Origin of the sequence: Mesorhizobium sp. B2-4-12, from assembly GCF_006441575.1 — a bacterium.
In the GTDB taxonomy this organism is placed as follows: domain Bacteria; phylum Pseudomonadota; class Alphaproteobacteria; order Rhizobiales; family Rhizobiaceae; genus Mesorhizobium.
Genome location: NZ_VFVC01000006.1, coordinates 1 through 115,343, shown reverse-complemented (window position 1 = coordinate 115,343; position 115,343 = coordinate 1). Strand labels below are relative to the sequence as shown.

The window sequence follows — 115,343 nt, the reverse complement described above, 5'->3', positions numbered from 1 at the left end:
CATTGGCGATAGTCGGCCACCCGCCCCATCTCGCTGTCGAAGACCGACCAGTTGCCGACGCCGCTGGCGCGCGCGTTCTGCAGCGCAAGGTTGGAGCGGCGCAGGATGAGGACCGGGTCGATGCCATCCTTGGGCATGGCCACGATACCCACCGAAAGGCTCACGGATTGCTGATGGCTGCTGAGTTCATAGGGCTCCATCATCTCGTCGATGAGCCTCTCGAGCATGCTTTCCATCGTTCCCTGGATTTGGTGATCCTGAAGCAGCACGGCGAACTCGCCGGCACCAATGCGCCCGATCACGGTGCGCGCGGGAACGCAGGTTTTCAGCCGCTTGGTGAAGGCGCGTATCAACTCGTCGCCCTGGGTGTAGCCGATCGCGTCGTTGATCTGCTTGAACCGGTCGATGTCGATGTCGATCAGGAACACCGGTTCTCCGGTCCGGCGCGTGGTGCATGCCGCCTCGGCGATCTTGCCGACCATCGCCGGGCGGGCCAGCAACCCGGTCAGCTTGTCGAAATGGGTCTCGTTGAAGACGAAATCCGCCGATTCATCGATGCCGGCGAAGAAAGACATTGCCGCCACCGATGCCGCCAGCGCGCAAAGCGCGGCCGTGATCGCGACCATCATGTCCACCGACATGCCGGCAAACCCGTTGCCGAGACCGTGCTTCAGGCCCCAGATGCCGAGGATGAAACTGCCGATACCCGAACTTGCTATCGTGAGCAGTCGGAACACCGGTGTTCGCTTCGGGTTGCTGACAGCAGGCATTGAAAGGTCCCCAGATTGCGGGACTCTATAGCGGGAGCCTTCTTAAAATGGCTTTCCGCGAATGCATCCAATTTTACCGGAGAGGACTATTTCTTTCCTGGAATGAAGCGATTTCCAAACGTCGGGATACATGTCCCGCAAAGCGGGTGGCCGCAAATCCGCTCCTCAGCCATCCGTCTGCTTCAATTCGTCCAGCGTCGGCATCGAGACGATGTGATAGCCGGAATCGACATAGTGGATTTCGCCGGTGACCCCGGAGGCGAGGTCGGAGAGGAGATAAAGCGCCGACCCGCCGACCTCGTCGATGGTCACGGTACGGCGCAGCGGCGAGTTGCGCTGCTGGTAGGAGAACATGTGGCGGGCGTCCGAAATGCCGGCGCCGGCGAGTGTGCGCACCGGTCCCGCCGAGATGCCGTTCACCCGGATGCCGCGCGGGCCGTAGTCGTTGGCGAGATAACGCACGCTGGCCTCGAGCCCGGCCTTGGCGACGCCCATCACGTTGTAGTTCGGCATGACGCGGACCGAACCGGCATAGGTCAGCGTGATCATCGAGCCGCCATCCTTCATCAGCGGCGCGGCATTGCGGGCCACCTCGGTGAAGGAATAGCAGGAGATCACCATGGTGCGGATGAAATTGTCCCGGCTGGTGTCGGCGTAAAGGCCTTTCAGCTCATTCTTGTCGGAAAAGCCGATAGCATGGACGACGAAGTCCAGCCCGCCCCAGGCCTTGCCAAGCGTCTCGAAAGTTTCGGCGACCGAAGCGCTGTCCTCGACGTCGCAGGGAACGACCAGTGAGGCGCCGAGCTTGTCGGCGAGCGGTTTGACCCGGCGGCCGAAGGCCTCACCCTGGTAGGTGAACGCCAGTTCCGCCCCATGTTCGGACAATTTCCTGGCGATGCCCCAGGCGATCGAATGATCGTTGGCGACCCCCATGACAAGCCCGCGCTTGCCCTTCATCAATCCATCCATGGCCGCCAATCCTTCTACAAAAACCAGGCCTTATGCGGAATAGCGCTGGAAAACGAGCGTTGCGTTGGTGCCACCGAAGCCGAAGGAATTTGACAGGACGGTGTCGATCTTGGCGTCGTCGATGCGCTTGCGCACGATCGGCATGCCCTCGAATTCAGGATCAAGCGTCTCGATATGGGCGCTTTCGCCGATGAAGCCGCCCTGCATCATCAGGATCGAATAGATGGATTCCTGCACGCCGGCCGCGCCCAGCGAATGGCCGGTCAGTGATTTCGTCGAGGTGATGAACGGCATCTTCTCGCCGAACACCTCGCGGATCGCGCCCATTTCCTTGGAATCCCCCACTGGCGTCGAGGTGCCATGGGTGTTGATGTAATCGACCGGCTCGGTAACCGTCGACAGGGCCTGCCGCATGCAGCGGATAGCACCTTCGCCCGAAGGCGCGACCATGTCGTAGCCGTCCGAGGTCGCGCCGTAGCCGACGATCTCGGCGTAGATCTTGGCGCCGCGCGCCTTGGCATGCTCCAGTTCTTCCAGCACCAGCACGCCGGCGCCGCCTGCAATGACGAAGCCGTCGCGATTGGCGTCGTAGGCGCGGGAAGCGGTCGATGCCCGGTCATTGAACTTCGACGACATGGCGCCCATCGCATCGAACAGGTCCGACATTGTCCAGTCGAGATCCTCGTGACCGCCGGCAAAGACCATGTCCTGCTTGCCCCACTGGATCAGCTCATAGCCATTACCGATGCAATGCGCCGAGGTCGAGCAGGCCGACGAGATCGAATAGTTGACGCCATGGATCTTGAACCACGTGGCCAAGGTGGCCGACGCCGTCGACGACATCGCCTTCGGCACCGCGAAGGGGCCGATGCGCTTGGGGCTGCCGTTCTTGAGCGTGGTTTCGGCCGCTTCGACGATGGTGCGGGTGGAGGGGCCGCCCGAGCCCATGACGATGCCGGTGCGCTCATTGGTGATGTCGCTTTCGCTCAAGCCGGCATCCGCGATCGCCTGGTCCATGGCGACATGGTTCCAGGCCGCGCCCTGCGACAGGAAGCGCATCGCGCGGCGATCGATCATGGCGGACGGGTCGAGTGTCGGCGCACCCCAGACCTGGCAGCGGAAGCCATGCTCGGCGAAGGAATCGGAAAAGCTGATCCCGGATCTGGCGTCATGCAGCGAGGTCTGCACCTCGTTGGCGTTGTTGCCGATCGACGACACGATGCCGAGGCCTGTGACTACGACACGTCTCATTCGCAACTCCTTCCAGGGATGCCGGCCAAAGGGCGGGCCAGGGCTGCGGTCAAGCGACCGCCGACTGCTTGGACAAACCGACCTTCAGGTCCGTCGCCGCATATATGGGCTCGCCATCCGCCTTCATCCAGCCATCGGCGATGCCCAGCACGAGCCGGCCGCGCATCACGCGCTTGAAATCCACGCCATACTCGACCTTCTTGACCGATGGCGTGACCATGCCCTTGAACTTTACCTCGCCGGTCGACAGCGCCATTCCCTTGCCGGGTTCGCCGAGCCAGCCGAGATAGAAACCCGTCAATTGCCACAAAGCGTCGAGGCCGAGGCATCCCGGCATGATCGGATTGCCGATGAAATGGCAGGCAAAGAACCACAGGTCCGGCTTGATGTCGAATTCGGCGCGGATGAAGCCCTTGTCGAAGGCGCCGCCGGTTTCGCTGACCTCGGTGATGCGGTCGAACATCAGCATCGGCGGGTAGGGCAACTGGGCATTGCCCTCTCCGAACAGCTCGCCGCGGGCGCAGGCCAGCAATTCTTCGTAGTCGTAGCTGGATTTCGAACCCGCCATCAATCTCGTCCCCATATCGTCCGGGCGATAGCGCGCCCTTGTCGTTGGTGTCCTAACACAATCTGTTTCAGGCCGGAAACCGGCGTTTGCGCTTAACCCGCCAGTCTGCCCGGGTCAATGCGCGCTATTGATCGCATTCGGACGACAGAATATATGTCAACAGGGGTCCGGTTTCGGCAGACATTCATTTTTTTGCCATTCTGGGCGTGCCTTGAGGCGGGACTGTGAGCTTGGAAGACCAGATGGACCGGGGCTGCCGGAAGGAAAATGTCGCTGTGGACAAGCGCGTACGGGAAGCGGGGCTGAGGCCGACGCGCCAACGCATAGCGCTGGCCAACCTGCTTTTTGCCAAGGGCGACCGTCATCTCTCCGCCGAGGAACTGCATGAGGAGGCGCTGGCCGCCGGCGTGCCGGTGTCGCTGGCCACCGTCTACAACGCACTCCACCAGTTCACCCAGGCGGGGCTACTGCGCATCCTCGCCGTCGAAGGTGCCAAGACCTATTTCGATACCAACACCTCCGACCACCATCATTTCTACATCGAAGGCGAAAACCGGATTTTCGACATCGCCAACGGCCCGGTGACGGTCACCAACCTGCCGGACCCGCCCGAGGGTATGGAAATCGCCAATGTCGACATCGTCGTGAGGCTGCGCGCCAAGCGCCAGGAATGACAGGCGAGGGCCAGACCAATCGGCCCGGCCAGAATAATCTGCCTGGGATGAAACCGCTCGACCTGATAGTCCGGCTCGAATGGGCTGTCGTGACCATGGCCGCTGTCGTCTTCTACGGTTCAACAGGGGTTTCCTGGTGGCTCTTCGGATTGCTCATCCTGGCGCCGGACCTGTCGATGTTGGGCTATCTCGGTGGCCCGCGCATCGGTGCCATCGCCTACAACGCCCTGCACATCGTGATCGTACCGGTGCTGCTGTTGCTCGCTGGTCGCCTGGCCGGCAATGCGACGGCAAACGCGGTCGCACTGATCTGGATCGCTCACATCGCCATCGACCGTGCGCTTGGCTATGGCCTCAAGCTGTCAACCGGTTTCCAGAACACCCATCTCGGCCGTATCGGGCGTAAACGCGAGACGCTCAGTCCTTGACCCGCTCGCCTGGATAGGCGCCCCACACTGCGGACTGGGAGAGCCAGCCGGTATGACCGGCGAGCGTCATTTCGCACCACTGGCCGTCGCAGGCCTTGATCGTGCCCATGACGCCCGGCTCGACGATGGCCACCACCCTGGCATCCTTGTCGGGGCTCTTGAGAAGATTGACTTGGGCGCCCTTGCCGCGCTGCCAGGGCGCGATGATGGCGGTGCGTCGGCCTGAGAGCAGCGATTGGTTGATCCAGCCTTCCGAACCGTCCGCATCGCGCACGCGGCGCCACGTATCGAACTCCTGGATGATCTCCATAGGCAGCCCGGCCTTCAGGTACATCCAGTCGACCGAATAGTTGGCACCCGGCCCGACGCGCGAGTTGACGCGGCCGGATTTGAGACTGACGAATCGCGGCAGTGGCAGGCCGCTCGGTCCGAGCGTGACGGCGCTCTGGGCCGGTGCCGCCGCGCTTTGCGCCGTGGCAAGCGGAGAATAAAGGAGAGCGCCGAGAAATGCTGCGCTGAGGGTCAGGCGAAGCGACGCGAAACCAGACACTTTCGTTCCTTTCGGTGCCGGCCCGGCGGCTGCGGCGCCCCTTTTTCTTTGTCTTCGGCGGCACCGCTTGTTACATGGGTAAATCGGCTACCGCGACCGGCTTTCAGTTTCGCCGGTCTTGGTTAAAGAGGTCTCAACGAGGGAAACAATGGTAGGCAAAAAGAAGCCTCTCGTGGTCATCACGCGAAAGCTGCCCGACCCGGTCGAGACCCGCATGCGCGAGTTGTTCGATGCAAGGCTGAATGTCGAGGACAGGCCGATGACGCAGCCGGAGCTGGTTGCCGCGGTCAAGGAAGCCGACGTGCTGGTGCCGACCGTGACCGACCAGATCGACGCGGCGCTGATCGCCCAGGCCGGCGACAACCTCAAGCTGATTGCCAATTTCGGCAATGGCGTCGACAAGATCGACGTGGCGGCGGCGGCCAAGAGGGGCATTACCGTCACCAACACGCCCAATGTGCTCACGGAAGATACCGCTGACATGACCATGGCGCTGATGCTGGCGGTGCCACGCCGGCTCGCGGAAGGCGCCAACGTGCTGACCGGAGACAAGAAATGGGCCGGCTGGTCGCCGACCTGGATGCTTGGCCGGCGCATCTGGGGCAAGCGGCTCGGCATTGTCGGCATGGGCCGCATCGGCACGGCCGTTGCCCGGCGGGCCAAGGCCTTCGGCCTTTCCATCCACTATCACAATCGCCATCGCGTGCTGCCGGCGGTCGAGGACGGGCTGGAGGCGACCTATTGGGAAAGCCTCGACCAGATGCTGGCCCGCATGGACATCATCTCGGTCAACTGTCCGTCGACGCCCGCGACCTTCCACCTCTTGTCGGCGCGGCGACTGGCGTTGCTGCAGCCCACGGCCTATGTCGTCAACACCGCGCGCGGCGACATCATCGATGAAGAAGCGCTGGTCAAGCTGATCCAGGACGGCAAGATCGCCGGCGCCGGCCTCGACGTCTACGAGCACGAGCCGGCCCTGAACGGCAAGCTGCTCAAGCTCGCCGCCAAAGGCAAGGTCGTGCTCTTGCCGCATATGGGCTCGGCGACGCTCGAGGGCCGCATCGACATGGGCGAGAAGGTCATCATCAATATCAGGGCCTTCGTTGACGGGCATCGTCCGCCGGACCGCGTGTTGCCGCTCAGGACCTGACGCCTCGCCGTCCTTCAAGTGAAAGCCGAAGCTTACGAAATGGTTTTGCGCATGGTGATCGAGGTCGGCCTGGCGTAGCCTTCATGCGCCGTCTGTTCGGTCTCGTGGAAGCCGAGGCAGGCGAAGGCGGCATGGTTCGTGATGAGTTCGATCCGTGTCTGAAGTTCCAGCGCCGCCTTGCCGCGGTCGAGCGCAAGATGTTCGACCGCCCGCATCAGTTGCCGGCCAATGCCTTGCCCCTGCCAGTCCGGTGCGACGGCGAGCTTGCCGACATAAAAGTCGTCCTCCCGTTCGAGAGCAAAGATGCAGCCGACGATCCTGCCGTCGTTGAGCGCCACGAAGCCGGTCTCCCGCCGAGCCTTGTCACGCAACGTGTCGACGGTGAGCAAATGGGCCGAGGATGGCGGGTCGATGACGCCGTCCATGGAGGCGAAGGCCTGCATGATCAGGGCAAGCACATCATCCCAGCGGTCGAAATCGGCGGGGATGCGGATGACGGAGAAGGGCACGGTCTGCTTCAAGGTCAGCGCCTGGTGTAGCGGATCGTTTCGAAGCGCGCGGCGAGCGCATCGTAGAGCAGCAGCCGGCCGACCAGCGGCTCGCCGATGCCGGCGATCAGCTTGATCGCCTCCATCGCCTGCAGCGTGCCGACGACGCCGGTCAGCGCGCCGAGCACCCCGGCCTCGGCGCAGGACGGCACCAAGCCCGGCGGGGGGGCTTCGGGAAAGAGGTCGCGGTAGCTCGGGTTCGGCTTGCCATCCTTGCCGTCCTCGAATGGCTTCAGCACCGTCACCGAACCGTCGAAGCGTCCGACAGCGGCATGCACCAGCGGTTTTCTTTCGCTCGCGCAGGCGTCGGCCACCGTATAGCGGGTTTCGAAATTGTCGGAACCGTCGACGACGATGTCATAGCGGGCAACGAGGGCAGGGGCGTTGTCCGCGCTCAGCCGCAATGTGTGCGTCTCGACCGTGGTGTTGGGATTGATGCGGATGATCGCCGCCTTGGCGCTATCGGTTTTCAGCATGCCGACCGTATCGGTGCCGTGGATGACTTGACGCTGCAGATTGGAGAGCGACACGGTGTCGTCGTCGACTATGCCGAGCGTGCCGACGCCAGCCGCCGCAAGATATTCGAGCACCGGCGCCCCCAGCCCGCCCGCGCCGATCACCAGGACACGCGCTTGCTTGAGCTTCTGCTGGCCCGCGCCGCCGACCTCGGGCAGCACGATGTGGCGGGCATAACGTTCGATCTCGTCGGTGGTGAGCGCAGTGGTCATATCAGGACCATATCGTGGCCGAAAAACCTTGTCAGGTCTTCATGCATGTCGCCCAAAGTGTCGAGCGGTTTTGGGGTACCGACATGCATGCGACAAGATCGCGTCGCCCAAAAGTGTCGAGCGGTTTTGGGCTACATGCATGCAATCTAGGCGGTTGGCTTAACCTTGCCGTGGTCGACCGTCAGGAACTGCGCCCTGCCCAGCAGGCTGGAAAACAGAGCCGCATCGGTTCCCGTCATGAAAGCCTGGCAGTTCAATTCCTCCAGGATCGAGAATAGCGCCGCCCGCCGTCCGCCGTCGAGATGCGCGGCGATCTCGTCAAGCAGCAGGATCGGCGTCATGCCGGACATCTCGCCGGTCAGCCTTGCATGCGACAGGACGATGCCGACCAGCAGTGCCTTCTGCTCACCGGTCGAGCAGAGCTCTGCCGGCATCGCCTTGGGCCGGTGCCGGACCACGAGATCCGAACGGTGCGGCCCCTCGAGCGTGCGCCCGGCGGCGCGGTCGCGGTCACGGCTTTCCATGAGTGTCCGCCGGAACCGCTCCTCGACATCGACCGCCGGCGCGCTTGCGATCTCGGCTTCCAGATCGCCCGCGAGGCCGATGTCGGCCTGCGGGAACGGTCCCCTGTCGGGCAGCCTGTCGATCATGGCGGCCAGCAGGCGCACTATCTCGGCGCGCGCCGCGGCGATCGCCACCCCGGTTTCGGCCATCTGGGTCTCGATCGCGTCGAACCAGCGGTCGTCGCGCGAGCCTTCGGTCAGCAGACGATTACGGCCGCGCATCGCCTTCTCGTAGTCGAGGGCGCGCTGGCCGTGACCAGGGTCGATCGCCAGCACCAGCCGGTCGAGAAAGCGCCGGCGATCCGCCGCCGGTCCGGTGAACAGCGCATCCATGGCGGGCGTCAGCCAAACGACGCGCAGCCATTCCAGCATGTCCTCGGCCGACCGCGCGTTGGCGCCGTTGATCCGCACCCGCCTGCCGCCCTCGCTCTCGCCGCCGGAAATGCCGGTGCCGATCTCGATCTGGCCGCCAGGTCCGTCGAGCCGGGCGTGCAGCGCAAAACCGCCGTCGCCGCCCTCGCGCGCGACATCCGCGTAAGGAGCGCGGCGCAGGCCGCGTCCCGGCGTCAGAAAGGAGATGGCTTCGAGAAGGTTGGTCTTGCCGGCGCCGTTGTCACCAGAAAAGACCACAAGGCCGGGGGCGAGATCGATCGCCAGCGCCGCATAATTGCGAAAGTTAGTAAGTATTAGCTTACTTATATGGGTTTGTACCGGCAACCGCTATCCGCCTGTAGAAGTCGCCATCATTCTCGCTGCCGGCTGCGGCGGAGCCGCCTGACGACAGGTGCCGGCTATACGCGCATCGGCATCAGCACGTAGAGCGCGGTCTCGTCGGCCATGTCGTGAATCAGCGTCGGCGAACCGGCGTCGGCCAGCATGAATTTGGCTTCCGTACCGGTCAGCTGTGCGGCGACGTCGAGCAGGTATTTGGCGTTGAAGCCGATCTCGATCGGGTCCGCCGAATAGTCGGCGGCCAGTTCCTCGGTGGCGCTGCCGGAATCCGGGTTGTTGACGGCGAGCGTCACCTGGCCTTCGCTGATCGAAAGCTTCACCGCGCGGCCGCGTTCGGAGGAAATGGTCGAGACGCGATCGACCGCGGCGGCAAAGCTCTGGCGGTCGAGGATCAGCTTCTTGTCGTTGCCGGTCGGAATGACGCGCTGATAATCGGGGAAGGTGCCGTCGATCAGCTTCGAGGTCAGGACCACGCTGCCGATGGTGAAGCGGATCTTGGTGTCCGACAGTTCGGTGGTCACGGCGATATCCGGATCGTCGACCAGCTTCTGCAGCTCACTGACCGTCTTGCGCGGAATGATGATCCCCGGCATGCCCTCGGAACCCGCCGGTGCGTCGATCTCGGCACGGGCCAGGCGGTGGCCGTCTGTGGCCACGGAGCGCAGCTTGAGCTTGCCGCCGACCTCATGTGTGTGCAGGTAGATGCCGTTGAGATAGTAGCGCGTCTCTTCGGTGGAAATGGCGAACTGCGTCTTCTCGATCAGCCCCTTCAGGGCGACCGAGTCGAGCCGGAAGATATGCGAGAAGGAGCCGGCCGAAAGCTCCGGGAAGTCGGATTGCGGCAGGCACTGCAGGCGGAAGCTCGAGCGGCCCGACGTCACCGTCATGGCGTTGCCGTCCTCATCCGTCTTCAGCATCACCTCGGCGCCGTCGGAGAGTTTGCGCACGATGTCATAGAGAAGGTGGGCCGGAACCGTCGTCGCCCCGCCGCGCTCCACCTTGGCCGGCGTCGCTTCCGTCACCTCCAGGTCTAGGTCGGTGGCTTTCATTTCGAGGCTGGCGCCCTCGGCGCTGAGCAGCACGTTGGACAGGATCGGTATTGTGTTGCGCCGTTCGACCACGCGGTGGACGTGGTTGAGCGACTTCAGGAGATTTGACCGTTCCAGGATAACACGCATGACGAAACAGGCTCGCTTGAAAGGATGAGCGGGTCTCCGGCTGGCGGCGCCCCGCGAAACGTCTGAACAGGCTCAGAATCTGCGTAAACTGACAGGAAAAAGCCAGCAAACGCAAGCCCGCGCCACCGGTTCAGGCCGGCTGCACAGGCTTTCTGGGGATAAAGGGCGCGAAGTCCGCCGGCCGATGCGGCGAATCCGGAATCCGGATCGTCTCCCGGCAAGGCCGTGGGCCCATTTCGGGTTCACGGCCGGGCAGGCAAGCCATTGAATTCCAGAACCGTTCTGGCTTGCCTGTCGCGGTACCGGTCAGGCCTGGTCGTTGATCAGGCGCCGCAGCAGTTCTAGTTCCTGTGCCAGCGTGTTGTCGGCGCCAGAAAGGTCTTCGATCTTGCGCACGGCATGCAGCACCGTGGTGTGGTCGCGGCCGCCGAAGCGCCGCCCGATTTCGGGCAAGGAGCGCGGCGTCATCACCTTCGACAGATACATGGCTACCTGCCTGGGCTTGACGATCGTGCGCGTGCGCCGGTTGGACAAAAGTTCCGTCTTCGACACGTTGTAGTGGCGCGCCACGATGCGCTGGATGTCCTCGATGCGAACCCGCTTCGGCTCGCCCGTGCGATAGATGTGGCCGAGGATCTCGTCGATGCGGTCGATGGTGATCTGCGGCTCGAACGACTGGCGAAACAGCAGCTGATTGAACGCACCCTCGAGTTCGCGGCCGCTGCCGGTCACGGTGCGGGCGACGTGATTGAGGATTTCATCGGAAATGTCGAGCGACGCGTCGTCGGTCCTGGCCGTGGCCAGGCGCAGTTTGAGCATGCCGAGGCGCATGGCGAAATCGGGCGCCGACATTTCGAGCGCGACGCCGCCATTGAGGCGCGAACGCACCCGCGGCTCCAGCGATTCCAGCTCCGACGGTGGCCGGTCCGCGGCGACGACGACTTGCTTGGCGCTGTCGAGCAGCATGTTGATCAAGTGGCAGAACTCATGCTGGATCGACTTGCCCTGCAGGAACTGCATGTCGTCGATGATCAGGAGATCGATGTCGCGCAGCTGCTCCTTGAGCGTCAGCGCATTGTTGTCACGGATCGCCGTGGCGAAGCGCCACATGAAATATTCGGCGGTGAGATAGACGACGCGGGACTTGGGATTCTGCTTCAGCGATTCCGCCGCGATGGCCTGCAGGAGGTGCGTCTTGCCGAGCCCGACGGTTGCGTGCAGGAAAAGCGGATTGAAGCGCACCGCGCTCGACTGCGATTCCGCTACGGCCTTGGCGGCCGCGAACGCCACCCGGTTCGACGGTCCTTCGATGAAGGAGCCAAAAGTGTAGCGCGGATCAAGCGGCGACCCCAGCACATTGTGGCGGAACTCGTTCTCGGCCGAAGCGCCCGGCCGCGGCACCGGAGGCCGCTCCACCCTGCCTGGGCTCACGGTGCCGGCGGCCAGCGCTGTCTGCGTCTGCCGCGTCATCTTGCGCGCCGGCGCTAATTCCGGTTCGGCATGGCTGCGCCCCTGGCGGGTGGCCGTGCGGACGACGATCTCGATCTTGAGGACTTCGGGATCCTCCTGCTTCCACAGTTCGGAGATAAGGTCGTGATAATGACCGTTGATCCACGAGCGCAGGAACGCGGTGGGCACCGAGATGCGGACAATGCCCTTGGAAGCCTCCGCGACCTTCATGCGGCCGAACCAGCTCGAATAGACTTCAGCCCCCAGACGCGCCTTCAACTGGGTCTTGACCCGGTCGAACTTCTGTTCCGCGTCGCTGGAGACCACCATCTCGTTTGCTCCGATCAAAGTTCCAGGAAATGGGAGGTCGCCCGTAAGCTCCCTTTCGATGCCGCTCTGCATGATCGAGTTCCTTGCCTTTCTGTACCTGTTTTTCCGCTGGGGATGCGCCTCCTGCATCCTTCGCCAGCGACTGTATCTTCGCTACGAAGCTCCTTGCCGCCGCCGGCAATGAACGTCGCCCATTATCCGGGGAACCGGTGCCGGCCCATGGAAGCCAGTCCGCGTTGGGTATTTCAGGGCAACACAACACCGTCCGGCGAAAGAGCGCCGGCGCGCTGTCTACCTGCCATGTCTAGTTACGCCAGTCCCCTACCGTATCGAAAAAGAGCAAACCAAACCGTCCGCGGACTTGATCCGCGTCGCAAATCCCGCCAATTTAAGCTGGCCCGATTCAGGCTGGGTTAAGGGCTCAGGACCCCGTCCCTTTCGATGGATGGACATTACCGAAATCGCTGTGGATAGGGCAAGGCCACGTCTAACGGATTTTTAAGGAATCTGGTTACCTCGGGCAGGTTCAGGCGCCATGCTGCGGCGGTATGTTTTAACAAAGCCATTGTGATTCAAACCCTTTTCCCGCGAATATGAAAAAGCCGGGCGGGTTTGAAATTTTCTGAAATAATTCGCTTGACAGCCAGTTGTCCTCCCGTCCCCTCGGCGTGCTGTGGACAAGTTGTGGATGACTACCGCTAATTGATTGAAAAATATTGGTTATTTATGCTGACCAGGGATTTTGCAGCCTGCACTTTTCAAGCATGTCGACCATCAGTAGGCATGCATGTGCCGGCAAAGCATTTCGAACCCTGGACTCCGTATTGGACGCCATTTCTCAGTATTCTTTTTAAGTACTTGCCGGCAAACGAAAAAACCCGGCACGATCGGCCGGGTTTTAAAGAAGATCAGCCTGGAAAGTCGATTCAGGCCGACAGCACCTTGAGGCGCTGGGCCAGCCGCGACACCTTGCGGGACGCGGTATTCTTGTGGATCACGCCCTTGGTCGCGGCGCGCATCAATTCCGGCTCGGCGGCCTTGAAAGCGGCCTGGGCGGCTGCCTTGTCGCCGGAGGCGAGTGCCTCCTCGACCTGGCGGATATAGGTGCGAACGCGCGACCGGCGGTTCTTGTTGATCGCCGCGCGGCGGGCGATCTTACGCGTTGCCTTTTTGGCCGAGGATGTGTTGGCCATGATGCCTCTCTTCTAATCTGGTCGGCGCACGCGGCATGCCGCAGGGCGCAAAAAACAAACGGGCAGCCACGGGGCCGCCTCGGTTGGTGCGGCTTATAGTTCAGCTTTTCCGGCGCGTCAACGCTGCCCGGCGTTCTTTTTGGCCGGCGTCACAGGGTTTCGGCCCCGGCCGCCGATGCCCTACCGGTTGGTGAAATTCGGCTTCCGCTTTTCGGCGAAGGCCGCCATGCCTTCCTTCTGGTCTTCGAGCGCGAAAAGCGAGTGGAACAGGCGGCGTTCGAACCGCAATCCCTCGGCAAGCGTCGTTTCATAGGCACGGTTGACAGCTTCCTTCGCCATCATCACCGACGGCAGCGAGAAATCAGCGATTTTGGCAGCCGCCTTGACGGCCGCCTCGACAAGCTCGCCCGCGGGCACGACCCGCGATACCAGGCCCGAGCGCTCGGCTTCCGCCGCATCCATCATCCGCCCGGTCAGGCACATGTCCATGGCCTTCGACTTACCGACGAACCGGGTCAATCGTTGCGACCCGCCCATGCCGGGAATGACGCCGAGCGTGATTTCGGGCTGGCCGAATTTGGCCGTATCGGCGGCGATGATGAAATCGCACATCATCGCGAGTTCGCACCCCCCTCCCAGCGCATAGCCGGCCACCGCCGCGATAATTGGCTTTCGCGCCCGCGTGAATTCTTCCCAGCCAGCGAAGAAGTCCTGGCTGTAAGCGTCCACGTAGGAGATCGCCTGCATCTCCTTGATGTCGGCACCGGCGGCAAAGGCCTTGTCGGAGCCGGTAACAACCATGGCGCCGATCCCGGGATCGGCGCTGAAACCGTTTACGGCTGCGACGAGTTCATTGAGGATTTGGGAATTCAGCGCGTTGAGCGCCTGCGGCCGGTTCAGCGTGATCAGCCCGACCTTGCCGCGCGTCTCGGTGATGATCGTCTCATAGGCCATGGCTGCTTCTCCTCGCTCGACCCCGGTCTAACTCAGCTCTGACACGTCCGGCAATAGAAGGTCGAGCGTCCGCTCTGCACGATGCGCTCGACGTGACCGCCGCAGCCGGGCTTGGGGCAAGGCTCTCCCTCGCGGTCGTAAACGGCGAAGGAGTGCTGGAAATAGCCCAGCGACCCGTCGGCGTGCACATAGTCACGCAGCGATGACCCGCCGGCGGCGATGGCGTCTGATATGACCGAGCGGATCGCCCCGGCGAGACGTTCGCTCTGTTCCTTCGCCTTCTTGCCGGGCTTGGCGATGGTGCCCGCCTCGCGCAGGGGCGACAGGCCGGCACGCCACAGCGCCTCCGAGACATAAATATTGCCAAGCCCCGCGATCAGCCTCTGGTCGAGAAGCGCTGCCTTGAGCGGCGATCTGCGGCCTTTCAGCAGCGAGGCGAGCAGCACGCCGTCCAGCGCATTGCCCGTGGGCTCGACGCCCAGTCCGGCCAGCATGGGATGCGTCTCCGGCAGCCCTTCTGAAAACAACATGAAACCGAAGCGGCGCGGGTCGTTGAAGATCACTCGGGACCGAGTGCCGGCGGCCGATTCGACGTGGAAGACGACATGGTCGTGCACCGTGCTTTTCGAGCGTTCGTGGTGGAACACGCCCGGCATCTCGCGGTCGTCGTCGATCTCAATGCGAAAGGAGCCCGACATGCCGAGATGGCAGATCAGCACCGGACCATCCTGCATATGCATGGTCAGGTACTTCGCCCGGCGGCCGAGCGCGGTAATCGTTCGGCCGGTCAGCCGTTCCGAGAATCGTTCGGGAAACGGAAACCGGAGATCCGGCCGCCGCGCCTCGACCTTGGCCAGATGGGCGCCTTCGAGAACCGGCTGCAGGCCGCGCCGGACCGTCTCGACTTCGGGCAATTCAGGCATGGCCGCCAATCGTCGCGTGGAAAGAAGTGCCGTGGGGGCCGCGCGCCAGTCCGAGATGTTCGGCGACGGTCTCGCCGATATCGGCGAAGGTTGCCCTCAGCCCTATGTCGCCGCCTTTCAGATCCGGCCCGGTGCCGATCACGGGAATGCGTTCGCGCGTGTGGTCGGTGCCCCGCCAGGTCGGATCGTTGCCGTGATCGGCCGTCAGGATGAGAAGGTCGCCTTGCCGCAGCCTTGCGAATGCCTCCGGCAGCCGCAGGTCGAAGGCCTCGAGCGCGGCGGCATAGCCGGCGACATCGCGGCGATGGCCGAACTCGGTGTCGAAATCGACGAAATTGGCGAAGACGAGATCGCCGTCGCCGGCGTCATCCATTGCGCCCAGCGCCTTGTCGAACATGGCCATGTTGCCGGCGGCCTTGCGCACTTCCGAAATCCCGCGATGGGCGAAGATGTCGCCGATCTTGCCGACGGCGATGACGCGGCTTCCCTGCGCCGTCAATCTATCGAGCAGTGTCGGCTCCGGCGGCGGCACGGCGTAGTCGTGACGGTTGTAGGTTCGAGCGAAGGTTGTGGTCGTCTCGCCGACGAACGGCCGTGCGATCACGCGGCCGATCCTCAATGGGTCAACCAGTCGGCGCACCACCTGACAGAATTCATAAAGCCGCTCCAGCCCGAAATGGACTTCATGCGCGGCGACCTGCAGGACCGAATCGATCGACGTGTAGCAGATCGGCTTGCCGGTGCGGATGTGCTCCTCGCCGAACCGCTCGATGATCTCGGTGCCCGGCGCATGGCAGTTGCCGAGAATGCCAGGCACCTTTCCCTCGCGGATCATCGCCTCGGTCAGATCGGCGGGGAAGGCGGGAACGGTATCCGGGAAATAGCCCCAGTCGAAGCGGACCGGCAGGCCCGCGATCTCCCAGTGACCGGAAGGGGTGTCCTTGCCGCTAGAAACCTCTTGCGCCGCGCCATGGAAGGCATTGGCGAGTACATCCGTTCCGAAATGGGCAAAACCCAGTCCTGTCGCCGTCTCGGCCGCCTTGCCAAGCCCGAGAGATGCCATGTTGGGAACAAACAGCGGGCCCTGACGAAGCCCTTCACGATCCGCGCGGCCTTCCGCGCAAGCTTCGGCGATGTGCGCGAGGGTGTTGGCGCCGGCGTCGCCATAGCGCTCGGCGTCGGCCGCGCCGCCAATGCCGAAGGAATCCAGGACGAAGAGGAAAGCGCGCGCCATCGGATCATTGTTGCCAGTGTGGACGACCAGACATAGGGTTCCACGGCGGCATTGGCAAATCGGAAACCGAACGGCAACGGCTTGGCGCGATAATCCGGTGCATGTCGCCCAACAGTGCGCAGCGGTTTTGGGGGAACGATATGGACAGCAAGAGTGCATGTCGCCCAAAAGTGTGCGGCGGTTTTGGGGTGACGACATGCACCGATACGAGAGATGGCACCGATACAAGAGATGAATGTCGCGGCGCTGCGGGCACGGGTCGTCAATCAAACAGAACGCGGGGCAGTCTTGCCATGAAGGCTGCGCTGAGGACCTGGGCTACCCTCATGGTCATGCACGGCATGTTGTGGTGCGGTCATGCGCGGGCCGACTGGCGCGATGATATCGGCACGTTTCGCATCGGAATTGTCGCCGAGCCTAATGGCGGCAACACCGTTCCGGGTCTGGCGCAGTTGACGCAAGCCTTTACCAATGCGTTGGGCATGAAGGTGGAGTTCGTCGTTGCCCGCGACTATGCCTCGCTGATCGAGGCGCAGGCCAATGCCCGGATCGAATACGCCATCTATTCGGCGACCGCCTATGCCACGGCGCAGCAACGCTGCGCATGCGTCGAGCCGCTCGTGGCTCCGGTCGATTCCGACGGTGCGGCGGGCATCCGCTCCGTGTTGCTGACCAGGGATGGCAAGCTGCCTGGCCTGGCTGATATGGAGACCCATCGGATCGTCATGCCGCCGCCTGACAGTGTCGGGGGCTCGTTTTTGCCGCTGGCAGGGCTGGCCGCCGAGCATGTCAAGGTTGCCGAAGATGCACCGTTTCTGATCCACGCGGATTCAGCGTCGGCGGCGGAAATGATACTCGTCGACGGCAAGGCCGACGCCATGTTCGGCTGGGTCAGGGCCGCGGCCGATGGCCAGCCGCAACTATCTGGTGGCACGCGGGCAAGGCTTGAGGCGGCCGGCCTTTCGGCATCCGCTCTCCAGGTCGTGTGGATATCGGCCCTGCTGAGATACGGTCCCCACACCGTGCGCAGCGATCTCGACCCGGAAGCCAAGCGGCGGCTGACCGTGTTCCTCACCAACCTCAAATCGACGACGCCGGATGTCTACGATCTCCTGGAAACGAAGCACTCTGGTGGTTTTTTGACCGTGGCTCCAAAGGATTATGCGACGGCGGAAGCCATCGTGCGGATGGTCTCGCCCGATGGTGGGCAGCGGTAAAAGCCCCAGCGGTTCAGTGTCTGATGGAATCGCTGAGCCGCTCCAAGCCCTTGTTTTTACGCAATTCCGGACGAAAGGCACATGGCGTGATGTCCCTGGAATTGCTCTAGCAGTCGCTGCAAGGGATCGTCAGGCTTCTGCGGGGACGCAGATAGTAAGTCTCGCCCATCGATATGCCGTTGGCGAGGGCGGCTGTCAATCCAAGCTTCTGTTGAGTGTCCGTGGTCCAGCTGATGATCGGCTGGTAGCCCAATGTGCTGTCGACGCGGATCAGGAAGGTGCCGGCCACGTTGAGCGTTGTCGGAACCGTTGCGGCCGAGCCTGCTGCGGCGCCGACGCTGTTGACGCCGTTGGCCACCCTGCGTGACCACGCCACCAGCACTTTGGGCGGCGTGTCGGTGGTGACCTGGATTGCGGTGATGGTGATGTTTGGCGTCGAGCGGTTGTAGGGCTGAATGGTCGACGTGCCGATTTGCATGATGGCGTCGAGATCCGCCTTCACGACGGTCGGCTGTTGCGTGACGAGATCGGCCACCATGCTGCCGATACGGCTGACCTTCTTGCTGGTCTCGATAGCCTGCGAAGCCTCCATGGTCATGAAATACAGGATCAGCAGGATAGGCACGATCAGGGCAAACTCGACCGCCGCCACGCCGCGGCGATTGCACCAGAACCCAACCGTCTTGCTCCAGATCCCTGCAGTTTCCAGATGTGCCCCCGCACGCATCATACCATTGCCCTTTTTCTTGTCGGTGCTTCCGAACTCAATTGAACGGCTCGTTCTGCCAGGTCACCGACGCAAAATGCAGCGTCCTGCCGCCACTCAGATTGGCCATCGACTTGGCCATCAGATCGGTCATGACAGGCCATTTGTAGAAGACCCGCAGCATGTTCTTCGATTCCGCCGGCCCCGGGGAGTTCACGAATGTCTGGGAACTGGTGCCTTGCATCAGCACGACATCACCGTTCTGGATCTTGAAGCCAGCCTGGGCCGCGTCGGCGAAAGTCGAATACTGGCGAAGATCTACGAGCAGCTGTTGTGGGCAATCCGTGGAGACGATGATTTCCAGTTTGTTGCAGATCAGGGTCGTCAAATTGTTCCCGGCGACATCGGCCGGCCGCAACTGGCCGGTGCGCAGCTGGCGGGCAACATCGTCGGTGATGTTGGCCATCACCTCCTGCCCGGCGAATGAGATGCAGCTCTCGAGGATGGCGAACACCAGGAGAGCGAAAGGCAATGCAAGCAGCGCGAATTCCAGGGCAGTGCTGCCGCGCCGGTCGCGAACGAAGCGCCTGAAAGGCCGGGCGCGCGCCGTCTTGCGTTGATCCGTCGAACCGATTGCCTTGCCCATACCTGTTCCTGCCATCCTTGGACGGTCGCGACAGGGGTACTAACGCAAACCGATTGAGGTCCGGTTTGAATGATCATTAAAGTCGGCGCGGGCGTCTTAACCGGGCGGTAACCCGGCCGCCGGTCTGCCGCGCAGCCTATTTGCTGACGCTCATTTCAGCCTCGGAGGATTTTTCCGCCTCGCTCTTGTAGGAGCTTTCGCAATAGGGCGTGCAAGACATGGTCTGGACCTCGGCACGTCGATAAATGCGGACAGACGAGGCTGCCTGCCGCACGACGGTAACCTGCGCGTCGACGATCGGGCTACCTTCCTGGTCGAGCACGACGAGATTGGTGACGCCGAAACCCTTGCCTGTGAGCACGATCGTGGAGGCGTCCTGGACGGAGGCATCGGCGATTGCCGGGTTGCCGACGACGACCGTGTCGGCGGGGCGCGACAATTTGACGATCTTGGCCTGGTTCATGGTGACCTCGATACCGGCGCCGGCCCTGGCCGGCGTGATCAAACTCGCGGTCGCAAGGAGCACGGCAATCAGGATTGAAGGTCTCGGCAAGGCCATTATGGCGCTCCACGCAGGCGGACTGTTCAACGGAACATGAACGAGATTGGTGAACCAACGGTTAAGTCGACCGCCGCCGACCGTTGTCGCGGTCGGCATCGCTGCTCGCGTGGCCAGGTCCAGGCGCCGGGCCGCGAGCTTCGCCAAGCCCTTGCCTTCTGCGGCGTTGGCCTGGGAAATGGTGCTTTAGCCGGCGCTTAGTGCGGAGTTAACCACGCACTATGTTCGATCCGGGAAAGGAATCGGTAAGGCTGTTTATTAAGCCGATCGAAAGAGCTTCTCCCTAGATTGGCAGCATCCGATCAACCATCACAGAAGTTGACGGAAGTGCTGTAACACGTGGAGTAGGAGCTCTCGAATGTCTAATCTCATTGCACGTTTCGTGAAGGACGAATCCGGCGCGACCGCTATCGAATATGGTCTGATCGCCGCTCTCATCGCACTCGCCATCATCACCGGCGCTGGCGCGCTCGGCAATGCCATCAACGCCAAGTTCACCTCGATCGGAACCACCCTGAACTCCAGCGGCAGCTGATCGGCTTATTGCTGAACGTTCAGATCGTGTTCTGGACAGGGGCCGCCAAGTGGTGGCCCCTGTTTTGCGTTGCGTGTTCATGTCGCGGCTGACGACGGTCGTGTTTGCATTGCGGGCCTCGTCAATTGCAGGCCTCATCAATTGCAGGCCTCATCAATCGTTAATCGATCCATTCTAGATTGAGCCCCTGGACAATAGGCATAGCGCCGATGCTTGAAGCCCTGATCTTCGTCGTATTTCCGTTCTGCATGCTGTTTGCCGCGATCTCCGACATGCTGTCGATGACGATCGCCAATCGCGTGCCGGTGCTGCTTGTCGTCGTCTTCGCGCTGGTTGCGCCGCTGACGGGCATGGAATGGGCAGCCTTTGGTTGGCATTTCGCCGCCGGGGCCTTGGTTCTGGCCGTGACGTTCGGTTTGTTCGCGATGGGTGGCATGGGTGGAGGAGACGCCAAACTGCTCGCCGCTACGGCCGTGTGGATGGGGCTCAACGTGCATCTCGTTGAATACCTTGTCGTCTCGACATTCATTGGCGGCCTCTTGACGCTCGCCATCCTACTTTACCGGAAGTCGCCGCTGGCGGTATTTACCGGCCGCAATCCATTCCTGCGCCACTTCGCGGAAGAGTCAGCGGGGGTTCCTTATGGGATCGCGCTCGGCCTGGGCGGATTGCTGACCTATCCGGATTCGCCTTTGATGGTGTGGGCGCTGGCAAGGCTGGCCGGCTGAACACGATCTAATTTCCCCATTCCCTACCGCGTTGTCCGACCTGGCTTTGAAGGAAACCGGCCGATACTTGCACGCAAGGCGACGCAATCCATCTAATTTATGTAAACCTTAAATTAATCACGATCGTAAGCATTACATTAACCTTGTTTTGACGATTGCCGCTGCAAAGTCCGGCTTGGCTAGGTTTGCCAAGGCGAGGTTCGGACAAAATGCCAGCATCCCGACTGATTATTCTAAGCGTGGCGGTGGCCGCGGCGGGTGGCGCTGGTTATGTCGCGAAAAACATGGTCGCTGCGCCGCCGCCCCAGATCGTCGTCGAATCCGGTCCCAAGGCCCCTGCCGTACCTCTGCAGGATGTGCTTGTGCTGTCGGGCGATGTCGCGATGGGCAGCGCGCTCGGGAACAATATCACCTGGCAATCCTGGCCGGCTGACGGCATCAACGCCAATTTCATCACCAAGGCCACCGCCCCCGACGCCCTCGAGAAACTGAAAGGGTCGATAGCCCGCGTGACGATGTACGCGGGCGAGCCCGTGCGGCGTTCCAAGCTGATCGGCGAGGGGCAGAGCTTCATGTCGTCGATCCTGCCTTCCGGGATGCGGGCGGTCGCCACGACCATATCGGCTGACACTTCGGCTGGCGGCTTCATCCTTCCAAACGATTTCGTCGACGTGATCATGACCCGCAAAGCGGATGCCAGCAGCGGCAGCACCGGTTTCAACACCGAAACCATCCTCAAGAACATCCGCGTCCTGGCAATCGACCAGACCATCCAGGAGGACGAAGAAGGCAAGAAGACCAGGGTGGGCCAGACCGCCACGCTGGAGCTGACCCCCCGGCAGGCGGAAATCATCACCGTTGCCCAGCAGATGGCCGATCGCCTGACCCTGGCGTTGCGGTCGATCACGGACACCCAGGAGAAGAATCCGGGCGAGGCCGACTATCTCGTTTCTGGCAATGGCCGCAGAGGAACAGTGAGGCTGATCAAGTCGGGTGAAGTTTCCGAAGTAGGGGCAAGGAAATGAGGCTAAGCGGTAAACTCCCGGCAATCATAGCCGCGGCATTCGGCCTGCTGCTCGTCGGAATGAATGTTCAGGGCGTCGTCGAGGCGAAGAGTACGCGGGTATCGGCTACGACGGCCGCCCAGCGCGTGAAGCTTGGCCTCAACAAATCGGTCGTCATCGACCTGCCGAGCGATGCCTATGACATCCTTGTCGCCAACCCGACAGTTGCCGATGCCGTAACCCGGACCGCGAGGCGGATCTACCTGTTCGGCAAGGCGGTCGGCGAGACCAACATCTTCGTCTTCGGTCCGAATGGCGAACAGATCGCCAGCCTGGACCTGGCGGTCGAACGCGACGTCGCCGGGCTGGAGGACTACATCAAGCGCTTCCTTCCGACTTCGGCCATCAAGGTGGAATTGCTGAATGACAACGTCATCTTGACCGGGACGGTCGACACGCCGCTGGACGCCAAACGGGCGGTCGACCTGGCGACGATCTTCGTCTCGGGCGGTGAAGCGACGACAGGACAGTATTCGCAGACCGCGGCCGGCGGCTCGGCCCAGAGCGGTGTCGACATCAACAACCCGGACCAGGAGCGCCGTACCTCGAAGATCGTCAATCTCTTGCAGATCATCGGTGACGACCAGGTCACGCTGAAGGTGACGGTCGCCGAAGTGAGCCGGTCCGTGATGAAGCAGCTCGGCGTCAATATGGTCGGCAGCGGCGGCAGCAACGGCATCAGCTACGGCGCGCTCAGTGATCCTTTCGCTGGTCTCGGCAAGCCGCTATCAAACGCGGGCTTCAATATCAGCACGTCGGGGCTGCAAGCCTATATCAACGCGATGGAGCAGTCCGGGGTCATGAAGACCCTGGCCGAGCCGACCTTGACCGCCGTGTCCGGGGAGAAGGCGACCTTCAAGGTCGGCGGCGAATACAACATGGTGAGCGGGGTCAGCGCCAACGTATCCACCGACAATCAGACCGGTCTGAAGACCTATACCGTCGATAAGATCGAGTATGGCATCGGCCTGGAGTTCCAGCCGGTGGTTCTGTCGCCCGGTCGCATAAGCCTGAAAGTCAGAACCTCGGTTTCCGAACCGACAACCGAGGGGTCCGTATCGTCATCCACGGACAATAGGAGTATCGGCATGAATGCCTTGTCACTGCGCAAGCGTCTTGCGGATACGACCGTTGAACTGCCCTCGGGCGGCTCCATGATGATCGCCGGCCTGGTTCGCGACGACGTCAGGCAAGCCGTCACTGGGTTGCCTGGACTGACAAAGATCCCAGTGCTCGGCGCGCTTTTCCGCAGCAGGGACTTCGTGCGCAACGAGACCGAGCTCGTCATCATCATCACGCCCTATCTGGCACGGCCGGTTGCACGCAACGAGCTCGCCAAGCCGGACGACAATTTCAACGCGGCCAGCGATGGTGCCGCTATGTTCCTTGGCAAGGTCAATCGCGTCTACGGCACCATGCAGACCGACAGGCCCAACGGCCGCTATCACGGCGTTGTCGGCTTCATCTACAAGTGAATGAGGAAGCGGACATGTCTCAGTCAGCGTTGAAGACAACGACCACCAAGACGACGAGCACCAGCCGTTCGCGCCTGCGGGTCCTCCCGTTCCTGGCAGTTGCGGCGACGGCCTTGCTGGCCGGTTGCGCCCAGCGCGACAGCGTCACTGTCGGTGCCATTCCGGATGACTATCGCACCAACCATCCGATCGTCATCGCGGAGAAGAATCAAAAGATCGACCTTCCCGTCGGCGCTGGCGACCGCGGCATGACCGGTTCGCAGCGCGATACGCTTCTGGGTTTCCTCGACGGCTATGACAAGAGTGCCGCACCGACGCTGACGATCCAGATTCCCCGCGGATCGGCCAACGAGGTTGCCGCGACGGCGGCCGGTCGTGATTTCGCCAGGCTCGCGATCGCCAGTGGCGTCAAGCGCAACCGGATCGTCGTGGTCGCCTACCAGGCCGGATCGAGCGAAATATCCGCTCCGGTTCGCGTCGCCTATATCTCGGTAAAAGCCCAGACCGACAAATGCGGACGCTGGCCCGATGACCTGGTCGAGACGTCGGAAAACAAGCACTACGCCGACTTCGGTTGCTCCTACCAGAACAATCTCGCCGCTCAGATGGCCAACCCGGCCGACCTGATTGGTCCGCGCAAGCAGACCACAATCGACGCGGAAAATCGTGGCGCGGTGATCGACGTTTATCGCAACAGGGGCATTTCGGGTGAATTCCTCGGCAATTCGGAAGTGACCTACTGAGCCGCCCTCGGGAAAAAGAAGCCAGCGAAAGAACGGGCCACGGAAAGAGCATGACCATGAGCAACCTTGCCTATGACGCCACCGTGGACGGCGGCGATACCTCGCCGCAGGACATCGCCGCGATGCAGGCGTTGCGGCCGGTTCCGCGCATTTCGATCCAGGCATTCTGCGAGACGGAGGGCGTTGCCAATCCGGTCGAGCGTGCCGGCGAGGATCGCCGCATGGCCAAGGCACATCTCAAGGTCCATATGGGCGGCATTCCCACCGCCATCGAATTCTATCAGTCGGCGCCCACGCCGAACCTGATCCTGCTGGAGTCGCGCAGCGAACCCAAGCAACTGCTGGAACAGCTCGCCCAGCTTTCGGAATACTGCGACCCGACCTCGAAAGTGGTGGTGATCGGTCATTACAACGACGTCGGTCTCTATCGTGAGCTCATCCGGTCCGGCATCTCGGAATATGTCATCGCTCCGGTGTCGATGGCCGATATCGTCAGTGTCGTCTCGTCGATCTTCGTCGATCCGGAGGCCGAGCCGCTCGGCCGCTCGATTGCCTTTGTCGGCGCCAAGGGTGGCGTCGGCTCGTCCACGATCGCCCATAACGTGGCCTGGGCAATGTCTTCGCTGTTCAAATCCGAGGTCGTCGTTGCCGACCTCGACCTCGCCTTCGGCACGGCCAACATCAATTTCGATCAGGATCCGGCACAGGGCATCGCCGAAGCGGTGTTCTCGCCCGAACGCATCGATGAGGTCTATCTGGACAGGCTGCTGACCCAGTGCGCCGAACACCTGTCGCTGCTCGCGGCGCCCTCGACGCTGGAACGCGTCTACGACTTCGACCCCGATGCCTTTGCTCAGCTTGTCGATACCGCGCTCCGCAGCGTGCCGCTCCTGGTGCTGGACGTTCCCCATGTCTGGACGGGCTGGGCCAAGAACACGCTGGTCAAGGCCGACGAGATCGTCATCACGGCGACGCCGGAACTGGCCAATCTGCGCAACACCAAGAACCTGCTCGACATGCTCAAGCGGCTGCGCCCCAACGACCCTCCGCCGAAGCTGATCATCAATCAGGCCGGTGTTCCCAAGCGTCCGGAGATTTCGCCGTCCGATTTCGCCGAGCCGCTCGGCCTCACGCCGATGTCGGTCATCGGCTTCGATCCGGTGCTGTTCGGCAATGCAGCCAACAACGGGCGTATGCTCGGCGAGATGGATGCCAAGAACCAGGTCGTCGCCACCATCAACGAAATTGCCCATGTGCTGACAGGGCGCAGCGAAATCAGGACGAAAAAGAAGGCTGGCCTCGGTAGCCTCCTCGGCAAGCTCTCGCGCAACAAGAAGTGACGCTTTTGGGACCGGTAGTCGATCATGTTTGGTAAAAGAGGCAACGACGACGGCAACCGGTTCAAGCCGGAATTCCGCCAGCCGGCACCGGCGCCGGTCACGCCGGCGGCCGCGGGTTCGGCGGACACGGCGGTGCTTGCCCGGCCCGCGGCGGCGCCTCCGCCGAGCGCCCCTGTCGCGCCGCCGGCCCGCCGGGCGGTCGATGCGCCGCCCATCGCGCCAGAGCAGAAGCGAGGCCCGCGCGAAAAGAGCGAAACCTACTACGACACCAAGAGCCAGGTTTTCTCGGCCCTCATCGACACGATCGACCTGTCGCAGCTCGCCAAGCTCGACCCCGAAAGCGCGCGCGAGGAAATCCGCGACATCGTCAACGACATCATCGCGATCAAGAATTTCGCGATGTCGATCGCCGAGCAGGAGGAACTGCTCGAGGACATCTGCAACGACGTGCTTGGCTATGGGCCGCTCGAGCCGCTGCTCGCCCGCGACGACATCGCCGACATCATGGTCAACGGGTCCAAGAACGTCTACATCGAAGTCAATGGCAAGGTCGAACAGACCAGCATCCGCTTTCGTGACAACCAGCAGCTTCTCAACATCTGCCAGCGCATCGTCAGCCAGGTCGGCCGCCGTGTCGATGAATCCAGCCCGATCTGCGACGCCCGTCTTCCCGACGGCTCCCGCGTCAATGTCATCGCACCGCCGCTCGCCATCGATGGCACCGCGCTCACAATCCGCAAATTCAAGAAAGACAAGCTGACGCTCGATCAACTGGTGAAGTTCGGTGCCATTTCGCCGCAAGGCGCCGAAGTTCTCAAGATCATCGGCCGCGTCCGCTGCAACATCGTCATTTCGGGCGGCACGGGCTCCGGCAAGACGACACTGCTCAACTGCCTGACCAACTACATCGACCGCGAGGAGCGCGTCATCACCTGCGAGGACTCGGCCGAACTGCAACTTCAGCAGCCGCATGTCGTGCGCCTGGAAACCCGTCCGCCCAATCTCGAAGGCGAGGGCGAGGTGACGATGCGCGACCTGGTCAAGAACTGCCTGCGCATGCGGCCGGAGCGCATCATCGTCGGCGAAGTACGCGGACCCGAAGTGTTCGACCTGCTGCAGGCCATGAACACCGGTCATGACGGCTCGATGGGAACGATCCACTCGAACAGCCCACGCGAATGCCTGAACCGTATCGAATCCATGATCGCCATGGGTGGTTATTCGCTGCCGCAGAAAACCGTGCGCGAAATCGTCGTCGGCTCGATCGACGTGATCATCCAGGCGGCGCGTCTGCGCGACGGGTCGCGGCGCATCACCCACATCACCGAAGTGATCGGGATGGAAGGCGACGTCATCATCACCCAGGACATCGTTCTCTACAACATCAAGGGCGAGGACGCCAACGGCAGGCTGCTGGGCGAGCACGTCTCGACCGGCATCGGCCGCCCGCATTTCTGGGATCGGGCGCGATATTACGGCGAGGAGCAGCGTCTCGCCAATGCGCTCGAGGCGATGGAGAAACGTGCTGACTGACGCATCCGCAGGCGTGAAGGTTCTGGTCGATGTTTGGAATTGACGGCACCGTATTGGCGTTTGTCGTGCTCGCCGGCTTCAGCGCCGGCGCGGTCGCCTATGCATTCCTGTTCAAACGGATCAGCAACGAGAAACAGGCCGGCAAGCGGCTGGAAACGATCAAGGCCGCCGAGACCGACCGCTCCGTCGTCAAGGCCACGCGCGACCGCGCGACGGATGCGGCCAAGCGCCGTAAATCCGTGCAGGATTCGCTGAAGGAGCTCGACGAGAAGCAAAAATTCAAGGACAACGCCGTCAAGAAGCCGCCGCTCAAAGTACAGATTCGGCAGGCCGGGATGAAGGTTACGATCGAGCGTTTCTATATCTATTCCGTGATATGCGGCCTCGCGCTGACTATTGTCGCTTTCATGCTTGGAGCGCCGCTGCTGGTCCTGCCCGGTGTGCTGGTGGCTGGTGCGTTCGGCCTGCCGCGTTGGTTCGTCTCGTTTCGCCGTGCGCGCCGGGTCAAGGCATTCCTCAACGAATTTCCGAACGCGCTCGACATCATCGTGCGCGCGGTCAAGTCGGGCCTGCCGCTGAACGATGCCATACGCCTGATCGCCAACGAATCCCCCGAGCCTGTGAAGGCAGAGTTTCGCCGTATCGTCGATTCACAGCAGATGGGCCTGTCGATCCCCGATGCGACCTTGCGCATGCCCGAAACCATGCCATGCGCCGAGGCGGGTTTCTTCGGAATCGTGATCCAGATACAGTCACAGGCCGGCGGCAATCTCTCCGAAGCTCTGGGCAATCTTTCGCGCGTGCTGCGCGATCGCAAGAAGATGAAGGCCAAGGTCCAGGCGCTGTCCATGGAGGCGAAGGCTTCCGCCGCGATCATCGGCGCACTGCCTTTCATCGTCTCCTTTCTCGTCTATCTCTCCAGCCCCAACTACCTGATGCCGCTGTTCACCACCAGCATTGGCAATCTGATCCTCGGCGTTTCCGGCGTCTGGATGTCGATTGGCATCTTCGTGATGCGCAAGATGATGAATTTTGAAGTCTAGGGCCGCGGCATGAGCGAACAAGTCGTCAAGTCACTGACGGATCCCAGCCTTCTGATCGCGCTGCTGGTCGGCATCGCCGTGTTCGCGACCGTGTTTACGCTGCTGCCGGCCTTGGGCGGAAACCAGCTCAAGGCGCGTATGAAATCGGTGGCGCTGGAGCGCGATGAGCTTCGCGCCAAGCAGCGCGCGCGGCTTGCGAGCGAGGCCGATCGCCGCCGCAAGGGCCTGCGCGAGCAACAGTCGATCGGCATGCGCAACATTGTCGACCGGCTCGATTTGCGGCGCGCTTTGGCCGACGAAAGCACCTTGCAGAAGCTCAAGGTTGCCGGCTTTCGTGGGCAGAATCCGCTGACGCGGTTTCTTTTCTTCCGTCTCGTGCTCCCTTTCGTCGGCTTCGCGCTGGCTCTGGTCTACATGTTCATACTCGGGGGATTGCCGGACAAGCCATTGGTCGTCCGGCTGTTCGTCTGCGTGCTCGTTGCCTATGGCGGCTTCTACACACCAGTGCTCTACGTCAACAACCGCGCCACCAAGCGCAAGCAGTCGATCCAGTTGGCGTGGCCTGATGCGCTCGACCTTATGCTGATCTGCGTGGAATCAGGCATGTCGGTGGAAGCAGCGCTACGCAAGGTGGCCGACGAGATCGGCGCGCAGTCGGTGCCGCTGGCGGAAGAGTTCATCCTGACCAACGCCGAGCTTTCCTACCTGCAGGAACGCAAGCAGGCCTACGAGAATCTCGCAAGCCGGACCGGCTTGGAATCGGTCAAGTCTGTGTCGCAGGCGCTCGTCCAGGCCGAGCGCTACGGCACGCCGGTAGCGCACGCGCTGCGCGTGCTTGCGGCTGAAAGCCGCGACATGCGCATGAACGCCGCCGAGAAAAAGGCCGCGGCCTTGCCGCCCAAGCTCACCGTGCCGATGATCCTGTTCTTCCTGCCGGTGCTTTTCGCCATTATTCTTGGCCCTGCCGGCATCCAGGTCAGCCAGCGCGGCATCTTCGGCGATCAGCACAAGTCCAGTAGCCAGTGACGTATCCGCTCGGACAGGACGATGGCCGCGCGGCGTGCAGCGCGGCGATCCTCCTGTCCGGCATGGTTCGGTGATTGGCCGCCGCGTAGTTGAAGCGCACCTTCGCCGCGGGGGGACTTGCGCAAAGTTAAAGAGATTAGGCGGCTCGGCGGTTTTGTTTTAACGCAATTCCGGACGGAAACCGCTGTGCGCTTTCCTGGAATTGCTCAGTTGGTCGCGGCTTTCGCCTTGTCCTGATCCTTGAGCTGGCTCCAGGCATTCTGCTGGGCCAGCATCTGCCTGAGATAGGCGACATTGGCCTGCGCCTGTTCGGGCGAGAGTTCCTGCGAGGCGATCTTCTCGGCTTCGTCGAAACGGCCTTGCAGACCCACGACCAACGCCAGGTTCTGGCGCACACGGCTGTCGGCATTAGGCTGCTGGGCGGCCGAACGCATATAAGTCTCGGCGGTGCGCAGATCCCCTTCCAGCACGTAGGACATGCCGAGATTGGATAGAACCGAGGGTTCGTTCGGCTTGAGTTCGAGGGCCTTGCGGTAAAGCTGGCGCGCTTCGTCCTTCTGGCCGGTCTGATCGAGGATGGCCGCCTCCGCCGACACCAGCTTCCAGTCGGGATATTCGGGCGTCTGTGCGCGACGCACGGCGTCGAGCGCCGCCTCGAACTGACCATTGGCGGCGAGCGCCTTGCCATAGGCGGCGAGCACGTCGCGGTCCTTGGGGTAGGCGATCGCCAACTTGCGCATCACGGCAAGCGACTGGTCGGCATCGCCGTCCATCTGCAGCGCGGCCGCGAAGTTGGTCGCTATACGCTTGTCGTTGGGGTTCCTGGCGTAGGACTGGCCAAGTGCGGCGGTGGCATTATGCAATTCTCCAGCCGACATGGACTCCAGCGGCTTGCCGCTGGTGCGGCTGATGGAGCCAGTCGTGAGCTTGCTGGTTCCGCAACCGGCGACGCCCGCCGCGAGCGCCAGCATGAGGGCGGTGGTGACAAGCCGTTTTGCCCTTGCATTCACTGTGCGGTTGGTCGGCATCGGCACCTAGGCCTCCATTCATACGCGTAGCCATTGCGTGGCCATCTTCCCTCCCGCAGAAATATTCTGTTAACCCTAACGGAGAGTTAAGAACCGCCGACTCGGGGCCTGGGCTCGGCATGGGAGAACATCGAATGCCTGTTGAACTCGTCGAGAAACTGGATGGCGCGTTGCCGGTGCATCTGGTCGCCCGTGATGGCCTGGAAGCCGCGGGCCTTGCGCCATCCGCGATCGCTTGGGCCAGGGCCAATGGATTTTCGGGTGAAGCAGGCAGGACGCTGGCCGTGCCCGGCGAAAACGGCGCGCTTGCCGGCGCCTTGTTCGGTGTTGGCGATGGAGAGGGCGCGCTCGCTCTCGGCGCGCTGTCGAAGACCCTGCCGGAGGGGGACTGGCATTTCGCCTCGGCGCCCGCCGAGCCGGAACTCGCGGCAATCGCGTTGGCGCTCGGCGGTTATGTTTTTACCCGCTACGGCAAGAAACCGGGCAAGGCGCTGCGCTTTGACGTGCCGGCCGGTGCCGATCCGGCTCGCGTGCGCCGCATCGCCGACGGCGTCTTCCTGACGCGCGACCTGGTCAACACGCCGACCAGCGACATGGGACCGGACGATTTGGAGAAGGCGGTGCGGACCCTGGCCGGGACCCACAAGGCCGAAGTCTCCGTCGTCAAGGGCGACGACCTGCTCGCGCGGAATTTCCCGATGATCCATGCGGTCGGCCGTGCCTCGACCGGCGCGCCGCGTCTGATCGACATGACATGGGGGCAACAGGGCGCGCCGAAGGTGACGCTGGTCGGCAAGGGCGTCTGTTTCGACACCGGCGGCCTCGATATCAAGCCGTCCTCCGGCATGCTGCTGATGAAGAAGGACATGGGCGGCGCCGCCAATGTGCTTGGTCTGGCTTCGATGATCATGGCTGCCGGGCTGAACGTGCGGCTGCGCGTGCTGATCCCCGCGGTCGAGAATTCGATCGCCGGCAATGCCTTCAGGCCGGGCGACGTGCTGGCGAGCCGCAAGGGCATCACGGTCGAGATCGGCAACACCGACGCGGAAGGGAGGCTCGTGCTGGGGGACGCGCTGGCGCTGGCCGACGACGAAGAGCCGCAGCTCCTGGTCGACATGGCGACGCTGACTGGAGCCGCCCGTGTCGCGCTCGGCCCCGACCTGCCGCCCTTCTACACGGGTGACGAGGCGCTGGCATCGGAACTCGCTGCGGCGTCGCTCGCGGTCGAGGATCCGTTGTGGCGCATGCCGCTGTGGCAGCCTTACGATGCGAAACTGTCGTCGAAGATCGCCGACATCAACAATGTCACCACCGACGGTTTCGCCGGTTCGATCACGGCGGCACTGTTCCTCAAGCGCTTTGTCGAGAAGACGGCGAACTGGGCGCATTTCGACATCTTCGCCTGGAACCCAGCCGATCGTGCATACGGTCCCGCCGGGGGCGAGGCGCAAGGCATCCGCGCCCTGGAGCAGGTCATCTCGGCACGGTTTGGCTGATTCGGCGGTGGCGGGCAGAGCCGGCAAATTGCTGAAACTGAAACGGAACCGAAACAATTTGCCGTCATGCTGGGCGGATGTCGATTGCGATGCGCCCGAGCCAGGCCTTGCGACTGTGGCAGCAAGTGATGCTGTCGCAGGTGCGCGAAGACGCGCCCGACCTGACCATGCGTCAGACGGCGATCCTGTTCACCATCTATCTCGACCCGCCGCCGCACACGGTGCGCGGGCTCGCCGCTCGCCTCAACGTCACCAAGCCGGTCATCACGCGCGCGCTCGACACGATGGGTGCGCTGAAACTGGTGTCGCGCCATCGCGACGAACTCGACAAGCGCAATGTGCTGATCAAGCGCACGGTCGAGGGCGCGCTCTTTGTCGAGCGCTTCGGCGATGGTATCATCGCCAGGGCCCAGGAACTGCCGATCTGACCATATTGCCGATACAACAGGGTTGCCGATTTTGACCGCTCACGATGCACGCCTTCATGCCTTCCGCTCCGATCTCGCCGATTCAAGGTTGAAAGGAGAGGTCGTTGCCGACCGCTTCGTTGCCGGCCGGCCGGCGCGGATTTCGGTCCCGGTGGCCGATATCCGCAAGGCGCCGCGCCCGGATGCTGGCGTCAACACGCAGGCCCTGTTCGGCGACGATGTGCTGGTTTTTGAGGATGCCGCAGGCTGGGCCTGGATCCAGGCCGAGCGCGACGGCTATGTCGGCTATGTCGCCGACGCTATGCTCGGTGAACGCGACAATGCGCCCACCCATATCGTCTCGGTCCCGCGCACCTTTCTCTATCCCGGGGCTGACCTGCGCTTCCCGATCGCGGGCCAATTGTCGATGGGATCGACGGTGACGGTGACCGGTGCCGCCGAGACGCGTGGCACGCACTATGCCGTCCTGCCCTCCGGCGAGACGATGATCGCGGGACACCTGCGGCCAATCAGCGAAGTCGCCTCCGACTATGTCGCGATTGCCGAGACGTTTATCGGTACCCCTTATCTCTGGGGCGGTGTTTCCGGCTTCGGCATCGACTGTTCGGGCTTGGTGCAACTGGCGATGCGCATGACCGGCAGGGACGTTCTGCGTGATTCCGACATGCAGGCGGCAAGCATCGGCGAGCCGCTCGATCCGGGCCCGGATCATGCCGGATTGCGCCGGGGCGACCTCGTCTTCTGGAAAGGCCATGTCGCCATCATGACCGACGCCGAGACCATGATCCACGCCAATGGCCACACCATGCTGGTCTCGCGCGAAGGATTGAAGGACGCCGTCGCCCGCATCGGCTATCTCTACGGCGGCCCGACAGGGTTTAGGCGGCCGTAGGTTTCCTTCCTTCTCCCCGTCACTATACGGGGAGAAGGTGCCCGAAGGGCGGATGAGGGGCGGCGCGAACCTCGGACCCGTTGGCGCTACCCCTCACCTGCCTGCCGGCATCCTCTCGCCGTAAACGGGGCGAGGGGGCGCTCTCCTCGGAGAGATTTCGCCAATCGCGGACATCTGCGCCATGATCCCTTCCTTGGAAAGGGTGGAACAAAGATCTGTCTTGATCCCCTTTTGTTCCGATTCTGCTTGGCGATCGCGCGCACCCGCGCTACCTCTGGCGTGTGACAGAGCAGCCACGCCTCGCAGACCAGATTGCCGCCATTGCCCTGCCCGAGCCATTCCTAAAATGGTTCGGCGAGAAGGGCTGGTCGCCGCGTGCCCATCAGATCGAATTGTTGGCGAAGGCTCAAGCCGGGCAATCGGTGCTGCTGATCGCGCCGACCGGCGCCGGCAAGACGCTGGCAGGCTTCCTGCCGTCGCTGACCGAACTGGCCGTCAGGCCAAGGCGGAAAGCAGGGCAGGCGCATCGCGGCATCCACACGCTCTACATCTCGCCGCTCAAGGCGCTTGCCGTCGACATCGAGCGCAATCTCGGCAAGCCGGTGGAAGAGATCGGGCTGCCCGTCACTATCGAGACGCGCACCGGCGACACGCCTTCCCACAAGCGCCAGCGGCAGAAACTCGTGCCGCCCGACATCCTGCTCACCACGCCAGAGCAACTGGCGCTGCTGGTCGCGGCTCCCGATGCCAGGCGCTTCTTCGAGGATCTGCGCTATGTCGTGCTCGACGAACTGCATTCGCTGGTGACCTCCAAGCGGGGCCATCTCCTGGCACTCGGCCTGGCGCGGCTGCGCAGCTTTGTTCCTGGCCTGCAGACGATCGGCCTTTCGGCGACGGTCGCCGAACCGGATGAGTTACGGCGCTGGCTGGTCAGCCAGAACCCACCCAGCGAAATGGCCGAATTGATCGTCGTCACCGGCGGTGCGAAGCCCGAAATATCGATCCTCGATTCGGAAGAGCACGTGCCCTGGGCCGGACATTCGGCTCGTTATGCTACGCCGGAAATCTACCGCGAAATCAAGCGCCACAAGACGACCTTGCTATTCGTCAACACGCGCAGCCAAGCGGAGCTGCTGTTTCAGGAATTGTGGCGGGTCAATGAGGATACGTTGCCGATCGCGCTGCATCATGGCTCGCTTGACGTTGCGCAACGCCGGCGCGTGGAAAAGGCCATGGGTGACAACACACTGCGCGCTATCGTCGCCACCTCCACGCTCGACCTGGGTATCGACTGGGGCGACGTCGATCTGGTCGTGCATGTCGGCGCGCCGAAAGGAGCAAGCCGCCTGGCGCAGCGCATCGGCCGCGCCAATCACCGCATGGACGAACCCTCGAAGGCAATCCTCATCCCAGCCAATCGCTTCGAGGTGCTGGAGTGCCGGGCAGCGCTGGACGCCAACTATCTCGGGGCGCAGGACACGCCGCCGCTGGTCAATGGCGGGCTCGATGTGCTGGCACAGCATGTGCTGGGCTGTGCCTGCGGTGCGCCGTTCAGTGCCGATGCGCTGTTCGAGGAGATCCGCACGGCCGCGCCCTATACCAGTCTGGATCGTGAAACCTTCGATCGCGTCGTCGATTTCGTCGCCACCGGCGGCTATGCGCTGAAGAATTACGAGCGGTACGCCCGCATCCGCCTGAACAAGGACGGACTATGGCGGGTCTCCAACCCGCGCGTTGCCCAGCAATACAGGTTGAATGTAGGCACCATCATCGAGGTGCCGGCGCTCAACGTGCGGTATGTTCAGGCCGGCAGCAAGGGCTCGGCGCCGCGTGGCGGTCGGGTCCTGGGCAAGATCGAGGAGGCCTTCCTCGAAACGCTGACCCACGGCGATACTTTCATGTTTGCCGGCAAAGTTCTCCGTTTCGAAGGCATCCGCGAAAGCGAATGTTTCGTGTCGAACGCGCCCGGCAGCGATGCCAAGGTGCCCTATTATGGCGGCGGCAAGTTTCCGCTTTCGACATACCTTGCCGAGCAGGTCCGCATCATGCTGGACGATCCGCAGCGGTGGAAGCAATTACCTGAACAGGTAGCCGACTGGCTGCGGTTACAAGCCGACAAATCGGTGCTGCCCAAACGCGGCGACCTGCTGATCGAGACCTTTCCGCGTGGCAACCGCTATTATCTGGTCGCCTATCCGTTCGAGGGCCGGCTCGCCCACCAGACGCTCGGCATGCTGCTCACCCGTCGCCTCGACCGGGCGGGTGCCAGGCCGCTCGGCTTTGTCGCCACCGACTATGCGTTGGCCATATGGTCGCTGGGCGACATGGGCGCGATGTTCAAGGCCCGCAAACCGTCTCTCGGCGCGCTCTTCGACCAGGACATGCTGGGCGACGATCTGGAGGCCTGGCTCGCCGACAGCTGGCTCCTCAAACGCACCTTCCGCAATTGCGCCCTGATTTCAGGATTGATCGAAAAACGGCATCCGGGCCAGGAGAAGAGCGGTCGGCAGGTCACCGTGTCCACCGACCTGATCTATGACGTGCTACGCAGCCATGAGCCCGACCACATCCTGCTTCAGGCAACGCGCGCCGACGCGGCGGCCGGTTTGCTCAATGTCAGCAGACTTGCGGACATGCTCTCGCGCATCCAGGGTCGAATCATGCATAAGAATCTGGAGCAGATTTCGCCGCTCGCGGTGCCGATCATGCTTGAGATTGGCAAGATGCCGGTGAACGGCGAAGCCGATGAAACGCTTTTGATGGATGCGGCGACACTGGTCGAGGAGGCCATGGGCCCGGGAATGAACGAGGCATGAATTTTTCGCTGGCGCGTGCATCGCTGATTGCCGAGGCCGACCTTGTCGGCATCGCCGGCGAGCGTGCGGTCTGCGATCCGCGCGGCGTGCTCTATTTTCCAGAGCTAAAACTGCTCGCGGTCTCCGACCTGCATCTGGAAAAGGGGTCATCTCTGGCAAGGCGCGGCACGCTGATCCCGCCTTACGACACAGGCGCGACCTTGCTCAGACTGCAGGCCGTCATATCAGACTATCAGCCGTCGATCGTCATCAGCCTGGGCGACTCCTTTCATGACGGCGGCGGCGCTGAGCGCATGCATGCGAGCTTTCGTGAGCGGCTGGAAGCGCTGATGCGAGGTCGCCAATGGTTCTGGGTCGCCGGCAACCATGATCCGGAAGCGCCCGCCGATCTGCCGGGCGAAACGGTGCGGGAATTGGCCATCGGCTCGCTGCTGTTTCGGCATGAGCCGTCGAAGCTGCGGGTCGAAGGCGAGATCGCGGGCCATTTCCACCCTTGCGCCCGCATCGTGCAGCGCGGGCGCTCATTGCGCAGGCGCTGCTTCGCCGGCGATGGCGGCCGCATGATTATGCCCGCCTTCGGCGCCTATACCGGTTCGCTCAACGTGCTCGACCGCGCCTATGCCGGGCTGTTCCGCCTGGAATCGCTGATGGCGTACATGCTTGGCACCGACCGCATCTTCGCTATCTCCGGTTCGATGTTGCGCCCCGGCTGAGCTTAACGTCCGTAGTACAAGGTAACCGTGTGCTTCGCTTCGGCGAAGAACAGCCAACGCTCGACCAGCATGCCGACGAATTGGACGATCGCGGCGAGCACTGATAGCGCCGCGCCGAAAGGCCAGGGCAAGGCGAAGGCGGCGACCAGCAACAGGATGGGCAATGCGAAGGCCAGTGCCTGCGTTATCCGGCGCAGCTTCGCGCTGTGCTTGCGCGCGATGCGAAAGCCCATTTCCTTGAGCAGGTAATTTTCCTCGGTATGCGGCCATTCCAACGTCCGCACCGTGCCGCCGGCAAGCCCCGTCGCGGTGTTGGCGGTGGTCGCGATTTCCAGCCGGTCGTTGTAGCGCCAGGTTGCCAGTTTCCAGATCCAGCCAAGCAGGACGAGCAGCACTGAAAACGCCAGAAGGGTTTTCGAGCCCGGGACAAAGCCTTGCAGCACCGCGTTCAGAAGCACGCTGCCGCTCATCGCCGAGAAGATGAGATAGCCGGGCAAGGTGTAGGGGCTGTGCCACTGGGCGATGGGTTTCAACGAGGCATAGATCATGCCTGTCATACAGACCGTAACGATGGCGCCAATGGCGGCCAGAAGCCCGACGGCCGCCACCCAGCCGTCGAGGCGGCCAAGAATGACCCAGCCGATGCCGAACAGTCCTGCCGGGATGAAGGTGGCCATGGAGGCAACACCTTCACGCGACAGCCAGGAACTGCGCCACTGCGAAAAGGCCCGCCAGGCCCGCTCCGGCCGTCCGAGATGGCCGGTTGAGGACAACAGTCCGACCACGATCAGTCCGAGCGCCAGTCCCAGGCCGACCAAGCCCAGCCAGAAATCGTCCGGGATGAAACCAAGCGACGCCAGCACGCCAAGCAGCGCGAGCAGGCCGTAGCCGGCGCCGGTGGCGGTGGTGAAGAAGACGACGGAGAAGGCGGGATGCATGGTCTGGCGAGGCTAGTTCGAAAGCATGCGGTCGACCCAGCCAAGGAACCCGCCCTCAGCCCGTACCGGCTCCAAGGCCGGAGCGGCCACCGATACAGCGCGCGTTGTGTGGGCGCGCGGCGGCAGGTATCTGTTGGTTGGGCGGTAGCCGAGTTCCGGCATCAGGTCGACACCGCCGCGTTCCCTTACCAACTGCGAAACCGCCGACTGGGGATCGCCGAGATCGCCGAAATGCCGGGCGCTGGTCGGGCAGGCGGCGACGCAGGCCGGCACGCGGTCCTGCTCTGCCAGATTGTCGTTGTAGATGCGGTCGACGCAGAGCGTGCATTTCTTCATCACGCCGACGTCGGTATCGAATTCGCGCGCGCCGTAGGGGCAGGCCCAACTGCACAGTTTGCAGCCGATGCACTTATCCTCGTCGACCAGCACGATGCCGTCCGAGGCCCGCTTGTAGGAGGCCCCGGTCGGGCAGACGGTGACGCAGGCCGGCGTCTCGCAATGCAGGCAGGAGCGTGGGAAGTTCACCGTGCGCCCGCCCATTTCGGTGGTGTGCTCGTAGCTATGCACGCGGTTGAACCAGACGCCGTCGACATGGCCGCCATAGGGGTCGATGTCGGTCAGCGGCGCCATGTGGCCACCGGTGTTCCATTCCTTGCAAGCGGTGACGCAGGCCTGGCAGCCGACGCAGGTGTCCAGATCGATGACAAGGCCGAGCCGTTTGTCCGTATGAGAGGGCAGGCAGGTCATTCGGCGGCTTCTCTCTCGTGGCGGAATTCGGCGCCGAAACGGAGCGTGTCGGGCGAAGGCTCGAAATGCGGCGGCTGGTGAAAACGCTCGAATTGCGGCTCGGTGAAACCGGCTTCCTCCGCCGCGCATTTGGCGATGCGCACGCGCAGATCGAACCAGGCCGCCTGGCCGGTCACCGGATCGGAATTCGAATAGCGTCTGCCACTGGCGTCAGCCGATGTCTGGTCGCCGATGATGTGGTTGAGCAGGAAGCCGCGATTGCTCTCGGCGGCATCGTCCTTAAGCCCCCAGCTGCCGCGCCTTTTGCCGATGGCGTTCCAGGTCCAGACCGTGCTTTCGTTCACCCCGTCGATCAGCTTGATCTGCCCTTTCACCCTGCCATTGATGCTTTCGATCCATACCCAATCGTCGTCGACTAGACCGAGGCTGGCGCCGGTCCGGTAATGCACGAACAGCCGGTTCTGGCTGGTGATCTGCCGCAGCCACGCATTCTGCGAGCCCCAGGAGTGATACATGTGCATGGGCCGCTGCGTCAGCGCGTGCAGCGGATATTTTTCGAGATCGACGACCGCTTCCTCGAACGGCGTATACCAGACCGGCAGCGGGTCCATGTAGGTCTCGATGCGCTGTCGCTCACTCTTCGGGGGCTGCACACGCCCGTGGCCGCGCGCGGCCAGCCGAAAGCGCTGCAGCGGTTCGGAATAGAGCTGGAAGACGATTGGCTCCGCCTCGGTGATGAAACCCATCTGGACCGCGAAGTCGAGATAGGAGCGGTTGGCCATCTTGTAGTAGCGCTGGTCGTCGGCAAAGTCGTGATGCCAGAAGCCGCCATTGTCGATGTAGCGCTGCAATTGGCTCGGATTGGGCTCGCCCTTGCCGATCGAGGTTCCATCCTTGCCGCGCCAGCCGGCCAGCGGGCCGATACCCGGCGTGCGCTCGTGGTTGACGATGTAGTCGGCATAGTCCGCATACTTGGCCGATCCGTCGTCGTTGACGAAACCCGGCAGGGCCAGCCGCGCTCCGAGCTCGATCAGCACCGACTGGAATGGCCGGACGTCGCGGTCCGGCGCGACGACGGGATGGCGGATGGCGTCGCCCGGCCCGTCGGCATGGCTGATCGGCCGGTCGAGCAGGCTGATGCAGTCGTGGCGCTCGAGATAGGTGGTGTCGGGCAGCACGAGGTCGGCGAACGGCACGGTCTCGGAATAATAGGCGTCGGAATAGATTATGAACGGGATCTTGTAGTTACCGGCTCCATCCTGGTCGGTCAGCATGTGAATCGTCTCGACGGTGTTCATCGAGGAATTCCAGGCCATGTTCGACATGTACATCATCAGCGTATCGATCGGGTAGGGATCGCCGGCCCACGCATTGCGGATGACGGTGTGCATCAGGCCGTGCGCGGCCAGCGGCGCGTCCCAGGAATAGGCCTTGTCGATGCGAAGCGGCGTACCCGCTTCGTCGACCAGCAGATCATCGGGCCCGCAGACGAAACCGAGCGGCATGCCGTCGAGCGGCGTCATCGGCTCGACGATCTTGCCAGCGGGCTTCGGGCCCGGCGGCGCCGATTTGGGGTAGGGCGGCTTGAAGCGAAATCCGCCCGGCACATCCACGGTGCCGAGCAGCACCTGCAGCAGGTGGATGGCGCGGCAGGTGTGAAAGCCGTTCGTATGAGCGGAGATGCCGCGCATGGCATGCATGGAAACGGGCCGCCCCTTGATCGTCTGGTGCCGGCGCCCTGCCCAATCAGTCCAGGACACCGGCAGCTCGATCGTCTGCTCGAAGGCGACATGGGCAAGTTCGGCGGCGGTCCGGCGGATCGTATCGGCGGGAATGCCGCAACGCTCCGCGACCGCATCCGGCGCATAGCTCTCATCGAGGTAGCGGTCGGCGATCAACTGGAACACCGGCACGCAGCGGCGGCCGTCGACTTCGAAGCTGCCGGTCAGCGCTGGCTTCGCCTCCGGGTCGATTGCCTTGACGGAGGTTTTCGCCACCCTGTCCCAGGCCAGCGGATTGCCGTCGGCGTCGCGCAAGAACAGTCCGCCATCGGCGGCATCAGTCTCCTGGATGACCAGCATATGCGCATTGGTGTAGCGCAGGAGATAGTCGAGGTCGACGCGCCCGGCTTTCATGAGTTCATGGATCAGCGCGAAGACGAACAGGCCGTCGGTGCCGGGCCGGATGCCGATCCAGTCGTCGGCAATGGCATTGTAGCCGGTCCGGCATGGATTGATCGACACAACCTTGGCGCCGCGCGCCTTGAGCTTGCCGAGGCCGATCTTGATCGGGTTGGAATCATGGTCCTCGGCGACCCCGAACAGCATGAAGTATTTGGTGTTGTCCCAGTCGGGCTCGCCGAACTCCCAGAACGAGCCGCCGATCGAGTAGAGGCCACCAGCCGCCATGTTGACCGAACAGAAACCGCCATGGGCGGCGAAATTCGGCGTGCCGAACTGGCTCGCCCACCAGCCGGTCAAGGATTGCGACTGGTCGCGCCCGGTGAAGAAGGCGAGCTTTTTCGGGTCGGTCCGGCGAATGGCCGAGAGCCGCTCCGTCGCGATCGAAAAGGCCTCTTCCCACTCGATCTCCCGGAACTCGCCCGAGCCCCGTGGCCCGCTCCGTAGCAGCGGCTTCTTCAGCCGGGCCGGGCTGTAGTGCTGCATGATGCCGGAACCGCCCTTGCCGCAGATCACGCCGCGATTGACCGGATGGTCCTTGTTGCCGTTGATGTAGCGGACCTTGTCATCCTTCACGTGCACGTCGATGCCGCAGCGGCAGGCGCACATGTAACAGGTCGTCTTAGCGATGCGGTCGGAAACGCTTGGCGAGGTGTCGACGCCGTCGCCCTCATCGGGTGCTCGCGTGTCGGCAAGCGGCAGTTGCGATGGTGCGGAATTCTGGCCGCGCGGCGGTCCGTGCATCATGGTCCGGCCGTATCCGCACGGTTCGCGGACTTGGCCCGCGTCTTCGGCCCGGGACCGCGCATGTAATGCTCTTCCGGGTGATAGGTATCACCAGCCAGCCGCCGCCGGATGCCACGGGCCCAATGGGCAAGCAGGGATCTGAATCGCCCGATCATTTTATCAGCAGCTATTCGATGGCCAATTTTTTCTAATTTCAGATCAAAAAGTAGAATAAGGCTATCGATCCGTCTAATCAGTTGTTCTTGTAAATTCGATCAATATTGGTTCTTAATGCGTCCATGACCCTGGATCAGTTGCGCATTTTCGTTGCTGTCGCCGAGCGCGGCCACATGACCAAGGCGGCGGAGCTTCTGGGCATCTCACAGTCGGCCGCATCGGCCGCCATCCGCGCGCTTGAGGAGCAGCACGGCGTCCACCTGTTCAACCGCGTTGGCCGCAACATCGAGCTTGCCCAGACCGGCCACCGATTCCTGCCCGAGGCCAAGGCCGTGCTGGAGCGGGCCGCCGCCGCCCGCAACGTGCTGGAACATGTCTCGCAGACGGTCGCCGGCAGTCTCTCGATCGCGGCCAGCCTGACCATCGCCAGCTATTGGCTGCCGCGCCGGCTGGCGTCCTTCCACGAGGCCTACCCCGCGGTGAGGCTGAGCGTCAGCATCGGCAACACAAGGCAGGTCGAGGCCAGCGTGCTCGATGGAGCCGCCGATCTCGGCCTGGTCGAGGGGCGCACCGAGTCCGACATATTGCGCCGCGCCAAGGTCGATACCGATCGGTTGATGCTGGTGGTGGCCAAATCCCATCCCGAGATATCCGAAACCGCGCCGGGACAACCCGATATCAGGGGCTTGCGCTGGATCATCCGCGAAGGCGGTTCGGGCACGCGCGAAGTGCTGGAGGATTTGGCGCGCCGTGACGGGATTTCGCTCGCCGACCTGCAGGTATTCTTGGTGCTGCCCAGCAACGAGGCGGTTCGCCAGGCGGTCGAGGCGGGCGCTGGCGCCACCATCATCTCGGAACTCGTCGTCGGACGCGCCGTCGCCGAAGGCAGTCTGAGAGCCGTGCCGATCGAATTGCCGAAGCGCGACTTCGCCATGATCAGCCATCGCGATCGCCAGGCAAGCCTGGCCCAGATGGCGCTCAAGGCGCATCTCGGCGCGGAAACCGCGGGAAGCAGGTCGGCGTAGACCAATTCAGGAAAGGGCCGTTGCGGCTCCCGTGTGGAATTGCGTGGAAACAAAGACAATTCAGCCGAACTTCCGTTGGGCATCCAAAGCCAGCCCAAGCCCCACCGAGCCGAACATGTCGCCTTCGATGACGGACGCCTGCGGCACCAGCGACAGGATTTCCCGTCTTGCCAGCGGGATCGCGGTCGATCCGCCGGTGAGGAACACCGCGGTGATGTCCGCCGGCTTGACCTGCGCGTCGCGGATGGTCTGGCCGACTGTGTCGGTGACCCGCTCGATCTCCCTGGCGATCGTAGCGTTCAGCCCCTCGCGCGTGATCTCGGCGGCGAACGCGGCGCCCGGCAGCGTCACGGCGACTTCCGCCGATGACCTGCCGGTCAGCTCTATCTTGGCCTTTTCGACCAATGCCGCCAGCGCGTGCCCATAGCGATGCTCGACGATGTGGATGAAGCGGTCGACCAGATCGGCGCGTTCGGCCTCGTAGCGGATCTGGCGCAGATGCGTCATCGCCTTGGCGGTATAAACCAGGTTGATGCGCTGCCATGTGGCGAGATCGATGAAATAGCTTGCCGGGAGATTGCGCTTGCCGTCCTTGGTCGGGGTCAAATAGCCGAGCCTCGGCATCACATGAGCGATGCTGAGCAGTCGATCGAAATCCGTACCACCGATATGGACCCCCCGGCTGGCAAGGATATCCTCCTTGCGGTCCGAAGATCGGGAACGCTCCGGCGAGACGCGGACGATCGAAAAGTCCGACGTGCCGCCGCCCATATCGATGATCAGCGCCAGTTCCTCGCGCGTCACCTTCTGTTCGTAGTCGAGCGCCGCGGCGATCGGCTCGAACTGGAAAGCGATATGCTTGAAGCCTTGCGCGTGGGCAGCAGCTTCGAGCTCGCTCTGCGCCTTCGCATCGGCCTTGGCATCGTCATCGACGAATTGTACCGGCCGGCCGAGCACCACACTCTCGACCGCACCGCCGGCGTCTTCCTCCAGCCTTTTCCTGAGATGACCGATGAACAGGCCGACGATCTCCATGAAGCCGATCGAGCGCGCCTTGATGCGAGTCTTTTCGTGCGCGAGCGAACTGCCGAGCACACTCTTCAGCGAGCGCATCAGCCGGCCTTCGACGCTGTCCGTGTAATTGGCAATGGCCTGCCGGCCAAAGCCGATCCGGCCGTCCTCGAAGTTGAAGAACACGGCGCTCGGCAAGGTGACCTGGCCGTCTTCAAGCGTGACGAGGCGAGGTTGCCCGTTGCGGACCACACCAACGGTGGAGTTCGAAGTGCCGAAGTCGATACCGGCGAATGCTGGTCGCAAAGCAGCCTCCTGTCATTGGCGGCAGGCAGCGGATCGGCGCTCGCGGGAGAAGCGTGCGCTGCGGTTTCGGACGACCGAACCGCTCTGCCGGATTGAATTGTGCGTGCTTGCCCTTCGGGCGGGGACGTGCGGTCTATAGCATGACGCGAGAAAGGGAAACCCCTTTTGGACGTCTCAGTCCTTGCGGAAGATGAGCCTGCCGAGCCAGCCCGTTATCATGGCCAGCGATATCGCGAACACGCCATAGAGGAAGGAATAGTCATGGGCGACGCGAAAGATCGACTGTTCGAAACCGGACTTGCGGATTTCGAGCTGGGCCGAGCTTTCCTTGATGAACAGGCCGCTCTTGAACAGAAAGGCGCGCGCCTTGTGGGTGCCGACCGGAACGTTCGGCGCCAGCCGGACAGTGGCGCGGAACAGGTTCTGCGACAGGAACTGAACGCCCCCGACGTTCTCGCTGTAGAGGCCGGTCGCCGATTTGCGCTCGCGCAAGGCCGCGGTGAATTCCTCGATCGTGGCCGGGCTGTCGCCGGCGTCCACAGGCTGCATGTAGAGATTGGAGGCGCCGAGCGACAGCTGCCTGTAGCTGTTCGGTTCGGTGATGTCCTGCAGGGGTCGCGTGGTCGCCACCGAATAGGAGACCGGCACGTTCTCGAAGGTCTCGGATTCCAGATTGATCCAGACGCCGAGCACCCGGTCCTTGCGGCGTACCACCACCGGCTTGGGTGGCCCTTCAAGCACGACGATGACATCGTAGCGACCCTGGCGCGCCACCAGCGGATCGGGGTTTTCCAGCGAACCGAAGATGGTCAGGTCGGCGCCGGAAAAACCGGCGGTGATGGAGACATTGTCCGTGGAAAGACCGATCTGGATGCTTTCTATCGGCGGCGTCTGTGCCCTCGCCGGCGTGGTTGGCGCAAGCAAGGACAGGAAGATGGCGGTTGCGAGCGTCCCCACCCCCCTCATCAGTTGAGACCCGCGCCGGACAGCGAATAGAGATTGGGCGGCGTGACGAACAGATCGATGGCAAGCCGGATCGCCACGGCCAGCACCAGCAGCGCCAGCAGCGCCCTCAATTGCTCGCCGCGCAGCCGCTGGCCCGCCTTGGCGCCATATTGCGCGCCGGCCACGCCGCCGGCCATCAGCAGAAAGGCAAGCATCACATCGACGGTCTGGTTGGTGGTGGCGTGGACCAGCGTCGTGTAGGCGGAGGTGAAGATGATCTGGAACAGCGAAGTGCCGATAACGACATTGGTCGGCACTTTGAGCAGATAGATCAGCGCCGGCACCATGATGAAGCCACCGCCGACGCCCATGATCGACGACAGGAAGCCGATGGCGGCACCGAGGCCAAGCACCGGGATGACGCTGACGAACAGCTTCGACGCCCTGAAGCGCATCTTCAGCGGCAGGCGGTGGATCCAGTTGTGCTGGCCGGATTTCTTCAGCACCGGCGCCGCGCCACTGCGCGAGGCGCGCAGGGCATTGACGCTTTCGACCAGCATCAGCCCGCCGACAGTGCCGAGCAGCACGACGTAGAGCAGCGAGATGAACAGGTCGAGCTGACCCAGCCGGCGCAGCAAACCGAAGACAAAGATGCCGCCGGTGGAGCCAACGATGCCGCCGGCCAGCAGCACCCCGCCGAGCTTGAAGTCGAGCGTCCCCCGCTTCATGTGCGACAGCGCGCCGGAGAAGGAGGAGGCGATGACCTGGTTGGCGCCGGTGGCGACCGCGATCGCCGGGGGAATGTTGTAGAAGATCAGCAGCGGTGTGATGAGAAAGCCGCCGCCGACGCCGAACATGCCCGACAGGAAGCCCACCGCGGCGCCCATGGCCAGCAGCACGAAGACGTTGACGGAAATTTCCGCAATCGGGAGATAGATGCCCACCCGTCAGTCTCGATCAGTTTGCCTGTCGGCGAATACAGCCGTTGCGGCAGTCTCGCACCGAAAAGCCAATTTTTTCTTGCGCCGAAACGGCGGTGGGGTCAAACCCCGCCACCGCGCCGAAACAAAAAATATCTCAATCAGTTAACAGGCAAATGTGTGGCGGGGGCATCGCGGAAACGACGCTTCTTCCGTTATTTGCGCGCCAGCAGCGCCCTGACCAGTTTTTCATCGACGGCGCCGGTCGCCGGCAACTTGTTATCGGTCTGGAAAGCGATGATAGCGGTCTTGGTCTTGTCGCCCATGACGCCATCGGCGCCGCCGGCATCGTAGCCGTTCTTGTTGAGGATCAGCTGGATGTTCTTGACCGCCTTCTTCATGTCGATGCCGGCGGTCGTCTGCGGCGTGCCCTCCTGCCAGGATTCGGGAATGTCGGCCGAATTGGCCGCCGCGTTGAGTGGCTTGGCCTTCCACAATTCGGTCGCGGCACGGGCGCGCTCCAGCTGCTCGGGCCGCAGCGCATTGGCTATCTCGTCGCGCTTGGTGGCAGCATCCTTGTCGCCGGTCTTGGCGACCAGCGCGAACCATTTGTAGGATTCCTCGAGGTTCTGCTTCATGCCGACGCCCTTGGCGGCGAGGATGCCGAGATTGAACTGGCTGTCCTTGACACCGAGGTCGGCCGCCTCCTGGAACCAGTGCGCGGCCGATTCATTGTCGGTCACGCCATCCGCCGCCATGGCGAACAGCACGGCCAGATTGTGCATGGCGCTGGCGTTGCCCTGCTCGGCGGCGAGCTGATACCAGGTCTTCGACTTCTTGATGTCGCGCGTGACGCCTATGCCCTTCTCGTAGAAATTGCCGATGCGGTATTCGGCCGGCGCGAAGCCCAGTTCAGCCGACTTCTCATACCATTTGGCGGCCGCCGCCATGTCTTCCTTGACGCCGCGCGACTCCGCGTAGCGCGAGCCGATCTCGAACAGCGCCTTGGCGTCGCCGCCAGAGGCGGCATCGCGCAGCGCGGCCGGGCCGGCATCGGCCGGAATGTCGAACCTAGCCATGGCCGCCGCCGGCGCAACGCCTCCGGTGCCGTCCTTGACGGTACTGTCGGTGGTCGCCATTGGCATGGCGGGCGCGGTTGGCGCCGGAGCGGCCGAAGCCATCGCCTCGGAGACGGTGGCGCTCGGGCCGGAAGACGTGGTCGAGGCCGCGGATGCCGCAGTCGGTTCCGCCGCCGGCGCCGTATTCGCCATCGCGTCCGTGTCCGACGGCATGGCGAGCGCGGTCTGCGCGATCATGTCATCCTTGCTTGCCGGAACGGAGGGTTCGGCCTGCCTGATGGGGCGGGCAGGCGCGCTGTCCGTTGCCGCCGGCTGAGTCTTCGGCTGGCTCGCCGTGGCGACGGATGCCGTCTGCACCGGTTGCGCGGTGATGATCGGGGTCGCGTCGTTGCTTGCCACCTGGGCGGGATCCGAGAGAAACGCCTTACCGAGCTGCAGGCCGGCAAGCGCCAGCATGATTGCTGCCGCAGCCATCAGGATCGGCTTGCGCCGCGCCTTGAGCAGGTCGCCGATTCTCAGTGCCTTCACCGGCCCTTTCATGGTCGACTGGCGCTTCAAGGCGTCCGCCTCGGCTGCGGCGGCCTGGGCGGCGCGCCGGGCGGCCGCGATGAAATCCGATTTCGCGGCATCGCTTTCACTGGGCTTTGCCGGTTGCGCCCGCTCGTCGCGCACACGCTTCATGATGGCATTGAGGTCGGGTGCGCCGGAGCCCGGTTCCAGCGGGCGGTTGGCCATTTTCGGGTCGAGCGGTTCGTCGAGATCGACACTCGGGATTTCGGCGCTCGGCGCCGAGCCGGCCAGCGGCGGAACATCCGCCGTCTTCTTGCTCTTGAAGGCGCGTGCAAGCCCGCCGAACAACGATTTGCGGCCAGCCGGCTGATCCTTCTCGGCGATGGTGTCGGAACCGAGTGCGGCCATGGCGGCCGCGGCGGCGGCCTCCGCCGGCGTGCGGGCGCCCGGTCCGCGTGGCAGGCGCGTGTCTGCATGCACCACCGGCTCGCCGGGCAAAGCAGGTTCACCGCGCGATATGGCCGCGCCACGCGCGTCGAGATCGGCCAAGTCACCGCTCAGCGGCAGCGGTTCGTCAATGTTCATCGACGGCGCGTTCACGGCCATCTTGGGCCGCCGTGTGCCTCGCCAGCCACTCGTATCCACCGGCGCGGCATCCAGGAGCTCGCTTACCGCTTCGGACGGTTCGCTGGTTTCCAGCGAACCCAGCCTGTCGACGATCTTCAGCAGCGTATCGTGGATGGCCTCAAATGTCCGCGAATTGCGCTCGTCGGAACGCCGCGTCAGCGTTTCCAGCGTCTTCAGGTCCTGGGCGAGGCCTGAAACGGCCGTCGTGTTGGCGTTCGAACCGGCCAGCGACCGCACCGCATTCTCGGCTGCTTCGCGTGCCGTGCCGAGAATGGAATCGCGGGTTCCCGCCAGCGCCTTCTCGATTTCGTCGAGGCGCGGGCTGATGTCTTCGAATTCTGGCAGAGGCGTGCTGGGCTTGGACAGGTGAGCCGACAGGCCGGCAACCTGCGCCTCCAGACTGCGGATCAGCGCCGGATCGATGCCGGCCACTTGGGCCGCGGATGCGTCCAGCCGGCTTGAAATGTCCTCGAGCCGGCTTTCCAGTCCACGAATCGCCGCTTCGCCGGCAGGATCGGGAACGCGCGTTTCCATGCGCTGGGCGAGCGCGGTGAAGCGGGCGTCGATGGCTTCCATGATGCCGGCGCTGTCGACCTGCGGCATCATGCGCTGGTCGAGCCGATCGGCAACTTCGTCCAGCCGGCGCTCGAGATCGCGAAACAGCATGTTGCCCTGCTCGATGGCGTCACCCTGGCGGCGTTCCATCATGCCGGACAGCACGTCGAAGCGTTGCTCCAGCCCATGGAAGATATAGTCGGCGTCGGGCATGGCCGGCGCCTGGTCGATCTTGTCGGCGATGAGCGTGATCTGTTTGGCCAGCCGTTCCATCGCCTGTTCGGGCAGGTTGGCACGACCGGCCAGTTCGTCGACCCGGTTGGACAGCGTGCTCAGGCGATCCATGACTGCGTTGCCGGGGCGGTCCTGCGCCACTTCCTCGATCTGCCGGGCGAGCGAGTCGATCCGCTTCTCGATGCGCTCGAAAGCTTCATGGTCGACCGAATTGGCCTGTGCCGCGACGGTCGAAGCGACGATGGCACGGGAAATCTCGTCCAGCCGCTCATCGATCATGGCAAGCGTGTCGCCGCTGCGATTGTCCTGCTGGCTGGCGAAGTGATCGACGGCGCCGGCAAGTGTGCGGACCTTTTCCTCCAGCGAGCGTAGCGACAGCGATTCCGGCAAATTGTTGACGGCATCACTGATCTGCTCCAGCCGGTCGGTCAGGCCCGCAAGGGCGGGATCGTCGGAGCGTTTGCGCTGGTCGGCATCGACCCGGTCTTCGAAAGCCGTCCAGCGGCGGTCGAAATCGTCCCAGCGGCGGTCGACCTTCTGCACGCTCTCCTCGCGCGCCAGTGTGTCGAGCGCGGTCTTGACCTGCTCGAGCTCCAGCCGCAGCAGGTTGACGCTTCTGTCGTCGCTCTTTTCCGACAGCGACTTGATGGCACCGGAAAGCCGTTCGAATTCGATGCCGAGTTCGGCGCTGCCCTTGCCCGATGCGCCGGGCCTGGCGTTCGACTGGAAGGCACGGTCGATATCCTTGCGCAGCGCATCGAATTCGCGCTGCAGCCCTGCCGTCATCTGGTGGCGCAGCTCCTCGCGCATGCCGCGCAGTTCGCCGGCGATCTTGCCGACCATCGCGACGCTGTCTTCCTGCCCGCGCACGCGGTCGATGTCGCGCGCGATGGCCTGGTAATTCTGGTCTGGGGCAGGGGCGGGCGCCGGATTCTGCGGGCGCGGTGCCGGCTGCGGATCCTCATACCAACGCTGCTGGCCGGTTGGCTGGGCGGCTGGATAATGGGGGTCGGCGGCGGGATAGCGTGGCTCGGTCGCGGGATAGCGCGGGTCGGCGCCGTGTTGGCGGGAAGCGGGACGCGCCATCACCTCCTCGCGCGTCTGCCCTAGTCGCTGTTCCAGCGTCTCCAGCGAGCGGTTCAGTTGCTCGAGCGTGGTCTGTGGCCTGCGCTGTCTGCCGGCGTTGAGTGTATCGAGGTAGGACCGCTTGCTGTTCATCGGTGCGTCCGTCTTTCAGATTGGCCGGCTTGCGACCAGCTCTCCAAGTCCCTGCCGGAACGAAGGCGACCGCGCTTCCATGCCACGGCGGAAGACTAGCTTCCCGGGGTTTCACCCGCGCTCCGAAAAACCGTGAGAAATTCGATACAGGATAAACACGGGTAGCCGACACGCGCACATTTCGCCCAACGTGGTAAACAACGCGTTAACCAAGCTTAAGAAGTTGGAAGGAAATTGGCTGTCGCTGCCCGCAGTGCGGCATAAAGCACCGATCACAGAACGCCCTTGCGTCATCAGGCGGCTATCGGTATAGAATTGACGTAAACGTAAAGGGCGCCTTGAAGCGTGCTGTTTGCGATTTTGTTTGTCGAAACCACGGCTGGAAGCACGCCCCCGCTTCCAGTCAGGCGACGCATGGTCCGGGACCGCGACGCCAGCAACGGGGAAAGCCAGTGACCATGAAGCTTATCTCGGCCGGCGAGACCGCGGCCAATACCAACAATATACCTGTCGAAGCCGGCGAGGACCTTGCCCGCATCGGTGAGATGGCCAAGAAATACGGCGTGACGCTGCGCACGCTGCGCTTCTACGAAGACAAAGGCCTGCTCAACCCGCAGCGTGACGGTTCGACCCGCCTCTACACGCGCCGCGACAAGGCCCGGCTGAAGCTGATCCTGCTCGGCCGCAAGGTCGGGTTCTCGCTGCGCGACGTCAAGCAGATGATGGACCTCTACGATCCGACCGGTTCCAACACCAAGCAGTTGCGTCTGGCGCTGGACAAGTCGGAGAAGCAACTTGCCCGCCTGCAGAAGCAGCGGGCGCTGATTGACGACGCCATCAACGAACTGAGCGGCTCGATGACGGCGGTGCGCCAGATGCTGGCCGAACGGGCCACGCCGCAGGCGAGCGTCGCCGGCTAAGGCAATTCCAGACACGGTGTGAAGCGGCTTTCCATCCGCTTCCGATTAGTTGATCCTGACGATCAAAGCCGCGTGGCCGTGCCGCGCGGCTTTTTTGTTTTTCTTAGACCGCGCCCTGACCTCCCGAGATGTTGGCCGCTGGCCGGCATCATACCCGTCCCGCCAGGCTCATTGCTTCGCAGAGTGCGGAAATCTTGTCGCAGCGAAAGAATTGACGTTTACGCAAACGTCAATTTTTGCTATCCCCGGCTCCAACACGGGTCCGTATGCTGCCCTGACATGACTTCGGGGCTTCCGGACCAGGTCCGCAGGGTGGAGAAAAAGCATGCCGACATACAGGGCTCCGGTCCAGGATACGCTGTTCGTACTCAACGAAGTGCTGGGCTATCGGCGTTATTCGAACCTTCCCGGATTTTCCGATGCCACGCCCGATGTGCTGGAGGCGATCCTCGCCGAGGGGGCCAAGCTCGCCGAGAACGTCATGCACCCGCTCAACCGTATCGGCGACATGGAAGGCTGCGTTCGTCACGACGACGGCTCGGTGACGACGCCCAAGGGCTTCAAGGAAGCGTTCGACCAGTATCGCGAAGGCGGCTGGATGGGGCTCGCGGCACCGGCCGAGTTTGGCGGCCAGGGGCTCCCCTACGTGGTGCACCAGGCGGTCTCCGAATACATGGTGTCGGCCAACATGGCGCTGATGATGTATCCGGGACTGACGCAGGGCGCGATCGCCGCCATCATCACCCATGGCACTGACGAGCAGAAGGCCAAGTGGTTGCCGAAGCTGGTCGAGGGCGCGTGGACCGGAACCATGAACCTGACCGAGCCGCATTGCGGCACCGATCTTGGTTTGCTGCGCACCAGGGCCGCGCCGAACGGCGACGGCACCTACAAGATCTCTGGTCAGAAGATCTTCATCTCGGCCGGCGAGCACGACATGTCGGACAACATCGTCCATCTGGTGCTGGCCCGCATCGAGGGCGCGCCGGAAGGCGTCAAGGGCATTTCGCTGTTCATCGTGCCGAAGCTCAAGCTCGACGCATCGGGCAATCCGGGCGAACGGAACACGCTCTCCTGCGGCTCGATCGAGAAGAAGATGGGCATCCACGGCAATTCGACCTGCGTCATGAATTATGACGAGGCTGAGGGCACACTGCTCGGCGAGGTGAATGGCGGCCTGAAGGCCATGTTCACCATGATGAACGAGGCACGGCTCGGTGTCGCCCTGCAGGGGCTGTCGATCTCCGAGGTTGCCTACCAGAATGCCGTTTCCTATGCCAAGGACCGATTGCAGGGCCGTTCGCTGTCGGGGCCGAAGGCTCCGGACAAGAAGGCTGACCCGATCATCGTTCACCCCGATATCCGCCGCAGCCTGATGACTATGAAGGCGTTCAACGAGGCCGGCCGCGCGCTGGCGCTGTGGACGGCGATCAAGTCCGACATCGCGCATCGCTCCGCCGACGACAAGGACCGTCAGGCGGCTGACGACTACACCGGCCTGCTGACTCCGGTGGTCAAGGGCGTGCTCACCGACAAGGGCTTCGACCATGCTGTCATGGCGCAGCAGGTGTTCGGCGGCCAGGGCTATATCGAAGAGCACGGCATGAGCCAGTTCGTGCGCGATGCCCGTATCGCCATGATCTACGAAGGCGCCAACGGCATCCAGGCGCTTGACCTCGTCGGCCGCAAGCTCGGCCTGAATGGCGGCCGCGCGGTGCAGGCTTTCTTCAAGGAGGTCGGCGAGTTCTGCGAGGAAAACCGTTCCGACGAAAAGATGGCGCCTTTCACCAAGGCGTTGAAGAAGGGCCTCAACGATCTGCAGGCGGCGACCATGTGGCTGCTGCAGAATGGTATGGCCAAGCCCGACAACGCCGGCGCCGCCTCGACCGACTACATGCATCTTTTCGGCCTTGTGGCGCTGGGCTACATGTGGGCGCAGATGGCCAAGGCAGCGCAGGGCAAGCTCGCGCAAGGCGCCAATGGCGCCGGTGCGTTCTACGACACGAAGCTGGTGACCGCGCGTTTCTTCATGGAACGCGTCATGCCGGAAACGGCGATGCGGCTTGCCCGCATTTCGAGTGGCGCCGATACGCTGATGGCGCTGCCGGCGGAAGCGTTCTAGAAATGCTCGGCGTCCCCCTCCTCCTTGAGGGGAGGGTGGCCCGAAGGGCCGGGAGGGGTCGCCCATGCCGCGCGCCGACCTCAATTCCGCTGATGTACCTTGGGAGGACTATCATCGTATGCCTAACCCTGCGGAAATCCTGAACCTCCCCAAACCCGCCTGGGCGGCGGACGAGGTTGGCATGCTCTACGACATGGCCTCCCGCTTCATGGCGGAGGAGATCGCGCCGCGTTACGACGAGTTCGAGAAGAACGAAATGGTCGACCGCGAAAGCTGGCTGAAGGCCGGTGCGGCCGGCCTGCTCTGCGCCTCGATGCCGGAGGAATATGGCGGCTCGGGCGGCACCTTCGCGCATGAGAGCGCCATCATCGAGGCGATCGGCCATGTCGGCGTCGACGGTTTCGGCATCGGCCTGCACAATTCGATCGTCGCCCCCTACATCCTCCACTACGGCTCGGAAGAGCAGAAAAAGAAATGGCTGCCGAAGCTGGCGACCGGCGAGTTGATCGGCGCCATCGCCATGACCGAGCCCGGCGCCGGCTCCGACCTTCAGGGCGTCAAGACGCGGGCCGAGAAGGACGGCAACCAGTACCGGATCAACGGCTCCAAGACCTTCATCACCAACGGGCAACTGGCCAATTTCATCATCGTCGTCACCAAGACCGATCCGGAAAAGGGCGCCAAGGGCACCTCGCTGATCGTCGTCGAGACCGACGAGGTCGAAGGCTTTCAGCGTGGCCGCAACCTCGACAAGATCGGGCTCAAGGCCAACGACACGTCGGAGCTGTTCTTCAACGACGTGCGCGTGCCGACCTCAAATCTGCTCGGCCATGAAGAAGGGCAGGGCTTCGTTCAGCTGATGCAGCAATTGCCGCAGGAGCGGTTGCAGATCGGCACCGGGGCGATTGCCATGATCGAGCGGGCGCTGGCGCTGACCATCGACTACGTCAAGGAGCGCAAGGCTTTCGGCAAGGCGATCATCGACTTCCAGAACACCCAGTTCAAGTTGGCCGAGCTGAAGACCGAGGCCACGATCGGCCGTATCTTCTACAATGATTGCGTCGCCCGCCACATCAATGGCGGGCTGGATCCGGTGACGGCCTCGATGGCCAAGTACTGGCTCAGCGACCTGCAGGGAAAAGTCGTCGACGAATGCCTTCAATTGTACGGTGGCTATGGCTACATGAATGAATACCCGATCGCCCGCATGTTCCGCGACGCTCGCGTCCAGCGCATCTACGGCGGCACCAACGAGATCATGAAATTGCTGATCGGACGCTCGCTCTGATGCATGTCGCCCAAAAGTGGTCCCGGTTTTGGGAGATCGACATGCATCAGTCCAAAAATGCATGTCGCCCAGAGACATACATCAGTCTGAAGCCGTTCGATAAACCCGAGGAGCAAGAGAATGAGTGACGCTTATGTCTATGACGCCGTGCGCACGCCGCGCGGCAAGGGCAAGAAGGACGGATCGCTGCATGAGGTGCCCGCGGTGCGGCTTGCCGCCAAGACGCTGGAAGCGCTACGCGACCGCAATGGGCTGGACACCGGCACAGTCGACGACATCATCTTCGGCTGCGTCGATCCGGTCGGCGAAGCAGGGTCGGTCATTCCGCGCGCCGCCGCCTTCGAGGCCGGCTACGACACCAAGGCGCCCGGCATGCAGATCTCGCGCTTTTGCGCCTCGGGTCTCGATGCCATCAATTTCGGCGCCGCCAAGATCGCGCAAGGCGCTGACGAGATCGTCATTGCCGGCGGCGTCGAATCGATGTCGCGTGTCGGCATGGGCGCCTCCGGCGGCGCCTGGTTCATGGACCCTTCGGTCGGCCTGCCCGGCTGGTTCGTGCCGCAAGGCATCTCGGCCGACCTGATCGCCACCAAATATGGTTTCAGCAGGGACGACGTCGATGCCTATGCCGTCGAAAGCCAGAAGCGCGCCGCCAAATCCTGGGCGGACGGACGCTTCAAGAACTCGGTCATCCCGATCAAGGATCAGAACGGCCTGACCATCCTCGACCATGACGAGCACATGCGGCCTTCGACCGACATGCAGTCGCTGGCCTCGCTCAATCCGTCCTTCGTCATGCCTGGCGAAATGGGCGGCTTCGATGCGGTCGCCGTGCAGAAGCATCCGGAAGTGGAAGAGGTCAACCATGTCCACCATGCCGGCAATTCGTCCGGCATCGTCGATGGCGCAGCGGCCGTGCTGCTCGGCTCCAAGAAGGCCGGCAAGGCGATGGGCCTCAAGCCGCGCGCCCGCATCCGCACCTTCGCCAATATCGGCTCCGAGCCGGTGCTGATGCTGACCGGTCCGGTCGATGTCACCGAGAAGCTTTTGAAGCGTGCCAAGATGAAGCTGTCGGACATCGACCTGTTCGAGCTCAACGAAGCCTTCGCCTCGGTGGTGCTGCGATACATGCAGGCCTTCGACATCGATCACGACAAGATCAACGTCAATGGCGGCGCCATCGCCATGGGCCATCCGCTCGGCGCTACTGGCGCCATGATCTTCGGCACGGTGCTGGACGAACTCGAGCGCCGTGATCTCAACACCGCGCTGGTGACGCTGTGCATCGGTGCCGGCATGGGCACCGCAACGATCATCGAACGCGTCTGACGGGGAGAGAACAATGAGCTACACCAATTTCATCCTCGACATTGACGCCGACGGCATTGCGCTGGTCACCTGGAACATGCCGGATCGCTCGATGAACGTCTTCACCGAAGAGGTCATGCGCGAGTTGAACGCCATCGTCGATCAGGTGGCGGGCGATGCCGCCATCAAGGGCGCGGTGATCACCTCCGGCAAGGACACCTTCTCCGGCGGCGCCGATATCACCATGCTGCAGAAGATGCTGACGACCTTCGCCGCCGAAAAAGGCAAGGATGTCGAAAAGGCCACCAAGGCGCTGTTCGAGAACGCAGGCTATATGACCGGCCTGTTCCGCAAGCTGGAGACTTCCGGCAAGCCCTGGGTTTCGGCAATCAACGGCACCTGTATGGGCGGCGCTTTCGAGCTTTCGCTCGCTTGCCATGGCCGCGTCGCCGCCGACTCCGACAAGGTGAGGATGGCGCTCCCCGAAGTGAAGATCGGCATCTTCCCCGGCGCCGGCGGCACCCAGCGCGTGCCGCGGCTGACTGATCAGCAGCAGGCATTGCAGATGCTGACCTCCGGCCAGAACCTGTCGCCGCAGAAGGCGAAGTCGATGGGCCTGATCCATGAGATCGCCGAACCGGCCAAGCTGGTCGAGACCGCCAAGGCGATGATCAGGAACGGCCTGAAGCCCGTCGCGCCGTGGGACGAGAAGGGCTTCAGGCTGCCCGGTGGCCAGATCTATTCGCCCGCCGGCTTCAATCTGTGGCCGCCGGCCATCGCCATCCTGCGCCGCGAGACCTATGGCAATTATCCGGCCGCCGCCGCGATCCTGAAATGCGTCTACGAAGGCTTGCTGGTGCCGTTCGATACGGCCTTGCGCATCGAGCAGCGCTATTTCACCGAAATCATGCAGACCAAGGAAGCGGCGGCGATGATCCGCTCGCTGTTTGTCTCTCTGCAGGAACTGAACAAGGGCGCGCGCCGCCCGGCCGGCGTGCCGGAAACCAAGTTCAAGAAGATCGGCATCCTCGGTGCCGGCTTCATGGGCGCCGGCATCGCCTATGTCACCGCCAGGGCCGGCATCCCTGTGGTGCTGCTCGACCGTGACATGGAGTCGGCTGAGAAGGGCAAGGCGCATTCCGACAGTCTGGTTTCGGATCAGGTGAAGAAGGGGCGCGCCAAGCCGGAAGAGAAGGACAAGCTTTTGTCGCTGATCACGCCGACCGCAGACTATGCCGACCTCGCCGGCTGCGACTTGGTGGTCGAGGCGGTGTTCGAGGATTCGGCCGTCAAGAAGAGCGCCACGGAACAGGCGGAAGCGGTGCTGAAATCGTCGGCGATCTTCGCCTCCAACACGTCCACCATCCCGATCACGTCGCTGGCTAAGAACTCCGCACGGCCGAAGAATTTTGTCGGCATCCATTTCTTCTCGCCGGTCGACAAGATGATGCTGGTCGAGATCATCCTGGGCAAAAAGACCGGCGACAAGGCGCTGGCCACCGCGATCGATTTCGTCCGCGCCATCAAGAAGACGCCGATCGTTGTCAATGACACGCGCGGCTTCTACGTCAACCGCTGCGTGTTGCGCTACATGTCGGAAGCCTACAAGATGCTGATCGAAGGCGTGCCCGCGCCGATGATCGAGAATGCGGCGAAAGCCGCCGGCATGCCGGTGGGGCCGCTGGCGCTGACCGACGAGACGGCGATCGACCTTGCCCAGAAGATCATGAAGCAGACCATCAGGGACCTTGGCGACAAGGCTGCCGTCGACCCCAGGCAGATGGCGCTGATCAACATCATGGTCGACGACCACGGCCGCTTCGGCCGCAAGAACGGCAAGGGCTTTTACGATTATCCCGCCAAGCCCGCCAAGAAGAAGCTCTGGCCCGGCCTCAAGGACCTTTATCCGCAGCTTGCGCCCGGGAAGGTCGATTATGAGGAGTTGCAGCAGCGCCTGCTCGTCACCATTGCGCTGGAGGCGGCACGTGTGATGGAAGAGGGCATCGTCACCGATCCGCGCGAGGCCGATGTCGGGTCGATCCTGGCCTTCGGCTTCGCGCCCTACACCGGCGGCGCGCTGTCCTACATTGACGGCATCGGCGCCAAGCGTTTCGTCAAGATCGCCAAGGGTCTGCAGAAGAAGTATGGCGCCGAGTTCAAGGCGCCCAAGCTGCTCATCGACCTGGCCGAGAAGGGCGAGACCTTCTACGAACGCTTCAATCCCTACGCCAAGGGCGACGTCAAGCAAGCCGCCTGACGCGGGAGATGTATGTCTGGGCGCGTATGGCGCGCATGCTGGCCATGGCACGCAGCCGTGGTCCCTATGTGGTAGGCGGTGAAAGCCGGCTGGCCTTTCGCTGCCTGTCGACCGACATCGCGGCGCTCGGTCGCGCCGCGGACCCGCGACCGCCGACGCAGGCGGAACGGATTTTCATGATATCGCATCTCTGCGCGGCCTCGCCACGGCGGCCAATTGATCGCCGCAAGCCAATTTCCACGGCCGGCGGCAAGGTGCGGCGCGCCTGCGCCATCGGTGGACAAACCGGTGTTCGCGGACTAGAAGGAAAAGGCATTTTTTCCTGTCTCGAAGGAGAGCACGACATGCTCTCGCACGACCGCGTCTGGGCCGCCATCGATGCTCTTGCCGAGCGCTATTCGCTTTCGGCCTCGGGCCTGGCAAGGCGCGCCGGGCTCGATTCGACCGCCTTCAACAAATCGAAACGTCTGTCCTCCGACGGCCGGCCGCGTTGGCCTTCGACCGAGTCGCTCGCCAAGATCATCGAGGCGACGGGTGCTTCGCTCGACGAATTCACCGGGCTGATCGAAGGCCGCATCGGTGCCGCGCCCACGCGCAGGCGCTCCGTGCCGTTGCTTGGTTTCGCCCAGGCCGGCGCCGGCGGCTTCTTCGACGATGCCGGCTTTCCAGCGGGGCAGGGCTGGGATCTGGTCGAAGTGCCGGCGCAATCGACCGAAAGCTCCTATGCGCTTCAGGTGCAGGGCGATTCCATGCTGCCGCTCTACCGCAATGGCGACGTCCTCATCGTCGAGCCAGGCGCGGCCACCCGCAAGGGCGATCGCGTCGTCGTCAAGACAACGGCCGGGGAGGTGATGGCCAAGGTGCTCGAACGCCAGACCGTCAAGTCGATTTCATTGGTCTCCCTCAATCCCGATCACCCGGACCGCGACATTCCGATGCGCGATGTCGAATGGGTGGCGCGGATTGTCTGGGCAAGTCAGTAGGCCGGACTGGTGCGGCTCCCCCATCTTGTCCTGGCGGTCCTGATGGTCCCGGTGATGGCGGCGTTGGTCGTTGCCGGCGGCCATAAGCTGAAAGGCGGCGAAAGCGCGGTCACGGTGGATCAGATCGATCCTGATACCGATACGGTCGCACAAGATGACGCTGGGACAGTTCCTGAAGAACCGGCCACCTCCGCCATACCTGCCGCCCAGCCGCCAAAGCCGGCGGTGCATTCGCGGGCGATCGACCCGGAAATTGTCGCGCCGCCGGAACTGCCGACCGGAGAGCTTGAGCGGGTCGAGCCGCGCCAGCCCTTGAGCAAGCTGGCGCTCGCCATGCCGCCCAAGCCGAAGATGCCTGACGACTGGAACGGCACGAAGCTGTTCCAGCCGGTGGCGCCGGCTGCCGGGCTGATCGAGGCGAAAGGCTATTCTGTCGCGGTTTCCGGTATCGATGTGGTCCGGCAGGACGAGACCTGCACCAGCGACGGCAAATCCTGGCCGTGCGGCATCCGTGCCCGCACGGCGTTCCGCGCCTTCCTGCGCGGCCGCGCTGTGGTTTGCATGGTGCCGCCTGAAGGCGGACGCGACCGGGTCGCGGCGGAATGCCGGATCGGCAAGCAGGATGTCGGTCAATGGCTGGTCGAAAACGGCTGGGCGCGCGCCACAAAAGGCGGGCCCTATGTCGATGCCGGCGAAAAGGCGCGCAGCAGGAAGAAGGGTATCTTCGGATCGGCGCCGAACCTTGCCGGCATGCCGGCGGAGCCCGCCGCGTCGGCCTCGGCGCCTCAGGCGCCGGGCTCGATCCTCGAAGAGGACGGTGGCGCCCTCAAACCAGCTGGCCAGCCAACGCCTTCTGAATGAGCGCGCGGGTTTCGGCGACGCCGTAGAGCGCGGCGAACGACCCGAAGCGCGGACCGCGTTCCTGGCCGATGAGTATCTGGTAGATCATCTGGAAGAAGGCACCCGAAACGCCGGGGCCGCCTTCCGGGCTCTGCTTGGAGTGATCCTGATAGCGTTCGATCTTGCGCGCCACGTTGAGCGAGGCGTTCTGGATCGCTTCGCCGCTGGCGTCCGCCGGCAGCGCGCCAAGTGCCGCTTCCAGGGCCTCCAGCGCCTCGCGCTCGACATCGTCGGCGGCGCGAAAAGTCTTCGTCGGCTTCACGAAATCGTCGAAGTAGCGGATCGCATAACCCGTCAGCCTGTCGAGTTCGGGGTGGGTCGCCGGCGTCACGCCCGGCACGTGGCGCGAGATGAAACCCCACAGCACGCTCTTGTTCTGGGCGTTGGAGGCGCTGACCAGGTTGAGCAGCAGCGAGAACGGCACCGGCATGTCGATGGCAGGCGGGTTGCCGTCATGCATGTGCCAGACCGGATTGCCCAGCCGCTCCTTCCAGTCCTGCCGCCGATAGGCGGCTAGGAAGGTGTAATATTCGTCCACCGCTCTCGGAATGACGTCGAAATAGAGCTTCTTCGCCTGCCGCGGCCGCTGGTACATGTAGAGCCCAAGGCTCTCGGTCGGCGCATAGGTCAGCCATTCGTCGATGGTCAGGCCGTTGCCCTTCGACTTCGATATCTTCTGGCCGTTCTCGTCCAGGAACAGTTCATAGACGAAATGCTCCGGCGCCCGTCCGCCCAGTATGTTGCAGATGCGGTCATAGACCACGGCATTGGTCTGGTGGTCCTTGCCGAACATCTCGAAATCAACGCCGAGCGCTGCCCAGCGCATGCCGAAATCCGGCTTCCACTGCAGCTTCACCCTGCCGCCGGTGATCGGCAGCGTGGTTTCGGTGCCTTCATCGTCGAAGGTGATGCTACCGGCCTTGGCGTCGACGTGCTTCATGGGCACGTACAACACGCGGCCGCTCTTCGGTGAAATCGGCAGGAACGGGCTATAGGTCGCCTGCCGCTCCGGCCCGAGCGTCGGCAGCATCACCGCCATGATCTGGTCATAGCGTTCGGCGGCGCGCAGCAGCATCGCGTCGAAGCGGCCGGCCTTGTAGTATTGGGTCGCGCTGGCGAATTCATAGTCGAAGCCGAACGTGTCCAGGAAGCGGCACAGCATCACGTTGTTGTGGTCGGCGAAGCTCGCATAGTCGCCGCCGAATGGATTGGGCACCGAAGACAGTGGCTTGTGCAGGTACGGCTCCAGCGCTGCGCGATCCGGCACGTTGTCGGGTATCTTGCGCATGCCATCCATGTCGTCGGAAAAGCAGAGCAGCTTGGTGGCGACCTTGTCCTGCGTCAGCACGCGGAAGGCATGGCGCACCATCGAGGTGCGCGCCACTTCGCCGAACGTACCGATATGCGGCAGGCCGGACGGGCCATAGCCGGTCTCGAACAGGATCGTTTCGGGAAATTCGGCGCCTTTATAGCGCTCGATGATCTTTTTGGCTTCCTCGAACGGCCACGCCTTGCTCTCGGCGGCCGCCGCCAGCAGTTCGGGATTGAGATCGATGATGTTTGATCCCGCCATGGTCCTGTTTTCCAGTTATTGCCGGCCCAGCAAATTCGAAGAAGACGGGCCGGAGCAAGGGGTTTTCAAATCGGTCTCTAGGCGCGCGTGGCCGGAGCGTCAACGATTGCGGCGCTTTTTCCTTGCGGCCTTTGGCCTCCGTTCCTACCTTCGGAGCCCGTTCAAGGAGCAAAGAATGCCATCGCCGACCCCGCATGAGGCCCTGATCTACCTGATGGTCATCACTTCGGCCTCGGATCGCGACATGACCGACGTCGAACTTGCCAGGATCGGCGATGTCGTCCGCTCATGGCCGGTGTTCCAGGATTTCCAGCAGGACCGGCTGGTTTCCGTTGCCCAGGCTTGTCAGAAATTGTTGCATGAAAAGGATGGCCTGGAGGGCGTGCTGGCCCAAATTGCCGAGGCCCTGCCGGAGCGCCTTCGCGACACGGCTTACGCGGCTGCTTTCGAAGTCGCCGCCGTCGATCTCGAAATGCGCCTGGAAGAGGTGCGGGTGCTGCAGCTGATCCGCCGTGAGCTCGATCTCGATACGCTGACCGTCGCGGCAATCGCGCGGGCAGCCAAGGCAAGGCTGCGAACGCTCACCTGACGGCAAGCATCACGGATCAGAAGAAGCTGACCGGGACCGGATCAGAAAAAGCTGACCGGGAAATAGCGCAGGTAGAATTCGGCGAAGGTGCCTTTCATCGAAATCTCCTGCAGCGCGTAATCGAGCGCTGCCGCCAGCGCCGGATTGTCCACCCGGGTGGCGATGGACATCCCCGTGCCCAGATATTCGGGAGCCAGATAGGGGCCGCCGGCAAAGCGGCAGCAACCGGCTGCGTCCGAACCGCCCAGCCAGAAGGCGAAGCGCATGCCGTCGCCGAAGGCGGCGTCGATCTTGCCCGCCTTGAGATCGTTGTAGAGCTCTTCGGGCTTGTCGAACGGAACGATCTGAACGGTATCGAAATAGTCGCGCAGCATCCGTTCATGCGCCGAGCCTGCAAGCACGCCGACGCGTTTGCTGCGCAGCTTGGCGAAGACCGGTTCCGAGAGCGCCTTGGTCTTCGGCGTGATGAAGCGTGCCGGAAACTGCAGATAGGATCGCGAAAAGGCGTATTTGGATCGCGATTCCGGTGTTGCGGCAATGCCGGCTATGATCGCTTCGCCTTCGCCTTTCTCGAGCGCTCCTTCGAGCTCGCCCCAGGGCAATGCCTGGATCTGGCATTTGTCGACGATGTCGAGTTCCGCGCAGATGGCGCGTGCCAGATCAATGTGGAACCCGGACAGTTTTCCCGCGCCGTCGAGGAAATTGAAGGGTGGAAAATCCGTGGTCGTCAGGAACCGCAGTCGTGGCAGCGACGAAAGGTCAGGCTTGGGCAAACGTTCCTTGGCGTCCCACAACACCGGCACCTGCGGTTCCGCGGCGCGCGCGCCGATACTCCCGACGCCCAACGGCAACGCTGCGATCAGCATCGAAGCCAGGACCGGGGACCTCCATTGGAACGCCACGATAAAACTCCGCCGCACTCTTCTCGCGCCGGTTCTGGTACGAAAATCATGCAGGCACAATGGTTTTTGATTTCAACGCGCCGATTTCGGGATATGATTTGAAGCGTTTGCAAACAGCGGTGGCTGCCCTGGTGGGGGACCGGAGTCGAGAACCACAACCGTAAAGGAGCGCGTTGCAATCCGTGGTCGGTGGCAAAGTGCGGATAAGGCACGGACTATCGACATCAATGCATGAGGCAACATGGGGTTGATGTTGCGATGGGTCAGTTCGATCGGACGCTGGAATACATAGACCAGCTGCAGCACGCCGGAACGGCGGCTGCGGTCTGCGAAAAGCTTTTGGGAATAACCTCGGACTACGGCCTGACAGCGCTGATGGCTGGCACAGTTCCGCAGCCGGGCACGCCGACAGGCCAGCAAAAGCAGCATGTGCTGCTTTGCGACTGGCCCGTCGAATGGCTGGAGCGCTACGTCGCGCGCAACTATGTCGATCACGATCCCGTGGTCAGCCACATGAAGCAGCTGCAGGCGCCGTTCCAGTGGCGGGAAGCGGCCCAGGACATTCGCATCGACAAGAGCAGCGGCGAAGTGATGGGCGATGCCGGAGCTTTCAAGCTGCGCGATGGGCTGGCCTTCCCGCTGATTACACTCGATGGCCAGATCGTCATGGTATCGCTGGGCGGCGAGGCCGTGGAGCTCTCGGCGGCACAGTTCGGCCTGGTGTCGCTGGTCTCGACCTATGCCGTTGGCCGCGCCATGCAACTCCACACGATGGCCGGCAAGACCATCGACCATATCGAATTGACACCGCGCGAGCGCGAATGCCTGCAATGGGCCGCCGTCGGCAAGTCCGAGTGGGAGATTTCGCAAATCCTCGGCATCTCCGAACACACCTCGGAGAAACATCTTCTTAACGCCAAAAGCAAACTCGGTGCCGTCAATAGAGTTCAAGCTGTCGCCGAAGCGATAAGACGCGGCTACATTAGCTAGATCGGCCGTGCCGACCTAGAACTTCCCGCCTACGTGATCGAACTTCCGCCTACGTGATCACGCAATTTTCTCATTGAAGCACGGCCGTATCATCCTTCTGAACACAGGAGACGGCAGATGCTTTTTTGTCTTACAACCCACGAATTGATGGAACGTCCTGACCTTTGGGAGGCCGTCCATCGCCTGCGCTACAAGATATTTGTCGAGGAGATGGGATGGGAGGACCTGAGGCGCCCGGACGGGTTCGAGGTCGACCAATTCGATCATGACGAGGCAGTGCATCAGATCGTCATCAGAGGCAACGAAGTCGCGGGCTATCAGCGGATGTTGCCGACCACGCGGCCGCATCTGCTGACCTCGGTTCTAACAGATCTTTCCGAAGGAACGCCGCCATCGGGTCCCAACATCTGGGAGTTGACCCGTTATGCGGTGGCTCCCGGATTCCGCGATGGCCGTCGCGGCGTATCGACCGTCGGCACCGAATTGATAGCCGGATTCGTCGAATGGGGGCTGAAGCGCGGCACTGACAAGGTGATCATCGAGTTCGAGCCGATGTGGGTCCTGCGCGCGTTGCAACTGCATTTCCTGGCGACGCCGCTGGGTTATCAGCGCACCTATGGCAATCAGCAGGTCGTGGCGACGCTGCTCACCTTCAACGAGCACACGCTGAACGTGGTGCGCTCGCGCCGGAACCACCATGCCCCGGTTCTTGCCAGAGGATATCCTGACATGTTCGGGCAAAGGAGGGCGTCATGAGATCGGAAACGGCCATGGACCTGCACCCGCAACCTGAACTGCGCAACCACACGCTGATCGTCACCGTGTCGTCGAATGACGGCCGGCCCGTGCTCGACAGAAGGGCCTATGAAAGCCTTGCCAGGACGTTCCACGAAGCCGCCGACAATGACGAGGTGCGTGTCGTCGTGCTGCGAGGCCTCGCAGGCTGCTTCTGTCTCGGCGGCGACTTTTCCGAATTTCTCGATGCTACCAAGCATCAGAAGCTGATCGCCGCCGTCACCGACATGTTCCGCACGCTGGCGACGTTTCCCAAGCCCATCCTGGCCTGCGTCGATGGCGATGCCGTGGGCGTCGGCTGCACCATCCTGTTCCATTGCGACATGGTGATCGCCTCGGGCCAAAGCACGTTCCGCGTGCCGTTCGTCGATTTCGGCCTTGTGCCGGACGCGGCGACCAGCATCCTGGCGCCACAGAAGCTCGGCTATGCCGGCGCCTTCCGCTTCTTCTGCCTCGGCGACACGCTTCATGCCGACGACGCCAGGGCGCTTGGTCTCGTCGCCGAGATCGTGCCTGACAGCGTGGAGGAGGCGGCGCTTGGTCGGGCAAGGCAACTCGCCAAGAAGCCGGTTGCCGCCTTGCTGCAAACACGCGGCCTGCTCAAGGGCAACACCAACGCGCTGTGCGATCGCATCGACCAGGAGATATCGCTGTTCCAGCAGGCGCTGCAGGATGACGCCACGCTGCGGCGCCTGCAGCGCATTGCACGGCTCGCGGCCTGATCGATCGCACCCGGAAATTGCGCCGCGCAGACAAATATCCGCGCGGCGCGGAAGCGTCAGTCCTGTTTTCCAAGGAATGACGGTCCTTCACCGATGATCTTCTTGTCTTCCTTGCCGACGACATCGAGATCACGCCCTTCATAGGGCAGCGACAGAAGGATGCGCCGTATTACCGCCAGCCGCGCGCGGCGCTTGTCGTTGGCGCGCACGATGATCCATGGCGCGAATTCCTTGTGGGTCCGCTCGAACATGGTGTCGCGCGCCTTGGTGTAGTCGTCCCATTTGGTGATGCCGGCAATGTCGATCGGCGAGAACTTCCAGTTCTTCAACGGACTATAGCGGCGATCGTGAAAACGCTCGAGCTGCGTTTCCTGACCGATATTCAGCCAGAATTTGAAGAAGTGGATATCGTCATTGACGATCATCCGTTCGAAATGCGGTGTCTCGTCGAGAAATTTCTCGTGTTGTTCGGGCGTGCAGAAACCCATAACCGGCTCGACGCCGGCGCGGTTGTACCAGGAACGGTCGAAGGTGACGAATTCGCCCGATGTCGGGAAGTGGTCGACATAACGCTGGTAGTACCATTGCCCCAGTTCGGTCGGGGTTGGCTTGGTCAGCGCCACATTGCGCGCCGTGCGCGGGTTGAGATACTGGCGCACCACGAAGATCGTGCCGCCTTTGCCGGCAGCGTCACGGCCCTCGAACAGCGCCATCACTCGCTTGCCGGTCGCTTGCAGCCATGCCTGCGCCTTGACCAGTTCGATCTGCAAGTTCTTGAGCGTCTGATCGTACTCCTCGCTTTTCATCTTCTTGTCGTAGGGGTAGCCGCCCGCGGTCAGCTTGTTATCCTCAACCCAGTCCGGAAGCTCGGGATTCTCGATATCGAACTCCCGCTCCTCGCCCCCGATCCTGATTTTCAGCGGACCTGAAGTCGGCGCGGCGGAATCTTCCTTGGCTTTTTTCATCGAGACGAACCCTTTTAACCATCCGGACTCATGCTATTGGGAGCCACCACAGCGCCGTGCATCCCGTTTGGACGCGCAAAAAAACGCTGTAGCACTTTTGATTTTGCACATGATCCTCTCCGAAAATCGATTCCCGATTTTCGGGATCATGCGCGGGAGCGGTCCGGCGGAAGTTTCCGCCACCGCCCGGTGGGAAGGCATGGGGCGCAGGCGTGCGAGCGAATGACTGAGCTGGACGCGGAGCAGAAAGGTGTGATGCGAACCATGGCGATCCGGCTGTGGAACGGCCGCTGGCTGTTTGCGGCCGGTGTCGTCGCGGTTCTGATCGCCTTTGCCTTCGCCGGTCTTTCCGCCTACGTGCTGGTGCCGGCGCTGCTGCTGTTGCTCGCGGCCGCGATCCTGCCGGCCGCAGGCATGCGCCAGTCCGACGACAATGCCGCTGCAATCGAGGCGATCGGCCTGCAGCGCCTGTCAGGCGAATATCTGGCGGCGGCCGTCGCCGACCCGCTGATCATCTTCGACCGTGCCGCCACCATCGTCCACGCCAATGCCGCTGCCTTTGCCGCGTTTGGCGGCATCGCGCCGGGCCTGTCGCTGCCGCTGAAATTCCGGGCGCCGGAAATGCAGGCCCTGCTCGATAGCGTGCTGTCGGGCACGATCGCCTCGGATGTCGTCGACTATACCGAGAAGCTGCCGGTCGAGCGGGCTTACCGGGTCAGCGCGTCCTCGGTCGGGCATGGCACCGACCTCTATGTGCTGGTGTTCAAGGATCAGAGCGAGGCGCGACGCATCGATCGCATGCGCGCCGACTTCATCGCCAATGCCAGCCATGAATTGCGCACCCCGCTCGCCTCGATCGCTGGCTTCATCGAAACGCTGCGCGGACCCGCCCGCAACGATCCGGCGGCGCGCGAGCAATTCCTGCAGATCATGCAGAACCAGACCGGGCGCATGGCGCGCCTGATCGACGACCTTCTGTCGCTGTCGCGGCTGGAGATGAAGCCCTATCTGAAGCCGGGGACCGAAGTCGACCTGCGCCAGACCGTCGACAGCGTCATCGATTCGCTTGGTCCGCTTGCCGGGGAAACCAGCGTCGCCATCGAGCGTGACTTCGCCGCAGGCCCCCTCAATGTGCCGGGTGATCGCGACGAGTTGTTCCAGGTCTTTGAAAACCTTCTGGAAAACGCCTGTAAATATGGCCAGTCGGGCGGCCGCGTGGTGGTGTCGATCGCGCACAGCGATGACGGTGCCGAGCCCGGCATCGACGTGACCATCAGGGATTTTGGCCCCGGCATTCCTGAGGAGCACATTCCGCGCATCACCGAGCGTTTCTATCGCATCGATGTCGAGACGAGCCGGACCCAGAAAGGCACGGGCCTCGGCTTGTCCATCGTCAAGCACATCCTGACGCGTCATAACGCCAGGCTGACGATCAAGTCCGAAGTCGGCAAAGGCGCTGCTTTCTCGGTCCATTTGCCGACGGCCTAAATCGCCCTAGTTTTCCACAAGAGCATTTCTTTTTTCTGTCATCCCGTTAGCGTATCAGCGGGGATTCGAGGAAACGACTCAAAATCAAGACACCGTGGGAAGGCATTTCGTCCATGCAGTCCGTGCACATAATGAGCGCCTATGACGAGGAGCTGAAATATCTGTCGAAGCGTATCGCGGCGATGGGCGGCCATGCCGAGCGCATGGTCGAGCAGGCGGTCGCCGCTCTGGTCAATGCCGATCCGGGATTGGCCCAGAAGGTGATCCGCGACGACGTTGTATTGGACGAAGGGCAACGCGAGATCGACGACAAGGCGATCGTCATCATCGCCAAGCGCCAGCCTATGGCGACGGACCTGCGCGAGATCGTCGGCGCCATCCGCATTTCCGCCGATCTCGAGCGGGTCGGCGACCTCGGCAAGAACGTCGCCAAGCGGGTCGTTGCCGTCACCGATGGCCGCCAGCCGAACAGCCTGTTCCGTGGCCTGGAGGCCCTGGCCAACCTGGCGCTGACCCAGCTCAAGGAAGTTCTCGACGTCTACGCCTCGCGCTCGGTCGACAAGATCGGCTTCGTGCGCGACCGTGACGACCAGATCGACGCCATGTACACGTCGCTGTTTCGTGAATTGCTCACCTACATGATGGAAGATCCGCGCAACATCACGCCCTGCACGCATCTCCTGTTCTGCGCCAAGAACATTGAGCGCATCGGCGACCACGCCACCAACATCGCCGAGACCATCTACTACATCGTGACCGGCGATCAGATGCCGGCCGAACGGCCCAAGGGCGACAAGACGGACAAGATCAGCCTTTCCGCAACGCAGCCGATGAACTGACCGCTCTTCCTCTCGAACGCTTGATCATATTGCGCTAAACTATCCCGAAGTAAGCCTGTTGGTTCCCAATGGAGGCAAGGCTTTCGGGAGGCTGTGATGGAATATGTCCGGGCGTTCAAGCCCGCGCCGCCGACGTCGGGCATCATCGCCTCCAGTGTCTACACCGCTGGGCGCCGTATCGCCGACATCCCGATCGAGGAAGCCGGCGAATGGGCCAGGAAATCCGGACACGTCGTCTGGATCGGGCTGCTCGAACCCGATCGCGACCTCCTGCTGCGCGTCAAGGCGCAATTCCATCTGCATGAACTGGCGATCGAAGATGCCGAGCATCCACACCAGCGGCCGAAGCTTGAGCAATATGGCGACGCGCTGTTCATCGTCGCCCGCACGGCGCAGTTGATCGACGGACGGGTTACCTTCGGCGAAACGCATCTCTTTGTCGGCTCAGGCTACATTGTCAGCGTCAGGCATGGCCCGTCGACGTCCTATGCCGCCGTGCGTCAGCATTGGGAAAGCTGCCCGCACTCGCTGGCCAAGGGTGAGGATTTCGTCCTCTACGCCATACTCGATTTCATCGTCGACAATTACATGCCCGTACTCGAGCAGATCGAGGACGAGGTCGAGGCGATCGAGGACAAGGTCCTTTTGAAGCCGATGACAGGCCCTGACATCGAACGGCTCTACATGCTGCGCCGCGATCTCCTGCGCTTGCGCAATGCCGCGCTGCCGCTGGTCGAGGTCTGCCGTCGGCTGACCAGCTCCGATCTGCCGCAGATCCATTCCGCCATGCACCCGCTGTTCCGCGACGTGACCGACCACATCCGCACCGTCCAGGAAAAGATCGACAGTTTGCGCGAGGTGTTGGCGTTCGCCTTCGAGGCCAGTCTTCTGGTGGGTCAGAGCCAGGAAACGGCGATCTCCAAGAAACTCGCCTCGTGGGCGGCCATCCTGGCCGTGCCGACCGCATTCGCCGGCATCTACGGCATGAACTTCACCGACATGCCGGAACTGAAGATGGAATATGGCTATCCCATCGTTCTCACCGTCATCGCGCTGATCTGCGCGGTTCTCTACTGGCGGTTTCGCAAGAATGGGTGGCTGTGACAGTAGGGTAGTAGGGCAGTAGGGCAGTAGGGCAGTAGGGCAGTAGGGCAGTAGGGCAGTAGGGCAGTAGGCTAAGACAAAGCCTCACGAGCGCAGTTCAAAAACATACTGCCTTACTGCCCTATTCCCCTAATTTACCGACTGCGCCGCCGCTCCGCCGCCGGCTGGAACGCAACGCGGGCGTGGTATTTGCAGTAGGGACCGGTTTCGGCGGCCTCGTTGCCGCAGAAATTGAAATCCTCCGAGAGCGGATCGCCATTCGGCCATTTGCAGGTGCGCTCGGTCAGTTCGACGAGTTGCAGATGCCGTGAGATCGGTATCACGACATTCTCGACCGGGCGGATATAGTGCCGCGCCACCGGTTCGGCGTCGAATTGCGTCTGAAGGGCAGTCGCGCCGATCGATGTCGTGACATGGCGAGCCGCGGTCGCGGCGCGCGCCACTGATTTCTGGATGGTCGAGCCTTGCGTCGCCTTCTTCTGGCGTGCCGGCGTCGCCGTTGCGCGGCCGCGGCCCGACAGCTTCAGCCGATGCACCTTGCCGATGACCGCATTGCGGCTGACCCCTCCAAGCTGCGCAGCAATCTGGCTTGCGCTCAGACCCTCCGACCACAGTTTTCTGAGAAGTTCGACCCGCTCGTCAGTCCAGTTCATGAGACCGCGCTCCTGCTAAGCGTGCGGCAATCAGAATCCATTCCCGACCCAGCACCACTGCTGGGACAGACACCACATATATCTGGTGATTAGGTCCGCCGCACGAAATCTAGTTATTTCTCGACTACAATTACCTTATGCGCTGACTCGGTGACAAGAGTCCCAAGTGCAACACGAATCGGTTTTTTCGGTTTTCCCCAACTTGCCCGGTCGCTTATGAGCCGGCATCTCGTCAGGGGGGGCTTGCCGCGTGCCACTACGCGACGTTTTCGTTGACTTCATGGCCGAAAAACCCGATAAGCCGCAAAGGCCGCCGCTTTGGCGGCTTTTTTGATTTTCCGGTACCGGAGACGCATATAATGAGCGGTTCGGCGCTTTTCGAGACCTTTTCTCGCGCACCCCTGGCTTTCGACCACGGGGAAGGCACCTGGTTGGTTACGGACAAGGGCGAGCGATATCTCGATTTCGCCGGCGGCATCGCGGTCAATTCGCTGGGCCACGGCCACCCGCGTCTGGTCGCCGCCCTCACCGAGCAGGCGGCAAAACTCTGGCACGTCTCCAATCTCTACCAGATACCGGAACAGAGCCGGCTCGGCGAACGCCTGGTTGACGCCACTTTCGCAGACAAGGTGTTCTTCACCAACTCCGGCGCCGAGGCGTTGGAATGCGCTATCAAGACGGCGCGGCGCTACCACTTCGTCAAGGGCCATCCCGAGCGCTTCCGCATCATCACCTTCGAAGGCGCCTTCCATGGCCGCACGCTGGCGACCATCGCGGCGGGCGGTCAATACAAATATCTCGAAGGGTTCGGACCCAAGGTCGAAGGCTTCGACCAGGTCGGCTTCGACGACATCGATGCCGCCGAAAAGGCGATTACGCCTGAGACCGCCGCGATCCTGATCGAGCCGGTGCAAGGCGAGGGCGGCATCCGCCCGGTGCCGGTGCAATCACTGAAGCGGCTGCGTCAGCTTTGCGACCAGCACGGGCTGCTGTTGATCTATGATGAGGTTCAGTGCGGCATTGGCCGCACCGGAAAACTGTTCGCGCATGAATGGTCAGGCGTCACCCCCGATATCATGGCGATCGCCAAGGGCATTGGCGGCGGCTTCCCGATGGGTGCCTGCCTTGCCACCGACGAGGCGGTTGTCGGCATGACCACTGGCGTGCACGGCACGACCTTCGGTGGCAACCCGCTGGCCATGGCGGTCGGCAACGCCGTGCTCGACGTCGTGCTGGAAGACGGCTTCCTCGATGACGTCCAGCGCAAGGCGCTGCTGATGAAGCAGGGACTTGCCGCGGTCGCCGACGAGTTTCCCGAAGTCATCGAAGGCATTAGGGGCACCGGCCTGATGCTCGGCATCAAATGCGCCATGCCCAACACCAAGGTCAACATGGCGCTGCGCGACCAGCATTTGCTGGCGGTTCCGGCCGGCGACAACGTCATCCGCCTGCTGCCGCCGCTTACCGTCACAGACGCCGAGATCCACGACGCGCTCAACCGCATCCGCGCTGGTGCCAAAGGCCTGGCGGATGCCATTGCCGTGGCCGCCGCGAAGTAATCCCGGAACCATTGCTGATGTCAGTTCGCCACTTCACCGACCTTTCCGCCGTTTCCGAAGGCGACCTGCGCTTCATGCTGACGGACGCGGTGGCGCGCAAGGCGCGCCTCAAGGCGGGCGAGCGATCGAAGCCGCTCGAAGGCAAGGTGCTGGCCATGATCTTCGACAAGCCGTCGACGCGCACGCGCGTCTCCTTCGATGTCGGCATGCGCCAGCTTGGAGGCGAGACCATAATGCTGACCGGCACCGAGATGCAGCTCGGCCGTTCCGAGACCATCGCCGACACCGCCAAGGTGCTGTCGCGCTATGTCGATGCCATCATGATCCGCACCACCTCGCATGAGCGGCTGCTGGAGCTGACCGAGAATGCCACTGTTCCGGTGATCAACGGCCTGACCGACGACACCCATCCTTGCCAGCTGATGGCCGATATCATGACCTTCGAGGAGCATCGCGGTCCGGTTGCCGGCAAGACCATCGCCTGGACCGGCGACGGCAACAATGTGCTGCATTCGCTGCTCGAAGCGTCGGCGCGTTTCCGCTTCAACCTGAATGTCGCAGTGCCCGAGGGCAGCGATCCGTTCGAAAGATATGTCGACTGGTCAAAGGCCAATGGCGGCAGGATCAGCTTCGCCCGCTCGGCCGAAGAAGCCGTCGACCAGGCGGATTGTGTGGTCACCGACAGCTGGGTGTCGATGGGCCAGGAGCATCGTGCACGCGGCCACAACGTCTTCCTGCCCTATCAGGTCAATGCGGCGCTGATGGCCAAGGCAAAGCCGGACGCCCTGTTCATGCATTGCCTGCCGGCGCATCGCGGCGAGGAGGTGACCGACGAGGTCATGGACGGGCCGCATTCGGTGGTCTTCGACGAGGCCGAGAACCGGCTTCATGCCCAGAAGGCCGTGCTCGCCTGGTGTCTTGGTGCTTGAAGTGTCTTGGTGCTTGAAGATCCGCGGGGGCGCGATCCCTATCTGCGCCGCATCACGCAAATCAAGCGCGTTTGGACGCATGTGCCCACCGGGGCCGCATGGCCGCGCCCTGGAGCTTTGTCATGTTGGAAACCCATCAAGTGACTGAACATCACCCCAAACTCGGCGAGTTCGGCTACGCTGGCGACGACCATGTCGTGCCTTTCGAGGTCGGTCCGCTCGACGTACGCGGCCGCACGGTGCAACTCGGGCCGATGCTCGACGCCATCCTCGGCCGCCATGACTATCCCGAGCCGGTTGCCCGCCTGCTCGCGGAAGCCTGTGTGCTCACGGTGCTGCTCGGCACCTCGCTCAAATTCGAGGGCAAGTTCATCCTGCAGACCCGCACCGACGGGCCGGTCGACATGCTGGTGGCGGATTTTTCCACACCCTCGGCGCTGCGCGCCTACGCGCGCTTCGATGCGGATCGGCTCGAGGCACTGGTCGCGGCAGGCGAGACGTCCCAGCAGACGCTGCTTGGCAGCGGCGTGCTGGCGCTGACCATCGACCAGGGCGCCCATACGCAACGCTATCAGGGCATCGTCCAGCTCGACGGCGAAACGCTGGAAGACGCGGCACGCACCTATTTCCGCCAGTCGGAACAGATTCCGACCGACATCAGGCTCTCCGTGGCCAAGCTGCTGACGCCCGGCGTCGGCGGCACGCGCGAGCAGTGGCGTGCCGGCGGCATCCTGGCGCAGTTCCTGCCGCAGGCGTCCGAGCGCATGCGCGTCCCGGACCTGCATGGCGGCGATGGCGATCCGCGCGAGGAGATCCATGATCCCACGGACAATTCCTGGCAGGAATTGCTGGCGCTGCTCGGCACCATCGAACCGACGGAACTGATCGATCCCACGATCGGCGCCGAGCGGCTGCTTTACAGGCTGTTCCACGAGCACGGCGTGCGCGTCTTCGGCGGCGTCCCCGTCGCCGACCAGTGCTCATGCTCCAGGGACAAGATCCGCGGCATCCTCGAAGGCTTCTCCGCGCAGGAGATCAGGGACAGCACCGAGGACGGCGGCATCCATGTCGCCTGCGAATTCTGCTCGAAGCAATATGACTTCGACCCGGCGGAATTCGCGGCGGCGAAGTGAAATACCGGTCTTCTCCCCTTTCACGGGGAGAAGGTGCCGGCAGGCGGATGAGGGGCAGCGCAACCTTCGGCAGTGATCGCGCGGATCCACCCAGCGCTTGTATGTTCTCACGAGCTGCCGCCCTCGTTGCCCTGATGGGCATTTCTCCCCGAATAGTGACGCCATCGCAGCGGACCTCGCCAATCGCTGAGGTCTAATTCACGGTCCGCTTTGTCCCCGGCAGGTCGAGCGAGAAGGCGGGGATGGCGATGTCGAACGTCTCGCCGCGTTTGTTGCGCATCGTGTAGTGCCCGACCATGATCCCTGACGGCGTCGAGAGCGGGCAGCCGGACGTGTATTGATAGCTGTCGCCGGGGTTGAGTTCGGGCTGGTCCCCGACAACGCCCGGCCCGCGCACCTCCTCGACCCGGCCCGCTCCGTCGGTGATGTGCCAATAGCGCGACAGAAGCTGCACGAACTCGTCCGACTGGTTGTCGATCGTTATCTGATAGCCCCAGACGTAGCGGTTCTCCGAAGGGTCCGAACGATCCTCGAGATAGAACGGCCTGACCTGCACTTCAATGTTGCGCGTGACGGCGCGGTACATGAGCGGCTCCAAAACAATCCGGTACCTTTCGGCGCTCCCAGCGAGCAGGTCAACGTGCGCGTCTTGTCGCGCGTGACCCTGAAAGGCAGGTGGCGGCAAAGAATGTCATTTAAGTGACACATGACAATGGTGGTGTGCGCGCACGGGCGACTCGGCGCTCTGCCGACCTGTTGAAACGGCCGTCACGCGGGCCGTCCTTTCTGGAGTGACCAGATATCGATGGAACTCACTCTCATAGCCGCCTCGCTCTCGACCGCACTCATCCTTTCAAATGCCGCCAGCATTGCGCTTGCCACCTCACAGCTGAAACGGCGCACCACGATCGCACCGCCAGCCGGCAGATCGCTGCCGGTGTCAATTGTCGTACCATCGCGTGGCGTCGAGCCGTTCACGCACGAGACACTGGAGCGCGCCTTCTCGCTCGACTGGCCGCGCTATGAACTGATCTTCTGCGTCGCCCATGCCGACGATCCGGTGGTCACGCTGATCCGTGCCGCCATGGGGCGCTTTCCCAAAGTGCCAGCCCGCCTGTTGATCGGCGATGATCGGATCAGCGCCAATCCCAAGCTCAACAATTGCGTCAAGGGCTGGGAAGCGGCGCGCCACAACTGGGTCATTCTTGCCGATTCCAACGTGCTGATGCCGAGGGACTACATTCAGCATTTGATGGCGGCATGGCGGCCGGATACCGGCCTTGTCTGCTCGACGCCGATCGGTTCGCGGCCCGATGGCTTCTGGGCTGAGGTCGAATGCGCCTTTCTCAACACGCTGCAGGCGCGCTGGCAATATGCCGGCGAGGCGCTTGGGCTAGGCTTTGCCCAGGGCAAGAGCATGCTGTGGAACAAGCCCATGCTGGATGCCAATGGCGGCATTCGCGCGCTGGCCGCCGAGATCGCCGAGGACGCCGCCGCGACCAAGCTGGTGAACGGGCTTGGCCTGCGCGTCAATCTCGTTGCCGCGCCTTTCGAGCAGCCGCTCGGCCGGCGCACGCTTGGCGAGATCTGGTCGCGCCAGGCCCGCTGGGCTCGCCTGCGCCGCGTCACCTTCCCGCTGTTCTTCGCGCCTGAAATCCTGACTGGTGCCGTGGTGCCGCTGCTGCTTGCGCTGGCCGCGGCGGCAAGCGCCGGCTTCAGCCTGCCGCTCACGGCCATCGCCGTTTTGGCGGCCTTCTACCTTCCGGAATGTGCCCTGGCCTGGTCCAAGGGCTGGTACCTGTCATCGCGCATCGTCGCGGCGATCATGGTGCGCGACCTCATCCTGCCGGCGATGTGGGCACGTGGCTGGCTCGGCGGCGCCGTCGACTGGCGCGGCAATGCGATGACCATCGGCACCAAGGCGACCGAACTGGAGGAGACGCCGTCGCGCGCCTGAAGCCGCGTAGGCAGGCCTTACTTGGCCGTCTGCAACGCCTGCGCGATGTCTTCCAGAAGGTCGTCGGTATCCTCAAGGCCGACCGACAGCCTGAGCGTACCTGGCCCGATGCCGAGTTCGGCGCGGGCCTCGTCCGTCAGGTTCTTGTGGGTGGTCGTCGCCGGATGCGTGATCAGGCTCTTGGCATCGCCGAGATTGTTCGAGATCAGCACGATGTCGAGCGCGTTCTGCAAGGCGAAAGCCGCCTGCTTGCCGCCCTTGACGTCGAGGCAGATCAGCGTCGAGCCGCCCGACATCTGCTTCTTGACGATATCCGCCTGCGGATGGTCGGCGCGGCCGGGATAGATCACGCGGGCGATCTGCGGCTGCTCGGCGAGGAAGTCGGCGATCTTGCCGGCGCTTTCCGTCTGTTGGCGCACGCGCAGCGGCAGCGTCTCCAGGCCCTTCAGCAGCGTCCAGGCATTGAAGGGCGACAGGCTGGGGCCGGTATGGCGGAAATAGTCGTGCAGGTTCTTGTCGATCCACTCCTTGTCCGACAGGATCACGCCGCCCAGACAGCGGCCCTGGCCGTCGATGTGCTTGGTCGCCGAATAAACGACGATGTGGGCGCCGAGCTGCAGCGGCTTCTGCTGCAAAGGCGTGGCGAAGACATTGTCGACGACAAGCCGTGCGCCGATCGAATTGGCAAGTGCGGCGACTGCCGTGATGTCGACCACTTCCAGCGTCGGGTTGGTCGGGCTTTCCAGGAAGAACAGCTTGGTGTTCGGCCTCACCGCCTTTTCCCAGTTGGCGATGTCGGTGCCGTCGACCAGCGTCGCCTCGATGCCGTAGCGCGGCGCCAGCGTCTCGACCACCCAGCGGCAGGACCCGAACAGCGCGCGCGCCGCCACGATGTGGTCACCGGCCTTGACGCTGCACAGGAGCGCCGCCGTTACCGCAGCCATGCCGGATGCCGTGGCGCGGGCATCCTCCGCACCTTCCAGCGCACACATGCGCTTCTCGAACATATCGACGGTCGGATTGGCGTAGCGCGAATAGATGAAGCCCGGTTCCTCGCCCTTGAAACGGGCTTCGGCGGCCTGCGCCGTCTCATAGACATAGCCCTGGGTCAGGTATATCGCCTCGGAGGTCTCGCCGAAGCCGGAACGCAGGGTCCCGCCATGCACGAGGGCTGTCTGAGGCTTCCAGTTGCGCTTCTTGGTGCTCATTGCTTTTGTTCCAGACACAAAAAAACCGGCCGCGAAAGTCGCAACCGGTCCATACGGCCTTGCGGCCCGACGGTCCTTTAGCGACTTGTTTAACGTGGCTGCAAGCCGACCGGCCAAATCACCACGGGATAACGACCCTTTAGACCCGCGCCACGCTTGCGTCAATTGCCGGCTTCATTAAGAGGGTTGTACCAGACCTCGCCCGGCCTTCGAGCGGAGCAAGACTTTGCGGCAGACAGGCATTCTTCCCGATCAGGACATTTCGGCGCTGTTCCAGTCCGGCGCGCTGAAGTCGCCACGCGCGCTCGATGTCGACCAGATCCAGCCGGCGAGCCTTGATCTCAGGCTCGGCGACAAGGCATGGCGGGTGCGGGCTTCCTTTCTGCCCGGTCCAAGCCACAAGGTTTCGGAAAAGCTCGATCGGCTGCAGCTTCACGAGATCAACCTGACCGAGGGCGCGGTGCTGGAAACCGGCTGCGTCTACATCGTGCCGCTGCTCGAAAGCCTGGCATTGCCAGCCGACATTTCTGCATCGGCCAATCCGAAAAGTTCGACCGGGCGGCTGGACATCTTCACCCGTGTCATGACCGACCGGGGGCATGAGTTCGACAAGATCGCCGCCGGCTATACCGGTCCGCTCTATCTGGAAGTCAGCCCGCGCACCTTCCCGATCGTCGTGCGCACCGGCTCGCGCCTGTCGCAGATCCGTTTCCGAACGGGCAATGCGCTGCTCTCGGAAGCCGAACTGCATGAATTGCACCGCGCCGAGATGCTGGTCGCCACCGAACCGCCGAACATTTCGGGCGGGGGCATCGCGCTGTCGATCGACCTCAATGGCGACAGTGACGGGTTGATCGGCTATCGCGGCAAGCATCACACCGGTCTCGTCGATGTCGACAAGCGCGCGGCGCAGGATGTCCTCGATTTCTGGGAGCCGATCCACAAGAGCGGCGCCGGCGAACTGGTGCTCGATCCCGATGAGTTCTACATCCTCGTCAGCCAGGAAGCGGTACATGTGCCGCCGCTCTACGCCGCCGAGATGACGCCGTTCGACCCGCTGGTCGGCGAGTTCCGCGTCCACTATGCCGGCTTCTTCGATCCGGGTTTCGGCCATTCGGCGGCCGGCGGCACCGGCAGCCGGGCGGTGCTCGAAGTGCGCAGCCACGAAGTGCCGTTCATCCTCGACCACGGCCAGATCGTCGGCCGGCTGGTCTACGAGCACATGCTGAAGCGGCCGCAGGCGCTCTACGGCACCGATCTCGGCTCCAACTACCAGGCGCAGGGCCTCAAGCTCTCAAAGCATTTCCGCGCCGCGCGCTGATCCAGGCGAGATTCAGTAGGGATCGACCCCAATCCCGTCAGCTGCGAAACAAATACTCCGTCGCGGCGCCAAGACAGGAATGAAAGTGGCCGATAAACAGCAGTTCGCGTACGGACAAGCGCTTTCGACCCCAAAATCCCTCGGTCTGCTTCTCCTCATCGAGCGGAGAGCTCGCCCCTGAATCCAGAGGGAACAACTGCTTGTCGAGGCATCCGAGGACATGGGCTCTGGCGGAGTCGATACCGCAGGGCCCGGCATTGTCATTCAGCTTGTCAGCGCGAAGCGCGGAGGTCATGCGATCCGCGTTGCGCATCAGAAAGCTGGTTTGTGTCTTCGAGTAACCCGTCGCCAGAAGCCGGTTCGTCATTGCTGAGCGAGCTTCGCGGTAGGATTGTGCGCTGCATTGACCAGCGCTGTAAGTGGCAACGGAAGAGCAGGCGAGGAACAGAGCCACGCCCGCCAACAGATTGCCACGCCGTGTCACGCGCATTTTTTCTCAGCTATCTCAAAGCGCCTTCACGACCACACTCACCGGCTGCTCGATCTCCAGCGGATTGCGCAGCGGCAGTCCGAAATCCCCGGCCTCGATCTCGAACACGTCGCCGGCCTCGGTCCTGATGCCATCGGCGAAGGACAATGTCGCCGTGCCGAACATATGCACATGCACATCGCCCGGCTGGCGGAACGCCGAATATTTGAAATGATGGTGTTCGAGATTGGCGATGGTGTGCGACATGTTGGCTTCGCCCGACAGGAACGGCTTTTCCCACAGCGTCTTGCCGTCGCGCACGATGCGCGATGTGCCGCGGATGTCGGAAGGCAGCTCGCCGATCAGGATCTCCGGCCCGAACGAGGCGTTGCGCAGCTTGGAATGGGCTAGGAAGAGATAGTTCACGCGCTCGGTCACATGGTCGGAAAACTCGTTCGACAGCGTGAAGCCGACGCGGAACGGCGCGCCGTCGTCGCCGATGACATAGATGCCGGCGATCTCGGGTTCTTCGCCGGCGTCCCTGGCGAACGCCGGTGACAGGAGCGCGGCACCCGGCGCCACCGCCATCGTGCCGTTGCCCTTGTAGAACCATTCCGGCTGCACGCCGACCTGGCCCTTCGCCGGTTTGCCGCCTTCCAGGCCCATGCGGAACATCTTCATGGAATCGGTGAGCTGTTCCTCGCCGTCGGTGCTGAGCTTCCTGTGCATGGAATCGCGCGTCGCCGCCGAACCGAGATGCGTCAAGCCGGTGCCGGTCAGATGCAGGTGCGCCGGATCGGGGTGATTGATCGGCGACAACAGCCGCCCCTTCTTGTAGGCGGCGTCGAGATCGACCGTCTCGCCGAGCCCCTTGCGCTCGATCAGGGTGGCGAGGCCGATGCCGGTGCGGGCAGCCTCCATCGCCAGCGAATAGACGCTGCGGGCGCCGTTGATGATCCGGGTCTTGCCGCCGCTGCGGGCAACGACACGGATGGTCTCGGCGTCGTCGAGAATTTGCGAGATCAGCATGATCAGTCCTCTCTCATGTGCCTTGGCATGGCTCCCAGCTGGGCAAACCTTCCCAAGCGCGGCTGGAACGTTGTCCATGCCACGGGTGAAATTCTCCGTTCGGATTGCGCTCGCGGGCCTGTCCCTTGAGGGAACTTCTTCGTGCCAGTCGGTTGCCGGCAGCGCCGCGGTGTGACCCGTATGCCTTCCTGGTGCCCTCAGCCCTTGTTCTTGTTGTAGACGTCGAACACCACGGCACCGAGCAGCACCAGGCCCTTGACGACCTGCTGCCAGTCGACATTCACACCCATGATCGACATGCCGTTGTTCATCACGCCCATGATGAAGCCGCCGACCACCGAACCGATGACCTGACCGACGCCGCCCATCGCCGAAGCGCCGCCGATGAACACGGCGGCGATGACGTCGAGTTCGCTGCCGAGGCCCGCCGCCGGCACCGCCTGTCCAAGGCGCGCCGCGATGATCAGACCGCCAAGCGCCGACAGCACGCCCATGTTGATGAACACGTAGAGGGTCAGCCGCTCGGTGTTGATGCCCGACAGGAGTGCGGCCTTGGGATTGCCGCCCATCGCGTAGATGCGGCGGCCGATCGTCATACGCTTGGTGACGAAGACGAACAGCGCGATCAGCGCCGCCATGACCGTCAGCACGACCGGAAAGCCCTTGTAGGTGGCGAACTGATAGACGAGAAACAGGACAAGCGCACTGATTACCAGCGTCTTGACGGTGAAGAGCGAGAACGGTTCGGCCTGATAGCCGTGCCGCTCACGCGTGCGTCGTGCCTTGAGGCCAAAGAAAATATAAGCCGCCACGCCGATGACCCCGATCACCATCGTCGTCATATGCAGCGTCAGGCCGCTGCCGACGATGGTCTTGCCCGCCGCGTTCACGGTTGGTGCAATCAGCGTCAGCGGACCGATCAGGTCGGGAATGAAGCCGGAACTCAGCTTGTTGAAGCCATCCGGCAGCGGGCCGACCGAGGAGCCACCGCCGAGCAGCGCCTGGCACATGCCGCGGAAGATCAGCATGCCGGCCAGCGTGACGATGAAGCTCGGTATTCGATGGTAGGCGATCCAATAGCCCTGTGCCGCGCCGATGGCACCGCCGATAATCAGGCAGACGATCGACACGACCAGCGGATTGCTGAGCGGGCCCAGGTTCCACGTCACCATCATGTTGGCCGCGAGCGCACCGATGAAGCCGGCGACCGAACCGACGCTGAGGTCGATGTAGCCGGAAACGATGACCAGCAGCATGCCGAGCGCCATCACAATGATGAAGGAATTCTGCTGCACGAGGTTGCTGAGATTCAGCGGCTTGAACAATGTGCCCGACGTGGTGAACTGGAAGAACACCATGATAGCTATCAGCGCCAGCACCAATCCGTAGTCGCGCAGATTGGTGACCAGTGCCGAGACCGCGAAGCGTGGCGTATCCGTCCCGCCATCGGCAGTGGCGGATTGCGGTACGGGAGCGCTCTCTGTGCTCATGATGCTTTTCCTTCTCCCCGAACGATGGCGCGCATGATCTTTTCCTGGCTGGCGTCGCTCGCCGCCATTTCACCGACGATGCGCCCTTCGTTCATCACATAGATTCGGTCGGTGATGCCGAGCAGTTCGGGCATTTCCGACGAGATGACGATGATCGCCTTACCTTCGGCGGCCAGGCGCGCGATGATGGTGTAGATTTCGTATTTGGCGCCGACATCGATGCCGCGCGTCGGCTCATCGAGGATCAGCACTTCCGGGTTGGCGAACAGCCATTTCGACAGCACCACCTTCTGCTGGTTGCCGCCCGAAAGGTTGCCGGTCATCTGGTAGACGCTCGACGCGCGGATATTGGTCTTCTTGCGATAGTCATTGGCGACGTCGAGCTCGCGCAGGTCGTCGATCACGCCGTGGCGCGACACGCCGCCAAGATTGGCGAGCGTGATGTTGTGCTTGATATGGTCGATCAGGTTCAGCCCGTAGGTCTTGCGGTCCTCGGTGACGTAGGCGATGCCTTGCTTCACCGCTTTGCTGACCGAGGAAAGATCGACAGGCTTGCCGTTGAGCAGCACCTCGCCGGTGATGCGGCGGCCATAGGAACGGCCGAACAGGCTCATGGCGAATTCGGTGCGTCCGGCGCCCATCAGCCCGGCAATGCCCACCACTTCGCCTTTGCGCACATCGAGATCGATGCCTTTGATCACCTGGCGGTCGGCATGGATCGGGTGATAGACCGACCAGTCGCGGATCTGCAGCACGACATCGCCGATCCTGGGGTCGCGCGGCGGATAGCGGTCGTCGAGCGAGCGACCCACCATCGAAGTAATGATGCGGTCTTCCGAAATGTCCTTCCTGGCAAGCGTCTCGATGGTGCGCCCGTCGCGGATGATGGTCACCTTGTCGGCGACACGGTTCACCTCGTTGAGCTTGTGCGAAATCAGGATCGAGGTCATGCCTTGCCGCTTGAATTCGAGCAGCAGGTCGAGCAGGGCCTGGCTGTCCTTTTCCGACAGGCTCGCCGTCGGCTCGTCGAGGATCAAGAGCTTCACGTCCTTGCTCAGCGCTTTGGCGATCTCGACCAGTTGCTGCTTGCCGACGCCGATATTGGTGATCAGCGTATTGGGATCTTCCTTGAGGCCGACCTTCTTCAGCAACCCGGTCGTGCGCGCCTCGTTGGCATCCCAGTCGATGATCCCGCGCCTGGCATGTTCATTACCAAGAAATATGTTCTCGGTGATCGACAGCATCGGCACCAGCGCAAGTTCCTGGTGGATGATGACGATACCCTTGTGCTCGCTGTCGTGAATGCCCTTGAAATGGCACTCCTCGCCGCGAAAGATGATCTTGCCATCATAGCTGCCTGAGGGGTAGACGCCCGACAGGACTTTCATCAGCGTCGACTTGCCGGCGCCATTCTCGCCGACCACGGCGTGGATCTCGCCTTCCTCGACACGCAGGTTGACGTTCGACAGCGCCTTCACGCCGGGAAACGTCTTCGTGATGTCCTGCATCTCCAAAATCGTCGAGGCCATGGGCAATAATTCTCCTGCGAGATCCGCAACAATACCGGGGTCGCTGGTGAACGAAAAGGGGCCCTGCGTTGCGCAGGACCCCTCGCTTTGCGACCGGAATTACTTCAGGTCTTCGGCTTTGATGTAGCCGGAGTCGACGACCAGCTTCTGGTAGTTCGACTTGTCGACTTCATGCGGCGTCAAGAGGATCGAGGGCACGACCTTGACGTCGTTGTTGTAGGTCTTGGTATCGAGACCGTCCGGCTTGCCGCCCGACAGCACCTTGTCGACCAGTTCGACGGTCGCCTTGGCGAGGTCGCGCGTATCCTTGAACACGGTCGAATACTGTTCGCCGGCGATGATTGCCTTCACCGAAGCGGTTTCGGCATCCTGGCCGGTCACCACCGGCCACGGCTGGTCGGCTGTGCCGTAACCGACAGCGCGCAGCGAGGCGATGATGCCGCGCGACAGGCCGTCATAGGGCGACAGAACGCCATCGACGCGGGCGCCGCTGGAGTAATTGGCCGAGAGCAGATTGTCCATGCGGGCCTGTGCGGTCGCGGCCAGCCAGCGCAGCGTGCCGACCTTGTCCATGCCCATCTGGCCGGACTTGATCTTGATCGAGCCGTCGTCGATCATCGGCTGAAGGACGGACATCGCGCCATTGTAGAAGAAGAAGGCGTTGTTGTCGTCGGGCGAGCCGCCGAACAGCTCGACATTCCAGGGCTTGGTGTTCGGGAAACGCTCCTTGAGGCCCTTGACCAGCGAATTGGCCTGGATGACGCCGACGCCGAAATTGTCGAAGGTGGTGTAATAATCGACATTGGCCGTCTTCTTGATAAGGCGGTCATAAGCGACGACGACGACGCCTGCGTCATTGGCCTTCTGCAGCGCGGCCGACATGGTCGTACCGTCGATCGAGGCGATGATCAGCGCCTTCGGACCCTTGGTGATCTCGTTTTCAAGCTGGCTGAGCTGGTTGGGGATATCGTCCTGCGCGTATTGCAGGTCGACCGTATAGCCCAGGGCCTCGAGTTGGGACTTGACGGCGTCGCCGTCATTGATCCAGCGCTGCGAGGTCTTGGTGGGCATCAGCACGCCCACGAGGCCCTTGTCGGCTGCGTAGGCGGTGGCCGACATGGCGGCGATGCTGACCGCCAAGGCGGCGACTAACGTCTTGATGATTTTCACTTAACTCTCCCTGGTTGATGGACGCGGCACCCCGGGGGTCGCGGGCCGCGCAATCGTGCAGAAGCGCCAAGGCACTGCTGCCGTCATATCGATCTCCGGTATCCTCCCATGGTCCCGAGACGCTGATTTCAATCGATGCGATTTCCATCGTCGCCGATCGTCGCATTTCGGAACGCACTGACGTTGCGACCCTTTTGCCATAACTGTCAAATGCGATCTTTGATGTTTGCTATATCGTGGTTGGTATGAATTATTGGAACACGGCAGGTCGGCACGAATGCCGGCCGCCAGGAGAGAAAGTGGGGAAGCATGGCGGCGCTGCGAAATCCGGCTGCGGTTTCAAATGGTCACAGTGAAAAGCCGGGCGATGGCGAAACCTTGCTGCGCAGTGGGCTCAGCCTGCGTCACATGCGCATGATCGTCGCACTCGACGATCATGGCCGGGTGAGTGCCGCCGCGCAGGTGATGAACATTTCCCAGCCGGCGGCTTCGCGCATGATCGCCGAGATGGAGGCGGTGCTGGAGGTCAAGCTGTGCGAAAGGCTGCCGCGCGGAATCACGCTGACGCCCTACGGCAAGGCGCTGGCAAGGCGTGCGCGTTCGATCCTGCTGGAGATGCGCGAAGTCGATCGCGAGATCGCCGAGCTCAAGGCGGGCAAGGGCGGTTCGGTGTTCCTGGGTGCCGTGACCGCGCCGGCGATTGAACTCGCGGTCCCGGCGATCCGCGAAATCCGCCGCATCTATCCACGCATCGAGATCACCATGCAGGTGGAAACCTCCAATGTGCTGGCGCGCGAGCTGATTGCCACGCGCCATGATTTCATCATCGCGCGCATTCCTGACGACCTTAACCCGAGACTGTTCGAATCCCGTGTCATCGGCGTCGAGAAAGCTTGCCTGATCGTGCGCCGCGGGCACCCTCTCATCCGGGGCAGCGTGGTGCGGCTGGAAGATACCGCCGCCTATGACTGGGTCTTCCAATCGGGCGGCTCGCCCTTGCGCCAGGCGATGGAGAGCAATTTCCTGAACCGCAACATCGCGCTGCCGGACAGGATCCTCAATACCAGTTCGCTGCTCTTGACGCTGGTCATGGTCGCCCAATCCGACGCCATCGCACCGGTTTCGGTCCAGGTGGCGAAATTCATCCAGAATCCCGACGGGCTGGCCGGTGCCATCGACGTCGTACAGACCGAATTCGACATCGAGGTCAGGCCTTACAGCCTGATCACGGTCAAGAATCGGGTGTTGTCGCCGGCCGCCAAGATGCTGCACGATTTCATCCTGCGCGAAGTGGGGTGAGGGAACAACAATCGCGACCGCGCGTTCAGGCACGATCGGCATGCCCGCTGAAGCCCATTTCGGCGAGGGAATGAGATGCCGATGATCAACTTGGAGGAGGGTTCGATGGAACGTCGGTTGTTTCTTACCGGAATGCTTGGCGCCGCGGGGGTGGTGGCCTTTGCGAGTGTGGCCGGACCCGGCCGCGCGGTTGCCGGTATCCCGCAGGGCAACGGAATTCTCGATGAGTTGGACAAGCCGGATCCGGCTGTCTCCGAAGGGGATGACGAGGCCGGATTGGAGCAGGTCTCGCATCGTCGCTGGCATCGCTACGGCGAATGGCGTCATGATCGCCGCTGGCGCCGCCGCCATGGGCGCCGCCGTGTCTGGCGCAGGGTTTGCCGCCGGACCTGGCGTCACGGCCGGCGCCACGTGCGCTGCTGGCGCGAGCGCGTATGGGCCAGGGTCTGGCTGTAACCGGCTTCTGCCTGACCCAAAGGACCGGCCACGTTGCTGGCCGGTCTCTTCACAACAGATCTTGTGCAGCGTGGCGTCGATCGCCTCAACGTGGCGGATTTCGCACTTATTTTAGCTTAGCCTAAGGTAGAATCGACGGAACGATATCAGCGTCTGGCCGTTGCAGCGCTGTTTAGGTGGAGTTGTAAGCATGCCGAGGGGCGATCAGGAAGAACCATATTCCGCAATGAGGATCATGCGTTTGCAGGCAGCGGGCAATCAGCACGCATGAAAGGCGTGGCGATACTGACGGAGGCCCGTAGCGGCTCCGAATGGCTTGGCAGCCTGGCAAACAGCACGGGATTGTTCGGTAAGTCGGCAGAATGGCTTGATACGGCCAATCTGGGATGCAAGCCGAAATCCTTCGACGAACTCATGTCCGCGGTGATCGATCGCGGCGGGACGGCAAATGGCAGGTTCGCCGTAAAGCTGTTTCCCCGGCACCTTCACTGGTCGCAGGCGAAATATGGAGCCGACTTCCTTGCGGAATGCCTCCGACGCCATGCCATGGGTTTGGTCCTGCTGGAGCGGCGGGACCGCCTTCGCCAAGCGATTTCCTACTGTCGGGCGAAGGCATCAGGCCGTTGGAGAAGCACGGACGGCGCGGATTTGGTTCCGCAATATGACTTCGCCGGTATCTGCCAGGCCTATTTCCTGATCGAACAGAGCTATGCCTTCTGGGAAGCCTACCTGCGCATGGCGGACCTGCCCTACGATCATTTCTTTTACGAAGACCTATTGGACGACCCCCGCCCTTACGTGGCATCGGTGGCCCGGCAATTGTCGATTGAAATGCCGAACCGCGAGTTCAAGACGAATTTGCGGCTGCAACGGGACAATCACACCGAGGACTGGGCAGAGCGATTTCAAAACGACGTCAAATCCCAAGGCCTGCTGGCACATCTCCCCAAAAGGGTGGCGCCGCGAAATATCAACAACCTCGCCCGGTTCCTTCTCAAGAAGCAGATGAGAATTGGCCAAGCCTGACTTGACCAATGTCATGTCGGTCCCATCACGTGGGCGGGGTTCGTCGCTCAGTGCGGTTGGCAACAGCACATAATCGTGATGGCCGCATTGCTCAGCATACCGGACGTCTGGACTGTTGTGATTGCCTAAAGGCAGACGTCACCGCCCGCAATGCATTGTCGGCCCGACGCTCTAGAAGTCATTATGCGACGGGCTGCCTCGCGACACTGTGTAAAACTGGCGCCGCTATTGCCGCGCCAGCACCTGAATGTCTGAAGGTCCGACCTACGATCCTTCAGTACGGCGAATCGGGAAAATAGAATTCTTCCGCGTTGTCCTTGGTGATCAAGGGGCTGTCCAGGATGTAGCGCCCCCGAATCGGCGCCTGCGTCGCGGTGCGCATGGTAGTAAGCTCGATCGCCGGGATGATCAGGGTTGGCGGATAGAAAATGTCGGCGTCGACGGCGCCGCCGCCGTCCTTGACCATCTTGACAACTTTGTTCATGCCGGAACCGCCCAAAACTACGATCTGTTTCGGCCTATTGGCCTGCTTGATTGCCTCCATGGCGCCGAGCGCGGCATCGTCGTCGCCCGCCCACACGCCGTCGATGGCGTCATATTTCTGCAGGAAGTCCTGCATCACCTCGAAACCCTTGTCCGGATTCCAGTTGGCGAACTGCATGTCGAGAATCTGGACCTTCGAGCCCCCCAACTCCTTTTTGAAGGCATCGATGCGGACATTGTCGATCGTGGTTGGAATGCCCCTCATGACGACGATCTTGGCACCATCGGGAAACTTCTTCTTGAAGTAATTCCCCGCGATCACGCCGTATTGCGGGTTGTTGCCGCCGACATAGAGGTCCTCGATGCCTTCCTCCGACAAGCCGCGATCGACGGTCGTTATGAACACGCCTTTGGCCTTGGCCTGCTTCACCGGTTCGGTCAGGGGCTCGGATTCAAACGGCAGGATCACCAGCGCGTCGATGCCTCGCGCGACGAGATCCTCGACGTCGTTGACCTGCTTGGAAGCGTCGTTGGCGGCAGCGACCACGAACTCGATGTCAGGGAAGGCCTTTTTCATCTGTTCGACGGTACGCTTGGTCTGGAAGTTGAGACCGCCGGTCCAGCCATGGGTTGCCGCCGGAATGGAAATGCCGATCGTCTTACCGCCCGCTGCCAAGGAAGTTTTCGGCATGCCTACGGCGCCGAGCGCGAGCGCGATCGCTCCGCCCTTTAGGAAAGTTCTCTTCTCCACGGTGTGCTCCTCTCTAGGATAGCGGGTCAGACCTCTCGGCGACCCTTCTGCAGATAAACGGCGATGATGATGATGACCCCCTGGAACGCGCCGTTGAGATATGGGCTGGCGAGCGCCGTGAGGTTTAGGATGTTGTCGATCAGGCCGAGAATAAGGACCCCCACGATCGACCCCCAAATGCGGCCGAAGCCGCCTTTGAGCGCGGTCCCGCCGATGATCACGGCGGCGATAGCTTCAAGCTCCCACAGGAGACCGGTTGATGGCGTCGCGGCGCCGAGCCGCGGAACATAGATCATCGTGGCCAGGGCAACGCAGACCCCTTGGAACACGTAAGTCAGGATCCGCACGCGGTGGACGCGGATGGCCGAATATCTGGCTACTTCCGGATTTGACCCGATGGCGGTGATGTGGCGGCCAAGCCGGGCGCGGCGCAGGACCAATTCCGCCCCTATCGCTAGAACGATCATCGCGATCAACGGATAGCTTACGCCGGCGACTGAGCCATAGTAGAGTGGTCGCGCGATCCCCTTGAGGCTGCTTGAAAGCGAGATCGAACCACCGTCCGAAAGCCAGGTGATGACGGAGCGGAAAATGCCCATCGTGCCCAAGGTGACGATGAAGGCGTCGATGCCGCCCTTGACAACGAGGACGCCGTTAAGCGAGCCCGCGACCACGCCCAGCGCCAATGCCAGGACTATGCCGATCAGCACGGCCAGCCAACTGTCCCCGAGCGACGAGCCTGCAGCGTTCATGCCCATGATGACTAGGCCAGCGATCAGCGCCGACATTGATCCGACGGAAAGGTCGAGGCCACCAGCGGTGATAACGTAGGTGGCGCCAATGGCGATGATGCCGACGATTGCCGAGCGGGTCAGCAGATTGGATAGGTTGCCGGCAGACAGGAAACTGTCGCTCAGCATGCTGCCGATGAAGGTCAGCGCCAGCAGGGCCATGATAGGTCCCAACGCGCTAAGTCGCTTGGTGGCGCCAAACCACGAACGGTGTGGCATGGCATCGGCGGGGTTGGCGGCGGTGTTCATTTTATGCGGCCTCCTTGGTCAGACCCATAGCGAGGCGAACGATGGTGCCCTCGTTGATGTCGTTGCCGGTCAATTCGCCGGCGACGCTGCCTTTGCGCATCACCAGCACGCGATGCGCCAGACCGATGACTTCCTGCATCTCGGAAGAGATCACCACGCAAGCGGCGCCTTGCGCGGCAAGCCCGGCGATGACCCGGTAGATCTGCTGCTTGGAGCCTATGTCGACGCCGCGGGTCGGTTCGTCGAAGATGACCACATCCGGGCGGCTCGCTAGGGTCTTGGCGATCAGGACCTTCTGCTGGTTGCCGCCGCTGAGCGAGCGCGCGATTGCGTTGGGGGCGCCCCTTCGTATGTCGAACTCGCGAACAGCCTGGTCCAGCCGTCCGCGTTCTTCCGCTCTGTTGATCCAGGCCCGACCTCTTAGCGCACCGACTGTAAGGGAAACGTTCTCATCGAGGCCGGCATCCAGGAGAAGCCCTTTACCCTTGCGATCCTCGGTCAGGTAGGCCAAGCCGGCGGCCCATGCCTCGCGCGCCTTGGGCAGGTGTCCGCTTGCGGCTTTGGCAAAAGCGAAGTTCCGGCATTGCGCGGGTCTCAGGCCGGCGAGCGCTTCAAATGCTTCGGTCCGGCCGGAACCGACCAGTCCGGCAATTCCAAGGATCTCGCCGCGGCGCAGTCGGAAGCTGATTCCACTGACATGAGGCGGGCTTTGCAGATCGTCGACGCTGAGCACGACGTCGCCCGCGGGCATTGCACTCTTTACTGGATAGAGTTGGCTGAGTTCGCGGCCGACCATCAGCGCCGCCATCTCGTCTTCCGTCAGTTCCGACGCCGGTCCAACATGCCGGATGCGCCCGTCCCGAAGAACAGCCACTCTGGAGGCGATCGCCTTCACCTCGTCGAGACGATGAGAAGTGAAGATGATGGAACCTCCGTCCGACACGAATTGCCGCATCCGCCGGAATAGGGCTTCCACTTCGCGAGCGCCCAGCACGGCGGTCGGTTCATCCATGAGCAGAAGTTTCGGGTTCCTCGCGAATGCCTTTGCCACTTCCACCATCTGCCATTCGGTGTTGGGCAGGCCGGAAAGCTTGGCGCGGGGATCGGCTGACGAGCCCAATGCGTCCAGAAGCAGGCGGGAATCTCTGTGTATTTTCGGATAGTCGACGAGAAGGTGGCGACGAGGTTCGCGGCCGATGAAAATATTCTCGCCGACGGTCAGGTCCGGCGCGAGGCAGAACTCTTGGTGGATAAGGACGATCCCAGCATCCTCGGCACTTTGAACGGTCGCGGGGAGGGGACGTCCGCAGATCAAGGCCGTGCCGGCCGTTGGCGGCACATAGCCGCCAACGATGCGCATCAAGGTAGATTTCCCGGCGCCATTCTCGCCCACGAGGGCAAGAATTTCCCCACGATCGACCGACAAGGTGAGATCCTCGAGAACAGGATTCAGCCCATACGTCTTCGCGACGTCGCGCAACTCGACAAACGCCGTCATGAGATTTGACCTTCGGATTGTGATGAAGTCAGACGCCTACGCGCTGCTTCCTGCGAGCTTGAGCCTGTTCCATATGCGCTTCCTGCACCTGCGGCCTGGCGCTAACCTCGGGCACACCCACATCCCACCAGGCATCACCAGGCGTCCAGGTGAAACCATCGGACACCAGCGTGATGACCGTTGTCCGGTCCGTTCCGAGGGCCCAATCGACGGCTTGCGCGAGGTCCGCCAGACTGTCGACGCGCCGAGTGAGCGCGCCCATCGATTCGGCGTGCTTCACAAAATCGACGCTGAACGGCTCCTTCACGCGGCAATCCTTGATCAGGTTGTTGAAGGAGGCAGCGCCCTTGGCATTCTGGAGACGATTGATGACGGCGTAGCCGCCGTTATCGCAGACGATCACCACCATCTTATGGCCCGACAGGACCGTGGAATAAATGTCCGAGTTCATCATCATGTAGGTGCCATCGCCGATCATCACGATCGGCGTTCTCGTCGGGTCGGCCATGGCGGCACCCCAGCCGGCGGCAATCTCGTAGCCCATGCATGAGAAGCCGAATTCGCAGTCGAACGTATTGGGAGCCTTGACGCGCCAGTTCTTCATGACCTCACCCGGCAGTCCGCCCGCAGCCGTGATGACCAGGTCACGCTCGCCTGCGCGCGCATTCACGATGCCGATGACCTGGGCGTAGGTGGGAACGGGCTGATTGGTCGGCTGCTGGTACCCATCCAGCGCTTTGTTCCACTTGGCGAACTCGACGCGGCCCTTCTCGGTCCATTCCCTTGGCGCCTGCCACTCCTCCATCGCCGCCCCCAACTCGTTCAGCGAGGCCAGGGCATCGCCCACCACCGCCAGGGCACGATGCTTGGTCGCGTCCCAACGGGCCGCGTTGATGGAAATGAACTTGGCGTCCTGCGCGAAAGCGCTCCAGGAGCCGGTGGTGAAATCCATCAAGCGCGTGCCGACGGCAACGATCACATCCGCTGACGCGGCAAGCGCGTTGGCCGAAGTCGAGCCAACGATGCCGATCGGGCCGACATAGGCCGGATGATTGTGGCTGACCGTGCCTTTGCCGGCGATCGTCTCACACAACGGAATGCCGTGGATGAGGGCAAGGTCGGCCAACACCTGCTCGGCGCCTGAGTAGCGTGTGCCGCCACCAGAAATGATAAGCGGGCGCTTGGCAGCCTTCAGCAGCTTCACCGCTTCTGCAAGCCGGTCGGCATCAGGCCGTGGCCGCGGGATCGCGTGCACCGTCTCGGCGAAGAATTCCTCTGGGTAGTCCCAAGCCATCTCCTGGACATCCTGCGGCAGTGCGATGAATGCCGGGCCGCAATCAGCCGGATCGAGCATAGTGGCGACTGCCTGGGGGAGGGAGGAGATTATGCCTTCGGGATGAACGATGCGGTCCCAATAGCGGGTTACCGGCCTGAAGGCGTCATTGACGTTAATGGTCGGATTGCCGAAGTGCTCGACCTGCTGCATGACCGGGTCGGGGCGGCGATTGATGAAAGTATCGCCGGAGAGCAGCAGCACCGGCAGACGGTTCGAATGGGCCACCCCGGCGGCGGTGACCATGTTGAGGGCGCCGGGACCGATCGAGGTTGCGGCCACCATAATCTGGCGGCGGCGCTTGGCTTTGGCGAAACCGATTGCCGCGAGTGCCATCGACTGCTCGTTTTGCCCGCGCCATGTTGGCAACCTATCCTGGACCGCTTCCAGCGCTTCCGACAGGCAGGTCACATTGCCGTGCCCGAAGATGGCGAAGACGCCCGGAAAAAGCGGTACCCGCTCTCCGTCGACGATCGTGAACTGATTGCAAAGATAGCGGACCAGGGCTTGCGCCATGGTCAGACGGACCACTGACATTTGACTCCTCCGGGCATCGCGGCAACATCATGCCGAATGATGAATTCAATTCCTATTGCGGAACTGACTTTTTTGCAAGTGGCATTGCAGCAGAATGCAACGACAAATCCGGATCACCGGTTTTCGAGCCGGAATTCTCCGCTGGTAAACCAAGTGCAAAGAAGCCATCATGCAACAAAAATTGCAAGGATGTTGGCCGTGGATGAGAAAGTGAAAGCCCCAAAGGACTACGAGGAACTCATCCGCGTGATCCACGATCGGTATGAGCAGATGAGCAAGTCATACCAGAAGATAGCCGTATATCTCACGCAGAACCCAAATGATGTTGCGGTGCGATCCGTGAACGCGATCGGGGAAAGCAGCGGTGTTCACGCATCGAGCTTCGTGCGCTTTGCCCAGGCGCTAGGCTATGAGGGGTTCAAGGATCTTCAGACCCTTTTCCAGAAGCGATTGTCCACCGCGGCGCCCGGCTTTGAAGCGCGCGTCAAGGCGCTGGAGACGGAACTGGGGGCGCGAACCGACCGCAGCGAGTTCGGCCTGATGCACGATCTGGTCGTTCGTGATATCGCCTCGCTGCAGGAGATGCTCACAGCTATTCCGCCGGCAGATTTGGCCGAAGCCGTCAACCTGCTCGAGAAGGCCGACGTCATCTATCTGATCGGGCAATTGCGCTCGGCGCCAGTGGTCGAACTCCTGCGTTACATACTGACGATGCTGGGCAAGCGATGCACGTTGCTGGACCCTGGCGGCGGGCTCGCCACGCATATGGCTCGCGTGATCCGCCCACAGGATGTGCTTTTCGCGGTATCGTTCCGGTTCTATGCAAACGAGGTCGTGAATGTCGTGGAAGAGGTTGCCAGCAGGGGCGTCCCCATCGTGGCGATTTCGGACAGCACCTTGTCGCCGCTGACCAAGAGCGCACGCGTGCTTTTTGCGGTGCCCGAGCACGAATACACGTTCTCAAGATCGCTTGCGGCCCCGATGTGTCTTGCGCAGGCGCTAACAGTAGCGCTGGCAGCGCGCTTGCAGAACAATGGCGTTGACCCGCGGATCCCGACAGTCACAGAGCAATAGCTCTTCTGTGCCGCGGGCGGTGAGCATCATGCCGAGGGTGGCGATGAAGGGGGAGGAGCGGCGCAGCCTTGTGCTGCTCCGTATTGAAGCGAAAATCGACTGGTTGCGATCTACCATGAAATGTCTATTGACAAACCAATAGATGTTGCAATGATTGTTGCAATACGGTTTTAGGGAGGATTGCGCCAGCCTGCGCAGGGCTCGCGATCCATCGGCCATGCCGAGGATCAGCGCAGCCGGAGGTTGCTCCGCAGGGAGCGGAACGCTCATCCCACCATGCCGGAATCTTGTGACCGTTGCGCTGCCGCGTGGCGTGTCTCGTGCTGCATTCGGGGTGCTCAGATGTATAGCGACTACGGACTTTTCATCGACGGAGCCTGGCACTCAACGGGCGGGGGAGGCTTCACGCCGGTCCTCAGTCCGGTCACCGAACGGGCGCTTGGCGAGGTACCGAACGCGAGTGGGGAGGACACGCGCGCCGCGCTTGAGAGCGCTGATCGCGGATTTCGTTCCTGGAGAGCCAAGTCCGCCTTCGAGCGGGCCGACGCCCTGCATCGGATAGCCGACGAAATGCTGCGCCGCAAGGACGAAGGGGCACGGATGATCTCCAGCGAGACCGGCAAGCCGCTGGCGCAGTCGGAGCGGGAATGGGCTCTCGCGGTCGATCAATTCCGCTGGCATGCCGAGGAGGCGCGTCGCATCTACGGACGTGTCATCGAGAGCCGTGTCCCGGGCGGGCGTTTCGAGGTCCTGCATGAGCCTGTCGGCGTCGCCGCGGCCTTCACGGCCTGGAATTTCCCCGCAGCACTGGTGGCCCGCAAGGTCGCGCCAGCGCTGGCCGCCGGCTGTTCGATCGTGGTGCGCCCCTCGAGCCAGACCCCGGGCACGGCCATGGTCATGATTGACTGCATGCGAGCGGGCCTGTTGCCTGCGGGCGCGGTCAGCCTGCTGGTCGGCCCCACGGAAGCCACCTACACGCCGATCATGGCGTCGAAAGTAGTCCGGAAAGTGTCCCTGACCGGCTCAACGCGGGTCGGTCAGCAGATGATCCGCGATGCCGCCGATACGGTCAAGAAGGTCTCGATGGAACTGGGCGGCAACGCGCCGCTGATCGTCTTCGATGATGCCGATATCGAGACCGCGCTCGGTGTGGCGGTGCCGACCAAATATGCCAACGCCGGCCAGGTCTGCGTTACGCCCGACCGCTTCTTCATCCATGAAAGCCTGCATGACAAATTCGTCGAGGGCTTCGTCTCCCGGGCGAAGTCGCTAAAGCTTGGCGATGGTCTCGACCCCTCGGTGCAGATGGGGCCGCTGATCAACCGCAAGCGGCTCTCAGACATCGAGGCCGTGGTCGCGGAGGCCGAACGGCAAGGTGCCACGGTCGCCGCCGGCGGCCGCCGTGCGGCGGCCTTCAATGCCGGGCATTTCTTCGAGCCCACGGTGCTGACCAATGTCAGCGACGACATGGCGGTCTTCGCCGAGGAGAATTTTGGGCCGGTGGCGGCGATCAGCTCGTTCTCCAGCGACGACGAGGCGCTGCAACGCGCCAACACCTCCGACATGGGGCTTTCGGCCTACGCGTTCACACAAAGCCCGAAGCGTGCACGCCGGGCGGTTGCCGAACTGAAGGCTGGAATGGTCGGCGTCAACAGCTTCGCTCTTGCAGCCTCGGAGGCGCCCTTCGGCGGCACCAATTTTTCGGGCATGGGCAGGGAAGGGGGTATCGAGTCGATCAGGGACTACCTCGACACCAAGCTAGCCCAAGTCGTGTTCTAGGGCTGCCGCCATGATCCCCAACATCCTCAGGAAGCTCTGGGCCGATGGCCGTCCGACCATCAATGGTTGGCTCTCGATAGGCAATTCGTTCACCGCCGAGATCATGGCCGCGCAGGGCTATGACAGCATCGGCATCGACCTGCAGCACGGCGCGCTCGACTACAACGCCATGCTGCCCATGCTGCAGGCCATGCGCGCCTCGGGCGTCACCCCGCTGGTGCGTGTCCCCTGGCTCGAGCCGGGCATCATCATGAAGGCACTGGACGCCGGCGCCTACGGGATCATCTGCCCGATGATCAACACTGCGGAGGAAGCCGCACGATTTGTCTCCTGTGTGCGCTATCCGCCGGTGGGTCAGCGCTCCTTCGGGCCAACCCGCGCCAATTTCGCGGTCGGCGCCAACTATGCGGCGGAAGCCAATGGCGAAATCCTCGCCTTCGCGATGGTCGAGACCGCCGACGCGATGGCTAATCTCGATGCGATCGCGGCCACGCCAGGGCTCGACGGCATCTATGTCGGGCCGGCCGACCTGACCTTCAGCCTGCACGGCGGTCGCCTGCCTCCGGCCTTCGACCGCGAAGAGCCGGAAATGATCGAGGCGTTGCAAACGATTGTGCGGGCATGCCGCAATCATGGCATTCGCGCCGCGCTGCATTGCGGCACTCCGGAATATGCCGGCCGCGCAGTGGGGTGGGGCTTCGACATGACCACCGTCTCCAACGACGTGCGCCTGCTCGCCGGCGCCGCCGACGCCGCCGTGAGGCGGTTCCGGGCGCTGACGGCCGGAGTGTCCGCCAAGAGTGCCGACGCCAGGGGAGGCTACTGATGCCGCATGTGCTTGTCGCAGGCAAACTGCATCCTAGCGGCGTCGCCCTGCTCGATCGGGCTCCGGGTGTAACCTACGACTATGTCGAGGAGGTTTCCGAGCCAAGCTATGCCTCGCTGATCGGCAAGGCCGATGGGCTGGTCATTCGCACCCAGCCGCTGTCGGCTCCGACCATCGACAATGCACGCAACCTCCGCATCGTCTCGCGGCATGGGGTCGGCTACGACTCTGTCGACCTGCCGGCGCTCAACAAACGCGGTATCGCGCTGGCAGTCGTCGGCGATGTCAATTCCGTCTCCGTGGCCGAGCACGCCATCATGCTGCTGCTGGCAGCCGCCAAGCGCACGCTGCGCGCCGATCGGGCCGTTCGCGAAAAAGGCTGGAACTGGCGCAACAAGCTCGAGGCGTCGGAACTAGCGGGCAAGCGGCTGCTCATCATGGGTTACGGCCGGATTGGCCGGCATCTGGCCCGTATGGCCGCTGGCTTTTCCATGGAGGTCGAAGCCTACGATCCTTTTCTTGAGAAGGTTGGCTGGCCGGATGGCCAGGTAAGGTCGGCCGGCGACCTCGACGCGGCGGTCGGTCGTGCCGACGCGATTTCCGTGCACGCGCCCAAGGGTGAGAGGCCGTTGCTCGGCGCTCGTGAATTCGGGCTCATGAAACGCGGCGTCATACTGATCAACACCGCACGCGGCGGCGTGGTCGACGAGTCTGCCCTGATCGAGGCGCTGCGCGGTGGCGCGGTGGCGGCCGCGGGACTAGATGTTTTCGACCACGAGCCCCCTGACCCGGATAATCCGCTGCTGGCTATGGATCAGGTGATCCTGACGCCGCACATCGCCGGTCTCACCGCCGAATGCGGGGAACGCATGGCGGTGTCCTCGGTCAGGAACGTCCTCGATTTCTTCGAAGGCAAGATCGACCCTACGCTCGTCGTCAATGGATCAGAAATCAATGGGAAATGAGAAACCCAAGCTGCGGGTCGGGCTGATCGGGACCGGCTTCATGGGCAAGACCCATTCGTTCGGGTTCGCCGCGGCGGAACGTGTTTTCGATCTGCCCTTCGAGCTCGAGCTTCATACCGTCGCGGACCGCACCGAAGAACTTGCCCGCGCAGCTGCGCGTGGGCTCGGCTTCAAGAACGCTACCGGCGATTGGCGCCGACTTGTCAGCGATCCGGATATCGATCTTGTCGACATCACCGCGCCAAACGCGTTCCACCACGAGATGGCGCTGGCCGCGATCGCCGCCGGCAAGCATGTCTATTGCGAGAAGCCGCTTGCACCGCGCGCAGCAGAGGCCGCCGAGATGGCAAACGCTGCCGTGTCTGCCGGCGTAAGCACACAGGTCGGGTTCAACTATCTATGCAATCCGATGATGGCGCTGGCCCGTGAACTCATCGCATCCGGCGAGCTTGGCGAAATCCGTAGCTATCGCGGGATTCACGCCGAAGACTACATGGGCGACGCGGACGGTCCCTTCACCTTCCGCCTCGACCCGGTAGGTGGCGGTGCGCTGGCCGATCTCGGCAGTCATGCCTTGGCGACCGCCGAGTTCCTGATCGGCCCTATCGAACGCGTTCTTGGCGACGAGGTCACCGTCATCAACAGTCGCCCGGACGCCAAGGGCGGCCGTACCGCCGTCGAGGTCGACGACATCGGCCGCGCATTCTTGCGCTTCGCCAACGGCGCCACGGGCAGCATCGAGGCGAGTTGGGTGGCGACCGGCCGCAAGATGCAGCATGACTTCGAGATCTACGGTTCCAAGGGCGCGTTGACGTTCAGCCAAGAGCGCTTCAACGAGCTTCATTTCTACGTCGCGGCGGATGCTGGCCGTGTCCGTGGTTTCCGTCGGATTGAAGCAGGGCCTGATCATCCGCCCTACGGACTGTTCTGCGTCGCCCCAGGCCATCAACTTGGCTTCAACGATCTCAAGGCGATCGAGATAGCGCTGTTTCTTGAGGCCATCGCGGGCCAGCGCTCCGAGCCGTTCGGCTTCAAGTCCGGGCAGCGCGTTCAGGAACTCGTTGAGGCCGTTCACACGTCGGCGGTTGAGACTCGCTGGGTCTCCACCCTAAAGCATGTCGCGTGAAAGAGGATTCACGCAACCTGCTTCAGGTCTTTGATTTAAAGCATGCCTCCCGAAACCGCTGCACACTTTCGGGAGGCATGCTTTAGCGAGCAACTAAACTCTTGGGTTATCCCGAAGGTAACGGCGCGCTATAAGCCGCGTTGGGACGACCGCCCCGGCACTATTGCAGGCTGACGCGCTAGCTAGCCAGCCGCCATCGACCGGCAAAATCGCGCCGTGCACGTATTCGGAGGCTGGCGAGGCCGTATGCACCCGCTTCGGGCAGGCGGAGAGCGACCCCGCGGCTCCCAGGCCGGAGAGTGTTCCGGCTACGACGCAGACCTTCCATCCACACGGTTCATTGCACGACCTCATATCCGGCGGCGGCCATGACCCTCATCAGTTCAGCATGTCCCTTGATCGCCATCGCTATTGGGGGAGAAACCTTTGGATCCTGCTCGGCTTCGACCACGAACCATCCTTCATAGCCATATCGCGCCAAGCGCTTAACGATCGCCCCGAAGTCGAGGTCGCCGTCGCCAGGCACCGTGAAGGCGCCTTTGACGACGGCGTCGAGGAAGCTTTCCCTGTCGCGATCAATCGCCTTAATCACGTCGAACCTGACATCCTTGGTGTGTACATGGGAGATGCGCGCGCTGTGCCTGTCGATGACGCCCAAGACGTCGCCACCGGCGAAAGCCATGTGCCCAGCGTCAAACAACAGCGGCAGGGCCTCGCCTGAGTGCTTCATCAGGAGATCGACTTCCGCCTCGGACTCGATCGCGGCGGCCATGTGGTGGTGGTAGGCGATAGGCATTCCTTGTTCGGCGCACCATTCGGCAAAGTCGGTCATTTTCGCGCCGTATGTCCGAATGTCCTCCTCGCTCAGCTTTGGCTTGGTTGCCAACGGTTTGGCGCGGTCGCCCTGGATAGAGCGCGCCACCTCGCCATAGACGATGCAAGGAGCGTTCATAACCTTGAACAGCTCCATCTGCGGCGCGATCCGGTCTTTCTCGCGCTCAATATCGCCGTCGAGAAGTGCCCCGGAAAACCAGCCCCCGCATATCGAGATGCCAAACTTATCCAGGATCGGACCGAGCTCAGCGGGGTCGAGCGGGAACCGTCTGCCGGTCTCCATGCCAGTGAAGCCTGCCACAGACGCTTGCCTCAGGCATTCATCGAGACTGACATCGTCGGATAATTCTTCCAGATCGTCGTTCCACCAGGCGATGGGCGCGATTCCGAGCCTTGCTTTCATCTACAACTCCCGAGCACGTTGGACGAGCATTCAGTGTTTGCCGAAATGAGCGAGAGGCCGGCTGTCCATTCTGGACTATCATGGCGCATCATATACGTGCTGCTCCCCTGCAATCGCACAGGGCCTTGAGCATCGTATCAGCAGGTGAACGGGTCTTGCCCCCGTACGTCGCCAATTCTCCCTCCGGCGCTTTCTCCCGTTGGCAACGACAATTCCTATTGACAATTTGGCTGGAGCGCAACAAACATTGCAGGCTTTTGCAACGAAATTTGTTGCGATCGATTTCTGGGAGGAATTGTTGCAACGAATCGCTGTGCTCGGCTGTGGCCGAATTGGAGTGATGCATGCCGCAAACGTTGCGGCGCATTCAGGAGCAAGACTGGCCGGCGTCTACGATGTGAACCTAGACGCGGCCTCTGCCTGCGGCGCCAGGTACGGCGTGCCGGTATTTCAGTCTTCCGACGCCGTGTTTGCAGCGGACGACGTCGATGCCGTGCTGATCGCTACTTCTACCAGCACCCACTCAGATCTGATCGAAGCCGCGGTCAGGGCCGGAAAGCCAATCCTCTGCGAAAAGCCGATAGATCTGGATTTGAAGCGGGTCGAACTCTGCAAGCGCCGCATTGGCGCTAGCGATGTGCCGATCATGCTGGGCTTCGTGCGTCGCTTCGACCCCGGTCACCGGGCCGCGCGCGAGGCGATGCTGGCTGGCGAGATCGGCGACCTGCACCAGGTGATCATCACCTCGCGCGACCCCGGCATGGCATCTTCCGCTTACATCGAAGTCTCCGGCGGCATCTTCCGCGACATGACCATCCACGACTTCGACCTCGCCCGCTACCTCCTGGGCGAGGAGGTGGTTGCGGTCTCGGCCAGTGGATCGCGACTGGTGGATCCTCCGCTGATGGAACGCTGCAACGACTACGACACCATCGCGGCTGTCCTATCCACTGCTTCAGGCAAGCAGGCAATAATCACGAACTCGCGACAGGCAGCCTACGGATACGACCAGCGGGTCGAACTACTTGGCAACAAGGGCATGCTAATTTCGGAAAATCGTCGCAACAACCATATCACCAAGCATGTCCGCGACGCGACGAACGTCTCCGCGCCGCTGCTGAATTTCTTCATCGAGCGCTATTCCGAAGCGTTCAATGCCGAGATCAGCGCCTTTGTAAATTCCATCGAGGCCAAAAAGCCTGTCGAGGTCGGGTTCGAGGATGGGAGGCTCGCGCTCGTCCTGGCCGAGGCCGCGGCAAAATCCGTGACCGAACACCGGGTCGTTGCGGTCAAAGAGATCGGCTGACGAGGACAGGCGAACTGGCCGATCGGGTGATGCGGGGTCACGCGAGGTCTGGGCTGCGGCTCACCGCAGAAAAACGTTCGCGCCATCGAGAGCGCGAAAAGGTCTTCGCCCCCGACAACTAGGTGCCTGTGTGCCTGTCGGTTGCGCAGTTGGACGTCACAGGGGTCCACAACAGGAGTGATTAGGGATGATTGTGATGAATGGATCCGATGAATTCCTTGGCGCGATACAGCTGGATGACTTTCGATCCCAGGTAGAGGTGGCCACAGCCGACTATCCTCGAGCGGCCGAAATCACATCCAACATCCCGATCTACGACGGCCGCGAGGTGGACGAGGGCATCAAGCGGGAATGGGCCAATGTAATTGGAAAGGGGCCTGGTGTTTTCGTCGTCCGCAGTGCGTTCAGGGACCTTTCCGCCGTCGATGCGGCGACCGAGATCTTTCGGGAGATTATCGCGGATGAACGAGCTGCCGGTATCTCGGGCGGCGACCACTTCGCGAAGGCCGGGGCCAACGACCGCATCTGGAACAGCCTGCAAAAGCTGTGCCTGCGCGCTCCTGAAGTCTACGTGCGATACATGGGCAACCCAATTGTCGATCTGGCTTGTCGCGCCTGGCTGGGTCCGGACTACCAGCTGGCAACGCAGGTTAATCAGGTGCGTCCGGGTGGCAAGGCGCAGGCCCCGCACCGTGACTATCATCTGGGCTTTATGACGCCTGACCAGATGGCACTTTACCCGCCGCACATTCACCTCATGGGCCCAACGCTGATCCTCCAAGGCGGGGTAGCTCATGTCGACATGCCTGCTGCAAGCGGCACCACGAAGCTGCTTCCTCACTCGCAAAAGTATCCTCAGGGCTATGTCGCTGCACAGCTTCCAGAATTCCGCGACTATTTCGAAGCGAACTGCGTCCAGCTCCCGATGGCCAAGGGCGATGCGATCTTCTTCAGCCCGGCGCTGTTCCACGCCGCGGGCGAGAACAAAACGACCGATTTCGTTCGAATGGTGAACCTGCTGCAGGTTGCCTCGGCGTTCGCCAAGCATATGGAGAACATCGACCGCCTAGCGATGGTGAAGGCTATTTTCCCATATCTTGGCAGTCTCTCGGCGCAGGAAAGGGCGGGGGTTATCGCGGCAACCGCGGATGCCTACCCTTTTCCCACCAATCTCGACACCACTCCCCCGGTCGGCGGCCTGGCGCCCGAAAGCCAGAAGGCGCTGCTCGCACGGGCCATCGCCGAGGGATGGGACTACCCGCGTTTTGAAGCTGCGGCTGACCAACAAGCGCAAAGACGCCGCGCCTGACCGGCATACCGCGCCTGCTTCCGGCGGTTGCAAACTGGAAGCGCCCCTAAGGGAGGATAGCAAAGTGAAGAAGATCCTGAAATCAATCATGCTTGGCGCGATGATCGCCACGTCGGCGATCTCAATGGCCTATGCGAAAGGCGAGAAAATCGTCTTCATCAGCTTCGCGCCCGACAGCGACACCTGGTGGAATGTGATCAAGAATGCGCTGAAGGAGACCGGCGACGAAATGGGGGTGCAGACCACGTACCAGAACCCTCCGACGGGTGACCTTGCGGATATGGTTCGCCTCATCCAGCAGGCGACCGCCGCGCATGTCGACGGCATGATCGTTGCGTTGGCCGACTACCAGACGCTCAAGGCGCCGCTTGAGGCGGCGATCTCGGCCGGCATCCCAGTTGTCACCGCGAACTCCGGTACGCCCGAGCAGTCAAAGGAACTCGGCGCTCTGATGCATGTGGGGCAGGCGGAATACGATGCCGGGCATGCCGCCGGCGAGCGTGCGAAGGCAACCGGCGCCAAGACATTCCTTTGCGTCAACCACTATATCCAGAACCCATCTTCAGTCGAGCGCTGCCAAGGGTTTGCCGATGGCATGGGCGTGGCGCTGGGTGATCAGATGATAGACTCGGGCATTGATCCCGGCGAGGTGAAGGGCAAGGTAATGGCATACCTGACCAAGCACGCGGACACCGGCGCAATTATCACCTTGGGTCCCAACTCGGCGGCTCCCACGGTCGAGGCGGTGAAGGAGATGGGCATCGCCGGCAAGATTAACTTCGGTACATTCGACCTGTCGCCCGAAATCACTGCCGGCATCAAAGACGGCACCATCAACTACGCCATCGACCAGCAGCCTTACCTCCAAGGAGCCGTTCCCGTCTTCGTCCTGACGAACTTCATCCGATACGGCATCTCGCCTGCCAACTCGGTGAAGTCGGGACCGTCATTCGTGACCAAGGACAATGTGGAGAAGGTCGAGAAACTCGCCGGCGAATATCGCTGAGCACGGTCAGCGAGGGCGTGTGAGCGCCCTCGCTCTCCTTGGATCATCAAATGGGAAGGCAGACATGACCGACGAACGCATCAAGAATGTGTCGCCACTTCGTCAGGCTCTCATCCGGCCTGAACTTGGAGCGATGGTGGGGACAATCCTTGTCCTCGGTTTCTTTCTCGTCATTGCGGGCGGCAGCGGCATGTTCGCGCCGGAGGGTATCTTGAACTGGTCGATCGTTTCGGCGCAGTTCATGATCATTGCCGTTGGCGCCTGCATGCTCATGATCGCAGGCGAATTCGATCTTTCCGTCGGCTCGATGATCGGCTTCTCCGGAATGATACTGGCGCTGCTGATGACGGTCGGCGGTGTACCCTGCTGGGCTGCGATTCTGATAACCTTCGCGTTGTCGATGGCGCTCGGCGCGGTGAATGGCTTGCTGGTCATCAGGACTGGGTTGCCCTCCTTCATTGTCACGCTGGCTTTTCTCTACATCCTGCGCGGAATGACGATCGCCACTACCGTTTTTTACACGCGCAAAACAACCATAGCGGGGCTTGAGCCCTACACGCAGAACGATTGGCTCGCCCCCCTTTTCAGCGGAAAGATCCTCTCGGGTTTTTTCGTCTGGCTCGGCCATGTGGGCTGGCTGAGAACCTTCACGGCCGGCAACAGGGCGGGCCAGCCCGTTGTCGATGGAATACCTATGTTAATCATTTGGGCGATCGCATTGGTTATCTTTGCGCAATGGTTGTTGACGCAAACGCGTTTTGGCAATTGGGTTTTCGCCGCGGGCGGCGACCAGCAGGCGGCACGCAACATGGGCGTGCCAGCCAATCGCGTTAAGCTGCTGATGTTCGTCTTCTCCGCTTTCTGCGCGTGCCTTTTTGCCACGTCGCAGGTGCTTGAATTCAACTCCGCCTCAGCCGACCGCGGCCTCTTGAAGGAATTCGAGGCGATCATCTGCGTCGTTATCGGAGGTGCATTGCTAACCGGTGGGTATGGCTCGATCATCGGCGCTGCTCTGGGCGCGATCATCTTTGGCGTGGTTCAGCAGGGGCTGTTCTTCGCCAATGCCGAGAGTTCTCTCTTCCGCGTGTTCCTGGGCGGCATACTGCTCGTGGCCGTGATCATGAACACCTACATCCGTCGTGCGATTACAGGAGAGCGATAATGACCGCCCCTATCGTCGAGATGATCGACATTAAGAAGCACTTCGGTTCCGTCATCGCGCTGAACGGCGTTTCCTTCGACGTCAGGCCAGGCGAATGCCATTGCCTTCTCGGCGACAACGGCGCCGGAAAATCGACTTTCATCAAGATCATGTCGGGCGTGTTCAAACCAAGCGGGGGTGAAATTCGCGTCGCCGGGCAGATGGTCGGTTTTGCCACGCCCCGTGATGCGATGGGCGCTGGCATCGCAACCGTCTACCAAGACTTGGCGATGATCCCGTTGATGAGCGTCACCCGCAATTTCTGGATGGGCCGCGAACCTCAACGAGGCATATGGCCATTTCGCAATATGGATTTCGAAAAGGCAAATACGGTCACCCTGCAGGAGATGCGTAAGATGGGCATCAACCTACGCGGTCCGGATCAGGCGGTCGGCACGTTGTCGGGCGGCGAGCGTCAGACTGTGGCAATCGCGCGTGCCGTCTATTTCGGAGCCAAGATCCTTATTCTGGACGAGCCGACATCGGCTCTTGGCGTCCGGCAGACGGCCAACGTGCTTTCCACCGTCGATCGGGTGCGCAAGCACGGCATCGGTGTTGTCTTCATTACACACAACGTTCGCCATGCCTTGGCCGTGGGTGACAGGTTTACCGTTTTGAATAGAGGACAGACCTTGGGAACGGCCGAGCGCGGAAAGGTCCGTGCGGAGGAACTCCAGGAGATGATGGCTGGCGGCGGGGAGCTGGCGGCGCTCGAAGCCTCACTCGGCGGTACGATCTGACAGCGCAAACATTTCACTCGCAGCTTGGGTACCGCGTCTCGATCTCGCCAGCAGAGCGAAGGGACTAGCATGAGCTTCACCGACAAAAGTTGTCTGCGAACCCCGCCGCTTGCGCGGCGTCAGCGCCTTGGCTTTGTGGGAGGCGGTCGGGGTGGCCTTGTAGGAGATTGGCATTTCGCCGGAGCGCGTTTGTCAAACCACTGGGACGTCGTCGCCGGCGCCTTGTCTTCGCGACCCGACAACGCTGTGGCTTCCGCCCGCGACTGGATGATCCCACCGCAACGCTCCTATTCCGACTTTCGCCAAATGGCGCAAGTAGAAGCCGCGCGCGCCGACGGCATCGAGGCGGTTGCGATCTGCACGCCAAACTGGAACCACGCCGAGATCGCCGCGTGTTTCCTCAAGGCGGGAATCGACGTCATTCTCGACAAGCCGATGACGACAACGATGGCCGACGCCAAGATGCTTGTTGCGCTTCAGCGCCAGACAGGGGTGTCGCTCACGATGACCTATCCCTACGCGCACCACGCCATGGTTCGACAGGCGCGCGCGATCGTCGACAGTGGTCTTCTGGGGACCATCAATCAAGTCCACCTCGAATATCTGCAGGAGTGGAATTGCGGGGCCCAGCCGGTCGATACGGCTGTGTGGCGTCAGGATCCGTCGAAGGTCGGGCGGTCCTCGATTGTTGGCGATATCGGAACGCATGCCTATCACCTGCTCAAGACGATGACCGGCCTGGACGTTTCCGACGTGAGGGCTGACATGTTCGTTTGTGGTGGCAGGAAACCACAGCCCGACACGGCACACATCAACCTGCGACTGTCCAACAGCGCCCCGGGGTTGATGCACCTATCCAACGCTACGCCTGGGCAATATTGCGGCCTGCGCATTCGCGTCTGGGGCAGCGGGGGAGCTGTGGAATGGGATCAGGAGCGGCCCGAATACCTGAAGTTTACGCCTTTGGAGCAGCAGGAGCAGACCTTCGTTCGCGGCGTCGGCAATGGCGTTCTTGGCGAAGCCGAGCGGCTTGTTCATCTGCCCCGAGGCCATGGCGAGGCGCTGACCGACGCCTGGGCCAATCTCTACGCTGAAGCGGCTCTCGTGATCGCGGCGCGTCGCGCAGGACGTCAGGCCCCTGGAGGCGTGCGGCTTGCTGGAGCGGCAGAGGGATTGGCCGGTATGCGCTTCATAGACGGCTGCGCGGACAGCTATGAGGCCGGCGGCGCATGGATCAAGCTTCAACACGACGAGTGATCGACATGCAAAGCGCGATCCGTTTTGGGCTCAACCGGATGTGTCTGCCGCATAGACCGCTCTCTGAGTTCCTCGATCTGGCGGTCGAGGTCGGAGCGGAAGCCGTTGAACTTCGCAACGATCTGCCAGGGCTCGAGATCGCCGATGACCGCCCTCTTAGCGAGGTCAGGGATTTGGTGCAGCAGAGCGGTTTGGCGATTGCCTCCGTCAATTGTCTAGAGGATTTCAATGCGCTTGTTGACTTGAGCCATGCCGAGAAGTTGATCACTAGCACGGCTGAGTTGGGCGCGCCGTTCCTGGTGTTGTGCCCACTCTTTTTGGAAGGCCATGGCTGGAGCGAAGCGGAGGCGGCGCGCAATCTGAGGCGCGGCCTGAAATCCCTGGCCCCCATACTTTCCGACCATGACGTCGTTGGGCTGGTGGAGCCGCTCGGCATGCCGACCAGCACCCTCCATAGCCAAACTGCGGCCGTCGATGCAATCGAGGACGTGAACGGTTGGCAAAACTTTGCCATCCTGCACGACACATTCCAGTTCTGGCGCGCGGCGGACACGGTCATCCACTATGACCGCATCGGCTTGGTTCATGTTTCGGGTATCGCGCCCGGGACCAAGGACCGTTGCGACCTGCGCGAGCCGGATCGTGGTTTCGTGTTTGCCGGCGACAGGGCGCGCAACCGCGCACAGATCCGGGACCTCCGAGATCACGGCTATGACGGCGTGGTATCGATGGAGCCCTTCGACCCATGCGTTCACGACGATCCCGCCATTGCTCGGCGCCTGAAGCAGAGCTTCGATTTCCTCAATTTGGAGGCCGGTGGTTCAAGGTCGGAATAACGCGATATCCAGAATGGGAGCGAACGTGTTGCTAAATGGCAGCGCTTGCTGCCTTCCGAGGCTACCGACCAGGGCGGCATGGAGCAGTGCCTGCGCGATGGCCGCTTGACCTGCCAGTACCTCATCGAGCAATAGCCACTAGGTCACAATCGACGAGTCCGTGCGATTGTGCAAGGAATATTGCGTAATCGCAAAGTTCCAGTATGGTCGTCATCGAAAAGGATCGACCATGCAGTTTTCGCGATCAAAGCCTCACTCTGCCAGCGAGCTGATGACTACTTTGAATTCGGCTCAGGACAATATGGGCAAGGGCGGACGGCGCGTTGCAAATTTTTTCATCGCGAACCTTGGAGAGACTGCCCTTCTATCAAGTTCCGAGGTCGCGACCCGCTGCGGCGTGAACGCATCCAGTGTTGTGCGATTCGTCCAGGCTTTGGGATTTTCCGGCTACCGGGAATTCCAATCGATTCTGCAACAACATTTGTCCAAGTCGATGGTCGACGCCAGGCACTCAGGCGTCGGCGGGATTTCGTTGCCCGAGATTTCGAAGCCGCTGCGTCTTTATCTTCTCGCCGATTCCGGGCGATCGTTCAACGAGGCCGCGGAAGCCGCCGCGAAGAACTTCAGCGCGCAAAACCCGTCGGTCGAAATTGAAACAGAGTCCCATGTCTCATACGCTGTCGAACCTGAGGACTTCGCGGGCCGGATTAGGAGCGCGGCCGAAAAGTCCGATGGCATTATCCTGGTCGCCAGGGAGCATCCGGCAGTCAACGACGCAGTGAGGGCAGCCACGGGACGGGGCCTCCCGGTGATCTGCCTGACCACCGATCTTCCCTTGTCGGGAAGGGCAGCTTACGTCGGTTCGGACCAATATGTCTCGGGGGCTACGGCAGCCTGGCTTTGTGGGCGAATGCTTCCGCGCGGGACAACCGGCAAAGTCCTATTTGTTTGCAGCGTGCCATTTCGCTGCCAGCAAGACCGCGAGCAGGGGTTCAGACACGTCCTGCGAACAGAATTCTCATCCTTGGCCATCGATGAAAGGGTAAGTTCCAACGAGAGCATTGAGGTCATCTATGAGGCTGTCCGGCGATACATGGGAAAGAACGGCCCGCCGGCGGCTATCTACAATGTTTCAGGCGCCAACCTGGGAGTAGGGCGCGCGCTTGAAGCTGAAGGTCTTAGTCATTCGATCGTGTTTATTGGCCATGAGTTAAACACGAACTCGCGGTCGTTGCTCGAGCGGGGCATCATGGATGTGACGATCGGTCATGACTTCGATCGCGAAATAGCGCTGTCGGTAGAGTGCATAAGGATGGCGCGGCAGGGGGTTCAACCCGTCAATCGCATAACGCAAAGTCAGGTATTCACTCGCTTCAATTGCGCTATCTTCTGATTGCCTGAAGCATTCTGCGGTGAGGCAGGATCATTGGCGACTGAAATGGTTCCGCGCTTCAGTCGCCCGTCAGTCCCTCTAGATCGCCAGCTTCGAGACCGGGGTCGGAGGGGCGAAGGGGTAGGCGCCCCAGACTGACTGGTCGAAATTGATTACAGAGCCCGTCATCATCCCGGCATCCTCCGAAGCCAAAAATGTGACGGCCTTGGCCACTTCCGTGGGAGCCAGCAGGCGCTCGAAAGGTTGTTCGGCCGCAGCCTTTTCGAGCCAGTTTGCGTCCGCGCCGTGATACTCGCGCTGGATGCGATCCTCGCCGTCGGAAGCCATCCAGCCGATGTTCAGCTGATTGACGCGGATCTTGTTCCGCATCGTTGCAAACGCGGTGTTGCGGGTAAGCGTGGCAAGAGCACCTTTGGAAGCGCAATAGGACGCGATGAACGGTTGCCCGGCAAGCGCCGAGGTCGAGCCAATGTTCACGATCGCTCCTTCGACGTTGTCCCGAATCATCCGGCGAATTGCTTCCTGCATCAAAAAGAAGGGAGCGCGCGTATTGATCGCAAACATCCGGTCGAACAGCTCTTCGCTCGTATTGAGGATGTCGCCTCGGTCTGTGAGACCGGCGGCATTCACTAGAACATCGACGCGCCCAAAGGCCGTATCCGCGGCCTCAATCACCGTCCTACAATCGGCTACGCTCGCCAGATCGGCTTGGACGAAGCGAACGACGCAGCCTGTCTTAGCCTCAATCGCCTCGGCGACACCGCCGCCCTTGTCGGCGTTGCGCCCGCAGGTGATAATTCCGGCGGCGCCCGCGTCTGCGAAATGCATGGCGATCGCAGCACCCAATCCCTGTGTCCCGCCGGTGATCACCGCGAATTTCCTATCGACTCTGTTCATCTTTCAATGCTCCTCAGATCTGCAATGAAATTTGCAGAAGAAATCAATGCGGAATTTGTATTGACACGCATGCAAAAATGCAAGATGCTTTGCACAATGCACGCAAAGAATAGTGCCCGTCTTGCATGACAGGCCGCAGGGAGGAAATTGATGTTGCGTATCGCCGTGCTCGGCTGTGGCCGGATTGGTCAGATGCATGCTGCCAATGTCGCACGGCATCCGCGATCCAAGTTGGCGGCGGTATTTGATGTCAATTCAGAGGCGGCCGAAAAGGTCGCGGCGGCTCAGGGCGTTAAGGCCGCGGCCAGCGCTGAGGAGATTTTCGCGTCCGACACGGTGGATGCCGTTCTGATCGCCACGGCAACTCCCACCCACGCCGACTACATAGAGATGGCCGTCGCTGCCGGCAAAGCGGTTCTGTGCGAGAAGCCGATCGATCTTAGCCTGGCCCGCGTCGAGGCTTGCGCCGCCAACATCGGCGATACCAAAATCCCGATCCAGCTCGGCTTCAACCGTCGTTATGATCCCGGGCATAGCGCAGCGCGAACGGCGATGCTGGCTGGCGATATAGGCGAATTGCACCAGGTCATTATCACGTCACGCGATCCGGCGCTGCCGCCGCGAGCCTATCTGGAGGCGGCGGGCGGACTGTTCCGGGACATGACGATCCACGACTTCGATTTGGCTCGCTTCATGCTCGGCGAAGAGCCGACCGAGGTCTTCGCGCTAGCCAATGCACTCATCGATCCGGCACTTGGAAAGGAACTCGATGAAGTCGACAGTGCAATGTTCATCCTGAGGACCGCGTCGGGCAAGCAATGCCACATCAACAACTCGCGCACGGCGGTCTACGGCTACGATCAGCGCGTTGAGCTCATCGGGAGCGCGGGCATGCTTCTTTCCGACAACCGCAAACCTCACGAATTGCGCCGCTTTACAAGCACGGCCGCCGAGGCGAGCCAGCCGTATCAGTTCTTCTTTCTCGAGCGCTACCAGGAAGCCTTCATGGCGGAGATCGATGGGTTCGTGGACTGTGTGGAGAAAGGCGTCGTTCCGCTGGCGAGTTTCGAAGATGGGCGCCGTGCGCTCATCCTGGCGGAAGCGGCTTACAAATCCATGAAAGAGGCACGCTTGGTGCGTGTCTCCGAGGTGACTGCATAAAGCATTCGGCGGCGGATCCGCAGGAGGAAGAAAGATCCGCGCAGTGGGAGGAGTGGCGTTTGGTGAAGTCTGGGCTCGCACGGATCGCCGTGTCGGGACATGACCGAGACCGGTCCCGCAATGGCGCCGGGCATCTTGGCTGTGCCTTCCTTGCGATCACGATCGAAGGAGAACCGCGAAAGCGTGCCCTCACTGCCGACTTCTCCGCAGGGCTCTTTTAATGCGGCCAGGCAAGCACTGCAATTGCATTTGCGGGTGACGACATCGCGAACGATGTCTCATCGCAAGGTCGAACCTTTCTGTGGTGAGCACAGAAGGCCCAAGCGGCGTCAAGCCCGGCTCAACGGGCGGTCGGACCGCGCAACAAAAGGAGGATTCAATGAAATTTCCAACTCTCCCCATTTCTCGCCGCAGAGCCGCCAGCACGGTTGCTTTCGGCGCGCTGTTCCTTGCAATAACCGCTGGGACCGCGCTTGCCGAATACAAAGCCGCGGACGTGAGGATCGGTTTCACCCCGAAGTTTCTCAAGGATGATTTCCAGACCCTGATGCTGGATCTCTCAAAGAAGGCCTTCGATGCAAAGGGTTTCACCCTGGTCGGTGCTCCTGATCCGAACGGCGATATCGCGGCGGAGGTGGATGCGCTCCAGAACATGATTGCCAATGGCGCAAATGTCCTGGTCTTCGCTCCCATTGACGCCGCGGGAATCGTTCCGGCGGTCAAAAAGGCGAACGACGCCAACGTCCTCGTCTTCTCGATCGATGATGCTCCCGCGGGCGGCAAAGTGACGGCGACGGTGCGCGCGGACAATGTCGACGCCGGCGTTCAGGGTGCCAAGGAGATGGTCAAGCGCCTGCAAGCCAAGCCGTGCTGGACCGACAACAGCTGCATCGTGCTTGAGCTGCAGGGCGCCCTGACCACCCCCAACGGCCGCGATCGCTCCGACGGTTTTTCCAAAACCTTGCACGAGCTCGCGCCTAAGGTGAATCTGATACAGCGCCCGACCGAATGGACTGCCGACATGGCCGCCGACGCTGCGCAGAACGTCCTCACCCAGAATCCTTCATTGAGCGGCATCTTCATGGCATCCGAACTCATGGCATCGGCCGTGAACGCCCAGCTCACCAACGCCGGCAAGGGCGCTCCGGTGGGGGACCCGAACTCGGTGATCCGCATCGCAATCGATGGAACGCCTCAAGGACTGCAGCTGATCCGCGGCAAGGCCCTCGACGCGACGGTGTCGCAGCCCCTGAGCGCCTATGCGAGCAAGACGGCCGACCTGATCGAACTCGTCTCCAAGGGTGGCAAGATCGAGATCGGACCGCGTGACGACGGCCAGGTTATCGATACTCCCGTCGGACCGCAGTACCAGCTCAAAGCGACGCTGGTGACAACCGACAATGTGGACTCCCCTGATCTGTGGGCCAACAAGGTCGGCAAATAAGTTCAGGAGGAACCAAGCCGTGGAGCCGAAGATCATGGACAAGGCGCGACCCATCGTCGAGATGCGTGACATCGCCAAGACCTTTGGCTCGACCCGGGCTCTTCGCGGCGTGAATTTCACCGTCATGCCCGGTGAGGTTCACGCCCTGTTGGGCCGCAATGGCGCGGGAAAGAGCACGCTCGTTTCCACCTTGAGCGGATACGTTTCGGCCGATACCGGATCGATCAGAATTGGAGAGGTCGAGGTAGAAGCGGTCGGCCAACACTATGCGCCTAGCATTCGCAAGTTGATCGCCCACGTTCAACAAACGCCTCAGCTGTTCAACCTGCTCACCGTGGCGGAGAACCTTTTTGTCGAGAATCCTCTCGTGCGCAGAGGCTTCGGCGTGGTGAGCCACAAGCTGATGTTGGAGCGCGCGACGGACCTGCTGAGCGAATGGAATATGGACATCCAACCCCGCTCGCTTGCAGGGGAGCTGGGCGCCGGGACGAGACAGCTGCTCGAGATCATGAAGGCTCTTAGCCGGGGCGTGCCCGTCATGATCCTGGACGAGCCAACCGCGGCGCTGAGCAATGCGGAAAAACGCATTCTGTTCGAGCATGTGAGGGCGCTCAAAGCCAAGGGGGTCTCGTTCGTCTATATCTCGCACCACCTGGATGAGGTTTTCGAGATTGCCGATACAGTGACGATCCTGAGGGATGGCAAGGTCGTAAAGGAACGCGAGCCCGTGGAGCGTCTCGACGTGGAGACCATCGCCGACCTTATGATGGGTGAAAAGACGGTTCGAAGCACGCGACAGGACTTCGTGACGGATGAAGCCCCTGTTCTGCTTCAGGCCAAGGGAATTCGGCTCGACAGCTTTTCGGAAAAGGATATCGACTTTGAGGTAAGGGCGGGCGAGATCGTGGCCTTGGCAGGCCCGGTGGGTGGCGGGAAGGAAGCCCTCGCAATGGTCCTTGCTGGCCAGCAAAGGCCTGAAAAAGGTGAGGTGATCAGCCCGCGTGGAAAGCTGCCTACCATCGGCCTGGTTCCCACCGACAGGCATGCCAGCGGCTATGTCGGCATCCTGGGTGTGCGTGAGAATGTAGCGATCGGCGGTCTTGACGTCCTGTCCGGCAAACTGGGTTTTATCAACAAAGGCAAGGAAGCCAGGCATGTCGGGCACCTTGCCCAACAGACGAACGTAATAGCTTCGTCTCTGGAGCAAGCGGTGAGCCAGCTCAGCGGTGGCAATCAGCAGAAGGTCGTTTTCGCGCGCGCGCTTTGCCGAGCTCCCGAGGTCATCGTCGCCCTTAGCCCAACCCGCGGTGTCGATGTGGGGGCCAAGGAACAGCTCTACTCGCTGTTGCGGGATCTTGCCGGCAAGGGGCTGGGGGTGGTGGTTGTCTCGGACGAGGAAGACGAAATTGATCAACTGGCCAACCGGGTCGTGATCGTGTTCGAGGGGCACGTCGTCGATGAACTGGTGGGTGGATACACAATCAAAGATCTAATCCTGCGGATGGAGGGTGTCGTATGAGCACCGATATCGTGAGCAAATCATCGCCACAGAAGGAAAATTCCGGGCCGTCACGACTATCTTCTTTCGGAAGCGCTTTCGTGGCCGGCGGGTTTACGATGTACCCGGTCCTTCTCATACTGGTGATCGTTGGCGCCATCATTGCTCCGCGGTTCGCCACGGCGGCCAATCTGCTAAATATCCTCGACCAGGTAAGCGTTCTGGGTTTGACGACGATCGGACTGACTTTCGTCGTTCTGATAGGGCGACTGGATCTCTCGCTCGAGGGAATTGTCGGTTTCGCTCCGATGTTGGCAGCCGTCACCTTGGTGCCTGTGGCGGCAGGCGGGCTTGGATTAGAGCTGCCGAGCTGGGCTGGCCTATTCATTGCGCTGGGCACTGCGGGGCTAATTGGCTTTTTCAACGGTTTCATGGTCGTCAGGGTCGGTCTCAACCCGTTCATTTCGACGCTCGGGCTGCTTGTGCTGCTTCGGGGCGGAGTGCTGATCGTTTCCAACGGGCGTTCGATCTACTCTCCCGGCAAGGCGCTGACCTATCTCGGTTCCGAGAGCTGGTTCGGTGTTCCTGTGTCGGTGATTATGTTCATTGTTGTCGCGGTTATGGTCGGCCTTGTCTTCCACTACCACCGCTATGGCCGTGCCTTATATGCGATCGGCGGCAATGAAGACGCCGCGAGAGCAGCTGGCATCAACGTGGACGGGGTCATTTGGTCGGCGTTTGTCTTTGCGGCTCTCTTGGCGGGCCTGGCCGGCGTTCTGATGACCGGGCGCCTCGATTCCGCGGTGACAACCCAAGGGCAGGGGATAATTTTCTCCGCTTTCGCGGCTGCGGTAATCGGTGGCGTAAGCCTTGGCGGCGGTCGAGGGACAATCGTCGGAGTTATTAGCGGTGTGCTGTTGATCGGCGTCATCAACAACTTGCTGACGTTGGCGCAGGTTCCGTCCTTTTACGTGCAGGCATCGACCGGCGCCGTCATCATAGTGGCCGCGGTGCTGACGACGATTGCCAGCCGACGCTCAAGCGGTGTGCGGACTCGAACCTGAGGTAGTATTCCGGCTGACTTGGCTCTGCCGGCGTCAATTCCGGGCTCGCTGACGGGCCGCGTAGTTCGCTCTTTTTGCCAGCCCTGGGTGGAGGTGGCGATGAAACGGCATCCAATCGGACAGACCGGATTGGAAGTTACGGAGATCTGTTTCGGAACAGCTCCCCTCGGCGGGATGCCGGACACTTATGGCTACAACGTCGACGAAGCCACCGCACTTGCGACCATCCGAGCGATTTTCGACGGCCCGGTCAACTTCATGGACACGTCCCGCAACTACGGTTTTGGCCGCAGCGAGGAACGGATTGGATCGGTCATCAGAGAGCGCGGAGGTTTACCTCCGGGATTTGTGCTTTCGACGAAATTAGACCGGGACATGGGTACGGGCCGCTTCGACGCCGGTCGCGCCAGACAGTCGCTTGAGGAGAGTCTTCTGGCGCTCGGTCTCGATCGCGTTCACATACTGCACCTTCACGACCCTGAGCATTCCGCCGATCTCGACGAGATCACGAGGCCAGGCGGGGCGTTCGATGAATTGATTCGAATGAAGGAGGAAGGTCTGGCGACCGCCGTCGGGCTGGCAATGGGCCGTCTCGATATCATGCTGCCGATGGTCAGAGACTGGCCGTTAGATGTCCTGCTGAATCATAATCGCTTCACGCTTTTGAACAGGTCGGCAAGTGACCTCTTTGACCTTGCCAGCGAAAGAGGAGTAGCTGTGCTCAATGCGGCTCCTTATGCCGGTGGCGTTTTGGCAAAGGGAAGTTCCGCTGTTTCTCGGATTACATATCAAGAGATTGACGAAATTAGACTGACGCCTGTGCGTCAGGTCGAGGCTGTATGCAAAAAGCATGCCGTGGCTCCCGGAGCGGTGGCAATTCAGTTCTCGCTGAATGACCCGAGGATAACCTCGACCGTTGTAGGTGTTTCCAAGCCCGAAAGAGTCGCTCAGACCATCGACTGGGCGACCGCGAAGGTGCCGGACCAGGCTTGGGCTGAGCTGGGGGAGGTAGGCTATTCCGTGAATGATCCAGAAGCTGAGCGAATTTACAAACCAGGCTAGTTTCGTGGACTAACTCGGTCCAAACGTCCTTGCGGCTCGCGATATGACAGTCGCTCCCAAGGACTGAAGGTCCACGATCGCTCTTCGCACACTAGAGCATAATCTGACCTGACGGAATCGCGAGGGATTCCCATCGGCGAGAATATCTGATTCATCATGTCTGCTGGAT

Annotated in this window: 102 protein-coding genes and 1 riboswitch (1 of these 103 running past the window's edge); of the genes, 60 read left to right on the top strand and 42 right to left on the bottom strand. The window is 62.2% G+C overall.

The features are described 5' to 3' along the window. The 4 genes from FJ934_RS06020 to fabA all read right to left on the bottom strand — a co-directional run. Positions 1–770: the beginning of a bifunctional diguanylate cyclase/phosphodiesterase gene (locus FJ934_RS06020; RefSeq protein ID WP_140607734.1), read on the bottom strand. 775 nt of this gene lie to the left of the window's left edge; 770 of the gene's 1,545 nt are visible here — the first part of the coding sequence; the start codon lies at positions 768–770; the stop codon falls past the left edge of the window. A gap of 165 nt (positions 771–935) precedes the next feature. Next, a complete protein-coding gene (gene fabI / locus FJ934_RS06015) occupies positions 936–1,739 on the bottom strand; it encodes an enoyl-ACP reductase FabI (protein ID WP_140607732.1) in 804 nt (267 codons plus the stop codon). A 30-nt stretch (positions 1,740–1,769) separates the two neighbouring features. After that, positions 1,770–2,990, bottom strand: a complete 1,221-nt coding sequence (fabB, locus tag FJ934_RS06010) for a beta-ketoacyl-ACP synthase I (RefSeq protein ID WP_140607730.1) — start codon at positions 2,988–2,990, stop codon at positions 1,770–1,772. A gap of 49 nt (positions 2,991–3,039) precedes the next feature. Further along, a complete protein-coding gene (gene fabA / locus FJ934_RS06005) occupies positions 3,040–3,558 on the bottom strand; it encodes a 3-hydroxyacyl-[acyl-carrier-protein] dehydratase FabA (RefSeq protein ID WP_127276870.1) in 519 nt (172 codons plus the stop codon). A gap of 242 nt (positions 3,559–3,800) precedes the next feature. Between fabA and irrA the strand changes: the two genes are divergently transcribed. Continuing rightward, the gene (irrA, locus tag FJ934_RS06000) at positions 3,801–4,232 is read left to right on the top strand and encodes an iron response transcriptional regulator IrrA (RefSeq protein WP_181165535.1); all 432 of its coding nucleotides are present in this window, start codon (positions 3,801–3,803) and stop codon (positions 4,230–4,232) included. A gap of 47 nt (positions 4,233–4,279) precedes the next feature. Next, on the top strand, positions 4,280–4,660 hold the full coding sequence (locus FJ934_RS05995; RefSeq protein WP_181165532.1) for a DUF4260 domain-containing protein: 381 nt from the start codon (positions 4,280–4,282) through the stop codon (positions 4,658–4,660). Here the strand turns inward: FJ934_RS05995 and FJ934_RS05990 are convergent. Continuing rightward, positions 4,650–5,210 carry an SH3 domain-containing protein gene (locus tag FJ934_RS05990; protein ID WP_140607724.1) on the bottom strand — a complete coding sequence of 187 codons (561 nt, stop codon included), beginning with the start codon at positions 5,208–5,210 and terminating at the stop codon, positions 4,650–4,652. The two genes, FJ934_RS05995 and FJ934_RS05990, sit on opposite strands and share 11 nt — an antisense overlap. Positions 5,211–5,358: 148 nt before the next feature. Here FJ934_RS05990 and FJ934_RS05985 point away from each other — a divergent pair, with 148 nt between their 5' ends. Then, complete coding sequence (locus FJ934_RS05985) at positions 5,359–6,360, top strand: D-glycerate dehydrogenase (RefSeq protein ID WP_140607722.1); 1,002 nt, start codon at positions 5,359–5,361, stop codon at positions 6,358–6,360. Positions 6,361–6,392: 32 nt separating this feature from the next. On the opposite strand, the gene FJ934_RS05980 is transcribed toward FJ934_RS05985, so the two are convergent. The 9 genes from FJ934_RS05980 to FJ934_RS05940 all read right to left on the bottom strand — a co-directional run bounded on the left by FJ934_RS05980 (position 6,393) and on the right by FJ934_RS05940 (position 16,192). Then, positions 6,393–6,881 (bottom strand): GNAT family N-acetyltransferase, encoded by a 489-nt coding sequence (locus FJ934_RS05980; RefSeq protein WP_246671441.1) that lies wholly within the window; start codon positions 6,879–6,881, stop codon positions 6,393–6,395. Between the two features lie 2 nt (positions 6,882–6,883). After that, positions 6,884–7,636, bottom strand: coding sequence for a molybdopterin-synthase adenylyltransferase MoeB (locus FJ934_RS05975; RefSeq protein WP_140607721.1), 753 nt, complete (start codon positions 7,634–7,636; stop codon positions 6,884–6,886). A 146-nt stretch (positions 7,637–7,782) separates the two neighbouring features. Next, positions 7,783–8,916, bottom strand: coding sequence for a DNA replication/repair protein RecF (recF, locus tag FJ934_RS05970; protein WP_140607719.1), 1,134 nt, complete (start codon positions 8,914–8,916; stop codon positions 7,783–7,785). A 74-nt stretch (positions 8,917–8,990) separates the two neighbouring features. Further along, positions 8,991–10,109, bottom strand: coding sequence for a DNA polymerase III subunit beta (gene dnaN, locus FJ934_RS05965; RefSeq protein ID WP_140607718.1), 1,119 nt, complete (start codon positions 10,107–10,109; stop codon positions 8,991–8,993). A 306-nt stretch (positions 10,110–10,415) separates the two neighbouring features. Then, positions 10,416–11,960, bottom strand: a complete 1,545-nt coding sequence (gene dnaA / locus FJ934_RS05960; protein WP_140607717.1) for a chromosomal replication initiator protein DnaA — start codon at positions 11,958–11,960, stop codon at positions 10,416–10,418. Between the two features lie 854 nt (positions 11,961–12,814). After that, positions 12,815–13,081, bottom strand: a complete 267-nt coding sequence (rpsT, locus tag FJ934_RS05955; RefSeq protein ID WP_140607716.1) for a 30S ribosomal protein S20 — start codon at positions 13,079–13,081, stop codon at positions 12,815–12,817. A gap of 180 nt (positions 13,082–13,261) precedes the next feature. Next, complete coding sequence (locus tag FJ934_RS05950) at positions 13,262–14,035, bottom strand: enoyl-CoA hydratase (RefSeq protein ID WP_140607715.1); 774 nt, start codon at positions 14,033–14,035, stop codon at positions 13,262–13,264. Positions 14,036–14,067: 32 nt separating this feature from the next. Next, positions 14,068–14,958, bottom strand: coding sequence for a bifunctional DNA-formamidopyrimidine glycosylase/DNA-(apurinic or apyrimidinic site) lyase (mutM, locus tag FJ934_RS05945; protein ID WP_140607714.1), 891 nt, complete (start codon positions 14,956–14,958; stop codon positions 14,068–14,070). Further along, the gene (locus FJ934_RS05940) at positions 14,951–16,192 is read right to left on the bottom strand and encodes a phosphopentomutase (protein ID WP_140607713.1); all 1,242 of its coding nucleotides are present in this window, start codon (positions 16,190–16,192) and stop codon (positions 14,951–14,953) included. The genes mutM and FJ934_RS05940 overlap by 8 nt, the downstream gene beginning before the upstream one ends. A gap of 293 nt (positions 16,193–16,485) precedes the next feature. On the opposite strand from FJ934_RS05940, the gene FJ934_RS05935 reads away from it, so the two are divergent. Then, positions 16,486–17,409: a phosphate/phosphite/phosphonate ABC transporter substrate-binding protein gene (locus FJ934_RS05935; protein WP_140607712.1), complete on the top strand. Its 924-nt coding sequence runs from the start codon at positions 16,486–16,488 to the stop codon at positions 17,407–17,409. A gap of 106 nt (positions 17,410–17,515) precedes the next feature. Here the strand turns inward: FJ934_RS05935 and FJ934_RS05930 are convergent, their stop codons facing one another. The 3 genes from FJ934_RS05930 to FJ934_RS05920 all read right to left on the bottom strand — a co-directional run bounded on the left by FJ934_RS05930 (position 17,516) and on the right by FJ934_RS05920 (position 19,320). Beyond that, positions 17,516–18,139, bottom strand: a complete 624-nt coding sequence (locus FJ934_RS05930) for a TadE/TadG family type IV pilus assembly protein (protein ID WP_140607711.1) — start codon at positions 18,137–18,139, stop codon at positions 17,516–17,518. Positions 18,140–18,173: 34 nt separating this feature from the next. Next, complete coding sequence (locus tag FJ934_RS05925; protein ID WP_140607710.1) at positions 18,174–18,761, bottom strand: TadE/TadG family type IV pilus assembly protein; 588 nt, start codon at positions 18,759–18,761, stop codon at positions 18,174–18,176. A 136-nt stretch (positions 18,762–18,897) separates the two neighbouring features. After that, positions 18,898–19,320, bottom strand: a complete 423-nt coding sequence (locus FJ934_RS05920; RefSeq protein WP_140607709.1) for a pilus assembly protein N-terminal domain-containing protein — start codon at positions 19,318–19,320, stop codon at positions 18,898–18,900. A 358-nt stretch (positions 19,321–19,678) separates the two neighbouring features. Between FJ934_RS05920 and FJ934_RS05915 the strand changes: the two genes are divergently transcribed. The 9 genes from FJ934_RS05915 to FJ934_RS05875 all read left to right on the top strand — a co-directional run bounded on the left by FJ934_RS05915 (position 19,679) and on the right by FJ934_RS05875 (position 28,807). Then, on the top strand, positions 19,679–19,855 hold the full coding sequence (locus tag FJ934_RS05915; protein ID WP_140607708.1) for a Flp family type IVb pilin: 177 nt from the start codon (positions 19,679–19,681) through the stop codon (positions 19,853–19,855). A gap of 209 nt (positions 19,856–20,064) precedes the next feature. Further along, positions 20,065–20,583 carry a prepilin peptidase gene (locus FJ934_RS05910; RefSeq protein ID WP_140607707.1) on the top strand — a complete coding sequence of 173 codons (519 nt, stop codon included), beginning with the start codon at positions 20,065–20,067 and terminating at the stop codon, positions 20,581–20,583. 209 nt (positions 20,584–20,792) lie between these two features. Next, positions 20,793–21,608, top strand: coding sequence for a Flp pilus assembly protein CpaB (gene cpaB / locus FJ934_RS05905; protein ID WP_140607706.1), 816 nt, complete (start codon positions 20,793–20,795; stop codon positions 21,606–21,608). Then, positions 21,605–23,122 carry a type II and III secretion system protein family protein gene (locus FJ934_RS05900; RefSeq protein WP_140607705.1) on the top strand — a complete coding sequence of 506 codons (1,518 nt, stop codon included), beginning with the start codon at positions 21,605–21,607 and terminating at the stop codon, positions 23,120–23,122. The genes cpaB and FJ934_RS05900 overlap by 4 nt, the downstream gene beginning before the upstream one ends. A 14-nt stretch (positions 23,123–23,136) precedes the next feature. Further along, complete coding sequence (locus FJ934_RS05895) at positions 23,137–23,865, top strand: CpaD family pilus assembly protein (RefSeq protein ID WP_140607704.1); 729 nt, start codon at positions 23,137–23,139, stop codon at positions 23,863–23,865. 50 nt (positions 23,866–23,915) lie between these two features. Then, positions 23,916–25,205, top strand: a complete 1,290-nt coding sequence (locus FJ934_RS05890; protein WP_140607703.1) for a CpaE family protein — start codon at positions 23,916–23,918, stop codon at positions 25,203–25,205. A 24-nt stretch (positions 25,206–25,229) separates the two neighbouring features. Next, positions 25,230–26,738, top strand: coding sequence for a CpaF family protein (locus tag FJ934_RS05885; RefSeq protein WP_140607702.1), 1,509 nt, complete (start codon positions 25,230–25,232; stop codon positions 26,736–26,738). Positions 26,739–26,767: 29 nt separating this feature from the next. Then, complete coding sequence (locus FJ934_RS05880) at positions 26,768–27,781, top strand: type II secretion system F family protein (protein WP_140607701.1); 1,014 nt, start codon at positions 26,768–26,770, stop codon at positions 27,779–27,781. 9 nt (positions 27,782–27,790) lie between these two features. Further along, complete coding sequence (locus FJ934_RS05875) at positions 27,791–28,807, top strand: type II secretion system F family protein (RefSeq protein ID WP_140607700.1); 1,017 nt, start codon at positions 27,791–27,793, stop codon at positions 28,805–28,807. A gap of 206 nt (positions 28,808–29,013) precedes the next feature. Here FJ934_RS05875 and FJ934_RS05870 read toward each other — a convergent pair whose 3' ends face one another. Continuing rightward, positions 29,014–29,835: a tetratricopeptide repeat protein gene (locus FJ934_RS05870; RefSeq protein WP_140607845.1), complete on the bottom strand. Its 822-nt coding sequence runs from the start codon at positions 29,833–29,835 to the stop codon at positions 29,014–29,016. Positions 29,836–29,969: 134 nt separating this feature from the next. Between FJ934_RS05870 and FJ934_RS05865 the strand changes: the two genes are divergently transcribed. From FJ934_RS05865 to pdeM, 5 genes are all read left to right on the top strand, one after another. Then, entirely contained in the window at positions 29,970–31,331 is a 1,362-nt protein-coding gene (locus FJ934_RS05865; RefSeq protein WP_140607699.1) for a leucyl aminopeptidase family protein, read from the top strand. Positions 31,332–31,408: 77 nt separating this feature from the next. Next, positions 31,409–31,759: a MarR family winged helix-turn-helix transcriptional regulator gene (locus FJ934_RS05860; RefSeq protein ID WP_140607698.1), complete on the top strand. Its 351-nt coding sequence runs from the start codon at positions 31,409–31,411 to the stop codon at positions 31,757–31,759. Between the two features lie 31 nt (positions 31,760–31,790). Continuing rightward, positions 31,791–32,651, top strand: coding sequence for an NlpC/P60 family protein (locus FJ934_RS05855; protein WP_140607697.1), 861 nt, complete (start codon positions 31,791–31,793; stop codon positions 32,649–32,651). 281 nt (positions 32,652–32,932) lie between these two features. After that, positions 32,933–35,467 carry a ligase-associated DNA damage response DEXH box helicase gene (locus FJ934_RS05850; protein ID WP_140607696.1) on the top strand — a complete coding sequence of 845 codons (2,535 nt, stop codon included), beginning with the start codon at positions 32,933–32,935 and terminating at the stop codon, positions 35,465–35,467. Continuing rightward, the gene (pdeM, locus tag FJ934_RS05845; protein ID WP_140607695.1) at positions 35,464–36,180 is read left to right on the top strand and encodes a ligase-associated DNA damage response endonuclease PdeM; all 717 of its coding nucleotides are present in this window, start codon (positions 35,464–35,466) and stop codon (positions 36,178–36,180) included. Before FJ934_RS05850 ends, pdeM begins: the two co-directional genes overlap by 4 nt. 2 nt (positions 36,181–36,182) lie before the next feature. Here the strand turns inward: pdeM and FJ934_RS05840 are convergent, their stop codons facing one another. From FJ934_RS05840 to FJ934_RS05830, 3 genes are read right to left on the bottom strand one after another with little or no spacing between them, the layout of a single operon-like run. After that, positions 36,183–37,118: a DmsC/YnfH family molybdoenzyme membrane anchor subunit gene (locus FJ934_RS05840; RefSeq protein WP_140607694.1), complete on the bottom strand. Its 936-nt coding sequence runs from the start codon at positions 37,116–37,118 to the stop codon at positions 36,183–36,185. Positions 37,119–37,130: 12 nt separating this feature from the next. Continuing rightward, positions 37,131–37,865: a 4Fe-4S dicluster domain-containing protein gene (locus FJ934_RS05835; RefSeq protein ID WP_140607693.1), complete on the bottom strand. Its 735-nt coding sequence runs from the start codon at positions 37,863–37,865 to the stop codon at positions 37,131–37,133. Further along, positions 37,862–40,792, bottom strand: coding sequence for a molybdopterin oxidoreductase family protein (locus FJ934_RS05830; RefSeq protein WP_181165531.1), 2,931 nt, complete (start codon positions 40,790–40,792; stop codon positions 37,862–37,864). Before FJ934_RS05830 ends, FJ934_RS05835 begins: the two co-directional genes overlap by 4 nt. A gap of 278 nt (positions 40,793–41,070) precedes the next feature. On the opposite strand from FJ934_RS05830, the gene FJ934_RS05825 reads away from it, so the two are divergent. Beyond that, positions 41,071–41,973: a LysR family transcriptional regulator gene (locus tag FJ934_RS05825; RefSeq protein WP_140607692.1), complete on the top strand. Its 903-nt coding sequence runs from the start codon at positions 41,071–41,073 to the stop codon at positions 41,971–41,973. A gap of 60 nt (positions 41,974–42,033) precedes the next feature. On the opposite strand, the gene FJ934_RS05820 is transcribed toward FJ934_RS05825, so the two are convergent. The 4 genes from FJ934_RS05820 to FJ934_RS05805 all read right to left on the bottom strand — a co-directional run bounded on the left by FJ934_RS05820 (position 42,034) and on the right by FJ934_RS05805 (position 49,378). After that, on the bottom strand, positions 42,034–43,290 hold the full coding sequence (locus FJ934_RS05820) for an Hsp70 family protein (RefSeq protein ID WP_140607691.1): 1,257 nt from the start codon (positions 43,288–43,290) through the stop codon (positions 42,034–42,036). A gap of 174 nt (positions 43,291–43,464) precedes the next feature. Continuing rightward, positions 43,465–44,256 (bottom strand): TIGR02186 family protein, encoded by a 792-nt coding sequence (locus FJ934_RS05815; protein ID WP_140607690.1) that lies wholly within the window; start codon positions 44,254–44,256, stop codon positions 43,465–43,467. Further along, on the bottom strand, positions 44,256–45,179 hold the full coding sequence (locus FJ934_RS05810) for a sulfite exporter TauE/SafE family protein (RefSeq protein WP_140607689.1): 924 nt from the start codon (positions 45,177–45,179) through the stop codon (positions 44,256–44,258). The genes FJ934_RS05815 and FJ934_RS05810 overlap by 1 nt, the downstream gene beginning before the upstream one ends. A 191-nt stretch (positions 45,180–45,370) precedes the next feature. Then, a complete protein-coding gene (locus FJ934_RS05805; RefSeq protein ID WP_140607688.1) occupies positions 45,371–49,378 on the bottom strand; it encodes a peptidoglycan-binding protein in 4,008 nt (1,335 codons plus the stop codon). A 458-nt stretch (positions 49,379–49,836) separates the two neighbouring features. On the opposite strand from FJ934_RS05805, the gene FJ934_RS05800 reads away from it, so the two are divergent. The 7 genes from FJ934_RS05800 to FJ934_RS05770 all read left to right on the top strand — a co-directional run bounded on the left by FJ934_RS05800 (position 49,837) and on the right by FJ934_RS05770 (position 59,117). After that, complete coding sequence (locus FJ934_RS05800; RefSeq protein WP_140607842.1) at positions 49,837–50,298, top strand: MerR family DNA-binding transcriptional regulator; 462 nt, start codon at positions 49,837–49,839, stop codon at positions 50,296–50,298. Between the two features lie 325 nt (positions 50,299–50,623). Continuing rightward, the gene (locus tag FJ934_RS05795) at positions 50,624–52,420 is read left to right on the top strand and encodes an acyl-CoA dehydrogenase (protein ID WP_140607687.1); all 1,797 of its coding nucleotides are present in this window, start codon (positions 50,624–50,626) and stop codon (positions 52,418–52,420) included. 118 nt (positions 52,421–52,538) lie between these two features. Beyond that, positions 52,539–53,708: an acyl-CoA dehydrogenase family protein gene (locus tag FJ934_RS05790; protein ID WP_140607686.1), complete on the top strand. Its 1,170-nt coding sequence runs from the start codon at positions 52,539–52,541 to the stop codon at positions 53,706–53,708. A gap of 120 nt (positions 53,709–53,828) precedes the next feature. Beyond that, the gene (locus FJ934_RS05785; RefSeq protein ID WP_140607685.1) at positions 53,829–55,037 is read left to right on the top strand and encodes an acetyl-CoA C-acetyltransferase; all 1,209 of its coding nucleotides are present in this window, start codon (positions 53,829–53,831) and stop codon (positions 55,035–55,037) included. Positions 55,038–55,050: 13 nt separating this feature from the next. Then, positions 55,051–57,273, top strand: coding sequence for a 3-hydroxyacyl-CoA dehydrogenase NAD-binding domain-containing protein (locus FJ934_RS05780; protein WP_140607684.1), 2,223 nt, complete (start codon positions 55,051–55,053; stop codon positions 57,271–57,273). A 344-nt stretch (positions 57,274–57,617) separates the two neighbouring features. Further along, positions 57,618–58,256, top strand: a complete 639-nt coding sequence (locus FJ934_RS05775) for a helix-turn-helix transcriptional regulator (protein ID WP_140607838.1) — start codon at positions 57,618–57,620, stop codon at positions 58,254–58,256. A 9-nt stretch (positions 58,257–58,265) separates the two neighbouring features. Beyond that, complete coding sequence (locus FJ934_RS05770) at positions 58,266–59,117, top strand: thermonuclease family protein (protein ID WP_348642480.1); 852 nt, start codon at positions 58,266–58,268, stop codon at positions 59,115–59,117. Here FJ934_RS05770 and FJ934_RS05765 read toward each other — a convergent pair. Beyond that, positions 59,083–60,729, bottom strand: a complete 1,647-nt coding sequence (locus tag FJ934_RS05765; RefSeq protein WP_140607683.1) for a lysine--tRNA ligase — start codon at positions 60,727–60,729, stop codon at positions 59,083–59,085. The genes FJ934_RS05770 and FJ934_RS05765 overlap by 35 nt on opposite strands. A 175-nt stretch (positions 60,730–60,904) precedes the next feature. Between FJ934_RS05765 and FJ934_RS05760 the strand changes: the two genes are divergently transcribed. Further along, on the top strand, positions 60,905–61,318 hold the full coding sequence (locus FJ934_RS05760) for a tellurite resistance TerB family protein (RefSeq protein ID WP_140607682.1): 414 nt from the start codon (positions 60,905–60,907) through the stop codon (positions 61,316–61,318). A gap of 41 nt (positions 61,319–61,359) precedes the next feature. Here FJ934_RS05760 and FJ934_RS05755 read toward each other — a convergent pair whose 3' ends face one another. Continuing rightward, the gene (locus FJ934_RS05755) at positions 61,360–62,220 is read right to left on the bottom strand and encodes a transporter substrate-binding domain-containing protein (RefSeq protein ID WP_140607681.1); all 861 of its coding nucleotides are present in this window, start codon (positions 62,218–62,220) and stop codon (positions 61,360–61,362) included. A gap of 258 nt (positions 62,221–62,478) precedes the next feature. Between FJ934_RS05755 and FJ934_RS05750 the strand changes: the two genes are divergently transcribed. From FJ934_RS05750 to FJ934_RS05740, 3 genes are all read left to right on the top strand, one after another. Further along, positions 62,479–63,210, top strand: a complete 732-nt coding sequence (locus FJ934_RS05750; protein WP_140607680.1) for a LuxR family transcriptional regulator — start codon at positions 62,479–62,481, stop codon at positions 63,208–63,210. A 117-nt stretch (positions 63,211–63,327) separates the two neighbouring features. Then, a complete protein-coding gene (locus FJ934_RS05745; RefSeq protein WP_140607679.1) occupies positions 63,328–63,966 on the top strand; it encodes an acyl-homoserine-lactone synthase in 639 nt (212 codons plus the stop codon). Further along, positions 63,963–64,727 carry an enoyl-CoA hydratase-related protein gene (locus tag FJ934_RS05740; protein ID WP_226890480.1) on the top strand — a complete coding sequence of 255 codons (765 nt, stop codon included), beginning with the start codon at positions 63,963–63,965 and terminating at the stop codon, positions 64,725–64,727. Before FJ934_RS05745 ends, FJ934_RS05740 begins: the two co-directional genes overlap by 4 nt. Positions 64,728–64,783: 56 nt before the next feature. On the opposite strand, the gene ppk2 is transcribed toward FJ934_RS05740, so the two are convergent. Next, complete coding sequence (gene ppk2, locus FJ934_RS05735; protein ID WP_140607678.1) at positions 64,784–65,692, bottom strand: polyphosphate kinase 2; 909 nt, start codon at positions 65,690–65,692, stop codon at positions 64,784–64,786. On the opposite strand from ppk2, the gene FJ934_RS05730 reads away from it, so the two are divergent. From FJ934_RS05730 to FJ934_RS05715, 4 genes are all read left to right on the top strand, one after another. Continuing rightward, entirely contained in the window at positions 65,679–65,918 is a 240-nt protein-coding gene (locus FJ934_RS05730; RefSeq protein WP_140607677.1) for a hypothetical protein, read from the top strand. The genes ppk2 and FJ934_RS05730 overlap by 14 nt on opposite strands. Continuing rightward, a complete protein-coding gene (locus FJ934_RS05725) occupies positions 65,915–67,180 on the top strand; it encodes an ATP-binding protein (RefSeq protein ID WP_140607676.1) in 1,266 nt (421 codons plus the stop codon). The genes FJ934_RS05730 and FJ934_RS05725 overlap by 4 nt, the downstream gene beginning before the upstream one ends. Positions 67,181–67,293: 113 nt before the next feature. Next, positions 67,294–68,019, top strand: coding sequence for a phosphate signaling complex protein PhoU (gene phoU, locus FJ934_RS05720; RefSeq protein WP_140607675.1), 726 nt, complete (start codon positions 67,294–67,296; stop codon positions 68,017–68,019). Between the two features lie 96 nt (positions 68,020–68,115). Further along, positions 68,116–69,123 carry a magnesium and cobalt transport protein CorA gene (locus FJ934_RS05715; RefSeq protein ID WP_140607674.1) on the top strand — a complete coding sequence of 336 codons (1,008 nt, stop codon included), beginning with the start codon at positions 68,116–68,118 and terminating at the stop codon, positions 69,121–69,123. Between the two features lie 134 nt (positions 69,124–69,257). Here FJ934_RS05715 and FJ934_RS05710 read toward each other — a convergent pair whose 3' ends face one another. Beyond that, positions 69,258–69,776: a GcrA family cell cycle regulator gene (locus FJ934_RS05710; RefSeq protein ID WP_140607673.1), complete on the bottom strand. Its 519-nt coding sequence runs from the start codon at positions 69,774–69,776 to the stop codon at positions 69,258–69,260. Positions 69,777–70,135: 359 nt separating this feature from the next. Here FJ934_RS05710 and FJ934_RS05705 point away from each other — a divergent pair, with 359 nt between their 5' ends. From FJ934_RS05705 to FJ934_RS05695, 3 genes are all read left to right on the top strand, one after another. Continuing rightward, positions 70,136–71,335: an aspartate aminotransferase family protein gene (locus FJ934_RS05705; RefSeq protein ID WP_140607672.1), complete on the top strand. Its 1,200-nt coding sequence runs from the start codon at positions 70,136–70,138 to the stop codon at positions 71,333–71,335. Positions 71,336–71,352: 17 nt separating this feature from the next. Then, entirely contained in the window at positions 71,353–72,264 is a 912-nt protein-coding gene (gene argF, locus FJ934_RS05700; protein ID WP_140607671.1) for an ornithine carbamoyltransferase, read from the top strand. Positions 72,265–72,362: 98 nt separating this feature from the next. Further along, positions 72,363–73,397, top strand: a complete 1,035-nt coding sequence (locus FJ934_RS05695; protein WP_140607670.1) for an Hsp33 family molecular chaperone — start codon at positions 72,363–72,365, stop codon at positions 73,395–73,397. 193 nt (positions 73,398–73,590) lie between these two features. Here FJ934_RS05695 and apaG read toward each other — a convergent pair whose 3' ends face one another. Continuing rightward, positions 73,591–73,983 carry a Co2+/Mg2+ efflux protein ApaG gene (apaG, locus tag FJ934_RS05690; RefSeq protein WP_140607669.1) on the bottom strand — a complete coding sequence of 131 codons (393 nt, stop codon included), beginning with the start codon at positions 73,981–73,983 and terminating at the stop codon, positions 73,591–73,593. 219 nt (positions 73,984–74,202) lie between these two features. Between apaG and FJ934_RS05685 the strand changes: the two genes are divergently transcribed. Further along, the gene (locus tag FJ934_RS05685) at positions 74,203–75,354 is read left to right on the top strand and encodes a ceramide glucosyltransferase (protein ID WP_140607668.1); all 1,152 of its coding nucleotides are present in this window, start codon (positions 74,203–74,205) and stop codon (positions 75,352–75,354) included. A 17-nt stretch (positions 75,355–75,371) separates the two neighbouring features. Here the strand turns inward: FJ934_RS05685 and FJ934_RS05680 are convergent, their stop codons facing one another. Next, positions 75,372–76,562 carry an O-succinylhomoserine sulfhydrylase gene (locus FJ934_RS05680; protein WP_140607667.1) on the bottom strand — a complete coding sequence of 397 codons (1,191 nt, stop codon included), beginning with the start codon at positions 76,560–76,562 and terminating at the stop codon, positions 75,372–75,374. Between the two features lie 57 nt (positions 76,563–76,619). Continuing rightward, positions 76,620–76,697: riboswitch (SAM riboswitch) on the bottom strand. A gap of 91 nt (positions 76,698–76,788) precedes the next feature. Here FJ934_RS05680 and FJ934_RS05675 point away from each other — a divergent pair. Continuing rightward, positions 76,789–77,883: a 2'-deoxycytidine 5'-triphosphate deaminase gene (locus FJ934_RS05675; RefSeq protein ID WP_140607666.1), complete on the top strand. Its 1,095-nt coding sequence runs from the start codon at positions 76,789–76,791 to the stop codon at positions 77,881–77,883. Positions 77,884–77,920: 37 nt separating this feature from the next. Here the strand turns inward: FJ934_RS05675 and FJ934_RS05670 are convergent, their stop codons facing one another. From FJ934_RS05670 to chvE, 5 genes are all read right to left on the bottom strand, one after another. Next, on the bottom strand, positions 77,921–78,373 hold the full coding sequence (locus FJ934_RS05670) for a hypothetical protein (protein WP_140607665.1): 453 nt from the start codon (positions 78,371–78,373) through the stop codon (positions 77,921–77,923). A gap of 15 nt (positions 78,374–78,388) precedes the next feature. Then, the gene (gene araD1, locus FJ934_RS05665; protein ID WP_140607664.1) at positions 78,389–79,381 is read right to left on the bottom strand and encodes an AraD1 family protein; all 993 of its coding nucleotides are present in this window, start codon (positions 79,379–79,381) and stop codon (positions 78,389–78,391) included. Between the two features lie 197 nt (positions 79,382–79,578). Next, on the bottom strand, positions 79,579–80,871 hold the full coding sequence (gene mmsB / locus FJ934_RS05660) for a multiple monosaccharide ABC transporter permease (protein ID WP_140607663.1): 1,293 nt from the start codon (positions 80,869–80,871) through the stop codon (positions 79,579–79,581). Beyond that, on the bottom strand, positions 80,868–82,400 hold the full coding sequence (mmsA, locus tag FJ934_RS05655) for a multiple monosaccharide ABC transporter ATP-binding protein (protein WP_140607662.1): 1,533 nt from the start codon (positions 82,398–82,400) through the stop codon (positions 80,868–80,870). Before mmsA ends, mmsB begins: the two co-directional genes overlap by 4 nt. A 99-nt stretch (positions 82,401–82,499) precedes the next feature. Next, on the bottom strand, positions 82,500–83,570 hold the full coding sequence (gene chvE, locus FJ934_RS05650) for a multiple monosaccharide ABC transporter substrate-binding protein (protein WP_140607661.1): 1,071 nt from the start codon (positions 83,568–83,570) through the stop codon (positions 82,500–82,502). A gap of 309 nt (positions 83,571–83,879) precedes the next feature. On the opposite strand from chvE, the gene FJ934_RS05645 reads away from it, so the two are divergent. From FJ934_RS05645 to FJ934_RS05635, 3 genes are all read left to right on the top strand, one after another. Beyond that, positions 83,880–84,869 (top strand): LysR family transcriptional regulator, encoded by a 990-nt coding sequence (locus FJ934_RS05645; protein WP_140607660.1) that lies wholly within the window; start codon positions 83,880–83,882, stop codon positions 84,867–84,869. Positions 84,870–84,944: 75 nt separating this feature from the next. Next, on the top strand, positions 84,945–85,325 hold the full coding sequence (locus FJ934_RS05640) for a protamine-2 (modular protein) (protein WP_246671440.1): 381 nt from the start codon (positions 84,945–84,947) through the stop codon (positions 85,323–85,325). Positions 85,326–85,592: 267 nt separating this feature from the next. After that, positions 85,593–86,351 carry a Stf0 family sulfotransferase gene (locus FJ934_RS05635; protein ID WP_140607659.1) on the top strand — a complete coding sequence of 253 codons (759 nt, stop codon included), beginning with the start codon at positions 85,593–85,595 and terminating at the stop codon, positions 86,349–86,351. A 274-nt stretch (positions 86,352–86,625) separates the two neighbouring features. On the opposite strand, the gene FJ934_RS05630 is transcribed toward FJ934_RS05635, so the two are convergent. Genes FJ934_RS05630 through iolD form a run of 4 tightly spaced genes read right to left on the bottom strand, consistent with a single transcriptional unit; the run spans position 86,626 to position 91,993 of the window. Then, the gene (locus tag FJ934_RS05630) at positions 86,626–87,585 is read right to left on the bottom strand and encodes a substrate-binding domain-containing protein (RefSeq protein ID WP_210241948.1); all 960 of its coding nucleotides are present in this window, start codon (positions 87,583–87,585) and stop codon (positions 86,626–86,628) included. A 26-nt stretch (positions 87,586–87,611) separates the two neighbouring features. Next, entirely contained in the window at positions 87,612–88,625 is a 1,014-nt protein-coding gene (locus FJ934_RS05625; RefSeq protein ID WP_246671439.1) for an ABC transporter permease, read from the bottom strand. A gap of 1 nt (position 88,626) precedes the next feature. After that, entirely contained in the window at positions 88,627–90,123 is a 1,497-nt protein-coding gene (locus FJ934_RS05620; RefSeq protein ID WP_140607658.1) for a sugar ABC transporter ATP-binding protein, read from the bottom strand. A gap of 28 nt (positions 90,124–90,151) precedes the next feature. Continuing rightward, positions 90,152–91,993 (bottom strand): 3D-(3,5/4)-trihydroxycyclohexane-1,2-dione acylhydrolase (decyclizing), encoded by a 1,842-nt coding sequence (gene iolD, locus FJ934_RS05615; protein WP_140607657.1) that lies wholly within the window; start codon positions 91,991–91,993, stop codon positions 90,152–90,154. 36 nt (positions 91,994–92,029) lie between these two features. Here iolD and FJ934_RS05610 point away from each other — a divergent pair, with 36 nt between their 5' ends. The 5 genes from FJ934_RS05610 to FJ934_RS05590 all read left to right on the top strand — a co-directional run bounded on the left by FJ934_RS05610 (position 92,030) and on the right by FJ934_RS05590 (position 97,763). Further along, positions 92,030–93,067 (top strand): MurR/RpiR family transcriptional regulator, encoded by a 1,038-nt coding sequence (locus FJ934_RS05610; RefSeq protein ID WP_246671438.1) that lies wholly within the window; start codon positions 92,030–92,032, stop codon positions 93,065–93,067. A gap of 342 nt (positions 93,068–93,409) precedes the next feature. Then, the gene (locus FJ934_RS05605) at positions 93,410–94,846 is read left to right on the top strand and encodes an NAD-dependent succinate-semialdehyde dehydrogenase (RefSeq protein ID WP_140607656.1); all 1,437 of its coding nucleotides are present in this window, start codon (positions 93,410–93,412) and stop codon (positions 94,844–94,846) included. A gap of 10 nt (positions 94,847–94,856) precedes the next feature. After that, the gene (locus tag FJ934_RS05600; RefSeq protein WP_140607655.1) at positions 94,857–95,672 is read left to right on the top strand and encodes an aldolase/citrate lyase family protein; all 816 of its coding nucleotides are present in this window, start codon (positions 94,857–94,859) and stop codon (positions 95,670–95,672) included. Further along, complete coding sequence (locus FJ934_RS05595; protein ID WP_140607654.1) at positions 95,672–96,637, top strand: hydroxyacid dehydrogenase; 966 nt, start codon at positions 95,672–95,674, stop codon at positions 96,635–96,637. Before FJ934_RS05600 ends, FJ934_RS05595 begins: the two co-directional genes overlap by 1 nt. Then, the gene (locus FJ934_RS05590) at positions 96,627–97,763 is read left to right on the top strand and encodes a Gfo/Idh/MocA family oxidoreductase (protein WP_140607653.1); all 1,137 of its coding nucleotides are present in this window, start codon (positions 96,627–96,629) and stop codon (positions 97,761–97,763) included. The genes FJ934_RS05595 and FJ934_RS05590 overlap by 11 nt, the downstream gene beginning before the upstream one ends. Before the next feature lie 337 nt (positions 97,764–98,100). Here the strand turns inward: FJ934_RS05590 and iolE are convergent, their stop codons facing one another. Next, the gene (gene iolE / locus FJ934_RS05585; protein WP_140607652.1) at positions 98,101–99,000 is read right to left on the bottom strand and encodes a myo-inosose-2 dehydratase; all 900 of its coding nucleotides are present in this window, start codon (positions 98,998–99,000) and stop codon (positions 98,101–98,103) included. A 295-nt stretch (positions 99,001–99,295) separates the two neighbouring features. Here iolE and iolG (FJ934_RS05580) point away from each other — a divergent pair, with 295 nt between their 5' ends. The 8 genes from iolG (FJ934_RS05580) (at position 99,296) to FJ934_RS05545 (ending at position 108,048) form a co-directional block, all read left to right on the top strand. After that, positions 99,296–100,306 (top strand): inositol 2-dehydrogenase, encoded by a 1,011-nt coding sequence (gene iolG, locus FJ934_RS05580; RefSeq protein ID WP_210241949.1) that lies wholly within the window; start codon positions 99,296–99,298, stop codon positions 100,304–100,306. A gap of 187 nt (positions 100,307–100,493) precedes the next feature. Then, positions 100,494–101,615, top strand: coding sequence for a phytanoyl-CoA dioxygenase family protein (locus FJ934_RS05575; RefSeq protein ID WP_140607651.1), 1,122 nt, complete (start codon positions 100,494–100,496; stop codon positions 101,613–101,615). Next, on the top strand, positions 101,572–102,621 hold the full coding sequence (locus FJ934_RS05570) for a sugar ABC transporter substrate-binding protein (RefSeq protein ID WP_348642479.1): 1,050 nt from the start codon (positions 101,572–101,574) through the stop codon (positions 102,619–102,621). Before FJ934_RS05575 ends, FJ934_RS05570 begins: the two co-directional genes overlap by 44 nt. 64 nt (positions 102,622–102,685) lie before the next feature. Beyond that, positions 102,686–103,783 carry an ABC transporter permease gene (locus tag FJ934_RS05565; protein WP_140607650.1) on the top strand — a complete coding sequence of 366 codons (1,098 nt, stop codon included), beginning with the start codon at positions 102,686–102,688 and terminating at the stop codon, positions 103,781–103,783. Beyond that, a complete protein-coding gene (locus tag FJ934_RS05560) occupies positions 103,783–104,562 on the top strand; it encodes an ATP-binding cassette domain-containing protein (protein ID WP_140607649.1) in 780 nt (259 codons plus the stop codon). The genes FJ934_RS05565 and FJ934_RS05560 overlap by 1 nt, the downstream gene beginning before the upstream one ends. A gap of 69 nt (positions 104,563–104,631) precedes the next feature. Further along, positions 104,632–105,819: a Gfo/Idh/MocA family oxidoreductase gene (locus tag FJ934_RS05555; RefSeq protein ID WP_140607648.1), complete on the top strand. Its 1,188-nt coding sequence runs from the start codon at positions 104,632–104,634 to the stop codon at positions 105,817–105,819. 5 nt (positions 105,820–105,824) lie between these two features. Further along, positions 105,825–106,655: a TIM barrel protein gene (locus FJ934_RS05550; protein WP_181165530.1), complete on the top strand. Its 831-nt coding sequence runs from the start codon at positions 105,825–105,827 to the stop codon at positions 106,653–106,655. 229 nt (positions 106,656–106,884) lie between these two features. Next, on the top strand, positions 106,885–108,048 hold the full coding sequence (locus FJ934_RS05545; RefSeq protein ID WP_140607646.1) for a substrate-binding domain-containing protein: 1,164 nt from the start codon (positions 106,885–106,887) through the stop codon (positions 108,046–108,048). Positions 108,049–108,126: 78 nt separating this feature from the next. Here FJ934_RS05545 and FJ934_RS05540 read toward each other — a convergent pair whose 3' ends face one another. After that, a complete protein-coding gene (locus FJ934_RS05540) occupies positions 108,127–108,945 on the bottom strand; it encodes an SDR family oxidoreductase (protein WP_140607645.1) in 819 nt (272 codons plus the stop codon). Positions 108,946–109,092: 147 nt separating this feature from the next. Between FJ934_RS05540 and iolG (FJ934_RS05535) the strand changes: the two genes are divergently transcribed. The 5 genes from iolG (FJ934_RS05535) to FJ934_RS05515 all read left to right on the top strand — a co-directional run bounded on the left by iolG (FJ934_RS05535) (position 109,093) and on the right by FJ934_RS05515 (position 115,174). Then, the gene (gene iolG, locus FJ934_RS05535) at positions 109,093–110,106 is read left to right on the top strand and encodes an inositol 2-dehydrogenase (protein WP_210241947.1); all 1,014 of its coding nucleotides are present in this window, start codon (positions 109,093–109,095) and stop codon (positions 110,104–110,106) included. 379 nt (positions 110,107–110,485) lie between these two features. Then, positions 110,486–111,550: a sugar ABC transporter substrate-binding protein gene (locus FJ934_RS05530; protein WP_140607643.1), complete on the top strand. Its 1,065-nt coding sequence runs from the start codon at positions 110,486–110,488 to the stop codon at positions 111,548–111,550. A 19-nt stretch (positions 111,551–111,569) separates the two neighbouring features. After that, the gene (locus FJ934_RS05525; protein WP_181165529.1) at positions 111,570–113,069 is read left to right on the top strand and encodes a sugar ABC transporter ATP-binding protein; all 1,500 of its coding nucleotides are present in this window, start codon (positions 111,570–111,572) and stop codon (positions 113,067–113,069) included. After that, a complete protein-coding gene (locus tag FJ934_RS05520) occupies positions 113,066–114,112 on the top strand; it encodes an ABC transporter permease (RefSeq protein WP_140607641.1) in 1,047 nt (348 codons plus the stop codon). The genes FJ934_RS05525 and FJ934_RS05520 overlap by 4 nt, the downstream gene beginning before the upstream one ends. Positions 114,113–114,211: 99 nt before the next feature. Beyond that, positions 114,212–115,174 (top strand): aldo/keto reductase, encoded by a 963-nt coding sequence (locus FJ934_RS05515; protein WP_140607640.1) that lies wholly within the window; start codon positions 114,212–114,214, stop codon positions 115,172–115,174. Positions 115,175–115,343: the final 169 nt, after the last annotated feature.

Coding starts and splice junctions, on each gene's coding strand:
- fabI (WP_140607732.1), bottom strand. CDS start 1,739: ATGGATGGATTGATGAAGGGCAAGCGCGGGCTTGTCATGGGGGTCGCC.
- fabB (WP_140607730.1), bottom strand. CDS start 2,990: ATGAGACGTGTCGTAGTCACAGGCCTCGGCATCGTGTCGTCGATCGGC.
- fabA (WP_127276870.1), bottom strand. CDS start 3,558: ATGGCGGGTTCGAAATCCAGCTACGACTACGAAGAATTGCTGGCCTGC.
- irrA (WP_181165535.1), top strand. CDS start 3,801: ATGGACCGGGGCTGCCGGAAGGAAAATGTCGCTGTGGACAAGCGCGTA.
- FJ934_RS05995 (WP_181165532.1), top strand. CDS start 4,280: ATGAAACCGCTCGACCTGATAGTCCGGCTCGAATGGGCTGTCGTGACC.
- FJ934_RS05985 (WP_140607722.1), top strand. CDS start 5,359: ATGGTAGGCAAAAAGAAGCCTCTCGTGGTCATCACGCGAAAGCTGCCC.
- FJ934_RS05975 (WP_140607721.1), bottom strand. CDS start 7,636: ATGACCACTGCGCTCACCACCGACGAGATCGAACGTTATGCCCGCCAC.
- dnaN (WP_140607718.1), bottom strand. CDS start 10,109: ATGCGTGTTATCCTGGAACGGTCAAATCTCCTGAAGTCGCTCAACCAC.
- dnaA (WP_140607717.1), bottom strand. CDS start 11,960: ATGCAGAGCGGCATCGAAAGGGAGCTTACGGGCGACCTCCCATTTCCT.
- rpsT (WP_140607716.1), bottom strand. CDS start 13,081: ATGGCCAACACATCCTCGGCCAAAAAGGCAACGCGTAAGATCGCCCGC.
- FJ934_RS05950 (WP_140607715.1), bottom strand. CDS start 14,035: ATGGCCTATGAGACGATCATCACCGAGACGCGCGGCAAGGTCGGGCTG.
- mutM (WP_140607714.1), bottom strand. CDS start 14,958: ATGCCTGAATTGCCCGAAGTCGAGACGGTCCGGCGCGGCCTGCAGCCG.
- FJ934_RS05940 (WP_140607713.1), bottom strand. CDS start 16,192: ATGGCGCGCGCTTTCCTCTTCGTCCTGGATTCCTTCGGCATTGGCGGC.
- FJ934_RS05935 (WP_140607712.1), top strand. CDS start 16,486: ATGAAGGCTGCGCTGAGGACCTGGGCTACCCTCATGGTCATGCACGGC.
- FJ934_RS05930 (WP_140607711.1), bottom strand. CDS start 18,139: ATGATGCGTGCGGGGGCACATCTGGAAACTGCAGGGATCTGGAGCAAG.
- FJ934_RS05925 (WP_140607710.1), bottom strand. CDS start 18,761: ATGGGCAAGGCAATCGGTTCGACGGATCAACGCAAGACGGCGCGCGCC.
- FJ934_RS05920 (WP_140607709.1), bottom strand. CDS start 19,320: ATGGCCTTGCCGAGACCTTCAATCCTGATTGCCGTGCTCCTTGCGACC.
- FJ934_RS05915 (WP_140607708.1), top strand. CDS start 19,679: ATGTCTAATCTCATTGCACGTTTCGTGAAGGACGAATCCGGCGCGACC.
- FJ934_RS05910 (WP_140607707.1), top strand. CDS start 20,065: ATGCTTGAAGCCCTGATCTTCGTCGTATTTCCGTTCTGCATGCTGTTT.
- cpaB (WP_140607706.1), top strand. CDS start 20,793: ATGCCAGCATCCCGACTGATTATTCTAAGCGTGGCGGTGGCCGCGGCG.
- FJ934_RS05900 (WP_140607705.1), top strand. CDS start 21,605: ATGAGGCTAAGCGGTAAACTCCCGGCAATCATAGCCGCGGCATTCGGC.
- FJ934_RS05895 (WP_140607704.1), top strand. CDS start 23,137: ATGTCTCAGTCAGCGTTGAAGACAACGACCACCAAGACGACGAGCACC.
- FJ934_RS05890 (WP_140607703.1), top strand. CDS start 23,916: ATGACCATGAGCAACCTTGCCTATGACGCCACCGTGGACGGCGGCGAT.
- FJ934_RS05885 (WP_140607702.1), top strand. CDS start 25,230: ATGTTTGGTAAAAGAGGCAACGACGACGGCAACCGGTTCAAGCCGGAA.
- FJ934_RS05880 (WP_140607701.1), top strand. CDS start 26,768: ATGTTTGGAATTGACGGCACCGTATTGGCGTTTGTCGTGCTCGCCGGC.
- FJ934_RS05875 (WP_140607700.1), top strand. CDS start 27,791: ATGAGCGAACAAGTCGTCAAGTCACTGACGGATCCCAGCCTTCTGATC.
- FJ934_RS05870 (WP_140607845.1), bottom strand. CDS start 29,835: ATGCCGACCAACCGCACAGTGAATGCAAGGGCAAAACGGCTTGTCACC.
- FJ934_RS05865 (WP_140607699.1), top strand. CDS start 29,970: ATGCCTGTTGAACTCGTCGAGAAACTGGATGGCGCGTTGCCGGTGCAT.
- FJ934_RS05860 (WP_140607698.1), top strand. CDS start 31,409: ATGTCGATTGCGATGCGCCCGAGCCAGGCCTTGCGACTGTGGCAGCAA.
- pdeM (WP_140607695.1), top strand. CDS start 35,464: ATGAATTTTTCGCTGGCGCGTGCATCGCTGATTGCCGAGGCCGACCTT.
- FJ934_RS05840 (WP_140607694.1), bottom strand. CDS start 37,118: ATGCATCCCGCCTTCTCCGTCGTCTTCTTCACCACCGCCACCGGCGCC.
- FJ934_RS05835 (WP_140607693.1), bottom strand. CDS start 37,865: ATGACCTGCCTGCCCTCTCATACGGACAAACGGCTCGGCCTTGTCATC.
- FJ934_RS05830 (WP_181165531.1), bottom strand. CDS start 40,792: ATGATGCACGGACCGCCGCGCGGCCAGAATTCCGCACCATCGCAACTG.
- FJ934_RS05825 (WP_140607692.1), top strand. CDS start 41,071: ATGACCCTGGATCAGTTGCGCATTTTCGTTGCTGTCGCCGAGCGCGGC.
- FJ934_RS05815 (WP_140607690.1), bottom strand. CDS start 44,256: ATGAGGGGGGTGGGGACGCTCGCAACCGCCATCTTCCTGTCCTTGCTT.
- FJ934_RS05805 (WP_140607688.1), bottom strand. CDS start 49,378: ATGAACAGCAAGCGGTCCTACCTCGATACACTCAACGCCGGCAGACAG.
- FJ934_RS05800 (WP_140607842.1), top strand. CDS start 49,837: ATGAAGCTTATCTCGGCCGGCGAGACCGCGGCCAATACCAACAATATA.
- FJ934_RS05795 (WP_140607687.1), top strand. CDS start 50,624: ATGCCGACATACAGGGCTCCGGTCCAGGATACGCTGTTCGTACTCAAC.
- FJ934_RS05790 (WP_140607686.1), top strand. CDS start 52,539: ATGCCTAACCCTGCGGAAATCCTGAACCTCCCCAAACCCGCCTGGGCG.
- FJ934_RS05785 (WP_140607685.1), top strand. CDS start 53,829: ATGAGTGACGCTTATGTCTATGACGCCGTGCGCACGCCGCGCGGCAAG.
- FJ934_RS05780 (WP_140607684.1), top strand. CDS start 55,051: ATGAGCTACACCAATTTCATCCTCGACATTGACGCCGACGGCATTGCG.
- FJ934_RS05775 (WP_140607838.1), top strand. CDS start 57,618: ATGCTCTCGCACGACCGCGTCTGGGCCGCCATCGATGCTCTTGCCGAG.
- FJ934_RS05765 (WP_140607683.1), bottom strand. CDS start 60,729: ATGGCGGGATCAAACATCATCGATCTCAATCCCGAACTGCTGGCGGCG.
- FJ934_RS05760 (WP_140607682.1), top strand. CDS start 60,905: ATGCCATCGCCGACCCCGCATGAGGCCCTGATCTACCTGATGGTCATC.
- FJ934_RS05750 (WP_140607680.1), top strand. CDS start 62,479: ATGGGTCAGTTCGATCGGACGCTGGAATACATAGACCAGCTGCAGCAC.
- FJ934_RS05745 (WP_140607679.1), top strand. CDS start 63,328: ATGCTTTTTTGTCTTACAACCCACGAATTGATGGAACGTCCTGACCTT.
- FJ934_RS05740 (WP_226890480.1), top strand. CDS start 63,963: ATGAGATCGGAAACGGCCATGGACCTGCACCCGCAACCTGAACTGCGC.
- ppk2 (WP_140607678.1), bottom strand. CDS start 65,692: ATGAAAAAAGCCAAGGAAGATTCCGCCGCGCCGACTTCAGGTCCGCTG.
- FJ934_RS05725 (WP_140607676.1), top strand. CDS start 65,915: ATGACTGAGCTGGACGCGGAGCAGAAAGGTGTGATGCGAACCATGGCG.
- phoU (WP_140607675.1), top strand. CDS start 67,294: ATGCAGTCCGTGCACATAATGAGCGCCTATGACGAGGAGCTGAAATAT.
- FJ934_RS05715 (WP_140607674.1), top strand. CDS start 68,116: ATGGAATATGTCCGGGCGTTCAAGCCCGCGCCGCCGACGTCGGGCATC.
- FJ934_RS05710 (WP_140607673.1), bottom strand. CDS start 69,776: ATGAACTGGACTGACGAGCGGGTCGAACTTCTCAGAAAACTGTGGTCG.
- FJ934_RS05705 (WP_140607672.1), top strand. CDS start 70,136: ATGAGCGGTTCGGCGCTTTTCGAGACCTTTTCTCGCGCACCCCTGGCT.
- argF (WP_140607671.1), top strand. CDS start 71,353: ATGTCAGTTCGCCACTTCACCGACCTTTCCGCCGTTTCCGAAGGCGAC.
- FJ934_RS05695 (WP_140607670.1), top strand. CDS start 72,363: ATGGCCGCGCCCTGGAGCTTTGTCATGTTGGAAACCCATCAAGTGACT.
- apaG (WP_140607669.1), bottom strand. CDS start 73,983: ATGTACCGCGCCGTCACGCGCAACATTGAAGTGCAGGTCAGGCCGTTC.
- FJ934_RS05685 (WP_140607668.1), top strand. CDS start 74,203: ATGGAACTCACTCTCATAGCCGCCTCGCTCTCGACCGCACTCATCCTT.
- FJ934_RS05680 (WP_140607667.1), bottom strand. CDS start 76,562: ATGAGCACCAAGAAGCGCAACTGGAAGCCTCAGACAGCCCTCGTGCAT.
- FJ934_RS05670 (WP_140607665.1), bottom strand. CDS start 78,373: ATGCGCGTGACACGGCGTGGCAATCTGTTGGCGGGCGTGGCTCTGTTC.
- araD1 (WP_140607664.1), bottom strand. CDS start 79,381: ATGCTGATCTCGCAAATTCTCGACGACGCCGAGACCATCCGTGTCGTT.
- mmsB (WP_140607663.1), bottom strand. CDS start 80,871: ATGAGCACAGAGAGCGCTCCCGTACCGCAATCCGCCACTGCCGATGGC.
- mmsA (WP_140607662.1), bottom strand. CDS start 82,400: ATGGCCTCGACGATTTTGGAGATGCAGGACATCACGAAGACGTTTCCC.
- FJ934_RS05645 (WP_140607660.1), top strand. CDS start 83,880: ATGGCGGCGCTGCGAAATCCGGCTGCGGTTTCAAATGGTCACAGTGAA.
- FJ934_RS05640 (WP_246671440.1), top strand. CDS start 84,945: ATGCCGATGATCAACTTGGAGGAGGGTTCGATGGAACGTCGGTTGTTT.
- FJ934_RS05635 (WP_140607659.1), top strand. CDS start 85,593: ATGAAAGGCGTGGCGATACTGACGGAGGCCCGTAGCGGCTCCGAATGG.
- FJ934_RS05625 (WP_246671439.1), bottom strand. CDS start 88,625: ATGAACACCGCCGCCAACCCCGCCGATGCCATGCCACACCGTTCGTGG.
- FJ934_RS05620 (WP_140607658.1), bottom strand. CDS start 90,123: ATGACGGCGTTTGTCGAGTTGCGCGACGTCGCGAAGACGTATGGGCTG.
- iolD (WP_140607657.1), bottom strand. CDS start 91,993: ATGTCAGTGGTCCGTCTGACCATGGCGCAAGCCCTGGTCCGCTATCTT.
- FJ934_RS05610 (WP_246671438.1), top strand. CDS start 92,030: ATGATGAATTCAATTCCTATTGCGGAACTGACTTTTTTGCAAGTGGCA.
- FJ934_RS05605 (WP_140607656.1), top strand. CDS start 93,410: ATGTATAGCGACTACGGACTTTTCATCGACGGAGCCTGGCACTCAACG.
- FJ934_RS05600 (WP_140607655.1), top strand. CDS start 94,857: ATGATCCCCAACATCCTCAGGAAGCTCTGGGCCGATGGCCGTCCGACC.
- FJ934_RS05595 (WP_140607654.1), top strand. CDS start 95,672: ATGCCGCATGTGCTTGTCGCAGGCAAACTGCATCCTAGCGGCGTCGCC.
- FJ934_RS05590 (WP_140607653.1), top strand. CDS start 96,627: ATGGGAAATGAGAAACCCAAGCTGCGGGTCGGGCTGATCGGGACCGGC.
- iolE (WP_140607652.1), bottom strand. CDS start 99,000: ATGAAAGCAAGGCTCGGAATCGCGCCCATCGCCTGGTGGAACGACGAT.
- FJ934_RS05575 (WP_140607651.1), top strand. CDS start 100,494: ATGATTGTGATGAATGGATCCGATGAATTCCTTGGCGCGATACAGCTG.
- FJ934_RS05565 (WP_140607650.1), top strand. CDS start 102,686: ATGACCGACGAACGCATCAAGAATGTGTCGCCACTTCGTCAGGCTCTC.
- FJ934_RS05560 (WP_140607649.1), top strand. CDS start 103,783: ATGACCGCCCCTATCGTCGAGATGATCGACATTAAGAAGCACTTCGGT.
- FJ934_RS05555 (WP_140607648.1), top strand. CDS start 104,632: ATGAGCTTCACCGACAAAAGTTGTCTGCGAACCCCGCCGCTTGCGCGG.
- FJ934_RS05550 (WP_181165530.1), top strand. CDS start 105,825: ATGCAAAGCGCGATCCGTTTTGGGCTCAACCGGATGTGTCTGCCGCAT.
- FJ934_RS05545 (WP_140607646.1), top strand. CDS start 106,885: ATGCAGTTTTCGCGATCAAAGCCTCACTCTGCCAGCGAGCTGATGACT.
- FJ934_RS05540 (WP_140607645.1), bottom strand. CDS start 108,945: ATGAACAGAGTCGATAGGAAATTCGCGGTGATCACCGGCGGGACACAG.
- FJ934_RS05530 (WP_140607643.1), top strand. CDS start 110,486: ATGAAATTTCCAACTCTCCCCATTTCTCGCCGCAGAGCCGCCAGCACG.
- FJ934_RS05520 (WP_140607641.1), top strand. CDS start 113,066: ATGAGCACCGATATCGTGAGCAAATCATCGCCACAGAAGGAAAATTCC.
- FJ934_RS05515 (WP_140607640.1), top strand. CDS start 114,212: ATGAAACGGCATCCAATCGGACAGACCGGATTGGAAGTTACGGAGATC.